This window comes from Sphingobacterium sp. JUb56, assembly GCF_014191365.1.
Classification (GTDB): domain Bacteria; phylum Bacteroidota; class Bacteroidia; order Sphingobacteriales; family Sphingobacteriaceae; genus Sphingobacterium; species Sphingobacterium anhuiense.
The window spans coordinates 346,029-461,371 of the sequence record NZ_JACHWL010000002.1; the positions used below are offsets into that span (position 1 = coordinate 346,029).

108 protein-coding genes, 3 tRNA genes and 2 pseudogenes (2 of these 113 cut by a window edge) are annotated in these 115,343 nt (G+C 35.8%); 60 read left to right on the forward strand and 53 right to left on the reverse strand.

What is annotated here, in order from left to right:
* The 6 genes and pseudogenes from FHR29_RS20980 to FHR29_RS21000 all read right to left on the reverse strand — a co-directional run.
* Positions 1 to 631 carry the start of a RagB/SusD family nutrient uptake outer membrane protein gene (locus FHR29_RS20980; protein ID WP_183917078.1) on the reverse strand. The gene continues 851 nt to the left of window position 1, outside the view, so only the first 631 of its 1,482 coding nucleotides appear in the window; the start codon lies at positions 629 to 631; its stop codon lies beyond the left edge, outside the window.
* Positions 632 to 641: 10 nt separating this feature from the next.
* On the reverse strand, positions 642 to 3,908 hold the full coding sequence (locus FHR29_RS20985) for a TonB-dependent receptor (RefSeq protein ID WP_183917080.1): 3,267 nt from the start codon (positions 3,906 to 3,908) through the stop codon (positions 642 to 644).
* Positions 3,909 to 4,459: 551 nt separating this feature from the next.
* Positions 4,460 to 4,840, reverse strand: a complete 381-nt coding sequence (locus FHR29_RS20990) for an immunoglobulin-like domain-containing protein (protein WP_183917081.1) — start codon at positions 4,838 to 4,840, stop codon at positions 4,460 to 4,462.
* Positions 4,841 to 5,562: 722 nt separating this feature from the next.
* Positions 5,563 to 5,720: pseudogene (locus tag FHR29_RS26895) on the reverse strand (IS982 family transposase); the annotation flags it as partial.
* 387 nt (positions 5,721 to 6,107) lie between these two features.
* The gene (locus FHR29_RS20995; RefSeq protein ID WP_183917083.1) at positions 6,108 to 8,624 is read right to left on the reverse strand and encodes a tetratricopeptide repeat protein; all 2,517 of its coding nucleotides are present in this window, start codon (positions 8,622 to 8,624) and stop codon (positions 6,108 to 6,110) included.
* Between the two features lie 493 nt (positions 8,625 to 9,117).
* Positions 9,118 to 9,194: transfer RNA gene (locus FHR29_RS21000), tRNA-Pro, on the reverse strand.
* A gap of 342 nt (positions 9,195 to 9,536) precedes the next feature.
* Between FHR29_RS21000 and rplS the strand changes: the two genes are divergently transcribed.
* The 7 genes from rplS to FHR29_RS21035 all read left to right on the forward strand — a co-directional run bounded on the left by rplS (position 9,537) and on the right by FHR29_RS21035 (position 18,084).
* A complete protein-coding gene (rplS, locus tag FHR29_RS21005) occupies positions 9,537 to 9,884 on the forward strand; it encodes a 50S ribosomal protein L19 (protein ID WP_021189535.1) in 348 nt (115 codons plus the stop codon).
* Between the two features lie 156 nt (positions 9,885 to 10,040).
* A complete protein-coding gene (locus FHR29_RS21010; protein WP_183917085.1) occupies positions 10,041 to 11,141 on the forward strand; it encodes a carbohydrate-binding family 9-like protein in 1,101 nt (366 codons plus the stop codon).
* 181 nt (positions 11,142 to 11,322) lie between these two features.
* The gene (locus FHR29_RS21015) at positions 11,323 to 12,447 is read left to right on the forward strand and encodes an acyltransferase (RefSeq protein WP_183917087.1); all 1,125 of its coding nucleotides are present in this window, start codon (positions 11,323 to 11,325) and stop codon (positions 12,445 to 12,447) included.
* 163 nt (positions 12,448 to 12,610) lie between these two features.
* Positions 12,611 to 14,245 carry a CTP synthase gene (locus FHR29_RS21020; RefSeq protein ID WP_132770917.1) on the forward strand — a complete coding sequence of 545 codons (1,635 nt, stop codon included), beginning with the start codon at positions 12,611 to 12,613 and terminating at the stop codon, positions 14,243 to 14,245.
* Positions 14,246 to 14,260: 15 nt separating this feature from the next.
* Positions 14,261 to 16,072, forward strand: a complete 1,812-nt coding sequence (gene yidC / locus FHR29_RS21025) for a membrane protein insertase YidC (RefSeq protein ID WP_183917089.1) — start codon at positions 14,261 to 14,263, stop codon at positions 16,070 to 16,072.
* Between the two features lie 131 nt (positions 16,073 to 16,203).
* The gene (locus FHR29_RS21030; RefSeq protein ID WP_221197911.1) at positions 16,204 to 16,992 is read left to right on the forward strand and encodes an META domain-containing protein; all 789 of its coding nucleotides are present in this window, start codon (positions 16,204 to 16,206) and stop codon (positions 16,990 to 16,992) included.
* Positions 16,993 to 17,196: 204 nt separating this feature from the next.
* A complete protein-coding gene (locus FHR29_RS21035; protein ID WP_183917091.1) occupies positions 17,197 to 18,084 on the forward strand; it encodes an AraC family transcriptional regulator in 888 nt (295 codons plus the stop codon).
* Here FHR29_RS21035 and FHR29_RS21040 read toward each other — a convergent pair.
* The 21 genes and pseudogenes from FHR29_RS21040 to FHR29_RS21140 form a co-directional block, all read right to left on the reverse strand.
* Positions 18,081 to 18,884 (reverse strand): DUF2490 domain-containing protein, encoded by an 804-nt coding sequence (locus tag FHR29_RS21040; protein WP_183917093.1) that lies wholly within the window; start codon positions 18,882 to 18,884, stop codon positions 18,081 to 18,083. The genes FHR29_RS21035 and FHR29_RS21040 overlap by 4 nt on opposite strands.
* A gap of 110 nt (positions 18,885 to 18,994) precedes the next feature.
* Positions 18,995 to 19,891, reverse strand: a complete 897-nt coding sequence (locus tag FHR29_RS21045) for an urea transporter (RefSeq protein ID WP_021192444.1) — start codon at positions 19,889 to 19,891, stop codon at positions 18,995 to 18,997.
* Positions 19,892 to 19,941: 50 nt separating this feature from the next.
* The gene (locus FHR29_RS21050; RefSeq protein WP_183917095.1) at positions 19,942 to 20,733 is read right to left on the reverse strand and encodes an urease accessory protein UreD; all 792 of its coding nucleotides are present in this window, start codon (positions 20,731 to 20,733) and stop codon (positions 19,942 to 19,944) included.
* Position 20,734: 1 nt separating this feature from the next.
* A complete protein-coding gene (ureG, locus tag FHR29_RS21055) occupies positions 20,735 to 21,373 on the reverse strand; it encodes an urease accessory protein UreG (RefSeq protein ID WP_045755017.1) in 639 nt (212 codons plus the stop codon).
* 14 nt (positions 21,374 to 21,387) lie between these two features.
* Complete coding sequence (locus tag FHR29_RS21060) at positions 21,388 to 22,077, reverse strand: urease accessory protein UreF (RefSeq protein WP_183917097.1); 690 nt, start codon at positions 22,075 to 22,077, stop codon at positions 21,388 to 21,390.
* Between the two features lie 5 nt (positions 22,078 to 22,082).
* Positions 22,083 to 22,580 (reverse strand): urease accessory protein UreE, encoded by a 498-nt coding sequence (locus tag FHR29_RS21065; RefSeq protein ID WP_183917099.1) that lies wholly within the window; start codon positions 22,578 to 22,580, stop codon positions 22,083 to 22,085.
* Positions 22,581 to 22,582: 2 nt separating this feature from the next.
* A complete protein-coding gene (locus tag FHR29_RS21070) occupies positions 22,583 to 23,173 on the reverse strand; it encodes a hypothetical protein (protein WP_183917101.1) in 591 nt (196 codons plus the stop codon).
* 61 nt (positions 23,174 to 23,234) lie between these two features.
* Positions 23,235 to 24,956: an urease subunit alpha gene (gene ureC / locus FHR29_RS21075; RefSeq protein WP_021192448.1), complete on the reverse strand. Its 1,722-nt coding sequence runs from the start codon at positions 24,954 to 24,956 to the stop codon at positions 23,235 to 23,237.
* A gap of 65 nt (positions 24,957 to 25,021) precedes the next feature.
* Positions 25,022 to 25,327: pseudogene (locus tag FHR29_RS21080) on the reverse strand (urease subunit beta); the annotation flags it as partial.
* A gap of 21 nt (positions 25,328 to 25,348) precedes the next feature.
* The gene (gene ureA / locus FHR29_RS21085; RefSeq protein ID WP_021192450.1) at positions 25,349 to 25,651 is read right to left on the reverse strand and encodes an urease subunit gamma; all 303 of its coding nucleotides are present in this window, start codon (positions 25,649 to 25,651) and stop codon (positions 25,349 to 25,351) included.
* Positions 25,652 to 25,827: 176 nt separating this feature from the next.
* Positions 25,828 to 26,214, reverse strand: a complete 387-nt coding sequence (locus FHR29_RS21090; protein ID WP_183917103.1) for a hypothetical protein — start codon at positions 26,212 to 26,214, stop codon at positions 25,828 to 25,830.
* Between the two features lie 123 nt (positions 26,215 to 26,337).
* Positions 26,338 to 28,776, reverse strand: a complete 2,439-nt coding sequence (locus FHR29_RS21095; protein ID WP_183917105.1) for a TonB-dependent receptor — start codon at positions 28,774 to 28,776, stop codon at positions 26,338 to 26,340.
* 79 nt (positions 28,777 to 28,855) lie between these two features.
* Positions 28,856 to 29,419 carry a GNAT family N-acetyltransferase gene (locus tag FHR29_RS21100; RefSeq protein WP_183917106.1) on the reverse strand — a complete coding sequence of 188 codons (564 nt, stop codon included), beginning with the start codon at positions 29,417 to 29,419 and terminating at the stop codon, positions 28,856 to 28,858.
* Complete coding sequence (locus tag FHR29_RS21105) at positions 29,419 to 30,189, reverse strand: ABC transporter ATP-binding protein (RefSeq protein WP_221197912.1); 771 nt, start codon at positions 30,187 to 30,189, stop codon at positions 29,419 to 29,421. The genes FHR29_RS21100 and FHR29_RS21105 overlap by 1 nt, the downstream gene beginning before the upstream one ends.
* A 5-nt stretch (positions 30,190 to 30,194) precedes the next feature.
* A complete protein-coding gene (locus FHR29_RS21110; protein ID WP_132770929.1) occupies positions 30,195 to 31,205 on the reverse strand; it encodes an iron ABC transporter permease in 1,011 nt (336 codons plus the stop codon).
* 2 nt (positions 31,206 to 31,207) lie between these two features.
* Positions 31,208 to 32,209: an ABC transporter substrate-binding protein gene (locus FHR29_RS21115; protein ID WP_183917110.1), complete on the reverse strand. Its 1,002-nt coding sequence runs from the start codon at positions 32,207 to 32,209 to the stop codon at positions 31,208 to 31,210.
* Positions 32,193 to 32,675, reverse strand: a complete 483-nt coding sequence (locus FHR29_RS21120; RefSeq protein WP_183917112.1) for an urease accessory protein UreE — start codon at positions 32,673 to 32,675, stop codon at positions 32,193 to 32,195. Before FHR29_RS21120 ends, FHR29_RS21115 begins: the two co-directional genes overlap by 17 nt.
* 5 nt (positions 32,676 to 32,680) lie before the next feature.
* The gene (hypB, locus tag FHR29_RS21125; RefSeq protein ID WP_132770932.1) at positions 32,681 to 33,409 is read right to left on the reverse strand and encodes a hydrogenase nickel incorporation protein HypB; all 729 of its coding nucleotides are present in this window, start codon (positions 33,407 to 33,409) and stop codon (positions 32,681 to 32,683) included.
* 6 nt (positions 33,410 to 33,415) lie between these two features.
* Positions 33,416 to 33,763, reverse strand: a complete 348-nt coding sequence (locus FHR29_RS21130; RefSeq protein ID WP_132842912.1) for a hydrogenase maturation nickel metallochaperone HypA — start codon at positions 33,761 to 33,763, stop codon at positions 33,416 to 33,418.
* Positions 33,764 to 33,863: 100 nt separating this feature from the next.
* Positions 33,864 to 34,253 (reverse strand): hypothetical protein, encoded by a 390-nt coding sequence (locus FHR29_RS21135; RefSeq protein WP_183917114.1) that lies wholly within the window; start codon positions 34,251 to 34,253, stop codon positions 33,864 to 33,866.
* 286 nt (positions 34,254 to 34,539) lie between these two features.
* Positions 34,540 to 34,962 carry a lipocalin family protein gene (locus tag FHR29_RS21140; RefSeq protein WP_021192460.1) on the reverse strand — a complete coding sequence of 141 codons (423 nt, stop codon included), beginning with the start codon at positions 34,960 to 34,962 and terminating at the stop codon, positions 34,540 to 34,542.
* Between the two features lie 425 nt (positions 34,963 to 35,387).
* Between FHR29_RS21140 and FHR29_RS21145 the strand changes: the two genes are divergently transcribed.
* The 3 genes from FHR29_RS21145 to FHR29_RS21155 all read left to right on the forward strand — a co-directional run bounded on the left by FHR29_RS21145 (position 35,388) and on the right by FHR29_RS21155 (position 39,677).
* Positions 35,388 to 36,101 carry an SDR family NAD(P)-dependent oxidoreductase gene (locus FHR29_RS21145; protein WP_183917116.1) on the forward strand — a complete coding sequence of 238 codons (714 nt, stop codon included), beginning with the start codon at positions 35,388 to 35,390 and terminating at the stop codon, positions 36,099 to 36,101.
* 180 nt (positions 36,102 to 36,281) lie between these two features.
* On the forward strand, positions 36,282 to 36,815 hold the full coding sequence (locus FHR29_RS21150; RefSeq protein ID WP_183917117.1) for a dihydrofolate reductase family protein: 534 nt from the start codon (positions 36,282 to 36,284) through the stop codon (positions 36,813 to 36,815).
* Positions 36,816 to 37,265: 450 nt separating this feature from the next.
* Positions 37,266 to 39,677 (forward strand): TonB-dependent receptor, encoded by a 2,412-nt coding sequence (locus tag FHR29_RS21155; RefSeq protein WP_183917119.1) that lies wholly within the window; start codon positions 37,266 to 37,268, stop codon positions 39,675 to 39,677.
* Positions 39,678 to 39,771: 94 nt separating this feature from the next.
* On the opposite strand, the gene FHR29_RS21160 is transcribed toward FHR29_RS21155, so the two are convergent.
* From FHR29_RS21160 to FHR29_RS21185, 6 genes are all read right to left on the reverse strand, one after another.
* Positions 39,772 to 40,611 carry a glycine betaine ABC transporter substrate-binding protein gene (locus FHR29_RS21160; protein ID WP_132842918.1) on the reverse strand — a complete coding sequence of 280 codons (840 nt, stop codon included), beginning with the start codon at positions 40,609 to 40,611 and terminating at the stop codon, positions 39,772 to 39,774.
* Position 40,612: 1 nt separating this feature from the next.
* Positions 40,613 to 41,440 carry a proline/glycine betaine ABC transporter permease gene (locus tag FHR29_RS21165; protein ID WP_132842919.1) on the reverse strand — a complete coding sequence of 276 codons (828 nt, stop codon included), beginning with the start codon at positions 41,438 to 41,440 and terminating at the stop codon, positions 40,613 to 40,615.
* A gap of 2 nt (positions 41,441 to 41,442) precedes the next feature.
* On the reverse strand, positions 41,443 to 42,684 hold the full coding sequence (locus FHR29_RS21170) for a glycine betaine/L-proline ABC transporter ATP-binding protein (RefSeq protein ID WP_132770940.1): 1,242 nt from the start codon (positions 42,682 to 42,684) through the stop codon (positions 41,443 to 41,445).
* A gap of 610 nt (positions 42,685 to 43,294) precedes the next feature.
* On the reverse strand, positions 43,295 to 44,050 hold the full coding sequence (locus FHR29_RS21175; protein WP_183917121.1) for a LytTR family DNA-binding domain-containing protein: 756 nt from the start codon (positions 44,048 to 44,050) through the stop codon (positions 43,295 to 43,297).
* Positions 44,025 to 45,173, reverse strand: coding sequence for a sensor histidine kinase (locus FHR29_RS21180; RefSeq protein WP_183917123.1), 1,149 nt, complete (start codon positions 45,171 to 45,173; stop codon positions 44,025 to 44,027). Before FHR29_RS21180 ends, FHR29_RS21175 begins: the two co-directional genes overlap by 26 nt.
* Positions 45,174 to 45,729: 556 nt before the next feature.
* Positions 45,730 to 47,034: an ammonium transporter gene (locus tag FHR29_RS21185; RefSeq protein WP_132770943.1), complete on the reverse strand. Its 1,305-nt coding sequence runs from the start codon at positions 47,032 to 47,034 to the stop codon at positions 45,730 to 45,732.
* A 327-nt stretch (positions 47,035 to 47,361) separates the two neighbouring features.
* Here FHR29_RS21185 and FHR29_RS21190 point away from each other — a divergent pair, with 327 nt between their 5' ends.
* The 5 genes from FHR29_RS21190 (at position 47,362) to FHR29_RS21210 (ending at position 53,330) form a co-directional block, all read left to right on the forward strand.
* Positions 47,362 to 48,417 (forward strand): outer membrane beta-barrel protein, encoded by a 1,056-nt coding sequence (locus tag FHR29_RS21190; protein ID WP_132770944.1) that lies wholly within the window; start codon positions 47,362 to 47,364, stop codon positions 48,415 to 48,417.
* A 708-nt stretch (positions 48,418 to 49,125) separates the two neighbouring features.
* Positions 49,126 to 49,611 (forward strand): Cys-tRNA(Pro) deacylase, encoded by a 486-nt coding sequence (gene ybaK, locus FHR29_RS21195; RefSeq protein ID WP_183917125.1) that lies wholly within the window; start codon positions 49,126 to 49,128, stop codon positions 49,609 to 49,611.
* Positions 49,612 to 49,790: 179 nt separating this feature from the next.
* Positions 49,791 to 50,201, forward strand: a complete 411-nt coding sequence (arr, locus tag FHR29_RS21200; RefSeq protein ID WP_183917127.1) for an NAD(+)--rifampin ADP-ribosyltransferase — start codon at positions 49,791 to 49,793, stop codon at positions 50,199 to 50,201.
* 649 nt (positions 50,202 to 50,850) lie between these two features.
* Positions 50,851 to 52,044, forward strand: coding sequence for a dicarboxylate/amino acid:cation symporter (locus tag FHR29_RS21205; RefSeq protein WP_183917129.1), 1,194 nt, complete (start codon positions 50,851 to 50,853; stop codon positions 52,042 to 52,044).
* 467 nt (positions 52,045 to 52,511) lie between these two features.
* Positions 52,512 to 53,330: a ZIP family metal transporter gene (locus tag FHR29_RS21210; RefSeq protein ID WP_132842930.1), complete on the forward strand. Its 819-nt coding sequence runs from the start codon at positions 52,512 to 52,514 to the stop codon at positions 53,328 to 53,330.
* Between the two features lie 192 nt (positions 53,331 to 53,522).
* On the opposite strand, the gene FHR29_RS21215 is transcribed toward FHR29_RS21210, so the two are convergent.
* Positions 53,523 to 54,872: an acyl-CoA dehydrogenase family protein gene (locus FHR29_RS21215; protein WP_021192478.1), complete on the reverse strand. Its 1,350-nt coding sequence runs from the start codon at positions 54,870 to 54,872 to the stop codon at positions 53,523 to 53,525.
* Between the two features lie 233 nt (positions 54,873 to 55,105).
* Here FHR29_RS21215 and FHR29_RS21220 point away from each other — a divergent pair, with 233 nt between their 5' ends.
* From FHR29_RS21220 to FHR29_RS21270, 11 genes are all read left to right on the forward strand, one after another.
* Positions 55,106 to 55,330 (forward strand): hypothetical protein, encoded by a 225-nt coding sequence (locus FHR29_RS21220; RefSeq protein WP_021192479.1) that lies wholly within the window; start codon positions 55,106 to 55,108, stop codon positions 55,328 to 55,330.
* A 148-nt stretch (positions 55,331 to 55,478) separates the two neighbouring features.
* Positions 55,479 to 55,697, forward strand: a complete 219-nt coding sequence (locus FHR29_RS21225; RefSeq protein ID WP_021192480.1) for a hypothetical protein — start codon at positions 55,479 to 55,481, stop codon at positions 55,695 to 55,697.
* A gap of 125 nt (positions 55,698 to 55,822) precedes the next feature.
* Complete coding sequence (purB, locus tag FHR29_RS21230; protein WP_132770950.1) at positions 55,823 to 57,172, forward strand: adenylosuccinate lyase; 1,350 nt, start codon at positions 55,823 to 55,825, stop codon at positions 57,170 to 57,172.
* A 74-nt stretch (positions 57,173 to 57,246) separates the two neighbouring features.
* Positions 57,247 to 57,801, forward strand: a complete 555-nt coding sequence (locus FHR29_RS21235) for a NifU family protein (protein WP_021192484.1) — start codon at positions 57,247 to 57,249, stop codon at positions 57,799 to 57,801.
* A gap of 358 nt (positions 57,802 to 58,159) precedes the next feature.
* A complete protein-coding gene (locus FHR29_RS21240) occupies positions 58,160 to 59,008 on the forward strand; it encodes a transketolase (RefSeq protein WP_021192485.1) in 849 nt (282 codons plus the stop codon).
* Positions 59,009 to 59,122: 114 nt separating this feature from the next.
* Entirely contained in the window at positions 59,123 to 60,076 is a 954-nt protein-coding gene (locus FHR29_RS21245) for a transketolase family protein (protein ID WP_132770951.1), read from the forward strand.
* Positions 60,077 to 60,102: 26 nt separating this feature from the next.
* Positions 60,103 to 60,648 carry an RNA polymerase sigma factor gene (locus FHR29_RS21250; protein WP_021192487.1) on the forward strand — a complete coding sequence of 182 codons (546 nt, stop codon included), beginning with the start codon at positions 60,103 to 60,105 and terminating at the stop codon, positions 60,646 to 60,648.
* A 64-nt stretch (positions 60,649 to 60,712) separates the two neighbouring features.
* Complete coding sequence (locus tag FHR29_RS21255) at positions 60,713 to 61,507, forward strand: hypothetical protein (protein ID WP_183917131.1); 795 nt, start codon at positions 60,713 to 60,715, stop codon at positions 61,505 to 61,507.
* Positions 61,507 to 61,935: a hypothetical protein gene (locus FHR29_RS21260; protein WP_021192489.1), complete on the forward strand. Its 429-nt coding sequence runs from the start codon at positions 61,507 to 61,509 to the stop codon at positions 61,933 to 61,935. The genes FHR29_RS21255 and FHR29_RS21260 overlap by 1 nt, the downstream gene beginning before the upstream one ends.
* Before the next feature lie 56 nt (positions 61,936 to 61,991).
* Complete coding sequence (locus FHR29_RS21265; protein WP_132842936.1) at positions 61,992 to 63,179, forward strand: aspartate aminotransferase family protein; 1,188 nt, start codon at positions 61,992 to 61,994, stop codon at positions 63,177 to 63,179.
* A 36-nt stretch (positions 63,180 to 63,215) separates the two neighbouring features.
* Positions 63,216 to 63,977, forward strand: a complete 762-nt coding sequence (locus tag FHR29_RS21270) for an SGNH/GDSL hydrolase family protein (protein ID WP_132842938.1) — start codon at positions 63,216 to 63,218, stop codon at positions 63,975 to 63,977.
* A 51-nt stretch (positions 63,978 to 64,028) separates the two neighbouring features.
* Here FHR29_RS21270 and FHR29_RS21275 read toward each other — a convergent pair whose 3' ends face one another.
* From FHR29_RS21275 to thrA, 5 genes are all read right to left on the reverse strand, one after another.
* A complete protein-coding gene (locus FHR29_RS21275) occupies positions 64,029 to 65,231 on the reverse strand; it encodes an MFS transporter (protein ID WP_183917133.1) in 1,203 nt (400 codons plus the stop codon).
* Positions 65,232 to 65,277: 46 nt separating this feature from the next.
* Positions 65,278 to 66,465, reverse strand: a complete 1,188-nt coding sequence (locus FHR29_RS21280; protein ID WP_183917135.1) for a class I SAM-dependent rRNA methyltransferase — start codon at positions 66,463 to 66,465, stop codon at positions 65,278 to 65,280.
* A gap of 141 nt (positions 66,466 to 66,606) precedes the next feature.
* On the reverse strand, positions 66,607 to 67,914 hold the full coding sequence (thrC, locus tag FHR29_RS21285) for a threonine synthase (RefSeq protein WP_183917137.1): 1,308 nt from the start codon (positions 67,912 to 67,914) through the stop codon (positions 66,607 to 66,609).
* 7 nt (positions 67,915 to 67,921) lie between these two features.
* Entirely contained in the window at positions 67,922 to 68,902 is a 981-nt protein-coding gene (locus FHR29_RS21290; RefSeq protein ID WP_183917139.1) for a homoserine kinase, read from the reverse strand.
* A gap of 55 nt (positions 68,903 to 68,957) precedes the next feature.
* Positions 68,958 to 71,405 (reverse strand): bifunctional aspartate kinase/homoserine dehydrogenase I, encoded by a 2,448-nt coding sequence (gene thrA / locus FHR29_RS21295; protein ID WP_168127119.1) that lies wholly within the window; start codon positions 71,403 to 71,405, stop codon positions 68,958 to 68,960.
* Between the two features lie 555 nt (positions 71,406 to 71,960).
* Here thrA and FHR29_RS21300 point away from each other — a divergent pair.
* Positions 71,961 to 72,545, forward strand: a complete 585-nt coding sequence (locus FHR29_RS21300; protein WP_021188582.1) for a C40 family peptidase — start codon at positions 71,961 to 71,963, stop codon at positions 72,543 to 72,545.
* A 105-nt stretch (positions 72,546 to 72,650) separates the two neighbouring features.
* Positions 72,651 to 73,163, forward strand: coding sequence for a phosphoribosyltransferase family protein (locus tag FHR29_RS21305; RefSeq protein ID WP_183917141.1), 513 nt, complete (start codon positions 72,651 to 72,653; stop codon positions 73,161 to 73,163).
* An 80-nt stretch (positions 73,164 to 73,243) separates the two neighbouring features.
* Here FHR29_RS21305 and FHR29_RS21310 read toward each other — a convergent pair whose 3' ends face one another.
* From FHR29_RS21310 to FHR29_RS21330, 5 genes are all read right to left on the reverse strand, one after another.
* A complete protein-coding gene (locus FHR29_RS21310; protein WP_183917142.1) occupies positions 73,244 to 74,710 on the reverse strand; it encodes a lytic transglycosylase domain-containing protein in 1,467 nt (488 codons plus the stop codon).
* 151 nt (positions 74,711 to 74,861) lie between these two features.
* On the reverse strand, positions 74,862 to 75,062 hold the full coding sequence (locus FHR29_RS21315; RefSeq protein WP_031287456.1) for a twin-arginine translocase TatA/TatE family subunit: 201 nt from the start codon (positions 75,060 to 75,062) through the stop codon (positions 74,862 to 74,864).
* 95 nt (positions 75,063 to 75,157) lie between these two features.
* Positions 75,158 to 76,453, reverse strand: coding sequence for a murein hydrolase activator EnvC (locus tag FHR29_RS21320; RefSeq protein ID WP_132842951.1), 1,296 nt, complete (start codon positions 76,451 to 76,453; stop codon positions 75,158 to 75,160).
* A 103-nt stretch (positions 76,454 to 76,556) separates the two neighbouring features.
* Positions 76,557 to 77,348, reverse strand: a complete 792-nt coding sequence (locus FHR29_RS21325; protein WP_183917145.1) for a DUF4292 domain-containing protein — start codon at positions 77,346 to 77,348, stop codon at positions 76,557 to 76,559.
* Positions 77,338 to 79,047 (reverse strand): tetratricopeptide repeat protein, encoded by a 1,710-nt coding sequence (locus FHR29_RS21330; protein WP_132842955.1) that lies wholly within the window; start codon positions 79,045 to 79,047, stop codon positions 77,338 to 77,340. The genes FHR29_RS21325 and FHR29_RS21330 overlap by 11 nt, the downstream gene beginning before the upstream one ends.
* Positions 79,048 to 79,330: 283 nt before the next feature.
* Between FHR29_RS21330 and rplM the strand changes: the two genes are divergently transcribed.
* The 23 genes from rplM (at position 79,331) to FHR29_RS21445 (ending at position 101,185) form a co-directional block, all read left to right on the forward strand.
* Positions 79,331 to 79,774 carry a 50S ribosomal protein L13 gene (rplM, locus tag FHR29_RS21335; RefSeq protein WP_021188576.1) on the forward strand — a complete coding sequence of 148 codons (444 nt, stop codon included), beginning with the start codon at positions 79,331 to 79,333 and terminating at the stop codon, positions 79,772 to 79,774.
* 11 nt (positions 79,775 to 79,785) lie between these two features.
* Positions 79,786 to 80,172: a 30S ribosomal protein S9 gene (gene rpsI, locus FHR29_RS21340; RefSeq protein WP_021188575.1), complete on the forward strand. Its 387-nt coding sequence runs from the start codon at positions 79,786 to 79,788 to the stop codon at positions 80,170 to 80,172.
* Positions 80,173 to 80,190: 18 nt separating this feature from the next.
* Positions 80,191 to 80,988: a 30S ribosomal protein S2 gene (rpsB, locus tag FHR29_RS21345; RefSeq protein ID WP_021188574.1), complete on the forward strand. Its 798-nt coding sequence runs from the start codon at positions 80,191 to 80,193 to the stop codon at positions 80,986 to 80,988.
* 193 nt (positions 80,989 to 81,181) lie between these two features.
* On the forward strand, positions 81,182 to 82,018 hold the full coding sequence (tsf, locus tag FHR29_RS21350) for a translation elongation factor Ts (RefSeq protein ID WP_132842957.1): 837 nt from the start codon (positions 81,182 to 81,184) through the stop codon (positions 82,016 to 82,018).
* A gap of 235 nt (positions 82,019 to 82,253) precedes the next feature.
* Positions 82,254 to 83,135: an SDR family oxidoreductase gene (locus tag FHR29_RS21355; RefSeq protein ID WP_021188572.1), complete on the forward strand. Its 882-nt coding sequence runs from the start codon at positions 82,254 to 82,256 to the stop codon at positions 83,133 to 83,135.
* A gap of 88 nt (positions 83,136 to 83,223) precedes the next feature.
* Positions 83,224 to 84,780 carry a serine hydrolase gene (locus FHR29_RS21360; RefSeq protein ID WP_183917147.1) on the forward strand — a complete coding sequence of 519 codons (1,557 nt, stop codon included), beginning with the start codon at positions 83,224 to 83,226 and terminating at the stop codon, positions 84,778 to 84,780.
* Positions 84,764 to 84,991 carry a VF530 family DNA-binding protein gene (locus FHR29_RS21365; RefSeq protein ID WP_021188570.1) on the forward strand — a complete coding sequence of 76 codons (228 nt, stop codon included), beginning with the start codon at positions 84,764 to 84,766 and terminating at the stop codon, positions 84,989 to 84,991. Before FHR29_RS21360 ends, FHR29_RS21365 begins: the two co-directional genes overlap by 17 nt.
* Before the next feature lie 190 nt (positions 84,992 to 85,181).
* The gene (locus FHR29_RS21370; RefSeq protein ID WP_132842961.1) at positions 85,182 to 86,036 is read left to right on the forward strand and encodes an NAD(P)-dependent oxidoreductase; all 855 of its coding nucleotides are present in this window, start codon (positions 85,182 to 85,184) and stop codon (positions 86,034 to 86,036) included.
* Between the two features lie 8 nt (positions 86,037 to 86,044).
* Complete coding sequence (locus tag FHR29_RS21375) at positions 86,045 to 86,503, forward strand: SRPBCC family protein (RefSeq protein WP_183917149.1); 459 nt, start codon at positions 86,045 to 86,047, stop codon at positions 86,501 to 86,503.
* An 18-nt stretch (positions 86,504 to 86,521) separates the two neighbouring features.
* Positions 86,522 to 87,064, forward strand: a complete 543-nt coding sequence (locus tag FHR29_RS21380; RefSeq protein WP_132842965.1) for an SRPBCC family protein — start codon at positions 86,522 to 86,524, stop codon at positions 87,062 to 87,064.
* Between the two features lie 11 nt (positions 87,065 to 87,075).
* Entirely contained in the window at positions 87,076 to 87,516 is a 441-nt protein-coding gene (locus tag FHR29_RS21385) for a VOC family protein (protein WP_132842967.1), read from the forward strand.
* Between the two features lie 61 nt (positions 87,517 to 87,577).
* The gene (locus FHR29_RS21390) at positions 87,578 to 88,051 is read left to right on the forward strand and encodes an OsmC family protein (RefSeq protein WP_183917151.1); all 474 of its coding nucleotides are present in this window, start codon (positions 87,578 to 87,580) and stop codon (positions 88,049 to 88,051) included.
* A 77-nt stretch (positions 88,052 to 88,128) separates the two neighbouring features.
* Positions 88,129 to 88,704, forward strand: coding sequence for a pentapeptide repeat-containing protein (locus FHR29_RS21395; RefSeq protein WP_168127114.1), 576 nt, complete (start codon positions 88,129 to 88,131; stop codon positions 88,702 to 88,704).
* A gap of 57 nt (positions 88,705 to 88,761) precedes the next feature.
* Entirely contained in the window at positions 88,762 to 89,133 is a 372-nt protein-coding gene (locus FHR29_RS21400; protein ID WP_132842973.1) for a hypothetical protein, read from the forward strand.
* Positions 89,134 to 89,336: 203 nt separating this feature from the next.
* On the forward strand, positions 89,337 to 90,113 hold the full coding sequence (locus FHR29_RS21405) for an ABC transporter ATP-binding protein (RefSeq protein WP_021188562.1): 777 nt from the start codon (positions 89,337 to 89,339) through the stop codon (positions 90,111 to 90,113).
* Between the two features lie 6 nt (positions 90,114 to 90,119).
* Entirely contained in the window at positions 90,120 to 91,793 is a 1,674-nt protein-coding gene (locus tag FHR29_RS21410; protein ID WP_183917153.1) for a hypothetical protein, read from the forward strand.
* Positions 91,794 to 91,858: 65 nt separating this feature from the next.
* Positions 91,859 to 92,287, forward strand: coding sequence for an SRPBCC domain-containing protein (locus FHR29_RS21415; RefSeq protein ID WP_183917155.1), 429 nt, complete (start codon positions 91,859 to 91,861; stop codon positions 92,285 to 92,287).
* 399 nt (positions 92,288 to 92,686) lie between these two features.
* A complete protein-coding gene (locus tag FHR29_RS21420; RefSeq protein ID WP_021188558.1) occupies positions 92,687 to 93,289 on the forward strand; it encodes a TetR/AcrR family transcriptional regulator in 603 nt (200 codons plus the stop codon).
* Positions 93,290 to 93,381: 92 nt separating this feature from the next.
* A complete protein-coding gene (locus tag FHR29_RS21425; RefSeq protein ID WP_183917157.1) occupies positions 93,382 to 96,135 on the forward strand; it encodes a carboxypeptidase-like regulatory domain-containing protein in 2,754 nt (917 codons plus the stop codon).
* Positions 96,136 to 96,172: 37 nt separating this feature from the next.
* The gene (locus tag FHR29_RS21430) at positions 96,173 to 97,459 is read left to right on the forward strand and encodes a parallel beta-helix domain-containing protein (RefSeq protein WP_132770974.1); all 1,287 of its coding nucleotides are present in this window, start codon (positions 96,173 to 96,175) and stop codon (positions 97,457 to 97,459) included.
* Between the two features lie 2 nt (positions 97,460 to 97,461).
* Positions 97,462 to 98,535: an SO2930 family diheme c-type cytochrome gene (locus FHR29_RS21435; RefSeq protein ID WP_183917159.1), complete on the forward strand. Its 1,074-nt coding sequence runs from the start codon at positions 97,462 to 97,464 to the stop codon at positions 98,533 to 98,535.
* A gap of 40 nt (positions 98,536 to 98,575) precedes the next feature.
* Positions 98,576 to 99,976, forward strand: a complete 1,401-nt coding sequence (locus FHR29_RS21440) for an aldehyde dehydrogenase family protein (RefSeq protein ID WP_183917161.1) — start codon at positions 98,576 to 98,578, stop codon at positions 99,974 to 99,976.
* 108 nt (positions 99,977 to 100,084) lie between these two features.
* Positions 100,085 to 101,185: an alpha/beta fold hydrolase gene (locus FHR29_RS21445; RefSeq protein WP_183917163.1), complete on the forward strand. Its 1,101-nt coding sequence runs from the start codon at positions 100,085 to 100,087 to the stop codon at positions 101,183 to 101,185.
* 232 nt (positions 101,186 to 101,417) lie between these two features.
* On the opposite strand, the gene FHR29_RS21450 is transcribed toward FHR29_RS21445, so the two are convergent.
* Both FHR29_RS21450 and FHR29_RS21455 read right to left on the reverse strand, forming a co-directional pair.
* A tRNA-Met gene (locus FHR29_RS21450) sits at positions 101,418 to 101,491 on the reverse strand.
* A 304-nt stretch (positions 101,492 to 101,795) separates the two neighbouring features.
* Positions 101,796 to 101,869, reverse strand: a tRNA-Met gene (locus FHR29_RS21455).
* 60 nt (positions 101,870 to 101,929) lie between these two features.
* Here FHR29_RS21455 and FHR29_RS21460 point away from each other — a divergent pair.
* The 5 genes from FHR29_RS21460 (at position 101,930) to FHR29_RS21480 (ending at position 107,063) form a co-directional block, all read left to right on the forward strand.
* Positions 101,930 to 102,307 (forward strand): START-like domain-containing protein, encoded by a 378-nt coding sequence (locus FHR29_RS21460; RefSeq protein ID WP_021192118.1) that lies wholly within the window; start codon positions 101,930 to 101,932, stop codon positions 102,305 to 102,307.
* A gap of 91 nt (positions 102,308 to 102,398) precedes the next feature.
* Positions 102,399 to 103,874 carry an LptF/LptG family permease gene (locus tag FHR29_RS21465; protein WP_183917165.1) on the forward strand — a complete coding sequence of 492 codons (1,476 nt, stop codon included), beginning with the start codon at positions 102,399 to 102,401 and terminating at the stop codon, positions 103,872 to 103,874.
* Between the two features lie 77 nt (positions 103,875 to 103,951).
* On the forward strand, positions 103,952 to 105,166 hold the full coding sequence (locus FHR29_RS21470; RefSeq protein ID WP_132842993.1) for a bifunctional 3,4-dihydroxy-2-butanone-4-phosphate synthase/GTP cyclohydrolase II: 1,215 nt from the start codon (positions 103,952 to 103,954) through the stop codon (positions 105,164 to 105,166).
* Positions 105,167 to 105,222: 56 nt separating this feature from the next.
* Positions 105,223 to 105,621: a thiol-disulfide oxidoreductase DCC family protein gene (locus FHR29_RS21475; protein WP_183917167.1), complete on the forward strand. Its 399-nt coding sequence runs from the start codon at positions 105,223 to 105,225 to the stop codon at positions 105,619 to 105,621.
* Between the two features lie 11 nt (positions 105,622 to 105,632).
* Complete coding sequence (locus tag FHR29_RS21480; RefSeq protein ID WP_183917169.1) at positions 105,633 to 107,063, forward strand: NAD-dependent succinate-semialdehyde dehydrogenase; 1,431 nt, start codon at positions 105,633 to 105,635, stop codon at positions 107,061 to 107,063.
* Positions 107,064 to 107,159: 96 nt separating this feature from the next.
* On the opposite strand, the gene FHR29_RS21485 is transcribed toward FHR29_RS21480, so the two are convergent.
* Positions 107,160 to 108,050: a sugar phosphate isomerase/epimerase gene (locus tag FHR29_RS21485; protein WP_183917171.1), complete on the reverse strand. Its 891-nt coding sequence runs from the start codon at positions 108,048 to 108,050 to the stop codon at positions 107,160 to 107,162.
* A gap of 422 nt (positions 108,051 to 108,472) precedes the next feature.
* On the opposite strand from FHR29_RS21485, the gene FHR29_RS21490 reads away from it, so the two are divergent.
* The 3 genes from FHR29_RS21490 (at position 108,473) to FHR29_RS21500 (ending at position 109,658) form a co-directional block, all read left to right on the forward strand.
* Positions 108,473 to 108,760, forward strand: a complete 288-nt coding sequence (locus FHR29_RS21490) for a putative quinol monooxygenase (protein ID WP_132843000.1) — start codon at positions 108,473 to 108,475, stop codon at positions 108,758 to 108,760.
* A gap of 77 nt (positions 108,761 to 108,837) precedes the next feature.
* Positions 108,838 to 109,170: a low molecular weight protein tyrosine phosphatase family protein gene (locus FHR29_RS21495; protein WP_021192112.1), complete on the forward strand. Its 333-nt coding sequence runs from the start codon at positions 108,838 to 108,840 to the stop codon at positions 109,168 to 109,170.
* A 35-nt stretch (positions 109,171 to 109,205) separates the two neighbouring features.
* Positions 109,206 to 109,658 (forward strand): hypothetical protein, encoded by a 453-nt coding sequence (locus FHR29_RS21500; protein ID WP_132843002.1) that lies wholly within the window; start codon positions 109,206 to 109,208, stop codon positions 109,656 to 109,658.
* 40 nt (positions 109,659 to 109,698) lie between these two features.
* Here FHR29_RS21500 and FHR29_RS21505 read toward each other — a convergent pair whose 3' ends face one another.
* The 6 genes from FHR29_RS21505 to FHR29_RS21530 form a co-directional block, all read right to left on the reverse strand.
* Positions 109,699 to 110,841, reverse strand: a complete 1,143-nt coding sequence (locus FHR29_RS21505) for a DEAD/DEAH box helicase (RefSeq protein ID WP_183917173.1) — start codon at positions 110,839 to 110,841, stop codon at positions 109,699 to 109,701.
* Positions 110,842 to 110,992: 151 nt separating this feature from the next.
* Positions 110,993 to 111,538, reverse strand: a complete 546-nt coding sequence (locus FHR29_RS21510) for a CopD family protein (protein ID WP_132770985.1) — start codon at positions 111,536 to 111,538, stop codon at positions 110,993 to 110,995.
* A 121-nt stretch (positions 111,539 to 111,659) separates the two neighbouring features.
* Positions 111,660 to 112,697 carry a uroporphyrinogen decarboxylase gene (hemE, locus tag FHR29_RS21515; RefSeq protein ID WP_132843008.1) on the reverse strand — a complete coding sequence of 346 codons (1,038 nt, stop codon included), beginning with the start codon at positions 112,695 to 112,697 and terminating at the stop codon, positions 111,660 to 111,662.
* A complete protein-coding gene (locus FHR29_RS21520) occupies positions 112,697 to 113,215 on the reverse strand; it encodes a hypothetical protein (protein ID WP_231577776.1) in 519 nt (172 codons plus the stop codon). Before FHR29_RS21520 ends, hemE begins: the two co-directional genes overlap by 1 nt.
* Positions 113,216 to 113,221: 6 nt before the next feature.
* A complete protein-coding gene (locus FHR29_RS21525) occupies positions 113,222 to 113,929 on the reverse strand; it encodes a response regulator transcription factor (RefSeq protein ID WP_021189964.1) in 708 nt (235 codons plus the stop codon).
* Complete coding sequence (locus tag FHR29_RS21530; RefSeq protein WP_132770986.1) at positions 113,919 to 114,794, reverse strand: sensor histidine kinase KdpD; 876 nt, start codon at positions 114,792 to 114,794, stop codon at positions 113,919 to 113,921. Before FHR29_RS21530 ends, FHR29_RS21525 begins: the two co-directional genes overlap by 11 nt.
* Before the next feature lie 133 nt (positions 114,795 to 114,927).
* Here FHR29_RS21530 and FHR29_RS21535 point away from each other — a divergent pair, with 133 nt between their 5' ends.
* Positions 114,928 to 115,343, forward strand: partial view of a YjjG family noncanonical pyrimidine nucleotidase gene (locus FHR29_RS21535; RefSeq protein ID WP_132770987.1) — the 5' portion only. Its footprint extends 289 nt past the window's final position; the window shows 416 of its 705 coding nt (coding positions 1–416); its start codon is at positions 114,928 to 114,930; its stop codon lies off the right edge, out of view.

Consider the following 115,343-nt stretch of genomic DNA (forward strand, 5'->3'; position numbering starts at 1 on the left):
TAGTAATACGTCCGGCATTATTCTTATCATAGCTATTTGGTAGATTTGCAACTGCATCCTTAGCATGTTGTATAATTACAGCGTACACTTCTTCAACCGGTGCCTTACCTTTGGTAAAAGCATCCGTTGGATTCGCAACTTCCTTCGTATGTAATGGAATTTCTCCAAATAAGCGTACCAAATGAAAGTAGGTGAAAGCCTGTAAAAACTTCACTTCACCTACATAGCGCTTTTTCAAACCTTCGTCGGCAAAAGAAACCTGATCGATTCGGCTAAGGATAACATTAGACTCTTGTATAACACTGTATAATGTTGCCCATACAGTATTGATATAATTATTTGAAGAGGTTATCAAAAATTCATCTATCTCTTCCCGTTGCTGCGCCCCTCTATCGGTTTCATCATATTGATAGTTGGTGTTATCGGCAACCATTTCAGTCATCGCCCAAAAATCACTGGTGTACAAACCTTGTAAGCGGCCATAAACCCCGTTCACAGCACGAAGGACTTGTCCTTCATTTTCATAATAATTATCACCGCTGGAAAATGTATATGGTTTAACATCTAATAGGTGATTACATGAGGAGAGGCTAAGTAGTCCCAAACTCAATAAAATATATTTTATGTTCATAACAGTAGACTTAAAAATTGAAATTTAATCCGAGCGTATAGATTCTTGGAACTGGATAAGCAGAGTAGTCAAGTCCTTGCACCAATGGACTAATATCACCTCTATTTATGTTGGTTCCTTCTGGATTACCATCATAACCCGTGATCAAGAAAGGATTTTGAATATTTCCATAGACTCGAATGTCCTTGATAACTCCCTTTATACTTTTAGGAAATGTATAACCGAAATTGATATTACGGATCCATACATAATCCGTTTTCTCTATAAACAAGGAGTGCGTATCGCGATACATAACACGACCCCTGCCTGTACCATTTGTAGTCGGGACTAATCCACTACCGGGATTCGCTTCCGATCTCCAACGATCCGCAATCTCTTTACGCACATTAAAAACTCCATCAATATTATCCGTGTAAAACCGGGTGGCATGCAACATCTCTTGTCCCATTGATCCGACCATCAGCACACGCAGATCGAAATTTTTAAAAGAAAATGTATTGGTCATGCCCCATGTAAAATCCGGATATGGGTTGCCTATGACGTCAAAATCATCATTCGGTGTGATTTCACCATCACCATTAACATCGCGCATCCGCAGATTTCCTGGAATAGCGCCTGGAAATGCAGCGTATTTCTCCAGGTCAGCTTGATTTTGATAAATTCCATCAACCACATAGCCGATGATCATACCAACAGGCTGTCCGATTCGGGTAACATTAGTAAAGTTTCCTTCCGAACTTGCCCCAGAGAAAATCGGGTCAGTGCTTCTTCCTAAAGCAATCACTTTATTCCTATTGAAAGAAATGTTGAAATCGGTATTCCATTTAAAGTTATCATTGGTAATATTGACGGAACTAACAGAAAATTCAAAACCGGTATTTTCAACATCACCTCGGTTTTCTGTTACAGATGAAAAACCAGAAGACTGGGGAATCGGTGTATTTAACAATAAGTCTAAAGTATTACGCTTGTAGTAGTTTGCTGCAATTGTCAGACGGTTATTTAAAGTCGCAAAATCTAAACCTATATTTAACTCCTTCATCTTTTCCCAACCTAAGAAACTATTACCTAAGCTGTTCATAATACGACCCGGTGCCAAACTACCACCAAAGACATAATTACCCGTTCCAATACTACTTAATGGCGCATAATTAGAAATATTGAAATTACCACTTCTACCGTATGATGCTCTAAGTTTCAATTCATCAACCCAAGTCGCATCTTTTAAGAATTTTTCTTCTGACAGCCGCCAGCCCAGTGCGACAGAAGGAAACGAGCCCCATCGATTATCTTTACCAAATCTCGACGAACCATCCGAACGGAAAGATGCGGTCAGGATGTATCTATCTTTAAAAGTGTAATTTACACGGGCCAAGTAAGAGATTAATGCCCAATCTTCAATGCCCGTACCACCTGTGATCCTAGCCGCTGCATTTAAGGTCTGAATATCGTCATCCGGGAATTGCGACCCATTGAACCCTGCTGACTTATCTTTTTGGGACTGAATGGAGTAACCCGCCAGCGCACTTATTTCATGACCATTATCCGAACTGTAATCATAGGTTAATGTATTCTCATTTGCCCAATTGATATATTGACCACGTGTATAATTTCCACTGGGAATCGACGGTCCTGGAGCATTTTGATTTGCTAGAGTTGAAGGTCGAAAGTATTCACCACTTTCATCCTGATAATCAACATTAAAAGTTGTCTTAAATTTTAGTTTAGGAAGAATGCTATACTCCGCATAGGCACTCATCAACATTTTCATTTTGCTGCTTTTATCAACACGTTCATTCAAGAACATAACTGGATTAGGATTTCCAAAAGTACCCGGTGAAACGATATATGGATTGTAAGTACCATCTGCATTATAAATGGTAGAAACGGGTGTGGAAATTTCGAAAAATTCATCCCTACCCTGCCCACTAACACCTCCTTTGAGGTAAGATAATGTAGGTGCAATATTCATCCCCAATTTTAATTTATTAGAGATATTGGCATCTACATTACCCCGGACGGAAAACCTTTCAAAACCAGTGTTTAACATCACCCCCGATTGATTCAGGTAACCTGCCGAAACAAAAGAGCGTATCTGTTCATTCCCTCCACTAAAACTCACATTAAAATCAGACATTGGTGCAATTTGGGTAACTGCATCATACCAATCTACACCAGCTCCGAAAGTTTCAGGATGACGATATTCTTCCGGAATATCATTTAATGTAGGTTCCCTACCTTCCTCATATCGAATTTTATCTTCTATAGCCTCTTTACGAAACTGAGCAAATTCCATAGCATTCATCATATTGGGACGACCTTTTTTTGGTACTTCCTGAATACCTGAACTCGCCGCAACATTGATCTTCAATTTTCCAACTGTACCCTTTTTCGTATTGATCAAGATAACACCATTAGAACCTCTCGATCCATAAATTGCTGTTGCAGATGCATCTTTTAATACGGTCATAGATTCAATATCACTCGGATTTATCGCCGTCAAAGGATTTGAGCGTTCGCTTGAAGAAGACGGAACCGGAAATCCATCAATAACATATAATGGCGATCCTCCTGCTCCGATAGCACCAATTCCACGTATACGAATCCTAGGACCACCTCCTGGTGTTCCATTGGAGGTACTTACCTGCACACCTGAAATTTGGCCAGTTAAGGCTTGATCAGGACTAGCAATAGCTTGCCCCCGAACATTACTCATCGATACCGATGCGATAGATCCAGTAACATCCTTTTTCTGTTGACTACCATATCCCACGACCACCACTTCATCTATATCTTGTGACATACTGATCAGTGTAATGTGCTGCTCACCTGCTTTTGTAATCACAATTTCTTGGCTAGAATAACCAATATTCCGAAAAGACAAACTTTGGCCTTTCTTTAAAGTCATAACATAGCGACCATCCTCAGCAGTAGATGTGGCAACATCTGTACCTTTGACCTGTATAGTAACACCCGGGATAGGAAGTCCTTTTGCATCACGTACGATACCGCTAACAGTGATTTGCTCTTGGATATTGCTATGAGTAAGAAGCTTTCCATGATTTTCCTCAAAATCAAAGACATCACCAGAAGAACCCACCATTGAAGCCTGAATGTGAGACAGTTGAATAAAAAATATTCCAGACAATAATAATGATGCTTTCAAAAGACTAGATCGTCCTAGTAGCGGATTTGAAAATTTTTCAGTCTGCGTTCTACATAAATTTTGGACTGTAAAATTCTTAGTTATTTTTTTGTTAAATTGATCATATTGCATAACTTTGCAAGGTTTGATGGTTTTAAGATTAAGAGTTTAGACGCTCTCTATTAATTTAAAATAAGGCCTTAAATGCATACCGATGGTGCTAGAACACTATCGGTTTTTTATTCAAGCTCGTTCTTAGTACGATTGTTCTCCCATACCTAAACCTCCTTTTTTATTAAAGTTTTTCATTCTATATTCTATTAAAGATATTAGGACCCAGGATAAAAGGCACCTATAAGTTGTTTATAATCAAAAGTATAAGGGTTGCTTTTTTTAGCTACCTCAAATATAAAAATCCGATATAGCTTAAGCATCCTGCACTATCCTGACTGACAATAAAAAAGTAAAAGCAATTTGTTAAAAAGGGCTAATCAACGAAAGTAGAAGCATGTTTTTATAGAGAATCACCCATTTTCATTTCACAACAGGTAGATTGATGACATACTAAATATGGTTCTTTTAATGTCACAAATAGCCACATAAGATTTCTGTAGGGCTACATTAATCTTTTTGATGGATTCCATATTGTTACTTTAAGCTTATGTGGAGAAAAGATGGATAATCTATCGAATAGTTACTTGAGCAGTCTTTGACCCTTGTGAAGGTGCAACATAGGTAATATCCTCAAAAACCAGGTTTTTAACAAAGGGAACTACTTGCCACTTATCTCCTGCAAGTCTTTCGAAACTATAGAAGCTATCAATAATAAGTTCACTATCTAGAGGATTATCTACTATATATTTCAACATTTTATTTGCGTCATCTAGCTTAAATACATTGGGAGATCCCAATAGTTTTATTTCGCGCGATCTACCATTTGATTCCATACTATTACTTGTTAAAACTTCCTGTTTTAGGGAGTCACCTTTGTTTGCTCCTCCGGGATTTTGACAAGCCATAAATCTCAAGGTAACGACATACATCAAATATTGCACGTTAATCATAACAGTCCAGTTTTATTTTTAAAATCAATTTCTTGATATACTAAAAGTATTTAAAATAGTAGACGCTTTGGTATAGTAACTTGTCGAACCACTTGCTGCTATATAACCGGTCCAACACTATCAACTTCTGTGCTTATTTTTGTTACACAAACGTAGGTTCCTCTCTTTAATTTTTAGGTGCAGCAAACGAAGATCAGATGATTACCAAATTATAACTTTTAACATTACTTGTTCAGTGTTTGTTCAGTGCTTGCTCAGTGATTACTCAGTGTAGACTGTATCAATATTGACTGATTACTGTCTAAAAATTGATTAAAAATTGCTATTAGCTAAAATTTGGTATTAGGATGTTCCCGTTTTAATGTTTATCTTGATTATCTATAAACTAATCAGGTAATTATGGCAATCATCAAAAATGGCGTTAAGGGGACTGTTTCCGGGAAAGCAGGTTCTGTTGTGTTTGTCTTAAAGAAAACAGGAAATTATTTGCGTTCTCTTCGTCGCGTTAAAAAATGAGCACCTACACCTGAGTAACTACTGAGTAGAACACGCTTCAAAATTGTTAGGTCGCATATTAGTATGTTAAATCCCATTATCAATATTGGTTATAAGGCATACAGCTATCCTAAGCGGGCATATGATGTGGCGATGTCTTATCATTTGAACGAAACACTTAATACTTTTACTTGGTATAGAAATTTAGTAATAACCCGTTGTGCATTTTAAATAATACTGATTTTTAAATTATTGATATTTCTGATGAATATATTTTTGGCTATGTATTAAATGATGTTATAGCTATAATCTTGGTCAAGATTCTGGTTTTGAATCCATCGAAAGATTTAGCATAATTAAGCCTTATCATGAACTGATCACACATTTAATGAAGGTAAGCGTAATTGGATAGCAATGTTATAACAATATGCTAACTTAGCTATATGAAAAAGATAACTTTAATACCTTGTTTATTTTTGTTTCTATTTTTGTTTTCTTGCCAAAATGAAGCTAAAAAAAACAGTGATGTTGCTATACAGTGGCATTTGTAAACCTACTATTCACTTGCTATTCACTTTATAAGTCCTCATCGCACTTTCAATTTGACTTTCTTCTGTTATGTCAGGATATAAAAATAACTCGGCACCTGAATGCTATTCACACCGGACACTATTTTCAGTCCTACTGCTATTGGTCCTTTGGGAAACATAACTATACTTGTTACGTCTACCTTTAGAAACGAAATGAATTTTTTTTTATTCACAAGCGAAGGTTACTTATTGTTCAATTTCTGTAAACGTTCTTTTGCTGACGGGATGATATCATCTTTTTCTTCATAATTTTCAATTACACTTTCCAACGTACTCTTAGCCTGCAAAGCATTGCCTTTACGCGCATAGCTATCGGCAAGCAATAGGAAACTCTTGGCTTCCCAGTATGCATTTTCTTCCTCACTATTAATCACCTCAAAGGCAGTTTCAATGGCTTTGTCGTATTCCTTGTTATCATACTGCAGTTGCCCAACACGGTATCGCGCTTCTGCCCCAACCGCCTTTTGGCTCTTCAGAGCAGCCAGATTGAGTTCCTTCATGGCAGACACGATGTTCTTTTGTTGTAGCAATACCCTTCCACTGTATAAATGAGCTTTAGCAATTTCCTCCTGCGATGCGCCATCGTAATCCTTTATCAACTTCGCATACTTGGCCATCTGCTCCATGTCGCCGAGTTCAAAATAACACATCATCAGGTTACTTATTGCGTAACCATAGTTCTTTTTATACTCTGAATTGAGTTCCAATTTTTTGAGGTGCACAATTGCCTCGTTGTATTCTTTCAGGTCCAGATAGAGCGCAGCCACTGTCAGCAAGGTGTTTTCCGTATACTTACTTGTCCAGTCGTTCAGGATAATATTCAGATCGTGCAACGCCTCCTTTGGATGCCCGGTACGGTACGAACTCACCCCGCGGATGTAACGGGCATATTTTTCTTGTTTGGGCTTCGGAAATTTATCAAAATACGCATTGATGGCTTCCACGGAAGCTGCGTATTGCTGCTTGGCAAACAGAGATTGGGCTGCCTGAAAAGCCATATTATCTTGCTCCGCAGGACTCAGATTACTGACATTGGTGCCGATTGCGTAATGAATATAGCTCGTAGCGTCCCCTTGGTCTAGGTAGATGTTTTCAATAAAACGCATCGCTTGCTGTGCCTCATTGGTTTTGGAATATTTTTCCACAACACTTTTGAAAGTGGCTTTCGCCGCTTCGGAATCATCTTTATTATACTGCACGAGCCCTATGGTCATCAATGCGCGGGGCACATAGCTGCTGCGCGGGTACTTTTCGATCATCCGTTGCAAACCATCGATAGCGCGATCATAATCTCCCGTAGTGAAAGAGGTATAGGGGATCTCAAAGGCGGCGTCATCTGCATAGTTCGAAGCCGGAAATTGTTTCAAAACAGACTGCAGGATCTTTAGCTTGGTTTCATGGTCTCCCTGCAATCCAAAGATAACACCTCGTTGGAACAACGCATAGTCCTGATTGGAAGTTTTGCTGTTGATCAGCTGATCATAATAATGGTTGGCACGGTCGTAATTGCGCATGGACAAATACGAATCGCCCAAACGTGCGATTACGTCATGACGTATATTTTCATCTAACGAACTTCCCTCGACAGCCAAAAAGCGCTCAAAATAATCGGCCGACATACTAAAACTGTTATTTCTGAACGCGGCATAAGCCAGCCCATAATTTGCATAATTATATACGTCGGTATTTTTTGCAACAGGCAACCGTAAAAACCGGGAGAAGTTCTCTACCGCCTCCCCATATTTGCGCACTTCATACATCGCTTCCGCTTTCCAATAAGTAGCCAGCGCGGCCATTTTTGCATCGATCGGAAATTTTTCAGATCTCATGAATGTCGATATGCTATTTTCGAAAGCGCGCTCGTTATAAAACTCCAATCCGCGATAGTAAGTTGCTTTTTGATAAGTAGCATCGACTTCCCGCCCTCTATCTTTCAACGACTCCAACAGACTTACTCCAGTATGGAAGTTACTCGTCCCCAACAGGATTTGAGCCGATAATATTTCCGCACTTTCCTGTGCTTGAGCGCCTAGTTCACGACCCCCATATTCTTGAGCAATATATTTTTCCAGAACTTGCTGAGCGGCTTGGATGGAGTCCATTGCATACAAGATTTTGGCATAGTTAAATTGCGCATCTGCTTTCAATTGGGGGTCGAAATCTAGTCTCATCGCTTTGACAAATGCATTTCGTGCGCGTTGCTTATCGCCGGTTTCCAGTGCAATATGACCCAAAGTTATGATCGAACCCTGATAAAAGGCATCCGAAGCTTCCAGCGACTCCAAAATAGAGGCCGCTCTTGGATATTCACGTGCCTGGTAAGCCAGATAGCTGATACGGTAACTATCAATATTGCTGCGTGAAGCGTTTGGATGCTGTTTAAGCAATATAGTGTAATAAGCTTGTTTAAACGTCTTATTTGCAAAATAGGTAGCTGTGGCTATTTGACGTAGCTCCGTCTCAATGGCTTCCCGATTGATATGACTCATATCTGGGCTCCTGCGAACCTTTACGGCATCGGCCAGAACAGGTCGGTAGTCGCGTACGACATCAATGGAATCCATCGTTTGCACTTGCTCTGCATTTAGTTGCTCATTAAATTGTTGCTTCTCTACTTCCTGCCCATAACCCGTAACCACCAGAGCGGAAAGCATCCCGGTAAACAGGTATTTGAAGCCAATTATTTTTTTTAATATCATTATTCGTCCGTATTTCTGAGTTTTTCCAAACGTTCCTTTGCCGAGGAGGCAATAGTGTAATCTTCCTTAGCTAACAAGCCAAAACTAAATAATTCCAACCATATTGAGTAAATCGTCATGGAAAAAATTGAATCCTAAAAGTCAATTTATAGATCATCACCATCTCGTTTCCGCGATTTCCAATTTCTTTGATTGCTATCGGCAACTGAACTGACACAATAATGGAGCCAAGAAGACAGATCAAGGGAAAGAGATCACTTTGTGACAAACAGCATAAAAACGAATGTTAATTGTTGAGCATATTTCAAAAATCATAGATTAGTATAGAAAATGAGTAACCGAATTGGTCATTATCTATAGGTTTGAAGTTTCTCGATCGGGAGGCTAGAATACTTTAAACCAGTTGGTCACAAGCTTATTCCAAAAGATCCTGCGATTCGAATCTGCACGTAAACAAAAAAAGCCCTAACTTTCGTTAGAGCTTTTATTTTCTTGGTCGGGGTGGCAGGATTCGAACCTACGACCTCCACATCCCAAATGTGGCGCGATACCGGGCTACGCTACACCCCGAAAAGGTATCCCCTTTTGTTTACTGTGATGCAAATATACAGCGTTTTTTCAATCTGTCAAATATAATTTTAACATTATTAAATAAAAGCCTGATTTATTGAGAAATAAAATATCAGCATTCAATTCGATAGCATTTAAATTCACATCCTAACCTCGATGTGTAAAACTTTTTAAAATATATCGTGAGCAAGGGTCTAAATATTAAAAGTGTTTTTCTATCTTTGCAACAAACTAAGGCAGCTCAATATTTTTTGAAAAAAGTATTTCTTAAAGTAAAAAAAAAGCTGTAATATTGCATTCCGATTTTTACAGGCTAATAATCGTATTTAATTACTCATAATCATGGATTTAGTAAAATTTGTAGAAGAACAAGCGGTAATCAGAAATGAAGTTCCCGCATTTAAAGCAGGAGACACCATAAGCGTTCATTATAAAATTCGCGAGGGAAATAAAGAGCGTATCCAAATTTACCAAGGTGTGGTTATCCAATTGAACAGCGAAGGTGTTAATTCAACTTTCACTGTACGCAAAATTTCAAATGGCATTGGTGTGGAACGTATCTTCCCTATAAATTCGCCAAACATTGAAAAAATTGTAGTAAACAGCTACGGTAAAGTACGTCGCGCTAAATTATTTTATTTACGTGGTCTTACTGGTAAAGCTGCTCGTATTAAGTCTAAAAGAATCTAATTACGACTACACAAGTATAAAAAAAGGCATTGAATTCAGTTTCGATGCCTTTTTTTATTGCCATAAATCCCCAATATAGCAACATTTTCTTTACAAGTCAAAAACTTCTTCCATGCTAAATCTTTTTAGTTTATCTTATGACCTGAAAAGTATTATATGAACAAGTCTATTTTTACCCTCGTATTCCTGTGCTGTTTCCTGAACAGCTATGCACAAAATTCAATTCAAGATTTTTTAGCACTACAGTCCATTCCAAAAACATATCCGGTACTTAAAATCAGTGAACCGTTAATAATTGACGGTAAGGACGATGAAATTAGCTGGACAAAAGCAAAAACAATTAATAATTTTGAAGATATTCAAGGTGGCGAGCACAAAAAACCTTTGTATAAAACCGAAGTAAAAATGCTTTGGGATTCCACCTACCTATATGTGTACGCAAAACTGTATGAACCTCATATTTGGGCAGATATCTACAAGCACGATGAAATTGTTTATCTAAACAATGACTTTGAAATATTTTTAAAACCCAATTTATATCAAGCAGAATATTACGAAATAGAGGTCAATCCATTACATACCATTTTCGATCTTATGTTACCAAAACCATATCGATTCGGAGGACAGGCCATTACACATTGGGATGTTAAAAATCTAAAATCCGCAGTACATATCAACGGCACCCTTAATAATCCCCAGGATATAGATGCATACTGGTCTGTTGAATTTGCAATTCCACATCAATCATTATATGCTTTCGGTAAATCATCAATGCCTAAAGCAAATGATTACTGGTTATGTAATTTTTCACGTGTACAATGGCAACATGAAATCACAAATAATCATTACAGTAGAAAAAAAGAAAATAATAAGCCTTTAGCTGAAGACAATTGGGTATGGTCACCGATCGGTTTAATTAATATGCATTATCCAGAAAGATGGGGATATATACAATTTGTAGAACAAGCGAAAAAGCAGGAACCAACGCTTCCAAATAGTTATGCCGTAACTAAACTAGCTTGGAATATTCATTATTTACAACAATTGTTTAAAAAGGAAAATCGTCGATATAGCGATCAATTAACGAAACTTTCATTATATAATCAATACCTATTACCCGCTTTGAAAGATTATCAGGTCACTTTGGAACTAAATAAAGACAAACAAAGTTATAGTATGAAGATCAGGGATAAACAGTCAAAAAAAATTCAAGTATCCTTAGATCATAGAGGTAACTTTGATCTTTACAACCAGTAACTCCACCATAGCTTATCTGAACGTTTGCATCAATCCAAAAAAAAATACTATTCATACAACATTTATTTGAGCTGATAGAGTAATCCGGCTCAAATAAATAATATTTTAATACTATAACAATAATTTGTAGAAACAAAATAACGCAGAAAAATAAACTAATATTGCTATTTTTACAGCAACAATGTATAAGAACATATCTTTTTTTCCAAATCTAAATGCGTTCCGTTTTTTTGCCGCACTCCTCGTTCTATTTCACCATGGAGAAGTGATTCGCACAAAAAATGATTTCATCACCTATGAACATTTTAGTTTTTTTCAAAATGGAACTACTGCTGTCAAATTTTTCTTTGTCTTAAGTGGTTTCCTCATCAGTTATTTGTTACTGAAAGAACAAGATCAGAAAAAGACAATATCCATTAAAAATTTCTACCTGAAAAGAGTCATTCGCATCTGGCCTTTATATTTTTTATTAGTCGCCATAGGCATAGTTATCTTCCCTTTTCTATTTCAGGTCTTACATATTAACTATTCATTCCCATATACCATAGGACAGGTCTGGCTGTTATTTGTTTTATTTTTACCCAGTATCGTCACCTTTACCTATGGCTCACATCTCCTAGAGCCCCTATGGTCTATCGGCGTTGAAGAATGGTTTTACATCATTTGGGCACCCCTATTTAAATGGATAGACAACAAATTTGCACTTATTATAGGTATATTTTTACTTAAAATCCTATTACTGATACTATGTTTTAACAACATCATTACAAACGTACTTGTTGTGCATCTTATCAAAACTTTTGCTTTCGAATCAATGGCAATCGGTGCACTGGGAGCTTATTTTCTATACCACACCAACATAAACTTACTGGCTTGGTACAAAAAATATGCAACGGTCAATTACCTTTTATTAGCCGTATTATTTTCAACCTTATTCTTCCGAAGTACATGTATAGCATTTATTGGATCAAATATTTTTGATCATTGGATCTTTTCATACATCATCCTAAATGCACTCTTTCTCAATCTCATTCTTTTTATCGGTATCAGATTAAATACAAAATCATTTTTCAACAATACTTTTTTAGACTACGGAGGCAAAATCTCCTATGGAATTTACATGTATCATATGATCGTGATCTTTGCCGTTATTCATTTAGCGAAAAAACATTTACTAACACTTGATCCCTACTTAAGTTTTCTGATTTTCTACAGTTTAGTTATAGCAGGTACATTTATAACAGCACATTTATCAAAAAAATACTTTGAAGATTTTTTCATGAAGTTTAGATCTAAATTGAATTAGCAAAGGTCAAACCCCGTGCAAGCGTCATGTCAAAAAATTAGCATTTTAAAATTAAAGACAAAAAAAAACGTCGTCTTCCACAAATATTCTTATCTTTGTATCCCGTACATAAAGCAGATATTTAGGCCATTTTAGGCCTTATATTTTGAAATCCATTATTGATATGACTAAATATATTTTTGTTACGGGCGGCGTTACTTCGTCGTTAGGGAAGGGTATTATTGCATCCTCTCTTGCTAAACTTCTCCAAGCACGTGGCTACAAGGTTACGATTCAAAAATTTGACCCTTACATTAACATTGATCCAGGAACATTAAATCCATATGAGCATGGTGAGTGTTACGTAACGGAAGATGGTGCTGAAACAGACCTTGATTTAGGCTATTACGAACGTTTCTTAAACGTACCTACTTCACAAGCTAATAACGTGACGACAGGTCGTATTTATCAATCTGTTATTCAAAAAGAACGCGCAGGTGAATATTTAGGAAAAACAGTTCAAGTTGTTCCTCATATCACAGATGAGATCAAAAACCGTATGCGTTTATTAGGTGAAACAGGAAAATATGATATTGTCATAACAGAATTAGGTGGTACAGTAGGTGATATCGAATCTTTACCTTTTATCGAAGCAGTTCGTCAGTTAAGATGGGAATTAGGCACTCATGATTCTGTAGTTATTCACTTAACATTAGTACCTTACTTAGCAGCAGCTGGTGAATTAAAAACAAAACCAACACAACATTCTGTTAAAACATTATTAGAATACGGTATCCAACCTGATATTTTAGTTTGTCGTACAGAACATAAATTGACGCAAGAAATTCGCAAAAAATTAGCATTATTTTGTAATGTCAATATTAATGCTGTTGTAGAATCGATTGATGCTCCTACTATTTATGACGTTCCTTTAAATATGTTGAAAGAACAATTAGACAAGACTGTCCTTGCTAAATTGAAACTTTCGAATAAGAATGAACCAGATTTAGATAGCTGGAAAGCATTTTTAGGAAAATTAAAAAATCCTACTAATGAAGTAAATATCGGATTAGTCGGTAAATATGTTGAATTACCAGATGCATATAAATCTATAGTCGAAAGTTTTATCCACGCCGGAGCGGCCAATGAATGTAAAGTAAAATTACAATATATTGCCGCGGAAAGTGTAAATGATCAAAATGTCCAAGACAAGTTGAGCGAAATGGATGGCGTACTTGTTGCTCCTGGTTTTGGTGAACGTGGATTAGACGGTAAGTTAGCCGCTATTAAATATATACGTGAAAACAATATTCCTTTCTTTGGAATTTGTTTAGGCATGCAGTGTTCAGTAATTGAATTTGGCCGTAATGTATTGGGATTAAAAGATGCAAATAGTACGGAAATGAATCCAGATACACCACATCCAGTGATCAACTTAATGGAAGATCAAAAAAACATCACTAACATGGGCGGTACAATGCGATTAGGTGCGTACGATTGTGATATCAAAAAAGGTACAAAAGCATTCAATATATACGGAAAAACAAGAATCTCCGAACGTCACCGTCACCGTTATGAGTTCAATAATGCTTATTTAGAGCAATATGAAGCAGCTGGAATGATTACTTCAGGAATCAACCCAACTTCAGGATTAGTAGAAATTGTAGAGTTGAAAAACCATCCTTTTTTCGTAGCAGGACAATTTCATCCAGAATTAAAGTCAACTGTTGCAAATCCTCACCCACTTTTTGTTAGCTTTGTAGCCGCTGCTTTGTCGAATAAGAAAAATAAGATACAAAAGCAGGAAACAATTAAGTAAGTTTAATTTAAAAAAATGGATAGAAATACCCTTATTGGTTTACTTCTGATGTTCGGAATTATAGCCGGTTCATTTTACTTAATGAAACCGTCCGACGTAGAAATAAAAAAAGAACAAGTTCTACAAGATTCGTTAGCACGTGTTAAAAAAGGTTTAGCACCTTTAACAGACTCGACAAAAGCGAATACACGACTAGGAGCAACACAAGAGGCCAAGCCTCTTGATTCTGCAGCATTAAAACTTCCTTTTGGAGCCGCAAAATTTGGAACAGAAAAAATCATTACAGTAGAAAATGATAAAATCATTGCTAAAATAAGCTCTAAAGGCGGTCGTGTAAAATCTGTACAATTAAAAGGTGAAACAAATTTTAATGGTAAACCATTAGTATTGTTTGAAGGTGACCACAATAGATTTGGATTGAAATTTAATGTCGCTGGTGAAAATATCAATACCAACGATTTGTTCTTTACTTCTGAAGATGCTGATGTAAAGATAACAGGCGAAGATTCAAAATCAATTAAATTACAATTAGCTTATGGAGCTGATCAGTATATTGAATACGTATATACCATCAAAGGTAATGGTTTCAATCTAGGTCTTGATATCAACACAAAAGGTATTCAAAACAAGATCGATCAAAAAACAATTGCTTTAGATTGGGAAACGATTTTACTACAGAAAGAACAAAACATTGATTCTGAACGTCAAAAATCTACCATCTATTATAAAGAAGCAGGTAATGTAGACCATTTGTCAGAAGCAAAAGATGAAGAAAAAGAGCTAAAAGAAAAAGTAGAATGGATTGCATTCAAGCAACACTATTTCTCAAACATTCTTTCAAGCAAAACAGGATTCACTACAGCAGATGTAAATGTAAAAACAACAATCGAATCCGATGTTGTTAAACTTTATGCAGCTACAGCACGTCTTGATTATGCAACTCAAAAAGACAACAGTTATTCATTAAACTTCTTTTTTGGACCTAATCAATACAAAACCCTTAAAGCAGAAGGTCATGATTTTCATAAAATCATTAATATGGGATGGGGACCAATGCGTTGGATTAACCAATTTATTACAGTACCTGTATTTGATTTCTTAGACAATTTCCATTTGAGTTATGGTATAGTTATCCTTGTTCTGACATTATTGTTAAAACTGGTATTATCACCATTAACATACAAATCTTACCTATCAATGGCTAAAATGCGTGTATTGAAACCGCAATTAGATGAAATCAAAGCTAAAGTAGGTGAAGACAATGCAGTATTGTTACAGCAAGAACAGATGAAATTGTATAAAACAGCTGGAGTAAACCCATTGGGAGGTTGTCTTCCATTGGTATTACAAATGCCATTTACAATTGCTTTCTTCTACTTCTTCCCGAATTTATTCGAGCTGAGAGGTGAAAGCTTCTTGTTTATGAAAGATATGTCAACATACGATACCTTATTCTCATTCGCACCGATTTTCGGAGTGAATCACGTATCATTGATGTGCGTATTAATGACTTTAACAACATTATTGACCACTTGGTACAACAATGCGACTTCAGGAGCTACAGGACAAATGAAATACATTGGTTACATTATGCCTTTAATTTTCTTTTTCGTCTTGAATAGTTTCCCTGCAGGATTAAACTATTATTACTTCTTAAGTGCAATCCTAACATTCTTAACACAGTTGATCATCCGTTCAATGGTTAATGATGATAAGATCTTAGCGAAATTAGAAGACAATAAAAAGAATCCAAAGGTGCAAAAGAAATCGTCATTCCAATCAAGAATGGAAGAAGCGATGCGTCAAGCACAACAAAATAAAAAATAACAGCAATTCTATAGTGCTGATTAAAAGAGGAAACCCGAATAGGTTTCCTCTTTTTTTGTATAAAATGTAGCATTCACTCAAACCAAACGTTCTAATTATTGTTAAACAATCATATCAAAAAAAGATAAAAGATGAAATTTAATCAGATTTTAATCATGGCAACGCTGATCGTAGGATTAAGCAGTTGTTCAGTTTTCAAAAAAAATACGAACAAAGAGCATTCGACTACCGAAACTATGCAGCTAAAAGGAAACAAGTGGCAACTGATCGAAGTTGATGGAAAAACAGTACCAGCGCAAGTAAACGGCCGTGTCCCCTTCTTACAATTTGAAGACGATAGATATGCTGCGAATGCAGGTTGTAATACTTTAGGTGGAGCAGTAAATATCACAGGAAAAAACAAAATTAAATTTGAACAAGGTATTTCCACAATGATGGCTTGTCCTGAGTTCGAGATAGAACAGGCGTTATCAAAAAACATTATAGCAGTAGATACCTACACAATAGAAGGAGAAGTATTGAGTTTAAAAAAAGGTGGAAAAACATTAGCTAAATTTACGCTTATCAAAGCAGAAAAAGGTGAGCAAGCACTAGCAGGTACATGGGAATTAGATTATGTATCTGGACCACGTATTGCATTTGAAGGTCTATATCCAAATAAAAAGCCTACGATCAGCTTTGATTTGACAGCAAAAAAAGTATCTGGAAATAGTAGTTGCAATAATTACAATGGAACTTTCAAAACCGAAAACAACCACATTAGTTTTGGTCCACTAGCATCTACTAAAATGGCCTGCGAAGGTTCAGGAGAAAGTGTATACTTCAGCACGCTGGAGAAAATCACTTCCTTCGATGTCAATGGAAATACATTGACTCTGATTATGGGCGATATTGCGATGATGCGATTCCAAAAAAAATAATAACAATAAAAGATTAAAACTAAACATAAAAAAAGCTCCAAACCGGAGCTTTTTTTTATGTGATAATATGAAGAAAAATTCCAGTTAAAAACAAATTTTATCGATAGGATTACACTGTAAATTAGGTCGCTAAATCGTATATTTGTACATACACAATCTCTTTCATCAACATCACATGAAAAGGTTTTTTAGAGAAATAGCACTATGAAATCGTCGATTAAGATTATCAACAATTACGAATACAAAAAGCTTTTTTTGCCTGATGTAACAGATCATAATCTATTCAATGAAAGCAAAATACAGGTATACCGCATCGAAAATTACCTACGAAGTATTCTCATGCCTGTCATTCCTTACCGTACTACTTTCAATTTCCTAATCTTTGTTACCAAAGGAACTTTAACACAACATCTGGAATCAGGAGCATACACTCTAGCTGAAAATCAAGTGATTAATGTCAAGCAGGGAAATATTACAGCTACATTGGCGATTTCAGATGATGCCGAAGGTTTTTTTGTCGTTTATGAAAACGAAATTGTTACCGATATTGAATTAGGCATCAATGATATCCGATTTTTCAATTCACATCCCTTTACCCCCCTGTCAGAGCATGTCTCGGTATGGATTCAAAAAATGCTTGAACTCTTGGAAGAAGAGCTTTTTACCGAAGGAAAGGTTATGGAGATCTGTGTATCGATGCTACAATGTGTACTGTTAAAAATAATTAAAACAGATTACGAAGTAAAAGCACCGATGAGTAGACAATTGGATATTGCATTTCGATTTAGAGAATTCGTACAAAAATTTCACACAGATCACAAGAATGTTTTATTCTATGCCAACTTATTGCATATATCCGAAAACTACCTCAACAAATGTGTGAAGGAAGCAACCAATAAGCCTCCTAAACAGTGGATCAATGAAATCAGCATACTACATAGTCAAATTTTATTACAGGACGCTACAAGAGATATTGCAGGCATTGCATTCGAAATGAAATATAAATCCCCATCCTACTTTACACGTTTATTCAAGAAAGTCACCGGTTATTCACCCAGTGATTATCGTAAACACAAATTTCTTTCCGATTAATGCTTCTTTTTATAAGGCAGATTCCAAATCAGATCAACAGCAAGATAATGAACACCAAAGTCCGCTTGACTATAGCCTTTAATTAAATCGCTCATATAGCCTACATCAAGGTGCAAGGGAGTATTCGGAATATCCGTCATGTAATATAAAGCCAAACGCGCTTCCTTATAAGCAAATTTTGACCATTCATCTTTCGGCTCATACATTTTACTTACTGCAAACAGGCCTTCAGCACTGAACGCAAGTTCCTGTTTATTTTTATTAGAGAGTTTCAGATTCATCTGTGTTTTGAGCCTTGTCCGCAATTGAAAATTCTCCTCTGCTTTATTAAAATCCGCAGTAAAAAATTTACGAAATTCCTGTCTGACTGTATTTTTCCATTTCCAGCGCTCACCGAATCTGAAAGTATAAGCATAGCGGCCATACAAGCGAAACTCCTGCTCTACCCCTTCACCATGATAAGGAGCATCTGCATCATATACATTTTGACGACGATAGCTCAAAGCATAACTATATTGCTGGTTCTTAGCAAACTTGTGATATACCTCGTGATTGAGGACAAAAATAGCTTGTTTATGAAAAGGGTTTGAATCATCAGGTGTACTTTTGGTTCCTAGGCCGAGGTAAGTCAAAGCTTCTTTCGTACCAGTACTATCCAGTTGTCTTTTAAGACCAATGGCAGACCAAGAAGCCGTTTTTGCTTTTCCCAATCCAGGAGGACTAATCTGAGCATGAAGTAATAAAAATGGACTGATAACAAGGAAGAGTAAGGATAATATTTTATAAAGAGTATTTTTCATTGATTATATAGTTTTTTTATGACCACTGTTCTATTATATACCTGTACAAACTGATCAATGGCCACTTGACCATTGATCAGTAGTTTGTATAGCAGATCAGTTTTAGTGTTTTAAGACAATCTGCTTTTAAAAGTTTCTTCAAACCGCCCCACGATCCATTTATCCAGACGTTTAACAGGTTCCATTGCCCACATAGCCACTACAAACGGAAAAGTCAATGTCGTCCAACCATAGTGCACAAGCACATGATCACAATAAGTAGCAATCACGACAGCAATAAGGACATATAATCCATCTCGCACACGAGTACCGCTTAAAGCAATGCCACAGAGTACAGCATTAAAGCTAAACGTTCCGTTGCTGATCATAGTTTCCGATTCATGACCATAATGAGATAGGTAAATGCTGATAATCACAGCTGCGAAAGCATAAAGTGCAGCCATCGGATTGCTCATAAATACCCCAAGGAAAAAGATCAATCCCGCAATCAGGCTTCCTTGAAAGATCACTTGCCCGAAAGCATGTCCCTCGATCAAGAAATCATCCATTTCTTGGATATCAACAAAATGTTGTGATACAGTAGGCATTGCAAGCTGTGGGATACTCAGGATATACAGTGAAATCCAGGTAACAGCTATGAAAGGAAAAGTAAAAGCAGGTAAATTTCTTTTGAGCGCAAAACCCATCATAAGAGTGGTTAACATGGAACCAAGAATCAATGTCATCCAGATCCAGATATTCGCTTCAAAGTAAAAAACAAGCGCTACACCAAACAAAGAAGCATTAAAACCAAATAATCCATTATCAATATGATCTTCATCATATTTCAGTATTTTAGCTGTTGCAACCCCTACAACATTAGCCAATATACCCGCAAAGCCCATTAAGGTCGAGTCATATAAAATAGCACCAATAAATAATATGCCTGTCCAAGCATTACCTTGCAACATGATCTGTCCGAAACCTCTAAAAAAAGCTTTTATATAAGCTAAAACTTGATCCCTCATTTTGAGATAAATTGATAAGATAAGACTAAAATATAGTCTCATTAAAATGATTAAATAAGGAGTTCAGCATCCCACAGTTCCTGCTGGATCTCCTGAAAAATAGTAAACAACTGTTCGGCACCATAACCCAATATTCGGATCATAAACCCATCATGCTGAAGCGCACTGATTCCAAATTCGATATCCGTGACATGTTCATACTGTTGATGGAATTTTTCAATCCAGTCCCCAACAGCTTTCCCAGCAGTATTGAGATAAATAAATGTTCCCTGATGGGTAAAACCTTCCAATATCCCGATATCCTGTATCGGCATTTTGTCGGGTTGCAGCAGCACATTATCTTTCAATATCAATCGACCATCCACATAACATTGAGTCAGATTCTGAAAATGATTATACTCAAAAACCTCTCCCGACAGTTTCCGTCCACAAGTCACAATATCACTCAAGATGAGGTGACAGTTCTTTTGCATGTGGATAATATTATGGCTGAGAAAATGAGAAGAATTTTGAGGAACAATAGGGTGCGGAACAAAAGAAAACACCGCACCTTCGCCGAGCGTCACTTCCGTTTTTTGTACCGATTTACCTTTCATATGAAAAAGACGCTGATACGCTTGAGTCTGCAATTGCAATTTAGCACCAGGATCTATCGTAATTTGGATACGATGATCATCACCATCCAATAACCCCGGTGATGAGCTCATAATCATCAAGTATGCCCCTTTATCCCTCCTGTATTGTCCTACTGGAACAATACGAAAAGGCTGTGTGACATAAGCATCCTTGAGATAAGACTTTCCTTCACGATGGGCAACGTTGATATTTAAAGAACAGATCATATTAACGCAATAAATTAGGTTCAGCTACATCATGCAGCAATGCATATTTTTTGATCCATCCAATGATTTCATCCAATCCCGTTCCTGTCTTCAAATTCGAAAATAAAAACGGTGCCCCTTTTCGCATTTTCCGAGCATCATGCTCCATCACCTCCAGACTGGCACCAACATAAGGAGCCAAATCCATCTTATTGATCAACAATAAATCTGATCGGGTAATCGCCGGTCCACCTTTACGGGGCATCTTTTCACCCTCACCCACATCGATCACAAAAATGGTAATATCCGCGAGATCAGGACTATAAGTTGAAGTCAAATTATCACCGCCACTCTCAATCAAGATCAATTCAAGATCTGGAAAGCGTTCAGCAAGTTCTTCCACAGCCTCTAGATTCATGCTCGCATCCTCACGGATAGCCGTATGCGGACAGCCACCTGTCTCTACTCCAATAATACGATCAGGAGACAACGTACTGTTTTTAGCCATGTATTCCGCATCCTCCTTCGTATAAATATCATTGGTAATAACCGCTAGATTCAATTCATGTTTCAAACGTTTACATAAACACTCCAACAGTGCAGTTTTTCCAGATCCAACCGGACCACCCACACCAATCTTAACATATTTTCTATTTTCCATTTGTTCGTATTTAATTAAGAAATGTAAACCCGTGTGTACAACCGTTCATGTTGCATACACCGGATATCAAATCCAACATTACATAGACCGATCAGATCACGATCCACCTCCAGAGTCTCATCACATAAAGTCATCAGATCATCGTGCAGATAAAATAAGATATCCTGCCCATCCAACTGCCCAAGAGGCACCAATTTTACCGCATTGGTCACCATCGTGATTGCAGCATTATAATAGTAACCATGCAGAGCCTCACGAATTGGAATATCCAAAAGTGCTGCCAACATACCGTACACCAAACAATAATGACTATCCACCTTTTTCTGTTTAATCAATTCACCCCAGGAAATCAATATCGGTTGCTCTTGATACCGTGAAAAAATCTTATACAAGCGCACTCCCAGTTTCTTACTTGCTTCACGGATTTCCTTCGGACTCTTCAATGCCGTACATTCCTCATCCAAAGACCGCAACAGATCGATATCAAGATTTCGGGTAGCATCATAAGCAAGGCGCATCAAAGCCGCATCATTATACTTCAAGTTATACCACAAATTGTGTCTGACGTACGACTCAGCAGTAGCTTTATTATGCACGATCTCCTTTTGAACATAGGTTTCCAATCCATTCGAATGGGTAAACCCACCGATTGGTAACGTCGGATCTGACAAATGAAGAAGCTTGCCTAGAAATTTATTTTCCATATATTTTATGCTTTAATAAATAAAGGGATACCCTTTGTCGAAAATTTGAGTTCACGATGATAATTTGCATCGACATTAGCATTCAACTGACTTAGTAACTGACGAGAAGCAAGCGTGTAGGGAATCCCCTGCTTATTCAGCCAGGTTTGCATCGTTCGCTCAAAAGGAATCAGCAATTCGTTCCCCTCAATAAATAGAGGCAAATGCTTATTTCCTATTTCACAACTAATAAAAGCAATCTCCAAAAAATTCAACGATTCTATACAGATCACATCACAACTACGAATAGCAATCACAACAATTTTGTCAGCATCCTCATACAGAATATCCCCATTATGCAATTGAGAAGTATTTCCCAATAATTTAAAGGCGATATCCATGCCCTCCTCCGTACGCAAACGTTGAATACGTTTCGTAGATTCGTACCATTCAATAATGAGCAGATCACAGCGCTTATTGACCACCTCATTTTTGATATTCCTTGTGATTTCTGTAATAATCATTATTATCCCTTAATAAATAAATTTTTTGATATCCCTAGACCAACCGTAGAACCATTGATTCCAGTGATAATTTCATGATCATTTGCGATAGAAGCATCTTTACTGTGTTTTTTCTTATAAGAAAGCTCTGCAACTTTTGCTTTAAGTGCCCAACCTTTACCTAAACTAATACCAACCAGAGGATAGGCTCTCAGTAAGTAACCGTTATAGTTACCATCAGCCATCACATTAGCAGCATTGACAACATGCTCATTTCCCCATATATAATGAGCCTCAACCTGACCAATTAAATTAAAATGTTTACCTAGAGGCCAAGTATTGCTGTAAAATGGTCCGACCTCATGAAAATGATCAGTAAAATCCAATGCCTTATTTTTCGAAGTATTGAAACCATAGTTCAGCCCCACATTCATATTATCATTAAAAAAATAACCGACCCCCAGTGGTGCCGCACTTAGCTGATGACCTGCTTCAGTTTCATGGTAATTAAATGAACCATAAAGCATAACACCACCTTTTTGTGCGTAGGCAGATTGTATCGAAAAGCATGCTATTGCTAAACAGCTTGCTAAAAATAGTTTCAAATTTTTCATTATTATTTATTCACAATTTATGGTGTGACCTAGTGTCACACCATAAAAATTAGCGATCATATTAAAACAAGAAATACAATTGTCCCAAAGCAACCTTATCAATCGGTTCACATTTGATCACCTCACCATCGACACTTACTTCATAGTTTTCTGGATTAACGATGATTTCTGGAGTAGCATCATTGTGAATCATATCTTTTTTGGAGATATTACGGCAGTTTTCCACAGGTAGTAATGTTTTACTCAATCCGTACTCCTCTTTGATTCCTTTTTCAATCGAAATTTTAGAAACAAAGTTGAAACAAGTCTCTGTCAATGCTTTACCATAACCACCATACATCGTACGCAAGATGATCGGTTGAGGCGTAGGAATAGATGCATTGGCATCTCCCATTTTCGAAGCGATAATCATTCCGCCCTTAATGATCATTTCAGGCTTAGCACCAAACAAAGCAGGACGCCAGATCACCATATCCGCTATTTTACCCTGTTCTATAGAACCAACGTATTTAGAGATACCGTGTGCTATCGCAGGATTGATCGTATATTTAGCAACATAACGTCTAGCTCTAAAGTTATCATTTCCTGTACCCTCATCTTCCGGAAGTGCACCAGTCTGTTTCTTCATCTTATCAGCAGTTTGCCATGTTCTCGTAATGACCTCACCTACACGGCCCATTGCTTGAGAATCCGAACTCATGATACTGAAAACACCTCGATCTTGTAGAATATCTTCCGCAGCAATCGTTTCAGGACGAATACGGGAATCCGCAAAAGCAACATCTTCAGGAATATCTTTACTTAAATGGTGACAGACCATCAACATATCCAGATGTTCATCAATCGTATTTTTAGTAAACGGACGAGTCGGGTTTGTAGACGCAGGCAATACGTTCGGGTACATCGCCGATTTAATGATATCTGGGGCATGACCACCACCAGCACCTTCAGTATGGAAGGTATGAATGACGCGACCATTGATCGCTGCCATAGTATCTTCTAAAAATCCAGCTTCATTCAACGTATCCGTATGAATTGCGACTTGTACATCATATTGATCAGCCACAGAAAGTGCACGGTCGATAGTCGCAGGAGTAGCGCCCCAATCCTCATGAATTTTCACTCCCAGTACACCAGCCTCGATCTGCTCCACGATCGGTTGTTCTGTCCCCACATTACCTTTACCGAAAAAACCAAAATTCATAGGCAAAGCTTCAACAGCCTGCATCATTTTACGGATATTCCATTTCCCTGGTGTTACCGTTGTCGCATTCGTACCATCAGCAGGTCCAGTACCACCACCGATCATAGTCGTAATACCACTGTATAAAGCAGTTTCCGTCTGTGTAGGGCTGATGTAGTGAATATGTGTATCAATACCTCCTGGAGTAACAATAAATCCAGCACCACCATGAACTTCCGTCGAAGCACCAATAATCATATTTGGTGTGATATTATCCATCGTATCGGGATTACCCGCACGACCTACACCAACAATTTTTCCATCTTTGATCCCGATATCACCTTTTACAATACCCCAGTGATCAATGATAATCGCATCTGTGATCACTAAATCCAATGTACCTTCATCACGCGTATGCACCGAAGACTGACACATACCATCACGAATAGTTTTACCGCCTCCAAACTTTGCCTCATCACCATAGTATGCATAATCTTTTTCAACTTCAATGATGATTTCTGTATCTCCTAAGCGAACTTTATCTCCCCCTGTAGGTCCAAATATCGCCGCGTAATTTAATCTACTAACCTTTAAGCTCATGATTTTTTATTTTTAAAGCCATTTGCATCTGCTTTTTTCAAAGCGTTCATTTTTCCTACCTCTGTTTCAGTATCGCCATTCACCAGATCGTTGTGACCATATACTCTTCTCGCTCCAGCATAAGGAACCAATTCTACAATCTTGGACTCCCCAGGTTCAAAACGAACAGCAGTACTCGCGATAATATTTAAGCGCTTCCCAAAGGCTAATGCGCGATCAAATTCCATCATTTTATTGACCTCAAAAAAATGATAATGGGAGCCCACCTGAATCGGTCTATCTCCCGTATTGACAACTGTCAATGTTGTTACTTCTCTACCTTCATTACAGATGATATCGCCATCTTGAATGAAATATTCTCCAGGAATCATATTTTCAATGTTCTTATTAAATTAACGAATAGGATTATGTACCGTTACCAATTTGGTACCATCAGGAAAAGTTGCCTCGATCTGTATATCGTGAATCATCTCAGGCACACCCTGCATCACATCTTCACGGGTCAACAAAGTCGCCCCATACTGCATCAGTTCTGCAACAGTCCGACCATCTCGTGCACCTTCCATAAGTTCACTGCTGATATACGCAATAGACTCCGGATAATTTAATTTGACACCTCTGGCCATACGCTTTTTTGCGAGTTCACCAGCTACATGAAGCAACAGCTTCTCAGTCTCTCTAGGTAATAAATGCATCTAATTACTATTTTATATTAACTTATATGTAAGAATTATATTACTATTGTTTGATCCACAACGAAATCTTTTGATGTTTATAACAAACAAAAAAACATGCAGATAACGCCCGAAAGTTTATGGCACAACCTTACCGGTCTGCATAACTTTTGGCAGAAGAAGAAATTATATTAAAATTAAATTGGAATTTTGATACACTTGAATAGTATGTATCGCGGATTGAGGATTACTCCTATGTGTTCAGTTGGGAAACTAAAATCCTGCTTCCTATCATACATTACCCCCATTGCCGATAGCCAAACCGGAATAATAGTAAAATAAAGCAATTGATCCGGCTCATTGAGTTCTTGCGGATCGTTACACTCCCATGCATCGAGCATACCTGAAAACAGCGTCAAATGATGGACATTGGAACTGATTTCAGGTAACTCAAATGATGAATAATCTGTTGATAAAAACTTTACCTGTTTCGAAACACTAACCTTCTGATGTAAATGCGTATTCCCTTTGGCCGTAACCAAAGCAAACAGCATTACAAAAAGTGTCAATATATTCCGAAACATTACTTTCATTTTCATCTAAATTTCCAAGACAAAAGTACCAACTAAAACAAGTTTTAAATAGCACAAATCTTGAATAAAATAGTCTATATTATATCTTAAACTAAGATTTAGCTCTTTTTTTCATTAAAAAGCATAACCTAATGAAACCATCACGTTGCGCGGTGCTCCAGGAAATGCACGTGTATAATCAAAGCCACCCAAAAAGTAATACTTATCAAACACATTATTGACATTAACAGCCATCTTCAATGCACCGATATGGTAATATACCGCAGCATTCACGGTAGTATAAGAAGGCCAGTAACCCCACATCGCTTGACCATCACTATCTTTACCAATACTATTATCCATACGACGGCTATCCACATAATAAGCCCCTGCACCAAAACCAAGGCCTTTCAAAGCATGTTGTGAAAACACATATTTTAACCAAGCACTTGCCATATTTTTAGGAGCTCCCGGTAATGATTGTCCAACCTCAGAAGCGATCGATGATGCTTTCACATCAGTATGATTATAAGTATAGTTTGCCATAATCTGAAATTCTTTGGTCAACTGCCCACGAAGATCCAGTTCAATACCCTCAGAAATTGCTTTTCCAGATTGTCGATATTCAGAAAAACCAGAATCTAATATCACACCAGTTGCGATCATCATATTTTGACGCTCGATACGGAATAAGGAAAGATCCATCTGAAGCTGGTCTTTAAAAAAACCAGTTTTAAAGCCAGTTTCCAATTGAAAACTACGTTCCGGAACAAAAGGTTTATCTGCACCATAATCTTGGTAATTCTGAATAAAACTTGCACCTACCGGGACGAAACCCTGAGAATAGCTCGCAAAATAGTTGATCTGCTTATTCAATTCGTACGTTAATCCCGCTCTAGGTAGCCAGGCATTTTGTGTAGCATGATAACGCTTCTGCCCGTCGATAGTCTCGGAAGCATAATGCTCGTGACGTAATCCTACGATAACTTTAAGTTTATCAGCAATCGACATCTGATCTTGTATATATTTTCCTGTAGTTTTATAAGGACTTAAAAATGGATAAGCTACATGCTCTCGCCAGACGTAAGAAGTTAGATCATGAGTCGTATAAGTTGGATTGTTCAAATCAAATGTCAGAGGTACAACCTGTCCGTTCACCGTCTTTTGTCTAGCTTCTCGCAACTGATTTTCCTGATCACCTCTGTACTCCGCAAAATCAACTCCCGCTACGATGTGATGATCTACCACAGCACCATAATGATCCCATTTAAAATAACCAACGACATTATCCGTATAATCTTTACCATGACGATCAAAAAAACGCATGTTCATGATCGTATTTTTAGGAGCATCAGCAAATGTATTCAACGTCCGATGTTCATTGACATCTTCTTCATAAACAGATTTCATATAGCTCAAGTGAAAGCTTAAATTCTCCGTAAGCTGTTGGGACAACCTACCGCTCAGTGAAAATGTCTTCGAATTATAGAAATCGGAAGGTTGGCTTAACGTAAATGATCGAGGTAAAGCATAAAAATCATTTGCTTTAATTCCCATCCCACGATCGAGATAACCATTAAATTGGTTATAAACCACATCAACATCCACCTGCGTACCGACTGCTGGTTTAAAAGTAAAAGATGGTGCAACAAGAATTCTTTTTTGACGATTGACATCACGGAAAGTTTTCGTATCCTCATAACCCGCATTGAAACGGTACAAAACACGCTTAGCGCTATCCAAAGGCCCTCCCAGATCCAGTGTTGTACGCATAGTCTGAAAACTTCCAGATGCAAAACCGATATTCCCCTTAAAAGTGTCCAAAGGTTTCTTTGTGGTCATATTAACCGTACCACCTGGCACCACATCACCAAACAAAGAAGCTCCCGGACCTTTCAAGACTTCAAGACTTTCCAGGTTCAATGTCAATGGTGTATTGTAGTAACTATTACCATAACCATAGCCCGAACGTAAACCATTGACCAAACGCACACCGGTTTCATATCCACTTTTAAAACCACGGATAACCACATCATCATAAGAAGAAGCTTCCGTCACTCCTGCCAGATCCTGAAACAATGCACCTGTCGTAAAAGCTTGCTTATCTTCGATAAACTCCCGGCTTAAAACAGAAACAGATTGTGGTAGATTCTTTAATTTCCCAGAAAACTTACCCCCCAATTCCAGATCATTGGTGAGATAAGATTTGTTACGTCTCCCTGTGATCAACACCTCATCCAAAGTTCTATTATCTTTAATCAAGACAAGAGATATTCCTTTTTTTACATTCCAGTTACTCGCCGAAAGTGTTATTTTTTGATCAATATAACCAATTGCAGAAGCATGGATGACAATGGGAAAATTAATCGCTTCAGAAAAAGTAAATTCCCCTGACTCGTTGGAAGTTGTCACCTGCTTTGAACTGTTTATTGTCAATGTTACGCCAGAGACGATATCTCCAACCTCATCATAAGTTTTTCCAAAAATTGGTGTACTATTCTGCGCATGTACAGCCACTGGGGAAACAGTACCTAAGGCTATTGCAAAAGCCAAGGTCTTTATATTATATTTCATTGGAATACAATTATCTATTGTTTGTTCAATTATCTGTTATGCATAAATGCATAGTCTTTATTTTATAGAGCTTGCAAGCTCATATTGTGGAGTGTTTTTCCTGCTCCAAAATGTCCTCCAATACCACAACACTTTTCGATTCATTAACCATCAGTTCCATGTGTATAGTGAGAAATCCAGATTCATCACGGTATTCTATCAATTGAAACCCCTGCTGCAACCAAAATTCATATGCACCCTCCAAAAATGGATGGGTATGTAAATAAAGTCTTTCAATCTGTTTTTCCTGCGCCACCACGAGTAAACTTTGAAACAGCTCTGTCCCCAGTCCAGTCCTACGATATTTGGGATCCACAAATAAGCGGGCTACTTCAACGGTCTTCTTAGCATCAATATCCAAGTGAGGGAACCGGTAATCATAATTAAGCATACCGATCACCCCGATTAATATGCCATCCGCAGTTCTTGCCTGTAGAAAAGTACCAGCGCGGTTCTGTAAATAAACCTGTTCAAACGCCTTTAAATCTTTAGGCACCTGATTCGGATCCAACATCGGAAATAGTTTTCTTCTGAAATCCAGAACATAAGGCAGAACTTCTACCACATCTTCTGATCCAACATGATATATCGAAATATTTTTCATTATTGATTTTCATTAAGCATTGGAATAAACATCCATTTTCCTTGCTTCTCTATACTCAACAAAGGCAATTCATATGTTTCTTCCAACAAATTTTTCACTTCTTCGCGCTCCAGACCATTAATATCAAGAACACTTTGATCACGCATTAGGTAAAATTGGTCACCAAACATATAAGCCAGATTAGGATCGTGCATAACACATAAAACTGTCGTCCCCTCCTTAACCAGCTCTTTCGCTGTTCGCAAAACAGCCATTTGATAGTTTAGATCCAAGTGATTAGTAGGTTCATCCAACATGAGGACATCAGGCTGTTGCACCAATACACGGCATAATAAGATCAACTGTCTTTCTCCTCCAGACAATTCGGTATAAGGCTTATCACGAAGATGTTCCAGATCAAACTTTTTTAAAATCGCATGTACAGCTTCATGATCTGCTTTACTTGGTGAGAATCGTGAAAAAGAAGCCCTTCCAGTCAAAACCACATCAAACACTTTATAGGGAAAAGTCATCTGATGAAATTGATTGAGAAAACCCAAACGTAACTGACTACTACTACCGATCTTAATCTTTCTACGTTCTACATCGCCAATAGTCACTTGACCATCGTAGCGTTTTTCTAAGCCTGCGATCACATTAAACAACGTTGATTTCCCACTGCCATTACGGCCTAGGATGATCGACAATTTTCCTTTTGGAAAAGAGACGTTCACATCACGCAATACGATATCATTTCCATAAGAGAAAGATAATTGTTTTGTTGAAATCATAGCTATCATGAGTTCCAGTTCATCGCGTTTCGACGCATCAAGTAAATAAATAAGGGCGCTCCCACAATCATAGTAAACACACCGATCGGAATTTCGAAAGGCATCACAGCACGAGAAAAATCATCGATTAAAAGTAGAAAACTACCGCCGATGCTGATATTAGCCCACACCGAAATATTATTATTAGGTCCAAATATCATTCGGCTAATATGTGGAATAATCAACCCAAACAGACTGATCACCCCTACCGCAGCTACTGCAGATGCCGTAATCATCGTCGCAACTCCAATTAGAATCAATTTAATGATTCTGGGATTGACACCGATGGCTAAAGCTTCTTGATCACCGAGAGACAATAGATTCAGCTTCCAACGATAGAGCACAATCACAAATAAACCAACTGAAATTGGTCCCATAGCGCTATATACCTTAGACCAAGAAGCAGTATGTAAGTTGCCCATTGTCCATTGAACAATAGCTTGAAGTTTATAAGGATCACTTAAATACTGCAATAGAGTTAAAAGAGCAGTAAAAACCCCAGAAATCACCATCCCAGCTAATACCATCCCTACAATAGAAGTCCTTGCTCCAGAGTAAGAAACCAAATAAGTCAGCCCCACTGCACAAACTCCAAAAATAAAAGCAGAGAGATTAACAGACATAATCGGAAACAACATTGCGAGTGCTGCTCCAAAAGCAGATCCCGAAGAGATACCTAATGTAAACGGATCTACAATTGGATTACGGAAAATAGCTTGTAAAACTCCTCCTGACGAAGCCAAAGCTGCACCGACCATAAAAGTCAATAACACCCGTGGCAATCTCACCTGCCATAAAATGGTATTTAAACTTGCATCCGAAAGCAGATGTTGATCTTGTATTAACCCTAATTGCAAACACATCCGCTGAAACAATTCGACCAGACCGACATGTTGTGTAGAACCAATAGTAAGCGACAACACAAAAAGCGACAGTGGAAATAAGATCAACAGGACGATGATTTTTATATTTTTCATGATTATAGTAAACCCTTTTTACCGTACATGACTTCAAAAGCTCCCTGCATTTCTTTTTTCAATTGCTCTTCCGAATAGCTTGGAAAGCTCCAATGACGAACTTGTTTAGCAAACAATAAAAACTTAACGGTATGTGGATCAAAAGGAAACGATGGTGACATGACAAAAACCTGTTTATTTTTCACAGCAGGAAGATCTGCTAACTCTTTCAGATCATAAACATCCGACAATTTAGAGTTCCACAAGATTATTAAATCGGGATTCCACTTATACATCGTTTCTGCACTGATATTTGGAGCTTCCATAGGTAGAGGACATGCATTTTCAGCTCCAGAAAGACGAATCGCCATATCAATAAGACTTCCTTTTCCAGAAGTAGACATGACACGGCCTTTTGACCAAGCATAATAAACAGACTTCGCATTTTCAATCGATGGAACTTGCATACGATCGAGCTCCCCATCAACATAATCAACAATTTCCTGTGCTCTTTCTTGTTTTCCAACAAGCGTTCCCATCCCCAGCAATTCCGCCATTATACTTTTGTCATCTGCCGAGGAACAGGTAAAAACAGGGACATCAAGATCTTCTAATTGTTCTATATTATCTTGATCGGTATTGAAGGTAATCACCAAATCAGGTTGTAAAGCAATAATACTCTCGACATTACTGGACTGCCCACCATAAGTTGGGGTTGGCAATGTTTTGGCAGCAATCCTCGAATCAAGTTTCGATAAAAAAGCATAAGTATCTTCCATTTGATATACCTGTTGTGGAATACCAACAACCTGATCACCGGCTTGAAGCATATACACCTCATCAAGCAACGAAGGAAATAAAACGACAACCCGTTTGGCAACATCGTTCAACTTGATCACTTTTCCACGGCTATCGGTTGCGCTAATAGATTTCGATAGATCATTCTTAGTAACATGACTACACCCACTAAAAGTGGCTATAGATAAAAAAGCTACTAAGCAAAATAATTTATAACTCATTTTCATTTCTTGATTTTTTTATCAACCGCTTTACTAGATTTTCTGACAGTAATATCCCATCTTCCAACTGTACCTGAGATTGAAATTTTGCAAGCAGCTGCTCATATAAACGACCATCATAAGGAACACGATACATCGCGCGATCAGTCTCCATAAACAATGGTAAATGCCTATTCCCCAAGTAATAAGAAAAGTCAGCCGCCTGTACTGTATTAACGGGATTAAAACAAATGGTCAATGTCGGTTTAATTGCAATAGTAGCAATCAATTTTCCTTCATGGAACAGACCATCTCCAGAGCACCATTCACGACCTTTTTCCAGCTCCATCAATAAAGTTTGCCCAGTAGTAGTAGCTCTTGTCAATCTTTTTTTATTCACTTCAAACCATTCCAGCTGAAGTAGCGATACAGTATCCTGAGCAAACGCTCCCTGCGGCAGCACAGCATCAATATATACCAACTCTGCTTGCATAGCTCCTATTTTACTTCAGCTTGAAGTCTTGATTCTTTTTTTTGCTTAACCTTTTCTTTCAACCAGGTGCACCACTCATCAATACCCTCATTCTTCAATGTACTGATAGTAATCACTTCAATATTCGGATTTACTTCACGGGCATCTTTAGTTACAGCATCTACTGAAAATGGCACATACGGCAATAAATCAGATTTTGAAACTAACATCAGCTCACTCGTTAAGAACATTCGCGGATACTTTTTAGGTTTATCATCACCCTCAGTGGTTGCTAATAATGTAACACGATAATCTTCACCTAAATCAAAAGCAGAAGGACATAGTAAATTTCCCACATTCTCAATAAATAAAAGATCTGTACCTGTAATATCAATATGATCAAGTGCTTGCAAAATCATCTGCGCTTCTATATGACACATACCACCAGTTACAATCTGCAACGCGTTGATACCTACATCACGCATTCTAATCGCGTCGCGCTCCGTTTCAGGATCACCCACTAATACAGAAATATTAAGATCATTTGCAAGTAGCTTACCTGTTTCTTGCATTAAAGTTGTTTTACCTGAACCAGGAGATGAACAAACATTGATCACACAAACGTCTTTTAAACGTTCACGGATAGCATTTGCAACATAATCATTGGCTTTTAATAAATGTAATGTGGTGTTATCACACTGTACAGAACCGACGCGGTTTCCAGCACTTTTTGGACTAGATGTGTTAGTTGACATAGTTTCTTATTTTTCTTGTTTAAAAATTACTTTTGATATATATAATTCATTTCCCTGAACGATTGTGGACGAAGGTTGACCACAGGTGCATACAAAACGATGATAAAGCACCGGAAATTTTTTTTGACAATGTTCACAGTAAGCCATGATCTCGTTGACGACAACCTCAAGTTCCATATCCATATAGCCATTATTATCTAAAATAAAAGCATCAAAGGCATTTTGAATTAAGACAGGCTGCACATTTGAAAGCAGACCCGCAGTTACTTGAATCTTTTGAATATCTTCAACCTTGGCACCATAATGGCCCTCCAGAGTATCGAAGATATCTTTTACAATACTAAGCTCGTGCATAATAGTGTTTAATCTTAGATAATATAGAATTGTTTCATGTGAGTAGCAGACAGGATATAACTGACTCTACCACTTACAAAGTAAGTGAGTGGAAGGGAGATTAAAGAGGTATCTTTATCTGCTCGAAAAGGAGAAATTTACGAGATTGAACCGGTAGATCAGCATAGGATGTATAGGAATCCAGATATGCTGTTTGATTAGGATATAACAAATGAACCGTTAGATCGTAAATTGCGAATAATGTGTCCAATTTGAAATCTTTATCAAGATCTAAATCGATATCCCAAAAACACATCTGTTGAAAAAGTGAATTTCTTTTATCCGACAAATGGGAATCGCCGTTTTCGACAAGCTGATCAGCAGGATCAAATCTTCTTTGAAATGTAGATGAATTAGCACGATTCCGTACTGTAGCAAGTGAGGTTGATCCTAATGATTGAAAAGGAAAAAACCAGATTGACAGTACAAAAATAACTAGTCTCAACATCATAAATAGCGAATTTAAAAACTTATTGTTTTTAACCCAACAAATTTACTGTAAAAAAGCACTAGTAAAATAGCACAAATCTTGAATTTTATTTCACGAAATAGGGTAATTTCTTATTTCTCCAATATGCAATTACAGATCCCTAGCTATTTTATGTAGTTATTAACAACCCATAGTTACAGCTATTCGTAAAGACAACGGAAGTAACTAGATCAATATTTAATAATAAAATCCAACACACCCTCCTTATAGTAAGGGAGGATGCGTTGGATGAAAAAAATTCTAATAATTATTTTTTACTAAACGTAGACTCAACCTGAAAGTTTTGAAATTTACCCCTCAGTATCATCTTTTTTGAGGTAAGATCATAAATATCAAATACCAATGTCTGCCCTCCATTCTGTCTTATTGTTATTTTCTGACCATTATCAGAAAGCACATATGTACCAGAAATCGCAATCTTTTTAGTAACAACATCACTACCATCAAAATCAATATCGACACTAATACCTGTAAACGTTTCGTCTGCTTTAAATGTATATTCAATACCATCTGTATAAGGAACTTCCTTCATCGTATTTAATTCGATCATCTCTTGGAGAACCCAGCGCCCAGTTACACTATTAGACTCTCCCATATTGTTATCTTCCTTTGAACAGGACACAACAAATACAGTAACAAAAAGGAAAATAATGGCTACTATTTTTTTCATCTATAATTTATATTTAAAATTTAACAAAAAACTAACTGAAGATCCAATAATACAAATTTCCGTCATCAAGAAACAATAAAGTTTATCTTGTACAAAGGTATCATGTAAAGCGATAAAGTCACAAAATTAAATAAAGCATGTTCCTGTACAAATTAAACCCTGGAAATTGTGGCTTATAAGCCACCTAATGATAATTTTATGATCATGCTATCAATTAACTTATAACTATTCGTTCGCTTTCAGAAAATTATTAACCTAAAGTATTTCCAGTATCCATCTACAGTCCTATCCCATAGTGCACGATGATCAGAATCTTTCTCTACAGATAATAATATCAATAAAAAAAGCTTGTTGATATGAAAGAAAATTAGGTAATTTAAGCTCATTTTAAGCATTCAGAATAATAGAACCAATAGAGTAGAACAATGATTTTAAAAGATAAAACAGTTTTAGTAACAGGAGCCGATGGAGGTCTCGGAACAGCGCTAGTACAAGAACTCATCAGTAGAAACGTTAAGAAAGTATATGCAACAGGCTTAAAATTACAAAATTTAAAAAATCAGTTTCAGAATTATGACAACAGAGTTGAACTTTTAGAACTTGACGTAACAAGTACGGACAGTATACAAGCGGCAGCCCTAAATTGCAACGATACAGAAATACTGATTAATAATGCCGGGATAGAACTTAAAATCCCTTTTCTAAAAGAAGAAGCCGCAAAAACTGCTTTATTTGAGATGAAAGTGAACTATATAGGTGTAATCGAAATGATTAACAACTTTATCCCACATCTTCAAAAAAATAAAGACACTTGTATCGTCAATATTCTTTCAATAGGAAGTTTAGCTGTTATAAAAAGATTAGGTACCTATTGTGCCTCCAAAGCTGCAGCTCATATTTTGACAGAAACAATACGTGAAGAACTCGAAGCTTTAGGAATCAAAGTTATCGGTGCCTATATGGGGTATGTCAATACGCAAATGACAAAAGAAGAAACGAAATCGCATAAATCAGAACCTCAAGAAATAGCTTATGAGATTTGCAATGGCATTGAAAATGAAGAAGAACGTATATTTCCCGATGCTACAACGTTAAACTTTATAAAGAAAAACCCAATCAAAACGGTCTTTTTTGATTAAATTAGGCACAATTAATAATGAATATTCTTTTACAGGTCGGTACTGTCGAAGCTAATAGTCACCTAGCTGTCCCCGGTGACCGATAAAAACTGATACAGGATCATCTACAACTTGAGTTACCATCCGTTTCTTTTATAAATGAGAATATAATCTGACAAAAAATAATCACTAAAAATAAATATGGATAGAAAAGTAATCTTATATATTGCAACAAGCTTGGATGGTTATATTGCCAAACCAAATGATAACCTTGATTTTTTATCAATAGTAGAAAAAGAAGGAGAAGACTATGGTTATGCTTCATTTATAAAATCAGTAGATACAGTAGTTCTTGGCAGAAAAACATATGACTGGATCATTGCCCATGTTCCAGAATTTCATCATGCTGATAAAAAGACATATATTATAACCAGAACTGCTAGACCAGATGTAGGTAATATCACGTTCTACACCGAAGATTTAAAAGACCTTATTTTAAAATTGAAAAGTGAAACCGGCAAAAATATTTTCATTGATGGTGGTGCAGAAATTGTTAATGAACTTTTAAAAGAAAATTTAATTGACGAATTTGTGATTTCAATTATACCAATACTAGTAGGTGACGGAGTAAAACTTTTTAAAGATGGAAGACCGGAGCAAAAATTAACACTTATTTCAACAAAACAGTTTGAGACTGGACTGACACAACTTCATTACAAGCGAATTGATAACTGATTGACATTTCAATTCTTCTCATGCCGTATTTAACTAAAAAATAGAGTCTGATCTCTGTCCCCAAATTAAAGTAGCACGATAGCGATGGACCATTGGTAAATTCTATTTTTTAGTTAAAGCGCCATCAAATATAATTCTAAATTGCAGTACAACCCAATATCTTTTTTAGGTTAGTCAATAACATCCTATTTTTTATTTTTTGGAATATTAACCCTTTTTCCAAGGAGATAAACGACAAAAATAGAATAATTAGTTTATCGGAAATTGTTCAAGAATAGTAAAATAATCTCTTACTAATATAGGAGCATTTATCCCCGAAGCGACACAGATACTGTTCAAAATCAACATCAAACTTCTTTTTAAAGGATTGAAAATATAGTTTTGAAAAGTGTAACATGAATAATATATTTGCACTGTTTATAATTAATCTAAATAAAATCAATAAACACTATGAATAAATTTATCATCTACCTTATGTTGTTGCTTCCATGCTCTCTCCAAGCTCAAGCACAACAAAAAACGGAAATATATGGGAAAATATTCTCCGCCGATGGAAAGCCTGTAGAAGGTATCACGGTCAAACTGCTTCCTCAGGACATCAGTGTTTCAACGAAAGCCAATGGTTCTTATCTCCTCAAATCCTTGAAACCAGGTCCTGCACAAATCCACATCTCAGCTATAGGAGTCCAATCTCAAATCCGCGACATCCAGCTAGAAGAAAAAAGAAATATCATTTCCAACATCTATCTCACCGAAGACCAGTCCACTTTAGACGAAATTGTAATAAACGGAGCAAGCAAGAATAAGTATACTCGAAAACAAAGTTTATACGTTTCCAAAATGCCACTTCGTAATATGGAAAACTCTCAATCTTATGCTGTCGTTACCAAAGAGTTACTTAAAAGTCAGGTAAATACAAATTATGATGACGCATTGGCAAACGTTTCTGGTATAGACAAATTATGGTCATCCACTGGACGTCCTGGTGATGGAGTCACTTATTACACATTACGAGGATTCACCACACAAGCCGCGATGGTCAATGGCGTCGTGAGTATTGCTAGCACAAGTCCAGATCCGGCCAACTTAGAAACCATCGAGGTTATCAAAGGACCTTCTGGCTCCTTATATGGTGGCGCTGCTGTTGGTTTTGGTGGATTGATAAATAATGTCACTAAAAAACCGCTGGATACCATAGGTGGACGGGTCAATTATATCTTTGGCAGTTATGCACAGCACCGTGTAACAGCTGATGTCTACGGACCGCTAACAGCTAATAAAAAACTTTTAGGCCGTATCAACACAGCATATTCACATACAGGAACATTTCAGGATGCAGGATTTAACAAATCAATTTTTGTTGCTCCTTCATTACTATACAAACCGAATGACAAATTAGACATTCAATTGGATGCTGAAATTTATCAGAGCAAAGCGACCAATCCAATGATGGTATTTCTCAATCGTTCCCGTCAATTGTTTGCAAGAACGCCCGATGAATTGCAATTTGACTTTAACAAGTCGTATACCAACAATGATGTTACTTTTAAAAACCCAAGTACCAACTTACGTGGAAATGTAAATTACCGCATCAACGAGCAATGGACATCCAATACAACTGTTAGTTATAATAGACGTAAATCTGATGGTTACTTCCAATATATCATGTACTTGCAAAATGCAAATGACACATTGATCAACCGATATGCAGCACTGCAAAATTATGTAGCCAATAGCATCAATGCACAACAGAATTTTATTGGAGATTTCCACATCGGTGGTATGCGCAATAGACTACTTATAGGACTGGATCTCCTTTCCCAAAAATCGGAAACGCACAACTCTCCTTATGTACAGACAGATCAAATCAATACGTCATACGATGATCCAGATTACTATAAATTTAACGCAGCTTTCATCGATGCGGCAATTGCTGCTTCCAACGGTGCACAGACCAACAACCGTAGCCGTACACAGGTATTTGGAGCATATGTTTCCAATGTCTTAGATGTAACTTCACAATTACATTTAAACCTTGCCCTGCGCATGGATTACTTTAATAATAAAGGAACGTACAACATTGATAAAGATACCACTACTGGAAAATTCAACCAAACAGCCTTCTCACCGCGCGTAGGTCTCGTGTATGAAGCCATAAAAGATCAAGTTTCATTCTTTGCTAACTATCAGAATGGCTTTAAAAATGTTTCACCAGTAGTACAGCCTCACCCCAGTGTATCCGGCGATTTCAAACCGCAACAAGCATCACAGTGGGAAGCAGGAGTAAAATTCAATCTACTTGAAGATAAAATTGGTCTTACTGCCAGCTACTACGATATCAGTGTAGACAATATGATCCGTCCTGAAACAATAGAAATTGATGGTAAAAGCTACAATATCAGTGTACAGGATGGTACACGCCTAAGCCGTGGTCTTGATTTCGACTTAACTGCCGCCCCTATTCAAGGATTTAATATGATCTTAAGCTATAGCTTCAACGATAGTAAAACAACAAAAGCGGCCGCTAATGTGAACAACCTTCGCCCAACCGAAGCTGGACCAAAACACCTAGCCAATATCTGGGCAAATTACACTTTGCAACAAGGAACGTTAAAAGGTGTAGGTATTGGTCTTGGAATCAATCATGCTAGTGAAAATATCATTACAAATAGTATCCCGACAGGAACTTTTGTACTTCCTTCGTATACTTTACTTAATGGTAGTCTTTCTTATAGTTACAAACATATGGAGTTTGCTGTTAAGGCAAATAATCTGACTAACCAAACTTACTTTAAAGGTTGGACAACGGTTAATCCGCAAATGCCGAGAAATATCTTAGGTAGTATTGCTTACCACTTTTAAAATAAAAAAAGGAAGAATCTATAAATAGATTCTTCCTTTTTTTATTGGTCACAACAGATGCTGTAACTGCATCCAGAAAATTAAACAAAACCAATTATTTCAACCATGAAGCCACTAAAGATCTATTATCTGCTACCCATTGTTTCGCTGTAGCTTCTTTATCCTTACTTTCCTGCATTTTCATCAGCAAGTTAGACATGGTGGCTACATCAAAATGAATCTGAGAAAAGAAGCGGGTCAATTCGGGTTGGTCAGCAGGAAATTCCTTTCGAGTAAAAATCTTGATCTGCTCTGCAGTTCCTAAAGATTCTCGAGGATCTTCCAGAAATTTTAATTTCATCTTACCAAACATCCAGTGTGGTTGCCAAGCTGCGACAACGATCCAGCGTTTTTCCTTAATCGCATTTTGCAATTCAGTAATCATCGCCACTGTAGATGAATTTACCTGACGATAATTTAAATCATAGTCTTTTATCGCTTGATCTACCGCAGCTGTTATACCAGCTCCTTTTTCAATCCCCATAATTTGATGCTTAAATTGATCTTCGTGCACTTTTAGCTCTTCAATAGAATTAATTGGAACATAATCGGGTACAACTAAACCATTTTTGGCGTGCGCATAACTCGTACCAATATCAACAAGATTAGGAAATTTTGCAATTTTAGAACCATGAGTTAAAGGAAGCCAAACATCCATATAGAGGTCTGTATCACCATTATTCATAGAAGCTAAGATCATATCTGGTGTAGCACGTTGGATGACCAGATGATAATCCAACTCCTCCAAAACTGCTTTAGCAACATAGGTCATAGCGACCCCTTCGGCCCAACCATCGACCATACCTACATTGATATATTTTTTATTACCATCTGGTTGACAAGCGCTAAGAAATATGATAACGCAACAGATTAAAGCTATTTTAATGTTCTTCATATTATTTTTTATTCTGTACAAAACCCTGCGTTATCCTATCCAAGATAATAGCTAAGATCACAACAGATAAGCCACTTTCAAATCCAAGTCCTATATCTAGGTTATTAATTCCTTCAAGTACTTTCTCTCCTAAACCACCCGCAGCAATCATTCCGGCAATCACGACCATAGAAAGTGACAATAATATGGTCTGATTTATACCCGCCAGAATAGTTTTCATAGCTAGCGGTAGCTCAACCTTAAACAGAATCTGTCGATTAGTCGCTCCAAAAGCACGTGCAGCCTCTACAATATCTTTTGGAACTGCATCGATACCAAGGGTCGTCAAACGGACAGCTGGTGGCATCGCAAAAATAATAGTCGCAAATGCGCCAGGAACCTTACCGATACTAAAAAACAACACTGCCGGTATCAGATAAACAAAAGCAGGCATCGTCTGCATCAAGTCTAACATAGGGCGAATAATCTTCGCAGCTAGTTTATTTTTCGCCGCCCAAATACCCAAGGGAACAGAAAGTATCAAAGCTGTCGCCGTTGCAACTAAAACCAATGCTAAAGTCTCCATCGTCTCCTGCCAAAAACCCATCATGTAAATAAGTGACAGGCCTAACAAAGTTATTAGCGCAACGCCTTTACCTGACTTCCACCATGCCAGACCTGTAAAAAGTCCGATCACCACAAAAAAAGGGACTGCTAAAAATATCCACTCTAATCCAATAATGGATGAATTACCCGTATGTTTTATAAAATCAAATAAAGGCTTAAAATTTTCTGTAAGCCAATTAATTGCAACTTCAATGTATTGACCTATATCTATTATTTTACTCATTGTTACTGATTATTTGCTTTTTCTTTTAATTCGTTAATTTCCTCTTCGTTAAACTTTGTTGCTTCGATAATAAGTGAAGTTTGCGTCACAATACCTAACAATCTATTTTGATCATTGACCACAGCAATTGGCGATCGTGTTTCCGAAATCAACGGTAACATTTCTTCAACAGTAACATCCTTAGATACCGAAGGAACATTCATATGAATAATAGATTCTACAGTAGGATCTTTCCGCTTAGCAGCTTGAATAACTTCATTGATATTGACAAACCCCAAAAAGGTATCATGAATATCCACTACAGGGAGTATTTCAAGTCCCGTTGTTCTCATTTTCCGAAGCGCCCCTTCAGGACCATCTTTTTTGAACCTAACCAATGTCGGTTTCTCGGTCATCAATGATCCTGCTGTGATAATCGATTTTCTATCCACTTTGTCCACAAAAGCTTTTACATAATCACTCGCTGGATTCGTTAGAATATCTTCTGCTGTACCAATTTGCTCAATAATTCCATCTTTCATAATCACGATACGATCGCCAAGCTTAATAGCTTCATCCAAATCATGAGTAATGAAGACAATCGTTTTTTGTAAGGTATCCTGAAGCTCCAATAGCTGATCCTGCATCTCGGTTTTGATCAAGGGATCTAATGCTGAAAAAGCCTCATCCATCAACATGACTTCCGGATCATTAGCCAAAGCACGCGCCAACCCTACTCGTTGCTGCATACCCCCTGACAGCTGAATTGGAAACTGCTGTTCAAAACCATTAAGACCAACTATGTCAAGCGCTTTTTGAGCTTTCGCCTCGCGAGATGCTTTGTCCTCCCCTCTAATTTCTAAACCAAAAGCGGCATTAGTCAAAACAGTATGATGTGGTAATAATCCAAATTTCTGAAACACCATACTCATTTCAGTTCTACGCACTTCCAGAAGCTCTTTATTGTTTTTACTTGTGATATCATCATTATTGATAAAGACTTTACCCATTGTAGGTTCATTCAATCGGTTCAGGCAACGTAGTAAAGTAGATTTACCACTTCCAGAAAGTCCCATAATGACAAAAAACTCTCCTTCGTAAATTTCAAAATTAGCTTTATTGATACCGATTGTACAGCCGGTTTTTTCTAGTATTTCTTTCTTTGGGTAACCTTCATTCAGTAATTTAAGCGCCAATTTCTTTTGTTTACCGAAAACAATCGTTAAGTCCTCGACTTTTATTTTAACTTTTCTGTTTTTATCCATTTTTAATTTTTTGGTATGAAACGAATTGTCATGGCACAGATGGTATATTCAATAGAAAACACCTTCATGTTATTTTAATAACATAAAAAACAATTTCTAAAGTTGAGTTAGTTCGACCGAAGAACTCCTTCTTGTTCAATCAACTTGATATTTAACACACTTTACTCTTAGTTCGATGAAGAGCAATCATGAAAAAGAAATGAATCTTTTAAAAGACGAGATATTAATAAACACCTCTAAAATACTATAACAAGTATATCGCGAACAACTCAGAAATAGCTCAAAAAAGAGCTATAAAATAACGGAACAAACCGATGCATCCGTGTCATATGACGGTACAAAGGTACGAAAAATAAAATAAACAATATTTATTAGCGTTAACACACTGTACGACAGAGCCATCAAAACAAACCTAATAACCAATCACTTAAAAATAAAAACAGGCCATCGACTCGGTTTTTATGCCACTAAGTTTGCCTCCTCTATTAACAATAAATGTTAATGTATGATAACCGTTATGAAAAGTATTGATCACGGTCAACACTTATTTCTCCAACAAAAAAATAGGATGTGATTAATAATTTAACATCATGCAAACATGCCTAAAAAATCAAGAATCTAACCATTCTTTTAATAAAACCGATTTTTCTCTACTGACAATAATATCAAATTCAGAATTAAAAAGAACAACTTTCAATTTACGATTGAAATAATGAACCAATTGACTTACAGCATCAATCTGAATAATGAACTGACGATTTGCCCTAAAAAAAATTCTTGGATCTAATTGTTTTTCTAGATCATCCATACTTTGATTAAGAACAACATCTTTTCCACTCTTGAGGCGTGCTTTTGTCAATTTTAAATCGACATAAATACAATTCACTTCATTAACTAATATGGTTTGATAACCATCACGAAAGGGGACTAAGAAGCGGGACCGATAATCTTTAGGTTTTACATAATGAAGTAATTTATCAATGGATATTTGGTTATTCATCATTGAACCTAGGCCCTCAACCTTTCGCAATGCAGTTGATAATTCCTCTTTTTCAACAGGTTTCAAAATATAGTCGACACTATTATATTTAAATGCCTGTACAGCATATTCATCATACGCCGTAGTGAAAATAATAGGACAATCGATCGTCACTTTTTCAAAAATATCAAAACTGATTCCATCAGAAAGTCGGATATCCATTAAAACTACATCTGGAATTTCTTGATTTCGAAACCAGTCTACCGTATCAGTAACACTATCCAAAACAGCTACGATCTGAGCATTTGGATAAATATCCCCAATTAAACGTTTAAGACGATCTGCATTCAATTTTTCATCTTCAACTATTACTATTTTCTCTATCATATGCTACTAATTGAATACATACCCTAAAAATATGCTGATCCTTTATAACTTCTGGCACCTTCTCTCCTAAGAGCTGAAAACGACTGATTATATTATTAAGCCCAATACCCGTCGATACAATCTCAGGATTGTCCATGGGTGATAACGTATTTTCAATCACAACTCGACCTACTTCATCATTGGAAATAGTAATCATTAAAGGTCGCTTCTTTCTTGTGGTATTATGTTTAATTGCATTTTCAATAAGCAACTGCAAAGTTAGTGATGGGATATACATACCACGACTATGGTCATTAATGTTAATTGTAAAATTAACACCGCTACCAACACGGTGCTCAATTAAAAATATATAAGCATTTAAAAATTTAATCTCCTCATCAAGCGTGATCATATTTTTTTTACTATTGACCAATAAAAAACGATAGACCTTGGCAAAATTTTCAGAATACTCAAAACCAAGCTGCTGATCTTCAAGAATTAACTCAGAAAGCACACTCAAATTATTAAAAATAAAATGAGGATCCAATTGCATCTTCAATGCATTTAGCTCTGCTTCTACTGATGCTTGCCTCAATTCTGCTGCCTTTATCTTATGTTCGGACATTTCCGTAGCTGTTTCAATCCAATTATTAATCAGATAACTCATGGTATTGATAGAAATAATCATAAAAGAAATGACCAAACTAACCACAATCCACTGTAACATACCTTTTATTTCTTCAATAGATGGAACGGATTCTACCTTCGCAGATTGAGGATCTAAAATCGCGAAACAGACCATATTCATCAAAATAAGAATCATAACCACCGAAAAATTGAGCGTAATCTCAAGAAAAAGTCTTTTAGACTTATTTTGTGGCCAAGGAACCCGCAGATTTAACCTCCTATGTATAAGTATACTTGATTCAGAAATTAAAAAGCAAAATAAAAATGATATCCCCCATTCCGTTAAAAGTTCAGAAAAGCTCCTTCCAAAATAATCTTGCCAAAATTCAGAATAAGGATCTAAGATATATGAAACCAAATAATGCAAAACAAATGCAAAAATCACCAAGAACATACGTTTAAAACGAGTCGGTAATAATCGCTTTGTTTTATCAGAAATATATTTGATTTTTTCCATCTTTAAATAAAATCTAATTCAATATTTGCCATCACGATTCTGGCCATCTTTATATAGTTCAACAGGCTTTTTTCTATCAGATATAAATTTGCAATATGACAAATAGTAATCAAATAAAATTTTTTTTATCCATCTGATTATCAAACTCATTGACAGTTTGTTCAAGAATAAAAAAATAAAACACACATAATTTAAAAAACTCTTCGTCCTTACAAAGATGCCCATTTCTTTCTTCTTTTAACAAAGATCGTTTTTATGAAATACTATAAACAAGATATTCAGTCCCAACCATCATATTTTGTAACTGAATATGACTAAATGCATACTGAACCGAATAAAAGAATAATCTCTTTAATCAAAGTACAAAAAAGCGTGAAGACCGAGATAATAATAGCAAAATAACCAATAAAAGAAGTTGAAGACAAGTATCCTAATAAACTGGATTTTACAAATTATATATTTATAAAAACTAGTGCAAAAAGTACCATAAAACAAGTAAGGTGCGGCAAAAGCCACACCTTATCAAGGGTTAATATTGGTAGTATGAATATCAATTCTACAATTCCTCGTCGTGTTGAGTAATATCTAAACCAAGCTCTTCCTCGACCTCATGAACACGAAGTGGTGTAATTAAATCCGTTAATTTGATCAAAAGGAAAGATCCAAAGAATGCAAAAACAGAAACTGCAATCAACGCAACAATATGTGCTACAAATAGACCTGTCTCACCAAAATATAAACCATTCGTCGTAACAACACTGTTGACACTACTATTTGCAAAAACCCCAGTAAGCACCATACCGACCATACCGCCTACACCGTGACAAGGAAATACATCTAAAGTATCGTCAATACTGGTTTTACTACGTAAGAATACAACTAAATTACTAACTAAAGCCGCTACAAGCCCTATAACGATCGAATGTGAGATCGTCACAAATCCTGCTGCCGGTGTTATAGCAACTAATCCAACAACAGCTCCAATACAAGCTCCCATAGCAGATGGTTTTTTACCTCGGATTAGGTCAACAAATATCCAGGCAATTGAAGCTACAGCTGATGCAGTAGTTGTGGTTGCAAAAGCATAAGCGGCAAGACTATTAGCCCCACCTGCAGAACCTGCATTAAATCCAAACCATCCGAACCATAAAAGAGCAGTTCCTAAAATCACGTAACTAATCCGGGCTGGCGAATGCGTAGGCTTTTTACGGCCTTTTAAATAGATAGCTGATGCCAAAGCAGCCCATCCTGCCGACATATGAACAACTGTACCACCTGCAAAATCTAAAACACCGAATTTGGCCAAAATACCTTCAGGATGCCAAGTGGCATGAGCCAGTGGCATATAGATAAAAATACTGAACAAGATAATAAATACCATAAATGAATTAAAGCGAACACGCTCTGCAAAAGCTCCTGTTATAAGAGCAGGAGTAATAATTGCAAATTTAAGCTGAAACATAGCAAATAACACCAGTGGAATAGTAGGTAGAGCTGACCAACTCACATTCCCCAACATCCCCTTCATCATATAGAACGTGCGAGGATCTCCAATAATACCTCCAATATCATCGCCAAAAGCTAAGCTAAAACCGAAAATAACCCAAAGGACAGAAATAATACACATACAGATGAAACTTTGCATCATCGTGGAGATAACATTCTTCTTGCTCACCATTCCACCATAAAAGAATGCCAAACCTGGAGTCATAATCAAAACCAAAGCCGAGGAAGCGAGTAACCAAGCCGTATCTCCGGTGTCGATCTCCACACCTGCAACATTACTGACTTCTAATGAGGGTGTAACTAAGCCAATAATCGCTAAACAAACCAAAATAATAAGCGGAATGAATTTTTTCATAATATTTCAAGATTTAAGTTTAATAATTTCATAACAAAATGTGTTTATCAGTAAAAAACAATCAAAAATAACTATTATAAATTTGATTTCGATCAAATATAAGTTCAATTAATTAAAAAATCAATAAAATATTAAATAAAATCATATATTTACATCAGGATCCTAAATAAATCAACCTAAAAACACAAAAACAACTAGATTAAATGCTAATAAAACAACAAAACAAGAGGAAAAACAATAATATTTACATAAAATATTAAAAAAACTAGATGTTTAAGTGCTTTTGAATGCTAAAAAATAAAAACAAACATTTAAAAACATGAAAAAATGAAAAAAATCATCTTAACAACACTAATTTTAATTATAGTAAGCAGCAAAATATATGCACAAACAAAAAAATATGATTTATTAGATCTAGAAATATCGGGATCAGTGGATACATATTGGAAATATGATTTCCAAAAACAACCGAATATAAACACCTATTTTACTGAAGACAATAATTCAGTATCCATAGGAATGGTTGATCTTGCTCTGAAGAAAAAAACTGGAAAAGCATCTTTTGTAGGTGAATTATCATTTGGGCCGAGAGGACAGTACCGCTCCATAATTAATGGAGACGGTCAAAATGGGGACGACAAAAATAGCTTCCACATTCAAAACCTCTACATTTCCTATGCACTGACAGAAAAATTAAGTTTAACAGCCGGTTTTATGGGGACTTTTGTAGGCTATGAAGTCATCTGTCCATCATTCAATTTCCACTACTCAACCTCATATCTTTTTGGTGCAGGACCTTTCCAGGATGCAGGACTAAAAGCACAATATGCTTTTTCTGAAAAAGTAGGGCTTATGGTCGGAATCTTTAATGATTGGAATGTCTACCAAGATTTAAACGGTGTATCACACTTTGGATCACAATTATCAGTTGCACCAAATGACAAATCAAGCTTTTTCCTTAATTTTCTGACAGGATCTTCACAAGGCGGTGCCAGCAATTATAGCTCAGGAACTTTGATCGATTTTGTAGGAAATTATTCATTCTCTCCATTATTTTCATTAGGTGCAAATGCGACCGACTACAGCAGAAAAGGAGAAGGCGGCTATTCGGGAGTTGCATTATACCCAAAAGTGAATATAAATGAAAATATTGGTATAGGAATCCGTGGTGAATATTATAAAACTAAAAACATGCCCGTAGCTGAAGTTACCAGTAATGAAATCTTTTCCACTACGTTAACAGCAAACTTCAAACATCATGGCTTTACTTTTATCCCTGAAGTTAGATTTGATAATAGTGAAACACAGATGTTTGTAAAACAAGATCTATCTCCAACAAAAAATGCCGGACAATTTTCACTTGCCTTAGTATATGCCTTTTAAAAAACAACTAAATTAAAATCCAGCAAAATCGATTATAAATAACAGATATTGTTCTTTATAAAAGTAATTGGATCACAGTATAAGGAAACTATTTGCAATATTAACAAAAGGGATTATTCAATAAAATGAATAAACCCTTTTTGTTAATATTGAAGTATCACCATCTCAACGAAACTAATATATATTATTTACAATTAGTATATAAAAAACAGTCATAAATAATAAAACAAGCAAAGACATTAATTCTTCTTATGAAATCCCATCCGAGCCCAGTATCACACAATGATAAACCTAGGCAAAGCCTGCAAACACACAACACTGACTATACAATCACCCTACAAGCACACAAGAAATAACCTAGCCTCACACAAGAACGAGACTAGAAACACACAATCCGAATTATAGGCCAACCCTTAGCACACACAATAAACGACCTTTCTATTCACCATCTATACAGAGGACAGACACAATAAAACCCTTACCACCTCTATAGGTGTCCTATAGGTTGTCCTATAGGTTGTCCTATAGGTAAGAAAATCTTTCTTGCAATAATTAGAAACACACTTCATATAAAACAAAATCCTTAAGCGACATATTTTAATTAAACATCATAGAATTTCATATTGCTTTTTAATAAAATCATCATTACATTCATCTACACCAAATCATTCATCAGCGTACTGAAGAGATTATTAAGAATACAGATTTATGAAAGAAATAACAAAAACTAATGCTGCCCGCATCCTGGACAACTTAAGGTTTACTTATAATTTAAGAACTTACGAAGTAATGGGTGAACACCAAAGCGCTACCGATGTTTCTGAGGCGTTGGGAATTCGCGAAGAAATAATCTACAAAACCCTCGTGCTCACCGGACAAAATGATCCTTACATTGTTGCTGTCATACCAGGAAATGCACAGGTAGATTTGAAAAAGCTAGCAATTATATCAGGTAATAAAAAATGTGAAATGCTTCCTATGAAAGATTTGCAGCACATAACCGGATATATTCGAGGGGGATGCTCTCCTATAGGAATGAAAAAAATATTTCCAACATACATAGAAGAACTCGCTTCCTTGGAAAACAAAATTGTCATTAGCGCTGGTAAAAAAGGACTTCAGATTGAAATAAATCCTCAGGATCTTATCAAAGCTACAAATGCAATCTTTGCCGATATTATCATTGGCGCATAAAGAAGCATAAACATCTTTAATCCTCAACATTAAAAAGCATCACAACAAATAGAATAGACAAAAAAAAAGAACTCAATATCTGGCTATAATTAGATATTTTTTAATGAAAAGCAATTGATATACACAAAAAAACACGATCTTGTATAAACATAAATAGTTTGGATAACTATCAGTAAATCATGGACAAGAATAAACCCTTAGACCAGTTTTACCATGGCACTAAAACTGATCTTAAACTAGGAGACCTGATCGAGCCAGGCCATCCTTCTAATTATGGCAAACGAAAACATGCTAAATATGTATATTTAACTGGAACTTTAGATGCCGCAATATGGGGAGCTGAATTAGCACAGGGCGATGCACCTGAAAGGATTTATTTAGTAGATCCGTCTGGTCCTATCGAAGATGACCCTAATCTCACGAATAAAAAATTCCCCGGCAATCCGACGAAATCCTACCGAACAGCATATTTTTTACGTGTTGTCGGAGAAATAAAAGATTGGCAAGCTCACTCCTTAGAGCAACTAGAAGCAATGAAATCACATCTCAAAAAACTCGAACAAGACGGCATTGAAGCAATTGAAGACTAATCAAAGAATGAGAAACCCAACCTCATTACAAACATTAAGTAACATAACATCACAGTCCATTATTTTGATCACAGCTTTGTTTTCAAAAAAATCACACTATGACACACAATGTTGATTTCATTAAAAACCTATATTCACATTACCGAAACATTACATTATAAAAAAACAGTCCCTGAACAATAAAATATGAAAAGCAATCCATTTTAATTAAATAACAAACAACACCATTAAAAAGACATTAACAAGCTATATCACAAAGCAATACCCCAAACAAAGCAACCGGAGACTGCACCATTCAAATGTCCAAACACGAGCACTCTTCAAAATAAATCGGTTATTAATTCCTATTTTCGTAATATATTTTTTTATCGGGTCTACATTTTTTAGAATAGACTCAAGGAGCAACAACGTATCAAAATCAACTTTATTGATGACAATTTCGTTTCTCAACAGATTAAACTCCACACATACAGATGTCAAGAATATGAATCATTCCAGATAATTAAATATATACTTTTCTTCAATACAAAGAACAAAATGGATTATCTATTGACTTCTTTTTTTAATTAATGGAGATGATAAATTCTTTTATATAATGAAATAAACGTATTATCATAAGGATAACACATCATATAATAAAACAAATCTAATGAAAAAAATTACTGAGAATCTTCTCTTTAAAGTAATCGTCGCCATCATATCTGGTATTTTACTCGGCCTCTATCTCCCTGAGTCATTAGGAAGAATCTTAACCACATATAATTTTCTTTTTGATCAATTCTTAAAATTTTTGATTCCACTAATTATCGTTGGATTAATCATTCCATCAATTGCTCAACTAGGAAAGACTGCAGGAAAATTATTATTGACAACTGTATTGATCGCCTACGGTTCTACCTTATTTGCTGGACTTTTTTCGTACACGATCAGCATGAGTATATTTCCAGCTTTACTTCAAAACCAGATCAACACAGACCTAATTACCGAAACAACCAAAACACTGAGTCCCTATTTTAAAATTGAGTTCCCACCCCTCTTCGACGTCATGTCCGCTTTAGTGCTTGCATTCTGTATCGGTATTGGCTTGTCAAAATTAGAAAATTCCACATTAGAAAAGGTATTTATCGATTTTGAAAAGGTAATTAGTTTTATCATCGAAAAAATTATCATCCCATTATTGCCCTTTTTCATTTTAGGTATCTTCTACGATATGACGTACACAGGTAAAGTTTTCACCATACTGCATGTCTTCATCAAAATCATAGGAATTATTTTCGTCATCCATATTCTTTTACTTGTAATTCAATTTATCATTGCAGGGATAGCCTCTAAACAAAATCCATTCAAATTATTAATCGGTATGTTGCCCGCTTATTTCACCGCCTTAGGGACACAGTCTTCTGCGGCAACGATTCCTGTAACACTAAAACAAGCAAAAAAACTTGGTGTTGATGAAGACATCGCTAATTTCAGCATCCCATTATGTGCAACAATACATCTTGCAGGAAGTACGCTGAAAATCGTTGCATGTGTACTTGCACTTATGATGATGCAAGGTATACCAATAGACTTTGTACAAATGATGGGATTTATCTGCATGTTAGGGGTAACAATGATAGCAGCACCAGGAGTACCGGGCGGAGCAATTATGGCAGCAATAGGTATAATCGGTAGTATGCTCGGTTTCAACGTCGAGAATCAAGCTTTAATGATTGCTTTATACATCGCAATGGATAGCTTCGGAACAGCATGTAATGTAACAGGTGATGGTGCTATAGCAATTCTATTAAATGCGATTTTTAAAAAACAAGAAAAGAATAAAGAAGAAAAAGCTAATGCTTAAGGAAAATTAATCGTAACAAACAATTTAGAATGAGAATTTCCACCCATTCTTTACCCCTTAATAGAAAGTTGTACAAGTGGGCTGGTTAAATTTTCCAGCCCATCTTGTAAATAATAAAGCATAAAACCAAGTTATCGCACAGAGCTGACTACTTCCAACTCAATTCTTAAATACAGATCAGCACTAAAGATAACATACGGCTATTCAAACAGAAACAGATAAACTAAAAATTATTAGCATATACTAACAAAAATGTTAGAAATATATTTGTTAGTTCAATCTAACTTATTACTTTTGTTGCATACCATCTAAGATTAGACTTGCTTAACTTCTAACGAATCAAATTTTAAAACACACAGCCACATTAATGGTAGATGATCCATCCAATCCTGAAATATTAAGTGTGGATATCGCAAAAATATGAGCACATTTCAAAGATGAATAAATAATGAAATAATATCACAATTATGATTGAATCAGTTATCACATACCTAGAAAGCATCGACCCTATTTTAGCCGCTCTGTATGCAACATTATTTACATGGCTAGTCACTGCTTTGGGCGCTTCATTTGTATTCCTATTTAAAAAAATGAATAAAAATGTCATGGACGGCATGTTGGGATTCACGGGCGGGGTAATGGTAGCCGCAAGTGTTTGGAGTCTCCTCATACCCGCCATCGACATGAGCGAAGGCACTGGTTTTGCACAAGTCGTCCCAGCTGTAGTCGGATTTTTAATTGGCGCGGCATTCCTATTTAGTATAGACAAAGTTTTACCTCATCTACATATCAATTTTAAAAAAGTGGAAGGAGTAAAGACCCCATGGCAAAAAACAACTTTAATGATTTTAGCCATTACACTTCATAATATCCCTGAAGGACTTGCGGTAGGTGTTCTTTTCGGGAGTGTTGCTGCAGGGATTCCAGAGGCGACAATTGCCGGGGCTGTTATCTTGGCGATTGGAATAGGTTTACAAAATTTCCCTGAAGGGATTGCAGTCGCAATGCCACTAAGAAGAATGGGAATGAGCAGACGAAAAAGTTTTTTCTACGGACAAGCATCCGCAATTGTAGAACCAATTGCCGGTGTTTTGGGAGCAATGGCAGTAGTTACTTTTACACCCATACTTCCTTATGCACTAGCATTTGCGGCCGGAGCCATGATCTTTGTAGTCGTAGAAGAAGTTATACCTGAAGCGCAACAAAATAAAAATTCAGACATCGCAACAATCGGATTTATAGGAGGTTTCATTTTAATGATGACTTTAGATGTGGCCCTAGGATAAAATTCAGTTAAGCATAAAAAAGGATCAAAATAATTAATTTTGATCCTTTTTTATTGTAGCACCGGAAATCTCAATGAAAATAGGATAAAATAACCCACAGCTAAGCTAAAGATCATAGGTTATAATTAAATAATCGAATTTTAAATAAAATCTACGGTAAAAGAATTCACAGTTAAACATGACTCTCAATTATTATACAAAAGCACTAAAACCTGTAATGCTACGTCCTACAATCAATGAATTAATTTCTTTAGTACCCTCATATGAGTAGATAGCTTCCGCATCTGCTAAAAATCGAGCAACATTATATTCAAGTAAAATTCCATTCCCCCCCATCACCTCTCTAGCTTTAGATACAATATCACGTGTTCTTAATGAGCAAAAAACTTTTGCAAGTGATGCGTGCTCATCTTTTAAGTCGCCGTTATCCTGCATTTCAGATAAACGATAAACCAACGTCTGCATAGCCGTTAAATTAGATAGCATTTCAACCAAATGATTTTGAATCAACTGAAAAGATGCAATAGGTTTTCCAAATTGCTCTCGCTTTCGGGTATAATCAAGCGCATTTTCATAAGCTCCTCGTGCACAACCTACCGCCATCCAGGCAACTCCAGCACGTGTCATCTGCAACACTTTAGCAGTATCTTTGAAACTATTAGCATGCTGCAATCGGTCCGATTCAGGAACGACACAATCCGTCAATGTAATCAAACCATTCTGAACGATTCGCAAAGCCATCTTTCCTTTTATTTTTTCGACAGCAAAACCTGGATTTTCCCTTCGCACAATAAAGCCCTTCACTTGTCCATCATCCAGATCTCTAGCCCAAATTATCGTAATATCTGAAAAAGTACTATTTCCTATCCATTTCTTTTGACCATTCAAAACCCAGCCAGATTCAGTTTTTTTACAAGTACAAGTCAATCCCCCCGCAGCTCCGGATCCTACTTCAGGTTCGGTCAGTCCAAAAGCTCCGATCACCTTCATCTGCTGCATACGTGGCAACCACTCCTGCTTTTGCTCATCAGATCCACATATATATATTGACCCCATTGCCAATCCACTCTGTACCCCAAAAAATGTCGCAATTGACGCATCGACCCGAGCAATCTCTGCTGCAATAACGCCCTCCATCAAAGAACTTCCTCCAGCACAGCCATATCCATCATAAGTATATCCGCATATATTTAAAGCTGCAAACTTTTCAATAATTTCAAAAGGAAACTCATCCCGTAACCAATAGTTATTAACAATAGGACTGATCTCCTTCTCCATAAAATCACGAACTTTCAATTGCGTAATCTTATCAGCGGTCGATAATTTTTCTTCAATATGATAAAAATCTCCATTGATCGGAGGCAACTCCTTTTTCTTGCTTGTTGCCGTCAGTAATTTCATAGCACCCTTCAATTGATTATCATCCATTTTCGAAACAGCATTCAATACCTGACCCAAGTCAATTTTTTGAGAAATCTTTTGCAATTGTTCTAAATCAACAGCTTTTAGCAGATCTAGTATATTTTTCATTTTATCAAACATAGCATCATTCTTTTAGTAACAGTTGTCTACAATTTGTCTTTTCAATATACACTATTTAAAACAGAATGTTCTATAACATCGAAAAAGACCAAATAATAATTAAAAATAAAAAACTGATTTACAAGTCATTACATAATTTTAAAAAAATAATATTTTTTTCAGGTTACCTTTTAACTTTCTACGTATTAATGTTTAAATAACAATTTTGTTTCCATTAATTTAGAAAAATCAAAATGAAAAATTCATTCAAATTCGCTTTCTTAGGATTAGCTTTAACTGTAGCTTTCGCTTCTTGTGGTGGTGCTGAAACTAAAACTAATGCTACTGCTGACTCAGCTGCTGCTTTAGTTGATTCTGCAGCTACTGTTTTAGATTCTGCAGCTAACAAAGTTGACTCTGCTGCTGCAAAAGTTGATTCTGCTGCTGCGAAAGTTGATTCTGCTGTTACTAAAAAATAATTTTAGTACTGTCCGAAGACATAAAAGCTTGCATTTTAACGATGTAAGCTTTCTTTTAAAAAAAAGATAAAATAAACGGGTTACCTTTTCAATTTTAAGGTATAAACCTTTAAATAAAGAAATTTTAATAAAATTTAATAAAATCAAAATGAAAAATTCATTCAAATTCGCTTTCTTAGGATTAGCTTTAACTGTAGCTTTCGCTTCTTGTAATGGTACTGCAAACAAATCAGAAACTGCTTCTGATTCAACTGCTATCGATTCAGCTAACACAGTTATCGATTCAGCTAACACAGCTATTGATTCAGCTAAAACTGTAGTTGATTCAGCTAAAGTTGCTATTGATTCAGCAAAAGCTGCTCACTAATTTCAGGGAACTGATTTTAAAAATATTAAAAGCCCCACATGTTGGGGCTTTTTTTGTTATATACCTCGCATTTAAATTGATAAGCTCCTCTCATTTTTTTACCTTTGCACAAACAAAAATGTATTATGGCCTTATCATCACTTACCGCCGTATCTCCAGTAGACGGTCGCTATCATAACGCAACGCAAGAATTAGGCGCTTATTTTTCAGAATTTGCCTTAATTAAATATCGGGTTTTAGTAGAAGTTGAATATTTCATCGCTCTTTCTCAATCAGGAATTGAACAATTAAGTCATTTTGACGGCTCGTTGAATGAAAAATTACGTGATCTATATAGAAACTTTACTGAAGAAGACGCTATTTGGATAAAGAATACTGAAAAAGTAACGAACCATGATGTCAAAGCAGTTGAATACTTTTTAAAGGATCAATTTGAAAAACTTGGCCTACATGACTCTTTAGAATTTATTCATTTTGGCTTAACCTCTCAAGATATAAACAACACGGCTATTCCATACTCATGGAAAGATGCGATCGCAGCTGTCTATACACCAGCGATAGAAGAGTTGATCCAAGAATTAACAACATTATCTAGTGATTGGTCCAATGTATCCATGTTAGCACGTACACACGGACAACCCGCGTCCCCAACACGTTTAGGAAAAGAAATCAAAGTTTTCGTGGAACGTATCCAACGCCAATTTGATCAATTAAAAGCGGTGCCTTACTCCGCAAAATTTGGTGGAGCTACTGGTAATTTCAATGCACATCATGTTGCATACCCACAGACAGACTGGGTAGCCTTTGGAAATAAATTTGTTAATGAATCTCTGGGCCTAAGTCGTTCACAAACAACCACCCAAATTGAACATTACGACAATTTTGCAGCAAGCTGTGATGCTTTCAAACGCATTAACACGATATTAATTGATTTGTGCCGCGACATCTGGACTTATGTGTCAATGGAATATTTCAAACAAAAAATTACTGCTGGTCAAATAGGATCCTCAGCAATGCCACATAAAGTAAATCCGATTGATTTTGAAAATGCAGAAGGAAATTTAGGAATTGCAAATGCATTATTTGAACACTTAGCAGCAAAATTACCTATTTCTCGTTTACAGAGGGATTTAACAGATTCAACAGTATTGCGTAATATCGGCGTTCCTTTTGCGCATACACTAATTGCAATCAAATCTACTTTAAGAGGTTTACGAAAATTGATATTAAATGAGCAGGCATTGCAAGCAGATCTAAATAATAACTGGGCAGTTGTTGCAGAGGCAATTCAAACAGTATTAAGAAGAGAGGGCTACCCTAAACCATACGAAGCTCTAAAAGATTTAACACGCACAAACACGCATGTAACGGAAGAAACAATTGCTGAATTTGTGGACAATTTAAATGTTACAGATAAAGTTAAGGCTGAACTAAAATCAATAAGCCCTTCTAGTTACACAGGTGTAAGTCTATAAGCTTTTACGCTTTAATGACTAACATCACCTGATTTTTAACTTATATTTGTCATTCGAAATAGACAAAGATTAATATGGCAACAATTAACGTATATACTGAATCCACTCCGAATCCATCGACGATGAAATTTTTGGTCAATAAGTTATTGATCAACGGCAGCTTGGATTATGCGGATAAGGATAAAGCACAAGAATCAGCTTTTGCAAAAGAATTATTCAAATTTAATTTTGTAAACGGTGTATTTTTCGCAAGCAACTTTGTTACAGTAACCAAGAGTGAAGATGCTGAGTGGACTGATATTGAAGCATTATTAAAAGACTTTATAAAAGGTGCAGTAGAGTCTGAACTTGCAGTAAAACCTATTGAACATACCGAAGATGTAGCTTTTGAAGGTTCTGATATTGAAATTAAAATTCAACAGGTATTACATGACTATGTACGTCCTGCCGTTGAACAAGATGGTGGTGCTATCGCTTATAAATCATTTAGTGATGGCGTTGTAACTGTTGAGTTACGCGGATCTTGCAGTGGCTGTCCGTCATCAAGTATCACCTTAAAATCTGGTATCGAAGGCTTACTAAAACGTATGGTTCCTGAAGTCGAAGAAGTTGTAGCTGAATCTATGTAAAAGATACAGTTATATCAAGTAAAAAGCCGTTCATAATAGAACGGCTTTTTTTTTGAATTCTTAATTTATAAACGTGATATTCATATCCATAAAATATGCATGCGATATAATTCTTGCTTATAAAAAAATAAACCATAGCCACCATACAATCAAGCTGATAACTATTATAACACACATACATACTTGGATAAGTTCTTTATTTATGACTCATGAGTTAAATAAAAAACACATCTTCTAAATAGAACAAACTAGAAGACAATTTTGAATCGTTATTTTGTCCCTAAAATTTACAATTTATAACCCCTACTCTATTAAAAATGACTAACTTTACGGCTAATTGTGAAATCAATATATTAAAATGAGTGCAGATATCAATAAACTAGAACAAATTGCATCACAAGTAAGACGTGACATCGTACGTATGGTACATGCTTGCCAATCTGGCCACCCAGGTGGATCATTAGGTTGTACGGACTACTTAGTTGCTCTTTATTTCAATGCAATGAAACGTAATCCATCTTTCGATATGGATGGCATCGGTGAAGATTTATTTTTCTTATCAAATGGCCACATTTCGCCAGTTTTCTACAGTACACTTGCACGAGCAGGATACTTTGAAGTAAGCGAATTAGCTACTTTCAGAAAAATCAATTCTCGTCTTCAAGGACACCCGACTACACACGAAGGTCTTCCTGGAATTCGTATTGCATCTGGTTCACTAGGCCAAGGACTTTCTGCTGCAATTGGTGCTGCTCAAGCTAAAAAATTAAACAAAGACACAAATTTAGTCTATGTTTTAATGGGTGATGGTGAATTGCAAGAAGGTCAAGTTTGGGAAGCAGCAATGTATGCTCCTCATAATAAAGTAGACAATCTGATTGCAGCGGTTGATTATAACCGTGCTCAAATTGATGGTTCTACAGATCAAGTTCTTTCATTAGGCGATCTTCGCGCTAAATGGGAAGCATTTGGATGGGATGTTTTAGAAGTAGCAAAAGGTAATGATATGACCTCCGTAGTTGCTGGACTTGAAGAAGCAAAATCTCATACAGGTAAAGGTAAACCAGTAATTATATTATTACATACTGAAATGGGGAATGGTGTTGATTTCATGATGGGATCTCACAAATGGCACGGTGTTGCTCCAAATAATGATCAATTAGCTTCGGCTTTAGGTCAATTAACAGAAACTTTGGGCGATTATTAATTATATTAGATATTAGTATTTAAGACATTAGTATTTAGAAATTGACCCACAAACGTCATTTGAAGAAATCTAAGTACGAGCTATTCTATACTAACTACTCCATACTAGTAAAAAATGAAAAAATATACTTTCACAGAATCAAAAGATACCCGTTCAGGATTTGGTGCTGGATTATTAGAAGCAGGTAAACAAGACGAAAATGTTGTTGCTTTATGTGCTGATTTAATCGGTTCATTAAAAATGAATGATTTTATAAATGAATTTCCAGAACGTTTCTTCCAAATTGGTATTGCGGAAGCAAATATGATGGGAATCGCAGCTGGTTTGACAATTGGTGGTAAAATTCCTTTTACAGGAACATTTGCGAACTTCTCAACGGGTCGTGTTTACGATCAAATTCGCCAATCTATCGCCTATTCTGACAAAAATGTTAAAATTGCTGCTTCACACGCTGGATTAACATTAGGTGAAGATGGTGCTACACACCAAATCTTAGAAGATATTGGTTTGATGAAAATGTTACCTGGAATGACAGTTATCAATCCTTGTGATTTCAATCAAACTAAAGCTGCAACAATTGCTGCAGCAAAATTTGAAGGTCCTGTTTACTTACGTTTTGGACGTCCGGTAGTTCCTAACTTCACTCCTGCTGACCAAGAATTTGTAATTGGAAAAGCAGTAACACTAAACGAAGGAACTGATGTAACAATTATCGCAACAGGACATTTGGTATGGGAGGCTATCCAGGCTGGTGAGCAATTAGCAGCGTTGGGCATTGATGCTGAAATCATCAACATCCACACCATTAAACCTTTAGACGAAGAAGCTATTTTAAAATCAGTTGCTAAAACAAAATGTGTAGTAACTGCAGAAGAACACAATCGTTTAGGCGGTTTGGGAGATAGTGTTGCTCAAGTTTTAGCTAAAAACTTACCAACTCCCCAAGAATTTGTAGCAGTAGATGATAGCTTCGGGGAATCAGGTACTCCTGCTCAATTAATGGAAAAATATGGTTTGAATGCGGCGGCAATTGTTGCGGCAGCACAACGTGTTATTAACAGAAAATAAAAAAACAAACATCACAACGTCAATATATGGAAGATGCTTTAATTATTTCAAAATTTGCTAACGAAAGTACGCGCGAAGAAGCATTTAATCAGCTGCTGACCAAATATCAGCAAAAAATATATTGGCATGTGAGAAGAATGGTCATTGATCATGATGATGCTGATGATGTTGTCCAAGACATATTCATTAAAGTATGGCGAAATCTGGCGAACTTCCGTGAGGATTCCCAATTATATACTTGGCTGTACCGCATCGCGACCAATGAATGTATCACATTCTTGAATAAGAAAAAACTTAAGCAGAACGTATCGTTGGATGACGATAGTTCTGCTTATTTAGCAGACTCTTTATCAAGTGGTAGTTACTTTAGTGGTGATAAAGCACAAATGAAATTACAACAAGCTTTATTAACACTTCCAGAAAAACAAAAACTTGTTTTTAACATGAAATACTTTGATGATATGAAATATGATGAAATCTCAGAAGTACTAGGAACAAGTGTTGGTGCCTTAAAAGCATCATATCATTTAGCTGTAAAAAAAATAGAAGCTTTTTTTCATAACAACGATTAAACCTTTTTTGATTTAGGCACTCTAATGATTTATAATGAAGGAAAATAACACATATCATGAGGGAATGGAAGCTAATAATCTACCCGATTCACTGCGTGTAAATCCTTTTGACGTGCCCAAAGATTACTTCAAAGATTTAAATGAATCTTTGATTGCTCAAGTCAAATTGGAATCATCACCAAAAGAAATCCGAGATGTACCCGTTGGCTATTTTGAAAAACTTCAACAAAATATCTTAGGCAAAGTAGCTGAAGAAAAGCTAAAAGATCAGATTAAAACCGATGGCTTTAGTCATCCAGATGGTTACTTTTCGTCTTTACAAAATAATATATTACTAAAAGTAACGGAAGATAATTTAAAATCTAAAGTGACTCAAGATGGATTTGAAACCCCGTCTTTATATTTCAATGAATTTAATGAGCAGATAGCCGCAAAAATAATTACGGACAATTTAAAACAAGTAGTTACTACAGATGGTTTTGAAGCTCCTAATAAATATTTTGAATCATTAACGGCTAAAATTACTAAATCGATTCATGCAGGCTTGCCATCAGATCTTCCAGCTGAAGTTCCTATTCATTCTATTAAAAGGAAAATTCCTTGGAATAAATATGCTGTAGCAGCATCTCTAGTGGCAATTTTGGGTATTGGAAGTTATTTTGGGTTCCAAAATAGCACTCAAGAACAGAAGAATCTTACACATGTGTCAGACCAGGAAATCATTAATTACCTAGCACAAACAGGAAATAGTGATGATTTATTATATGTTGCAAAATATATCGATGATGAAGACATAGTAGGAACAAATGGTAAAATTAAGGACAAAGATATTGAGGATTATCTTAAATACACGTTATAATGATGTCAAAGATTAAGAATATAATTATCATATTTTGTTTCTGTATTGTAGGTTTATCAACCACTTATGCACAGGACAATGAACGTTTTCAAATCATTGAAAATGAAAAAATTGCTTTTATTACAAGAGAATTAAATCTATCACGAAAAGAAGCTCAAGATTTTTTTCCTATTTACAATGAATATTCAAAGGAAATGTGGAATGTTAAAAAAGCTAAAACAGGAAATAGTCCTTCGAGAAATAATCTCCGTGGAAATTCTCGCGATGTCATCGCTTATGATGCAAAAGAACTAGAGATCAAGAAAAATTATCGTGAGAAATTTTCCAAAGTTATTGGAACTTCACGCTCCTCTCAATTTTTTCAAGTCGAACAGGAGTTTCGAGAATACTTGATTAAATCGCTCAATAATCGAAAAAACAATAATTAATACGCATATAAGAAGAAGTCCAAAAGACTTCTTCTTTTTTTTAAACAACTAATAAGATGCTAAATAATCGGGAACTTTTTCTGCTAAATACAGCTCAAACATCAAATTCACCAAGGATGATTGAAATAGCAAAAGCAGAAGGAGTCTATTTATATGGACCAGATGGTGAAGAATATATGGATTTGGTTTCAGGATTCAATGTCAGTAATATTGGGCATAGAAATCCAAAAGTTATCCAGGCAATCAAAGATCAGCTTGAAAAATACTTACATGTTACTGTATATGGTGAATTTGTACAAGCTCCACAAGTTGAATTTGCAACTGACTTATTAGCTGTACTTCCAAAACAATTTGAATCAGTCTATTTTACCAATTCAGGCGCAGAGGCCGTCGAAGGAAGTATGAAGGTAGCAAAGCGATATACTGGAAGAAGACAGATTATAGCAGCGAAAAAAGCATATCACGGCAGTACACAGGGAGCATTAAGCCTGATCGGAAATGAAGAATATCATACTGCATACGCACCATTACTCCCCGAAATAGAATTCATAACATTCAATAATAGTGATGACTTATCACTGATCACAGAAAAGACTGCTGCTGTAATTATTGAAGCTATACAAGGAGAAGCTGGAGTACGTGTTCCTGATATTTCATATATGCAGGCCCTCCGTAAACGTTGTAATGAAACAGGAACATTGCTAGTCTTTGATGAGATTCAAACAGGTTTTGGTAGAACTGGAAAGTTATTTGCATTCGAACATTATGATATTGTACCTGATATTCTCATGCTTGCCAAAGGTATTGGTGGCGGTATGCCTTTAGGAGCATTCATTGCATCGAAGCAAGTGATGGATGTAATCAAAGACAATCCGATGCTCGGACATATCACGACTTTTGGCGGACATCCTGTTAGTTGTGCGGCTGCAAAAGCATCTTTAGAAGTCATCAGAGAAAATCAATTGGTAGAACAAGTTGCTGAAAAAGAACAACTATTCAGAACATTATTACAACATCCTAAAATTAAAGAAATTAGAGGAAAAGGATTGATGATGTGTCTACAGCTTGAAACTTTTGAACAGGTTTATAATGTGAGTAATTATTGCGCACAACACGGAATCATGATTGATTGGTATTTACATTGTGAAACAGCATTGCGTGTAGCTCCTCCTTTGACCATCACAAACGGTGAAATTGAAAAAGCTTGTAAAATTATCCTTGAAGGTATAGAAAAATATACTTAGTTTTTTTATATTTAGTCTATCAACGTATAACTAAATATGAAAACGAATCGCAGATCATTTATTACAAAAAGTATTATTGGCGCTAGTTTATTAACTAACGCCAATTTATTTTCTGCTCAGGCTGAAAGTCTGGACAACCTAAATAAATCAAAAAGAATAAGTATACGCAAAGACGATGTAATCTTATTTCAAGGAGACTCAATCACGGATAATGGTCGGGATAGAAAAAATAAAAATGCAAATGACAACTGGGCATTAGGTTCTGGTTATGCTAATCTAGCCGCCGCAGTGCTGTTAGAAAAATATGCCGATAAAAATCTCAAGATATACAATCGCGGTATCAGTGGAAATCGAATACCAGATTTACAAAATAGATGGCAAGAAGATACCATCGATATTCAACCCACTATTCTAAGTATTCTGATCGGTGTAAACGATTTTTGGAGAACAAAAGATAGTGGTGCAACAAATACACCAGAACAGTTTAAGAAACAATACCAGACTCTATTACAGCAGACCCTATCGAAATTACCGAACGTAAAGCTGATTATAGGAGAGCCATTCGGCGTTAAAAATGTACAACATGTTACAGAGGACTGGTTTCCCGACTTCGCAGGTTACCAACAAGCTTGTGTTGATATCTCAAAAGAATTTAATGCTTCATTAATTCCATATCAATCAATATTTGATCATGCCGCGCAAAAGGCCTCAGGCTCTTATTGGACAACAGATGGAGTTCACACTTCGTTAGCAGGAGCCAGTTTAATGGCAAAAGGTTGGCTCGATATTATAAAATAAATAAAGCGCTCCATGGAGCGCTTTATTTATTTTATGTACTGCAAAGAAGATTTATATAACATCTTTATAAGGTGTTTTTTGTAGATTCGGCAAGAAATATGCAACGACGCCAATAAGCGGTAGATAAGAACATACATGATAAATAAACTCAATCGATGTATGGTCTGCCTGCCAGCCTAATAACGCTGATCCCAAACCGCCCATACCAAATGCGAAGCCATAGAATAATCCAGAAACCATACCTAATTTTTTAGGCAGCAGCTCCTGTGCATAAACAATGATCGCTGGGAATGCCGATGATAAGATTAAACCTATAATAACCACTAATACACCAGTCATGGTATAATCTGCATAGGGCAATAATAAAGAAAAAGGCGCGACTCCCAAAACTGAAAACCAAATCACATACTTCCTTCCGAAACGGTCACCAAAAATTCCACCTAACAATGTACCAGCCGCAACAGCAATTAAGAAGTAAAAGAGATACACTTGCGCCTGAATTTCCGTTAAACCAAACTTCTCCATGGTATAAAACTGAAAATAATTAGTAATACTAGCGATGTAAAAGTACTTCGAGATAATTAATAGCATCAGGACAACAACTGTTAGCACCATACGAGCTTCCGATAGATCCGGTATACGCATACCGGCACTTGCATTTTTAGCTCTATTTTTAAGCTTTTCACTATACCAACTGCCAATATAATAAGAAACAATCTGCCCTATGATTCCAATCACACAAAACCAGGCAATAGAAGATTGTCCTTTCGGTAAAACAAGATATGCGACGATAATTGGAGCCAGAGCAGTACCTGCATTACCTCCGATCTGAAAAATAGATTGTGCCATACTTCGTTTTCCGCCTGATGCCATATAAGCAACTCGGGAAGATTCAGGATGAAATATCGAAGAACCTATCCCAACCAAAAATACAGCACACAAAATCAAAGCATAACTTGGCGCATAAGCAAAAAGTGCCATGCCCGAAATCGAAAAAGTCATACCGATAATCTGCGAATAAGGCATTGGTCGCTTATCTGTAAACGAACCTACAACAGGTTGAAAAATAGATGCCGCGATCTGATATACAAGCGTTATAATTCCAATCTGAGAAAAACTCAAATGATGTTCTTCTTTTAATAAAGGATAAACTGACGGAATAACACCCTGAATCATATCATTTAATAAATGAGCGAAACTAACTGCGAGTAAAATAGAAAACTCGGGTCTAATTTTATTATTTTGTACTTCCATAACGTAAAAAAGAGGTTCCCCACATTTAGAAACCTCTTTTATTTTTTTAAATAACTCTTACTAATAATCCTTTTAAATATTCCCCTTCTGGGAATGATGCTCTTACCGGATGGTCATCTGGTTGATGAAATTGTCTGATAAACTGTATTTCTTTGCCGGCATCCAATGCTGCCCATGCCAATACTTGTTTAAAAGTGTCAATGTCCATAGCAGAAGAACATGAAAAAGTAGCCAATAAACCTCCCGATTCCAAAAGCAATAATCCTCTTCTATTCAGATCCTTATATGCACGTGAAGCACGTTCTAACGAAGATCTTGAAGGAGCATACTTTGGTGGATCTAATACAATGACATCGAATTTTTGCTGCTCTTCAGCAAATACCTTCAATTGCTTATTCACATCAGATTGGATAGCAACATGTGCTTCTTCACTATATCCATTTAACAGAATATTACGTCTCAACGTTTCAATTGCTAAAGCGGAACTGTCCACAGAAGTAACGCTCGCCGCCCCTTCATGGAAAGCATTTAAAGTAAAACCGCCAGAATAACAAAAGCAATCCAACACCTTTTTACCCTTCACATATTGAGCTGTTAAAGCTCTATTCTCTCTTTGATCACAATAAAAGCCTGATTTTTGGCCATCTATAATATTCACCTGATAACGAATACCATTTTCAATAATCTCAACAAACTCAGGTGGAAGTTCTCCAAAAAGTAAACCGTTTGTATCCGGCAATCCCTCATGCTCGCGTGATTTAAGATCTGAACGCTCATAAATTCCCTTAGGACTTAATAATTTATTCAGCTCATCAATAACCACATCCTTGATTCTTTCAACCCCTGCAGCATGAATTTGTATTGAGATATAATCAGCATACTTATCCACAATCAATCCAGGAACAAAATCTGCCTCAGCAAAAATCAACCTCGCAGTATCATTCTTTCCTTCAATCAATAAATGACGGCGTGCTTCAACAGCCTTTTGAATACGCTTTCGCCACCATTGTTCGTTGATCTGTTGATCAGGATGCCATTCTAATAAACGAACAGCTACACGAGATGAATCGTGAAAAAGTCCGAAAGCAATAAACTCATTTTCTGCATTAAAAACAGTAACAACATCCCCGTTATCGGGTGCACCATCTATACGCTTTATTGCACCAGAAAAGACCCAAGGATGAAGTTGCCAAGCTGCCTTATCTTTTCCTTTATTCAGAATAATTTTTTTCATCGGAACAAAAGTACAGGTTTTCAACTTATTTGAAACATCTTGCCACCTAAATTTATCATAAGTTTAAATATCGCTGTTTATCTAAAACTCTTCAAAAAAAGAATATAAATTAAATAGGCCCATTTAAATGAGCCTATTCAACTATTTATGCGTGATTAAGTAATTTTTAAAAACAGCATAATCAACAGGAAAAGCTTCTACAATCTTATCTTTATTGTGTAATTGTTCAACACCTAAAGGCAATTTAATTTTACTGAATACCTGCTCCGAAATAGCATCCGGAAATTTACAAGGATGTGCTGTAGATAAAAATACAGATCCATAAGAACCGGGATGTTCACCACGGTAAGCCTGTGATCCCAACCAAGCAATAGCCGTATGCGGACAAGCCACATAATGATAAGTATGGTGCAACTGATCCATCGCTGCCCGAGTTTCCTTATCTGTATACGTGTAAGTCGTGATCATCCCCTTTAAATCATCAAGATTATAATCAAATAAATCTTGAATACGAACCCAGTTACTCGGATCTCCGACATCCATCGCATTTGCTAAAGTTTGTACAGACGGCTTGGGTTCATATTTTCCAGATTTAATAAAACGTGGAACAGTATCATTTGCATTCGTAGCCGCAACAAACTGCTCTACAGGCAATCCCATTTTGAAAGCCAATAAGCCGGCACCGATATTACCAAAATTACCACTTGGCACCGTAAACACAACTCTGTCCGAGCCCTGTGCTTTCAGTTGTGCATAAGCATAGAAATAATAAAATGTCTGCGGGATCAGACGTGCAATATTAATGGAATTTGCCGATGTTAATCTCAGTTGTTCATTAAGCTCCGGATCATTGAAAGCTCGTTTAACCAATGCTTGACAATCATCAAAAGTTCCATCAATTTCAATGGCTCTTATATTTTGTCCATTAGTAGTTAATTGTAATTCTTGAATATCAGACACTTTTCCTTTTGGATACAAAATGGTAACACGTGTACCTGCAACACCCAAGAAACCCAAAGCAACTGCTCCTCCAGTATCTCCAGATGTCGCGACCAGTACATCCAATAACTTATCATCTGCACCCGAAAAATACGCCATAACCCGACTCATAAAGCGTGCACCAAAATCTTTAAAGGCATAAGAAGGCCCATGAAATAATTCCAATACCGCAGTATCAGAACTCAAAAACTTAACAGGAGCATCAAAATTAATAGCATCAGCTATAATATTTCTAAGCACATCAGCAGGGATATCATCTTCAATAAAAGCTTGAGCTATTGTAAATGCAATTTCTTGAAGCGAATATTGTTGTATATTTTTTATAAAATAGGGATCCAATTGCGGAATCTCCAGAGGCATATAAAGTCCTTTATCTGCAGGTAGTGAATTAAAAACTGCATCTTTGAAAGAAACTCGTAATGCTTTATTATTGGTACTGTAAAATTTCATAATAATCTTAATTTAATACTTTAGGTCCATCAACATTAACACCCGATACATATCCATAACTTTCAATCTCTGATTCAGCTAGATGAGCCTTGATCTGTTCAACGATCTGCTTCGCCATATCCTTATCCCTTGTGATTGCCACAACAGAAGGACCTGAGCCAGAAATGCCAAAACTCAATGCACCATTTTCTAATGCAATTTGCTTCATTTCATAAAACTGAGGAATCAAAATGGCCCGAGTCGGTTCGATCAATACATCCTGCATACTTCGCGATATGAGATCATAATCATTTTTAAAGAGCCCTGCTACAAGTCCTGCAATATTTCCCCATTGAATTACCGCATCTTTTAATAGCACCTTTTCTTTAATCAATTGACGTGCGTCACGGGTAGGAACATCAACCTGTGGAAATACCACAGCAGCAACTAATTCTTCCGGTACAGGCAAAGGAATGAGATCCAGAGGATCATGTCCTCTAATCAAGGTAATACCGCCAAATAAAGAAGGAGCAACATTATCAGCATGACCATGTCCACATGCTAATCGTTCGCCTTCCACACAAAAAGGTAATAGTTCTTCTTTAGAAAGAGGATCGCCCAGCATTTTATTAATAGCAAATAGACCTGCCACAGTACTCGCAGCACTTGATCCCAAACCTGATCCAATAGGCATATGCTTATGTAATTCAATTTCGACCCCCACTCGATCTTCTAACTCCAGATGCTGCAATAGAAACTGTACACAAGCGGACACCGTATTTTTGTCGGCATTCATCGGAAGACGTCCATCATCACCTGTGATTTTAGTAATCACAACTCCTGGTACACTCGTTTTTCGCATGATTACTTCATCTCCTGGTTCTTCTAAAGCAAAGCCCAAAATATCAAAACCACAAATCATATTCGCGACTGTCGCCGGAGCGAAAACATGAACGTGATCCAACATATTATCCAGATTTATCTTTTTCTTCGATAGAGAAGTTTTCATATTTAATATTTATTACTGTTATCCAATGCAATAACAGGTCTAGTGAAACTTTTGATTATGCGCCAACATTTACTAAATCTGCAAATACTCCTGCAGCTGTTACTTCAGCTCCGGCACCAGGTCCTTTGACGACCAGTGGTCTTTCCTTATAACGTTCTGTCGTGAATGAGATAATATTATCACTTCCAGACAGTGCATAAAAAGGATGCTTGTCGTCTACAATCTGTACAGAAATAGAAACAATTCCATCTTCTAATTTTCCAATATAACGGATCACTTTATTTTCAAGGCGAGCCTTTTCTTTAAGTGCTTCAAAATAACTGTTCTCATTTTTAAGCTCTTCATAGAAAGACTCCACTGAATCTGCTTTCAAGCATGGTTCAGGTAATATTGCGCCTAAATTGACATCCTCAGCTTCAATTGGATAACCTGCATCACGTGCTAAAATCAACATTTTACGCATAAAATCAACTCCTCCTAGATCATCACGAGGATCCGGCTCAGTATAACCTAGAGCCTGCGCTTGTTTTACCACATCATAAAAAGATGCCTCATCTTTAAAATTATTAAAGATATAAGAGATTGTTCCCGAAAGTATCGCTTCGATTTTAACAATACGGTCACCACTTAACATCAGGTCTTTCAAAACACGCACAATCGGAAGACCGGCACCAACGTTTGTCTCATAGAAGAAATCAACACCATGCTTATGAGCCGTCTCCCGCAATGTTTTGTATTGTTCGTATTTTCCTGAATTAGCAATTTTATTACATGTAACAATTGAAATATTAGATTGGAAAATACCCTCATAATAACTAGAAGGCAATCGACTAGCAGTATTATCTATAAATACACAATTAGGAAGATTGAAACCTTTCATACGTTCCACGAATACCGCTAAATCCGCATCCTCACCCTGTTCCAAAAGTTCACTGTCCCAATTTGCCAAATCAATACCATCTAGATTAAACAACATTTTCTTGCTGTTTGAAATACCAACCACCTTGATCTCAAGATCATTTTTACTAAGCAAGAAATCGTATTGACTCTCCAATTGCTTGAATAAAGTAGAACCAATATTTCCAGTTCCCAGATTAAAAACATAAAGTGTCTTCTTAAGTTCAGCAAAAAAAGCATCGTGAACAGCATTCAGGGCTTTTGATAAATCATTCTTCGAAATAATAACAGATATATTATATTCCGAAGATCCTTGTGCAATTGCACGCACATTAATTCCATTTCGGCCCAATGAAGAAAATAATCTTCCTGACATACCAGGAGTTTTCTTCATATTCTCACCAACAATAGCCAATACAGACAGGTCATTTTCAATTTCCGGATTGATTAATTTATTAGCCTGTATTTCCAGTTCAAATTCATTTTCAATTAAACTCTTAGCACGTAATGCATCTTCTGGATTGACCGCAAAAGTGATACTATGTTCGGAAGAAGATTGGGTGATTAAGACCACATTAATCTGCTCTCTCGCTAATAAAGTAAACAACCTGCCACTAAATCCAGATTTACCGATCATTCCTGAACCGCTTAGGTTAATAACAGATATTTCACCTATCGAAGAAATACCTTTAATTGGTAAAGTTGTTTTTCCACTTTCAAACTGAATAAAAGTACCTGCGAAATCTGGCTCAAACGTATTACGGATCACAATAGGTATCTTCTTTAGAAAAGCAGGAATCATAGTTGGAGGATAGATGACCTTAGCACCGAAATAAGACAGCTCCATAGCTTCTGTATAAGAAAGAACAGGCAATGAAAATGCTTTTTTTACAATCCGTGGATCCGCAGTCAGCATACCATTAACATCTGTCCATATCTCGATTGCAGTAGCATTCAAAATAGAACCAAAAATAGCAGCAGTATAATCGGATCCTCCCCTACCTAAGGTTGTCATACGTCCGTTCTCATTAGAAGCTATAAATCCAGTGACGAACATAAGTTTATCATTGTTTGTTAAATACAATGACTTAACAAGTTGTTCTGTCAGCTGATCGTTAACATGGGCATGTCCAAAATGAGAATCTGTTTTAATATAATGAGATGCATCAACAAATAAAGATGCTTCTAAATCCTGTTCCGAAATTTTAGATACCATGAAGGTAGAGCAACGTTCACCATAACTTACAATCAAATCTTTACTTTGCTCACTGAGCTCTCTTAATGCATAGATGCCCTGCAATAATTCTTCGATCTCGTTGAAAAACAATTTGAGTTTAGTAAAAACAGGATTTTGGTGTCGCACGACTATTAATGCCTTAATAACATCGAAATGCTTAGTTTCTATCAAAGCTAAATCTTCTTGGAAAGACTTACCTTCAGAAGCATCAATAGCCATTTTACAAAGTAAATTAGTAACTCCTGACATGGCAGACAAGACGACCAACGGTTGCTCTCCAGAGTTGTACGATTTCTTCACAATGCTAAGTACTGCTTTGATACTAGCTGCAGAGCCCACCGACGTTCCTCCAAATTTTAAAATCTTCATAATATATACTGTTTGTTTGTTTGTTTGTTTGTTTGTTTGTTTGTTTGTTTGTTTTAAGCATAAAAAAAACGCCTTCACTCTGAGAGGAAGGCGTTTATGAAATATCTTGTCTACATTTCTATACAACGAAACTACCTCCTCCTAAGTTTTATCCCGGTGGTAATAATAATCGATGTAATAATTATAGAATTTTTCATTGCTGTTGCTTTACTTTCGTAAATATAATGCATTATTTATCAACTATCAAAATAAAATCTCATTTTTTTGATATAAATTTAATAAAACACCTTCTTATATATGAATAACACATTATTACAGCAAATCTAAACACCTATCATTTGCCATCACTGTAGTTTAAAGTTTACAATTACCTCATCGGAGTTAAATTGCATCTCAATAAATAAAGTGTTAAAAACGTTAAAAATTCGTTAAATACATGTCATTTTTTTTGCAAAGTAAGATGAGTTGTATTATATTCGCAACAGTGATGTCCAAAATAGTTAACATCCAACAACAAAAAAGAATAAGTTTAAAGTTGTACAAAAAAGCGATTTAATGAAAACAAAGAAAATATTAGCAACAATGCTATTTATAGGCTTATGTCTAGTGTCGCAGGCACAATCAACCAAAACCCAATCTAAACCGGAATCAGACCCGGACAATCTAGCTAAAGAATACTTCTCCCAAATAATGGGTGTTGCGGTTTCAGCAACTACAAATACAAAATTATATCAGTTTGTTTATGAATGGTTAGGAACTCCCTACCGATTAGGAGGTGACTCCAAAAGAGGAATCGATTGTTCTAAATTCTCATTTGAATTATACGAAAAAGTATTCAATACAACATTAGGATATAACAGCCGCAACCAATACTCTCAAATTAAACCTGTTAAGAAAGATGATCTAAAAGCAGGAGATTTAGTATTCTTTAAAATCCGAAGTAAAAGCATTACGCATGTTGGAGTTTATATTGGTGATAACAAATTCGCACATGCTTCTTCGAGCAAAGGTGTAATGATAAGTAATTTAGGAGAAGCATATTGGAGACGTTATTACTATGATGGTGGTAGACTACCTGATGACAACAAATCCCTTACAGCCGAAATTATTAATGCTGAGAAATCTGAAAAATTTAATTAATAAATTTTTCTAAATAATATTTTCAAGAGTCCGAATGTCATGACATTCGGACTTTTTTTTGCAAAGAATTTAGTACTTTTACCCGTATATAAATTTAGTACCATTATGTCGTCAAAGAAAACGCTCATATTAGATAAAGAACAGATTAAACAAAAATCGATACGTATCGCTTATCAGATTTTAGAAGATAATTTTGAAGAAAATACGCTTGTATTGGTCGGTATTGCTGATAGAGGTTATGTTTTTGCGCAGAGACTGCAAAAGATTCTAGAGGAAATATCGGATAAAAATATTGAGTTACTTAAAGTGACGATGAGCAAAACAAGCCGTTCCCTAAAAGCTGAAACAGATCAACCCATCGAAAATGTTAAAAATAAAACGTTAATACTAGTTGATGATGTACTGAACAGCGGAAGAACGCTTGCATATGGTTTAGGCGTATTTTTGAATGTCCCTATTAAAAAGATGAGAACTGCAGTTCTTATTGATAGAAGTCATCCAAAATTTCCCATTGTAAGCGATTATTATGGGCTAAAATTATCAACGATATTAAAAGAACATGTGGAAGTTAACTTACTAGGCTATGAAGCAGAAGATGATGCTGCATGGCTGGTATAACGTCATAAAGCTATAAAAAATAAGCGTCCAACTTTTTATAGAGTTGGACGCTTTATTTTTACAGAGACTTAGGTCGAGACTTATCCCCGATTAATCTTCAATTTCATACCAGGCTTTAACCTCGAATGTGATAAATTATTATCAGCCTTCAACTTAGATAATGACACCCCCTTGTTATTTGCGATCTCTGATAGCGTATCTCCTTTTTTTACAGTATAAAAAGCAAAATTCGACTTTCTCTGAGTTTCAGCACTTGTTTTTTGAGCTAAACGCGTATTGACACCACTACTGCTAACAATTAATGAAGCACCAGTCTTTACAGAAGATCCCTTTACGTTATTCCATGCTTTTAAATTTTGAACACTCACATCATATTTCTTCGCTATAACAGCTAACGTTTCACCTCTTCTAACACGATGTGTACTTGCTTGAGCGCTTCGTTTATTACGCACACGCACATCATCATTCGCTAAAGCCATTACTTGGCTAGGAGTTTCTACTGCTGTATTTAAAGCAAGATAAAGTTGATCCTTATTAATATCAGCTGCTAAAGCAGGAATGATCAAACGACGATGTATCTCATCAGAGCCATTAACGATCCCTTTTTTATATGCTGGATTTAACACTTTTAAACTCTCCTCAGAAACGTTTATCGCTTTAGCAACCTCAGCTATCGAAATGAATTTATCAATCTCTAATACCTGCGTATTTAAGGCAATGTCTCCATCCTTAGCTTCAATACCGTGATCTTGTGCATATCCTAAAGTATAAGTCATAGCGATATATGCAGGAATATAATTTCTGGTCTCTTTTGGCAGAAAAGGAGCAACTTCCCAAAATGAAGGTTGAATTTTGCCAGATCTTAAAATAGCTCGTTTCACACCACCTTTTCCACAATTATAAGAAGCTATCGCCAACAACCAATCCCCAAATTCAGCATACGCTTCCTTCATATATTTTGCGGCGGCATAGCTTGAAGCAATTGGATCTTTACGTTCATCAACATAATTGTCCATTGTTAAATTATAGATCTTTGCTGTCCCATACATAAATTGCCAAGGCCCTGTAGCACCAACGCGAGAAACATCATGTGGATTTAATGCAGACTCAATAATAGAGAGGTATTTAATTTCTTTTGGAACTCCTACTTCAGCAAGAATACGTTCATAAAGAGGAAAATAATACTGCGCCAACCCTAACATGCGGGACATATGCCCCGCATAATTCTTAGAATTATAAAGATCAATATATTTTCGAACATGTTGGTTATAGTCTAGAGGGACTTCACGTTCTAAGGAATTTAATTTTCGAACGACAGTTACATCTTCGATATCAAATAAAATTCCTTCTACTTCTTTTTCACCGGCATTTACAAATTTGATACTATCAAGCTGCTGCAGAATAGATGCATTTTCACGATCTATACTCGCTAACATGATTGCTTGAGTAGAATTTCTCATCTCTTCAATAGACTTTTCTTGTGCAAACAGACAACATGTCGTAAATGCTAAGCCAATCGTCAAGAGAGTCTTCTTGCTTTCAATCATCTTTTTTAATTATGGTTGATAAATAGAACCTAAGTAGTCCTTATACAAAGCATGTATTTTACTACATACCCTCATTAACAATACTGGAAACTGTACAAAATGAAATAAGATTTTACTGCTGTAAAATCTTATCCCTCAAAAACAACATAAATTACTTATTATCAGTTGTTTTCTCTTTAGTATCATCTGTAGAATCCTCTTTCTGTCCGTCTTTGAATTCTTTTACACCTTTACCTAATCCACGCATCAATTCAGGAATCTTTTTACCGCCAAATAATAATAATAATATTACAACGATTATAATTAATTCCTGACCTCCAATACCCATTATTAATAACCCTGATGTCAACATAACTTATAATTTACTGTTTTTCAATATTCACTTTAAGTATATACACTTATACCCTAAAAACAAATGTACATAATAATTTTTATTTCTATATTTTTTTAATTCGCTAACCATGATTGCGGATTCATCGGGATTTGTCCTTGCCAAACCTGGAAATCTAAAACTGGCGCATCTAAATCCGGATCATTAGCTACTGTTCCAATAGCCTGACCTGCTGACACTTTCTGTCCTTTAGACACACTAAAACTAGCTAAATTACTATACACCGAGAAGAATTCACCATGTGAAATAATAATCACCTTCAATCCATTTAAAGTTAACGTACTTGTTACAGTTCCAGAAAACACTGCCTTAACAGTTGCGCCACTAGAAGTTTGTAATTTTAATGACTCATGACTAACTGAGACGTTCCGACCTGTTCTATCCGTACCAAAACTTTGTAATATTTTAGCATTGGAAACCGGCCACGGAAGTCGACCACGGTTGGATCTAAAATCTGCCGAAAGTCGAGCGGCCTCTGGAGTAGCACGTAATACCTCTGAATCCGATTTACGTGATGTAGATTTAGAAGTTTCCTTATCATCAACTTTAGTGTCATTTTTCTTCGCGCTCCTTGCTGCAGCAGCTTCCGCAGCTCTACGAGCAGCTTCTTGTCTTCTACGCTCTGCTTCAATTTCTCTCTTAATGATAGCCTGAATTGCAGATCTTAACTTACGTTCTTCTTTTTGCTTCTGTGTAATATCGCGTTTTACACCTCGTTCAGTCGTAATTAATGAACTCAATTCATTAGAGAACACAGCACGTTGTTGTGCAATAGTTTTCTTCTCTTGCTCTTGCTCATTCAATAACTGCTTATGCTTATTACGATCAGCCTGTAACTGTGCTATTTTTTGCTCAATCTGCTTTTTAGTTCCTTCAATCTCACTTGCTTTCAATTTTCGAGAATCATTGAATTGCTGCAAATATTTTACACGACGAAAACCTTGATTAAAATCCTTTGAAGCAAAAATAAACATCAACTTATTATAGGCATTGCGGTTACGAAAAGCGAACATAATCATCTTTTCATAATCATTACGCATTTTCTCCAACTCCGCTTTCAATTTATCTACAGCGCTGGTATTCGTATTAATCTGGCGATTAATCAAGCTTAATTCAGAACTTATCGTTGTAATTTTCTCTTCACGAAGATTAATCTGACTACTTAAAGCACTGACCTGCTTCTGCGTCAAAATCTTTTCTGTAGTCGTTTCTTTTAGCGTTTTTTGCAATTCCGCTATTTCACGATTTATTTTTTCACGTTTTTTTTCAAGCTCTGCACGAGTCTGCGAAAAACCGATTCCCAGCATCAAAAAAAACGCAGTTAGACTTAGTGTTATTTTCTTTAAATTCATCTATAGTAATCTTTTACTAGCAGTTGAGTCTGAATATAATATGTTCAATTAAATATAGTCTCAAATGCGAAAGTAATAAATCTTAAGGATTATCGTACTAACATTAATTAATTACTTTGTATTTATTGGAGATAGTAAAAGGCATTTCAATAGCTTCATTAAATGAAATTCTGCTGTAATTGAAGTTTGCTTTAATATTCATATCGCCTCCTGAAATCAGTAATTCTAGACCCATCGGAAACAATTGTCCCCCTCCATTTGAATAATCTGCATAACTAGCCTCCAATTTCTGTCCTTTTTCAGGCTGCTCCAAACGAAATGAATCTAATCTATTCTGTTGATTAACTAAATATAAGTAAGTCAATGCATTCTTTTGACCACGCAACTGAATTGGTACACTCGTTTGATCAACCTCAAAGTCGGTTGTATTTAACAAATTCGTTGAAAAATTGGCTAAAAACAAATCTTGAACATTTGAAAAAGTTAAATCCTCACTTGCATATTGATACAAGTAACTAAAGGGTTTTGCTATATATTCCCCCTGAAATTTATTTAATATCTGGACACTATCTGGAGTAATCAAAACCCGGCCGATTTCTATACCCAATAATGCCGTAATAGAAATCCAGATTTTTTTATCTTTTTCAATCCTAATATTAGCTGTCACATCGTATGATGACTTTCCTAAATCTATTTTGCTTTTAGCTTTGCCAGAGAACGTAGTAAAGTCCAGATTTGACAACAAAAATTTCTGAACTACCGCATTTTTTGAATCTTCCTTACTGATCGTTTCAACTACCTCAGGCTTACTCTCTACTTTACTCATTTTTTTCTTAGTACTGCAGGAAGCCAATACAACAAGCAATACAAGTGTAACAACAGATTTATTCCACATACGATTTCTTATTTATTTTCTCTCTCAACTTCTCCATATTGGTTTCAGAAGATCCGCCCCTAGCCAAAGCACTTTTCCATTGCTTCATCGCTTCGGTTATTTTTTTATTTTTAATCAAAATATCACCATAATGTTCCAATAGAACTGTTGAAGGTGATTTTGAATTTTTTATTGCCTTTTCAATCCAAAGCAATGCATCAGCATATTTACCCTGTTTAAACAAAACCCATGCATATGTATCTTCCAATGTTGCATCATTAGGTCGTAACTTATTTGCTGTCTCTGCAAAATGAGCTGCATCATCTAAATCCTGATTTCTTAACGCTAAATAATACGCTAAATTGTTCATCGCACTTACATTTGTACTATCTAAGTTAATAGCCTCTCTATACGCAACATCTGAGGCTGCTTCCATTTTAAGCGAATGATAAATATCGCCCAGACCACTATAAATATTTGATTGAAAAATAGCATTCTCATTTTGACCATTATTCAAAGCTGCCTCCATCAAATTTCTAGCTAAATCATAATTTCCTTTCAAGGTATATGCGATTGAACTGAAGTACAAAATAACAGGATTATTGGGAATATTGTGTAAAGCTTCACCGCCATGTTCTATAGCTTGATCATATTGCTCCAACGCCAAATCAACATTCATGAGCATACGCCATGCATCAATTTGATAAGGATTAATACCTACTGCAATAGAAAAGGACGACTGTGCCCCAACTAAATCATTGCGCATCCAATTCACCTGCCCCTTAGCCACATGACTTTCTGCTACGCGAGGATGTACATCAACCAATATATTAGCTAATTCTTGTGCCTGGTCGAATGAAAATCCACTATTGGGAGCTAATAAGGATAAGATAATTCTGTTTTTTTCCGAGAAATCAACACTTTTAGATAAAAAGGCCTGTTTTAAGTAATCATAAGAAAGTTTAGCCTTTCCTGACAAACGGTATTCATCAGCCAGATCTAAAAATAAGTAATCGTCTTTCGCATTCGCAACACCGGTATTTAATATTGCAATAGCTTTTTTAGGATCTTTAATTCCGCGATAAGCCTGTGCCAATTGACTGTACACCTGTGCCAAAGGAGATTTTTTAATTGCCCAAGGTTCAAGAACCTGGATTACAGCAGGAAAATCATCTTTTGACAATAGCAGAGTAGCTCCTATAACGTCAAGCGTATCGGTAGCTCCCGCTCGCTCTCTAACATCTTTATATAAAGCAAAAGCCTCATCTTTTTTGTCACTGTTAAACAACAGCATAATCTTCTCACGATTCAAGGCCGCAATATTGACCTTCTCCTTTGTCATCAGCAGATCCAATGAACGGATCGCACTAGGGAGATCACCTTTTCCTTTATTAACATCGATATTGAAACTTAAATATTCATTTTTAGGATTAATTTCCAAAGCTTTATTTACTTCCTCTAAAGCACGATCAGCATTACGCATCTGTCCAAATAAAACGGCTTTAGTAAAATAAGCATCATCAGCATTAGGATATCGTGTAGTAATGGCATCCAAAGAATCCATGGCCTGCTTGAAATCACCGTTCCTCAAAAAAACTTCAATATTTTTTAATTGTTGCGAATAAGGTTTTTCTTGCTTGCTCTCCTGTGCTGAAACCCTTTGTCCAACCGTAGTTAACAATGTTACCAATAGCGCGTATTTCAAATATTTCTTAAACATAAATAATCCTTCTCGTTCAACAATTACTGTATTAATATGTTGCAATATACTAATAATGGACAACTGTTAAATAGTGCTATTACATTTCAATAGGTTATTTTTTGAGGATTATGACATTACGCCGGATTTAAATTAATCTTAAGTGCTTCAGATTAAAATGAAACTGCTTAAAATAAAGTAAAATAGATTTTCGTAATCAAGAAATTAAAAGTACCTTTGCAGACCCTTGAGACACAGGGAAAAGAAGTGAATAAAATTTTATTAATTATTTAATTAAAAGCAAGTGAATACGTTAAGTTACAAAACTGTCTCTGCCAACAAGAACACCATCAACAAAGAATGGATCGTTGTTGATGCTGAAGGCGAGATTTTGGGGCGCTTGGCAAGCGAAATTGCGAAAGTAATTCGCGGAAAGCACAAGCCATCGTTTACCCCTCACGTAGATTGCGGAGATAATGTTATCGTTATCAATGCAGAAAAAATTAGATTGACAGGTAATAAATTGGGTGACAAAACTTACGTTCGCTACACGGGATACCCGGGTGGTCAACGTTTCATCACTCCAAAAGAATTATTGGCAAAACACCCTGAGCGCGTTATTGAAAAAGCTGTTCGTGGTATGCTTCCTAAAAACCGTTTAGGTCGTCAATTGTTTAAAAACCTTTATGTTTATGCTGGAACTGAGCACAAACAAGAGGCTCAAAATCCAAAACCAGTTAAATTTTAAGGAGAATCGACATGTCAACAACTAATACTTCAGGAAGAAGAAAAACTGCTGTTGCCCGCATTTACTTAACTGCTGGTAGCGGAGTCCTTACAATCAATGGTAAAGACTACAAAGAATATTTCCCAACATTGCCTTTGCAATACATTGTTACTCAATCATTAGAAGTAGCAGGTCAAGCAGGGAATTTTGATGCGAAAGTGAACGTTAATGGAGGTGGTGTAAAAGGACAAGCTGAGGCTGTACGTTTAGCTATTGCGAAAGCATTAGTTGAATTAGACCCAGAAGTTAAACCAGCTTTACGTGCTAAAGGTTTAGTTACACGTGATGACCGTATGGTTGAGCGTAAGAAACCAGGACGCAAGAAAGCTCGTAAGAGATTCCAATTCAGTAAACGTTAATCAAAGGAGGATCAAAAAATGGCAAGAACAACTTATCAAGACTTATTGGATGCAGGTGTGCACTTTGGTCACCTTACACGTAAATGGGATCCGAAAATGGCTAAGTACATTTTCATGGAACGTAACGGTATCCACATCATTGACTTGAACAAAACGCTTACGAAATTGGAAGAAGCTGCTTCAGCTATCAAACAAATCGTAAAATCAGGTCGTAAGGTTTTATTCGTAGCAACGAAAAAACAAGCAAAAGAAATCATCGCTCAACAAGCGAAAGCAGTTAACATGCCTTTCGTTACAGAAAGATGGTTAGGTGGTATGCTTACAAACTTCACAACAGTTCGTAAGTCCATCAAAAAAATGTCTACTATTGACAAAATGCAAAAAGATGGTACATACGATGTATTATCTAAAAAAGAGAAGTTGATGATTCAACGTGAGCGTATCAAATTAGAGTCTCTATTAGGAGGTATCGCTGATTTGAACCGTTTACCGGCTGCTTTATTCATCATCGATGTGAAAAAAGAACACATCGCTGTTACTGAAGCAATCAAATTGAGCATCCCTACTTTTGCAATGGTTGATACAAACTCTGACCCTTCAAACATTGATTTCCCAATCCCTGCAAATGATGACGCTAGTAAATCTATTAGCTTAATCGCTGGTATCATTGGTCAAGCAATCCAAGAAGGTTTGGACGAGCGCAAACGTGATAAAGAAGACGAAGCAGAAAAAGAAGCAGCTGCAGCTAAGGCTAAAGTTGATACTACTGAAGCTTCAGAAGCTAAACGTCCTCGTAAAGCGAAAGACGGAGAATAATATTTTTTATTCCAAACCGGATAGCGTAGCGTTGGTTTCTGGAAAAGAATTCTTTTCTTGGGCTAACCTATCTGTCCGGTTTTTTGGTTTATCATTTCTCGAATAAGAAATGATAAACTTTATATTAGCTTAACAATAGTTATGCTAATATTGTCAAGAAAATAATAAGTCAAAAATTTAAAAAGAATATATCATGTCAGTACAAATTTCTGCATCAGATGTAAACAAGTTGCGTCAACAAACAGGCGCAGGTATGATGGATTGTAAAAAAGCGTTAGTTGAAGCAAACGGTGATTTCGAAGCTGCTGTTGATTACTTACGTAAAAAAGGAGCTAAAGTTGCTGCTAGCCGTCAAGACCGCGATTCTAACGAAGGTGTTATCATTGCTAAAGCTACAGCTGATGGCAAATCAGGTATCGTAGTTGAAGTTAACTGTGAAACTGATTTCGTAGCTAAAAATGCTGATTTCGTAGCTTTCGCTGAGTCAGTTGCTGAAGTTGCTTTAGCAAACAAACCTGCTACTTTAGAAGACCTAAAAGCATTAGAAATTGGCGGTACTAAAATTGCTGATTTATTAATCGATCAAACTGGTAAAATCGGTGAGAAAATTGACGTTTCTAAATACGAAACTGTTTCTGCTGAGAAAGTTGTTGCTTATATCCACGCAAACTACCGTCTAGGTGTGTTAGTTGGTTTATCTGCAAATGTTGATGGTGTTGAAGAAGCTGGTAAAGATGTGGCTATGCAAATCGCTGCAATGAACCCTATTGCTATTGATAAAGATGGTGTTGATGCGCATACAATCGAGCGTGAAATTGCTATCGCTAAAGAACAAATCATGGCTGAAGGAAAACCTGCTGAAATGGCAGAAAAAATCGCTGCTGGTAAATTGAACAAATTCTTCAAAGAAACGACTTTGTTGAACCAAGAATTCGTGAAAGATAATTCTAAATCTATCGCTCAATTCTTAGATTCAGTTTCTAAAGGTTTAACTGTTACTGCATTCAAACGTGTTCAATTAGGAGCATAAATGCAATAGAACATGAGTTAGCTCATGCGTCTTAAACATATAATCACAAAAGGCCTGTCTCAATGAGACAGGCCTTTTGTTCTTTAAATAACCTACACCTCTTCCAGTATTTCCAACCACCAGGAACAAAGTTTATCAAATACATTAAAAAGCATATCATAAATAACTCGAAAAGGAAGATTATTTTTTTGTAAATTGGATGATATAATTGATTACAAACACTAAATAATATCACATGAGTACAACACAAGGAATGCTTCGTGAGGATGCACTAATGGGAAAAAACATATTGATTACCGGAGGTGGAACAGGTCTTGGTAAAGCTATGACCCGATACTTTTTACAATTAGGGGCGCAATGCATCATCACGAGTCGAAAAGACGATGTTATCCAGCAAACCGCAGCAGAGCTTAGTAAGGAAACTAATGGTAAATGTATAGCAATTGCCTGTGATGTTCGCGATTATGACCAAGTAGAGAAAGTCATTAATTATGGTATTAAACAGCTTGGCTCAATTGACATATTAGTGAATAACGCCGCCGGAAATTTCATCTCGCCGACAGAAAGATTAAGCCACCGTGCATTTGAATCTGTTTTAGGAATTGTACTTCAGGGTACCATAAACTGCACACTGGCACTTGGAAAAATTTGGATTGCAAACAAGGATAAAGATAAAACAGTACTTAATATTGTAACGACCTACGCAAGTACCGGTTCAGGTTATGTCGTACCCTCTGCTTGTGCTAAATCTGGAGTATTAGCGATGACAAGATCGTTAGCAGTTGAGTGGGGACGCAAAGGAATTCGATTAAATGCAATTGCTCCCGGCCCTTTTCATACAACTGGCGCTTTCGACCGCCTCTTTCCAAGTAACCTAAGTGACACCCTCAACCCTGTCAACAGGATACCTCTTGGAAGAACTGGTAACTTACAAGAATTAGCCAATTTGGCTGCATACCTCGTTTCCGACTATTCAGCATACATCAATGGTGATGTGATCACAATCGATGGCGGAGAATGGTTAAAAGGTGCTGGAGAATTTAATGGACTCGATGCCGTTTCAGAGGAACAATGGGACACGGTCGAAAAATTGACCAGAGGAGCAAAAAGTACTTAATACATCCCTTAAAAATTACTGTATTTCTTATATTAAGACTATACAATTGCTGTTTTATTTAGATATTTGAATATAATCTCACAAATGAATGAAAAAAATAGCTTGTATAGCTCTTCTATTTTTTAGCAGCACTTCTTTATTTGCACAGCATATACAAGAAAGTGTCGTAGACTCCATTGTCCAGAAAACATTATTAACCTTTAATGTGCCGGGAATAGCCGTGGGTATCGTAAAAGATAACCAGGTAATATTAGCCAAAGGATATGGTATTGCCGACTTAAATAGAATGAATAAAGTTCATGCTTCAACGAACTTTGGAATTGCCTCCAATTCAAAGGCCTTTACAACCACTGCCCTGGCTATTTTAGTAGATGAAGGTAAATTAAACTGGGATGACAACGTACAAAAATACATCCCGGAATTCAAGATGTATAATGATTATGTAACTAAAAACTTCACGATTCGTGATCTCCTAACTCACAGAAGTGGTTTGGGACTAGGTGCCGGAGATTTAATGATATGGCCCGATGGACATGACTTTACTCCCGATGACATTATCCATAACATCCAGTATTTAAAACCTACATCCGATTTTCGCACAAAATATGATTATGATAATCTGCTATATATTATAGCTGGAAAAGTTTTAGAAAAAGTATCAGGTCAAAGTTGGCAGACATATATTCAGGAAAGGATATTTAAACCGTTGGCAATGGATCATTCTGCACCAAACTGGAACATGTTGCAAGATCGCCAAGATGTGATCGCTCCACATGTACCTCTAGATGGTATAAATCATGTCAGTACACGCTATACCAATACCATTTTAGATGCAGCCGGAGGCATATACTCCAATGTGGACGATCTCAACAAATGGATGATTTTTCACCTCAACAATGGCGAGAATAATGGACATCAGCTGATCTCCAAGAAGCAATTAAAAGAATTGATCACACCACAGACAATCATGCCTGTTAGTACTGTTCCCCCTTACAATTCATTATTCAGAGCATATGGCCTTGGCTTTCGTCTGACAGATATGGCGGGTAAATTAGAGGTTTCCCACACGGGAGGATTAGAAGGAATTGTCACACAAATCGTTATGCTTCCACAATTAAAACTGGGTATTGTAGTGCTCACCAATCAGCAAGAAGGTGCAGCATTCACTGCCATCAGTAATACTATAAAAGATTTTTATTTAGGTATTAACGATCAACACTGGATTACCACCTATCAAACTTCAATTGCAAAAAACAATGCCGAAGCTGATCTCATAACACAGAAAACGTGGCAAATCGTAGAAGAGAATAAAAACATTCAAGATCAATTTCGACAAACAATACCAGGTAAATATCTCGACAATTGGCTTGGAGAAGTATCAATTAAAACTGAAAATGGACGATTAACATTCGCTTCAAAACGTTCTCCCCAACTCAGTGGTGAGCTTTACTATTATCAAGACAGCACGTATGTTGTCAAATGGTACAATCGCTTGATGTATGCAGATGCATTTGTACACTTCACTATTCAAGACAAAGACATAGCGGGCTTTACAATGAATCCCATATCACCACAGACAGATTTTAGTTTCGACTTTCAAGATCTAAATTTTAAAAAACACTCAAACAATGGAACAAAAAAATAATCCACTTCACGGAAAAAGACTGGATACAATACTAGAATATCTAATTGCTTATTTTGAAGGTTGGGAAGGATTAGGAGAACGGATCAATATTCGCTGTTTCAACGAAAATCCCAGTATTAAATCATCGCTAGCTTTTTTAAGAAAAACACCATGGGCAAGAAAAAAGGTCGAGGAATTATATCTTAAAATTTACGAATACGAAAACAAGTAGTTATCATTAAAGATGATTATTTCTAAGCCTATTCAATTCATTTATAAAAAAGGTTATTTACAAAACTCTTCCGTTAACGAAGCCGTAAATAACCTTTTCTTGTAATCACGCTTATCAAACAAATAATCACCTCTAAAAGTAAAAACCATCTTAAAAAATAGTTGTTATACCTGTTATAAACTTAATACATATGCATCATAAAAATATAGGTTGGATCGGATTGGGAAACATGGGATTTCCAATGGCAAAAAATCTAGAAAATGCAGGATTTCCCCTTTCCGTCTTCAATCGAACCCCAAGTAAATCAGAACCATTCACAGATCTTTCAGAAGTTTATATAAGTGCCATCGAATTAGTCAAAAACTGTGATATTATCTTCACCATGGTTTCGAACGATGCGGCAATAATAGATCTTTATGAAGATATATTTCATCTTGAAGATATATCAGGAAAGATATTTATCGATATGAGTACGATTTCCAAAGACCTTACTTTAACGATAGCACAAAAAATTCAAGAAAAGCAAGCTCGGTTTATGGATGCACCTGTAGCAGGGAGTACTGTGCCTGCTAAAGAAGGAACATTGATTATCATGGCTGGTGGAGAAGAAAAAGACCTGCAAGAAGTATTACCCTATTTAAATAAATTAGGCAAGGCAGTAAAGCATGTTGGACCGGTAGGAAGTGGCATTTCAGCTAAACTGGCTATAAATTATTTTCTCTCTATCATCTATCAGGGCCTTGCCGAAACAGTTTTATTTGCTGAAAAAAGTGGAATTAAAACAGAAGACATGTTAGAAATAATCAATGAAAGTGCCTGTGGAAGTGGAGCCACTAAAGTAAAAACTCCACTCCTATTACAGCAAGATTATCCACCCGCATTTGCATTGGACTTCATGTTAAAAGATCTAAACCTCGCAAAAAAAGAAGGTGTTAACACCCCAATGAATACAGTGCTACTGGAAACGTATCAAAAAGCACATGATGCAGGATTAGGAAAACAGGATGTTATCAGTATTATTAATTATTTAAAACAGATTCAGTAATACCCGTTATGAAAAATCAAATATCTGTAGAAGCTCAAATGTTAATTAGAAAACCTGTTGAACAGGTGTTTCAAGCATTTATAGATCCTGCAATTACTGTGCATTTTTGGTTTACCAAAAGCTCCGGAAAACTAGAAATAGGAAAAACAGTTATTTGGGAATGGGAAATGTATGATGTAAAAAGTACTGCTACAGTACAGGATATCATCACCAATGAAAAAATTACAGTACTATGGGGACCACCCGAAACTTTAGTAGAGTTCAAATTTAAATCACTGTCTCCAGATCGTACGTATGTCACAATCCATCAAAAAGGTTTCCAGCAAACAGGAGATGAATTATTGCAGGTATTAATAGATTCTACCGGAGGATTTACAACAGTACTGGATGGTTGCAAAGCATACCTTGAAAACGGTATAAATTTAAATTTAATTGCAGACAAATTTCCCAAAGAAGCGATGTTATAAACTACTAAAACTACCAATATGAAAATTCTAAAGAAAATAGTTATTGTATTGCTTCTCATAGTGGCAGTACTTTTAATAACAGCTCTATTTCTTAAAAAAGATTATGCTGTTAAAAGAGAAATCACCATTAACAAACCAAAACAAGAAGTATTTGATTATATCAAATACCTACGCAATCAAAATAACTTCAGTAAATGGGCAATGATGGATCCTTTGATGACAAAAACATATCAAGGTACAGATGGAACTGTTGGATTTATTTCAGCTTGGGACAGTAAAGCAGATAGTGTAGGAAAAGGGGAGCAGGAAATTGTTAAAATCGAAGACGGTAAAAGAATTGATTTTGAAATTCGATTTATTAAACCATTTGAATCCAAAGATAAGGCTTACATGATCACTGATTCAATATCTCCAACTGCAACAAGAGTAATCTGGGGATTTGATGGACACATGACCTACCCGATGAATCTCATGCTGCTCTGCATGGATTTTGATAAAATGTTAGGCGGTGATTTAGCCATAGGCTTAGAAAGGTTAAAAACAAAACTAGAAACGGAGTAAATAAAAATACCATGACAACGATCAATCCTTATTTAACATTTGAAGGCAACTGCGAAGAGGCATTTAACTTCTATAAAAATGTTTTCAAGAAAGAATTCCAGTACATGGGTAGATTTGGTGAGATGCCTACAGCTGAGGGACAAACACCGCTATCACCCGAACAGAAAGATAAAATCATGCATGTTTCATTACCCATTCACGGAGATAGTATTTTAATGGGTAGCGATAGTATAGATGGTAATTGTGGAAATTATATAAAAGGAACGAATATTACACTATCAATTAACAGTACAGATAAAGAAGAAGCAGATCGGATCTATAATATGCTTTCAGTCAATGGAATACAGTCTATGAGAATGACTCAAACATTCTGGGGAGCATATTTTGGCATGTTAACAGATCAATTTGGCATCAATTGGATGATCAATGTTGATAATAATACCCCGGAATAGAAAATTATTATATTAATTTTAGAAAGCTGAATTATCAATTCAGCTTTCTAAATACGTTAATATGGCAAAAGAACATCAATACAAGCAAAAAGTAATCTGGACGGGAAATACTGGAAAAGATACCACTTCCTATAAAGACTATAAACGTGATTTTGAAATCAGCATACCGCACAAAGCAGTAATTGCAGGATCTTCAGATCCTGCTTTTTTAGGTGATCCAACGAAACATAACCCAGAAGATTTATTCCTAAGCTCACTATCAACCTGTCATATGCTTTGGTATTTACACTTTTGTGCCGAATCGGGTATACAAGTAGTACGATATGAAGATCAACCGATAGGTATTCTAACAGAAGAGAAATCTGGGGCTGGTCAATTTACAAAAATTACACTCCAACCAACCGTCTGGATCAGAAATTCAGAATTGATGACACTTGCCACAGAATTACATACTAAGGCCAATGCATATTGCTTTATTGCAAAATCAATTCGGATTCCTGTTCATCATGAACCCATTATTCTCATAGCTCTGTAGCATCTTATGAACTGATAAAAATAAATAAAGAGGACTATTTATAACATATTCCTAAATTAAAATTTCTATTTTTGGATATGACCGCAGCATATTACGAAGGAGAAAAAATAACTTTCATCGATTATAAAAAAAATAACTTTGAACAAGCAGAATACGATAATTGCCGTTTCGAAAACTGCGACTTTTCAAACAATAAATTAAACAATAGCATTTTTGCAGATTGTACATTTATAGATTGTAATTTCTCATTAGCCGAATTATCCGGAACAACATTCCAACAAGTCCGATTTAAAAACTGTAAACTATTAGGCTTACAATTTCAGCAATGCAACCGCTTCGGTTTATCTTTTACTTTTGAAAACTGCAATATCGATCATGCTTCATTTTATCAATTGAAGCTAAAAAAAACAACCTTTAGAAGTTGCCAATTACGGGAAGTAGATTTTTCTGAAGCAGATCTAACAGGGTCATCTTTCCAAAATTGTGATCTAAATCAAGCAATATTTGATCAGACCAATTTGGAGCAGGTCGATTTTCGAGATGCACAAAATCTGATGCTATCACCGAATAAAAACAAATTAAAAAAAGCAAAGTTTTCACTCCTAAGTCTGCCGGGCCTACTTAGCGAATATGATATCAGAATCGAGTCTTAATTTTAAACTTTTCTAGTGTTCTTTTGTTCTCTTTATATATAGAAAGGAGAATTTAAAATGTCTAAAAAGAAAATCGCGAATGAAGATGAACTTCAAAATTCAAACGCCGACCAATTAGCTTACGATCCAGATAAACAATCATTTTCATTAGATGTGGAAGATAGCGACCCTGATTACGATCACCCAAGTGATTATGATACTGTCGCTGAAGGGGCTGCAGATGACGATTCAACTTACGACAATTCAAACCCTTACGTTGGAGATGAATATGCAGATTTAGACGAACTCATCGAAGACGATCTCGAAGAAGGTGGAATGCGGATTGAAGGAGAAGTAAAATTGAAGCCAATAGATAAGAAACTAGCCGAAACACCGGAAGATTTACGCGATGATTTAGATGAGGAAGGCTATCCCATTAATTATGATTAATGGACCTAGCGTAAATTTCTAGAAACATATACAAATGAATATACCACAGATTCATTTTAGAAATGGATATCGTTAAATATTCTCTATAATACGATATCCAAATCTTAAATTCTTAAACCTTTTTAATCAAATATTTCTTTCTCCATAAATTAGTATCATTACCCTTTCAAATTTTATATCTTTAGCTCAGAATAATTTATTTTATGGATGTGAGCAAACCAATTATCCGAATTTCAAATCTTAGAAAATCATACGGATCAAAAGAAATATTAAAGGGCATAAATCTTGATATTTATCCCGGTCAAGTAATCGGTTATATTGGCCCCAATGGTGCCGGTAAATCGACTACAGTTAAAATACTTACGGGTTTGATAAATGATTTTGAAGGAGAGGTTTTTATTAATGATATAGATATTAAAGAAGATCCGCTTACCGTAAAAAGTCAAATCGGTTATGTACCAGAAAATGCAGAACTATATGAGGTATTGACGCCTATGGAATACCTTGATTTTGTAGGTAAACTGTATGGTATGGAAGATACATTAATTCAACAAAGGGCACAACAATTACTTAAAGCATTTGGTCTTGAAGAAAATTTAAATAACAGGATGGATACATTTTCTAAAGGTATGCGCCAAAAAGTATTATTAATTTCAGGTATAATACATAATCCCCAAATTATAATTTTAGATGAACCATTATCCGGATTAGATGCTAATGCTGTTATTATTGTAAAAGAATTGATTTCCCTTTTGGCTAAAGAAGGCAAAACAATATTTTACTGCTCGCACATGATGGACGTTGTCGAAAAAGTATCCGATCGCATTATGTTAATCTCAGAAGGTAATATTATAGCTGATGGAAGTTTCGAGCAATTAAAAACGAACCAATCGGATACGTTGGAACAAATTTTCTCAAAACTCACAGGAAAAGAAGATGGAAACATAGATGCATCACATATTATTTCAGCAATTCGATAAAATAATATGCAGAAATTAACATTAAAATTCATTTTGCTTTTCAGCAAATTATGGACAAGCATAGGTATCGATGTTGCCCAATTAAGGATAATAATTGAAACAAAATTAACAATAGATGATCGTCGTCCTTTAGCCTCGTTCACGAAGAATCAAAATAAGAAACCAGCTAAAAATTCAACCTGGTTTCAATTTTTTATTTTCTCCCTTATGGGGCTCATGTTCTTATCATTTGTTATTATCATCCCCGATAAATTCTTAGCAACATCATTATTCTTAACGTTTATATTATCCATATTATCATTATCGCTGATAACAGACTTCTCAACAATTCTTCTTGATAACAAGGACCAATATATCATTTTACCAAGACCAGTGAATGATAAAACAGTTGCTTTTTCAAGGATATTATACATGTTAATAAAGATTTCTACGCAATTACTGCCCATAACATTACCAGCATTAATCTATGTATTTATCAGTTGGAATATTTTTGCAGCATCGATGTTTCTTGTTCAAATTATAATCGCAGCTTTAATAGCGGTTTTCTTTGTCAATATTTTCTATTCCTTATGTCTACGTTTTCTGTCTATTCAAAAATTTAAAGATACAATCAGTTACATCCAGATATTCTTTTCCATTTTTATTTTTCTAGGTTATCAAATTGGCCCTAGAGTAATGCAAAGTTTTACAGAAGGAGAAAACAGTATTTATCATCTTAAATTACTATGGATTTCTCCAGGAACATGGATCGCATCTTTTCAAGCTATGCTAGTTAAAGATTTCAGTGGTTTGACACTTATTTTTGCTTCTCTCAGCATCATTTTACTTATTGTGGCCATTTTAGGGTCATCACAATTATTTTCGAAAGATTTTAATAATAAAATAGCACAGTTAGCTATCGGAGACAGCCCAGTTAAAAAAGAAGAACTATCACAAGAGGGGAAAATTTCGTTTTATAAAAAAATAGAAAAAATATTCACAAATACACCATTGGAAAAAGCGGGATTTTCAATCATTTGGTTAATAACTTCACGGTCTAGAGAGTTTAAAATGCAACTGTATCCCACAATGGCTTACTTACCGATTTACTTCATTTTTCTATTTCTGCAGGGGAAAAATAATACATTGGCTGAACAAATTGACCGTGTGAATACATCAGGACTTTATATTATGATTTTCTATCTATCGCTTTTTACAGTATTAACTGTTTTCCAGCTAATCACTAAAAGTGAAAAATACAAAGCGGCATGGATCTATTACGCAGCCCCTATTCAACAAACAGGAGAATTAATGTCAGGAGTTTTAAAATCAGCATTCTTAAAATATTTCGTACCCTTCAATTTAATTTTTCTAATCATTTGTGTCCCCCTTTTTGGCGCACATGTGACCAATGACATTCTGCTAGCAACAGCCATAGGAGGTATTGAAAGTGTTCTTGTTATGTTATTCCTAGTCAAATCTTTTCCCTTTTCACAATCTATAGAAAACGGAAAAAGTAGAACAATCATCAACCTGTTTATATTAGGACTTTTAGCATTAGTAGGTTACTTACATATCGTTATTCACGAATACGAAATTATAATTTGGGTGATTACCATTATAGCGTGGATTATATTTTTAATCATGATTAAATATCTGAAAAAAGAAAATTGGAAAAGTCTAGCTTTTGATGATAATTAACAGGAAATTTCAACCTGATAAAAATATTAATTACCTTTATACTAATTCCTTATAAATTACAAATTATGTCAACAATTACAGTCAGTGCCGATATAAATGCCCCCTTAGAATATGTCTGGAAACTATTTAGCAAACCAGAGCATATTATTCACTGGAATGCTGCAAGCGATGATTGGGAAACAACAAGCGTAAGCAATGATTTGCGAAATGGAGGTCGATTCAGTTTTCACATGGCCGCAAAGGATAAAAGTTTTGATTTTAATTTTGAAGGACAATATGATGAAGTGAGGCCTCTTAGGCATATAGCATATACCCTTGGAGATAACCGAAAGGTAAGTACTACATTTTTTGAAAACAAAAACGTGGTAACAATCGTTCAGAGTTTTGATAGCGAAACCTCACATTCCGAAGAACAACAACACTCGGGGTGGCAGGCCATCCTCAATAACTTTAAAAAATACGTTGAAGCACAATTTCAGCAAAAAGATGCTTAACCCTAATTAAGCATAGAAGAATTACGGGGGCTATGGCCCCCGTATTTTATTATTCAAAACATCTTACCTTGGGTCCTGATGAACTTCAACAAATAACCAAGTAGCTTAAATCTATAGATCTTAAAGAAAATATGGTATATTTTAATGATATGCTTTCAAAAATAACATTCCCTCTTTCTTTCACTCCTTATTATTGATAATCATGTGTACTAATCCTAATTAACCATCATCTTATCTATTTTGATAAAGAAAAAATAAAGATGATGATCAATAAAAAACTATTAATACCTTAATTTTATTAAGTTTAAAAAATTAAAACACGTTATTTTCAACTTTTCAAACTTTTTAATAAAATGTTTGGAAAATTGAATTTGTATTTATAACTTTAGTCTAAGCAATATGAGTAAGAAAGAAGAAGTAAAGAAAAAAATTGGTAAATCAGCAATGGAATGTTTTGCGAAATTCGGTTTGGACAAAACAACCCTTGAAGATATTGCCAAAGCTGTTGGCCTCAATAAAACATCATTATACTATTACTATAAAAGCAAAGAAGATATATTCATCGAGGTAGCATTAGAAGAAGGCGAAAACTATATTCATTCGCTACAAAGTGCTACGATTCAAAAAGTAGGAATTGAAAATAGAACTGCATTTTATCTCGAATCACGATTCAATTATTATAAAAATGTATTGAACATGAATCGCGTTTCAGTAGAATCAATGGGTAAATTACTTCCGCGATTCTTCGAGCTATATGATGCCTTGATGATTCGAGAAAAAGCATTCCTCACACAGCTATTGGAAGAAGCAGTTAAAGAGGGAGAATTGGAATTAAAAGATCCGAAAAATACAGCTTCCGTACTGATCAATTTTTCTAATGCACTAAAACACAGCGTAGAGCAACAGGCTATACTAAAACAAGAGCCTGAAATTGATTATTCGCAAAGTCTGCAAGACACCAAATTTTTAGTGTCTTTGATTTTTAAAGGAATTAAAAAGTAGCCGCAATGTAGTATTCGATAGAAACTAGAGAAAGGGTAAAAGCTATTTTTGATATTTTTTAATGTTGTTGCTAAAACTAACCAATTATAAATATGAAAAAGGTCCTTTTACTCAATCTGATCCTTTATCTCTGTATGTCCGGCACAGTCCTCGCGCAGAGCCTTATTAAAGGAAGCATTAAAAACAGCACCACCAATGAAGCCGCATACGCGATCTCGATTCGCGTTAAAAATGGCACCGATGGCACGTATAGTGACGATCGGGGTAGGTTTCAATTGAAAACCTCTAAATCACTTCCGATCACATTATTGATTTCCTCAATAGGTTATGAACCTCAAGAATTCATCGTAGAAAGTTTTTCAACACCATTAGAACTCCTTTTAAAACCAGCCCAGATTCTTGGCCAAGAAGTCGTCGTCTCGGCAAGCAGAACAGTTCAAAATAAACTGTCATCTCCAGTTACCATCGAACAGATCAGTGCCAAAGATGTCGTTAACTCCCCGCAACTCAATTACATGGATATGATGCAAGGACTAAAGGGAGTAGACGTAACTGTCTCTAGTCTTGGCTTTACCAGTGTAACAACTAGAGGTTTCAATACAAGCGGTAATACTAATTTTACCCAAATCGTAGATGGTATGGACAACCAGGCACCCGGGCTAAATTTCCCGCTTGGCTCTGCAATTGGTCTAACCCAGCTCAATGTGGATAATATTGAACTTCTTTCAGGAGCATCCTCTGCATTATATGGTTCAAGGGGATTAAATGGAACTATGGTTATGACGGGTAAAGATCCATTCAAATACCAAGGAATTAGCGTGTTAATCACTCAAGGGGTCAATCACATCAATAATAAGAAAAAAAATGACCCTGTATCACCTTCCCCCTATTACGATTGGACAATTCGCTTCGCCAAAAAAATAAATGATAAAATCGCCTTCAAAATAAATACACAATATACTCAGGCTAAAGATTGGGTCGCCAATGATGCTAGCAATAAAAATGGACCAGGAACCAGCCTAACTGATCCCAACTACAATGGCGTAAATTTTTACGGAGGCTCTACCTCCACCGATATTTCTCCCTTTCTACAGGCAGCACTTGCCGGAAATCCGGATCTAGCCCCTATTATAGAACCACTACTGAGTAAACCCAACTATGTTGCTCGTACCGGATATCCAGAATATGGATACTTAGACAATACCGCCAAACTTTTTAAAATAAATGGAGAATTACGTTATAAGATAAGCCCTAAAATAGAAGCCATAGCATCAGGAACTTTCGGCACTGGAAATATCGTTTACACCAATGATACCCGATATCAACTAAAAGGTTTCAAAGTAGGACAGTACAGATTGGAATTAAAAAGCGACAACTGGTTTGTCCGAACCTATACTACCCAAGAAAATTCTGGCCGTACATTAGTAGCAGGACCTACAGCGCAATACATTAATGAGTCTTGGAAAACAAGCTATGATGGAGAAGCTGGTGGTTGGTATCCTGAGTATACATACCAACTGATCAATTCACTTGCCGGAGGAGCAGCACTCAATGATGCACACTTAGCTGCGCGAGCATTTGCAGATCAGGGACGAGCAGAGTTAGGCACTCCGCTATTCAATCGACTTAGAGATAGTATCACAAGTACACCTATTTCAGAAGGGGGTACACTCTTTCTTGATCGTAGTAAATTATACAATACCGAAGCCCAATACAACTTCAGTAATCAAATCAAATTTATGACTGTTATTGCCGGAGTCAATTGGCGTTTATATAATTTAAACAGTAAAAACACCCTATTTCCTGATAAAGATAAACCCATAAATGTAAATGAATATAGTGCATACGTGCAAATGGCGAAAAAAGTAGCTGAAGAACGATTGAACATAGCAGCTTCATTTAGATATGATAAAAACACGCTGTTCTCCTCACCAAAAGTTACATCGCGGGCGTCCCTGGTTTTCGAAGCAATGAACCAAAATTTCATTCGCTTCTCCTACCAAAATGCCTATAGCTTTCCTTCGAATATACAAGCCTTGCAAAATACTTTAAATGGATACAACAGCTATTCATCTGGAGGTTCATCACGCTTACTAAACGATAATTATCAATTTGACAAGTACCCACCATATGTCTATGAAAGTGTACTCAAGTTTCAAGAAACAGGTGATCCAGGTGTACTTGAAAAATTTCAATATGACGACATCAAACCGCAATCAGTAAATGCTTTTGAATTGGGTTATGCTGCCTTATTGGGCAATAGATTTATGATTGATATCCTAGGATATTTCTCCACTTGGAAGAATTTCATTGGCTATGCCAATGTAGCAAACACACCAGGGAATGATGATGTTAACGCCTTAAAAGATCACAGCACTTACATACAGTATAACATTGCTTTTAATGGAGGTGAGACAGTAAATACCTATGGTTATGCCGCCAGTTTAAGTGTTGACATGGGATATAACTTTTTGGGTAAAATTAATTACTATTCCGACTACCTGAAAAATAAAAATGATAGTCAGATCAATAATTTTAATACACCAAATTATCATATCAATATGGAATTTGGAAACAGTGGCTTTGGTAAAAAACAAGTTTGGTCATTCAATACAAGTTTACGGTACAAACCCGGATATCATTATGTCGTATCGGGAGGATTAGCTTCGGGAGAAGTACCAAGTTCTGCAGTAATAGATGCACAAATTAGTTATAAGTTGATCAAAGCACGCTCAGGAATTCGTCTCGGTGCAACTAACATAACCAATAAATACTATTCAACTGGAATCGCAAATCCCAGAATTGGAGCAGTATATTATGTCACCTATGCTTATAATATATTATAACCAACCCTAACCTTTAACCTTATAAACCATAACCATTATGAAACAATCATTTTATCTAAAGCTTACTTTACTATTTATGATAGTAGGAATGATAAGCTCCTGTAAAGGAACAAAAGAACAGCAGGACAACTATGCTAATATCTTGACTTTTAAACCTGGCGAAGAAGCAAAGATTGAAGAAGCATTCTTATCAATAAAAGACAGTACAAGTATTTTACTTCAGGCAGGTAATTACAAATTTGACAATTTAAGTATCGTACAGGTCAAACATATTTTAATTCATGGAGAAGGCCATGATAAAACGGTCCTCAATTTTTCCAGTCAAACGCAAGGCGGAGAAGGTATCCGAGTTACCGATGTCAAAGGATTTACTATCGAGAACATGACCATTCGTGACTCTAAAGGTGATTTGTTAAAAATCAGCAATAGTAGTGATGTGAAAGTTGCAAATTTACATGCGCTATGGAGTCAAGCAGATTCGACAAGTGGAGGCTATGCGATTTATCCTGTGCTCTGCAAAAATGTCCTTGTTGAAAATTGCTATACAGAAGGTTCTTCAGATGCAGGAATCTATGTAGGCCAAACAGACGGCGCAATTGTTCGCAATTGTAAGGCAGCCAAAAATGTGGCCGGATGTGAAATTGAAAATACATCTAATGCAGAAGTATATAATAATGAATTTTATAACAATACAGCAGGATTTCTAATTTTTGATTTGCCAGACTTATCGAAAAGGGGTGGTAAAGTAAAAGTTTATAACAACAACATTTATGACAACAATTTTAGAAATTTTGCTAAAAGCGGAAGTTTTGGTACCTCTTGGGGAGTAGGAAATGCTTCGCCCGGAAGTGGTATTATCATCCTGGCAGCTTCAGATATTGAAATCTACGACAATAAAATTACTGGAAACAATACCGCAGCAATTACAATTGCATCAGGCTTTGCAACAGATGACAAAGCTGCAGAAAAAATTAATGCCAACTATTCTCCTATTTCCAAAAACATTAAAATACACAGCAATAAACTTGAAATGGGACCAGAATTTCCAAAACCCGCATTCGAACATCGAATTGGACAAGTATTAGTTGCAACTCAAGAACAACTAAATAAATTGGACCCTAATCGCAAATTTAAAAGAATTCCATTAATCGTATATGACGGTTTCAGTAGTAATGTATTAACAAAAGGAACAGCATTAAATCCAGATTCTATCTGTATCCATCAACCTGAAGAAAATCTATTTGTAAACGCTGACTTCCAAAATGTTGCAAAGCCGGAAAACTGGAAACCAAATACGGATAGTGCACCATTTCAATGTAAATGATCATGCAAAAGTCTTACCTTTTAACCATAAGCATCTTGCTCAGCACATTCCTAATTTTGCTCATGCATCAAGGATGCAATAACACAAATAAAGCAAAATCCGATAATAGTAGTGAAGGGTTTACATTTAAGGAAAAACTTTCAGATTACGGATTTTTTAAAGGAAACCTTAAAAATTTAGAACCAGTAAAAGGCGTTACCAGATATGATTTAAGTACACCCTTATTTACAGACTATGCTATAAAAGATCGATTTATTTTACTTCCGCACGGAAAGCAGATCAACTATAGGGCTAGTGGCCCCTTAGAATTTCCAGATTCAAGCATTATCATCAAAAATTTTGCTTATACTAATGAGGCGCACCAAAAGATCATGATTGAAACCCGGTTATTAGTGAAAGATCCCAAAAATAAAAAATGGATAGTCATGAATTACCTTTGGAATAAAGAACAGACCGATGCCATTAGACACATTACAGGAGCTAAAGTACCGATTACTTTACTTGATGAAAATGGGAATAAACATGTCACTAATTATATGGTTCCAAATACAAATGATTGCAAAAGGTGTCATACTAACAACGGTACACTAACACCAATAGGTCCAAAAGCAAGAAATTTGAACTTTATTCCTAAAGATCAAATGAACAACCAGCTAACAAAATGGACTTTAGAAGGTAAACTCGTTGGCTTACCCGAAATTTCAAAAGTAGCACAGTTACCAGTATGGACAGATAATAAACATTACAGTTTAGAGAAGCGGGCACGTGCATATTTAGATATTAATTGTGCACATTGTCATACAAAAGGTGGCGATGCATTTAATACTGGTCTATTTTTGGATTATGAAGAAAATAATCCAAATCATTTAGGCATAAAAAAAGCACCCGTTTCAGCTGGAGGAGGAGCTGGAGGATTAGATTTTGATATCATTCCCGGAAATCCAACGCAGTCTATTCTACTACATCGCATGAATAGTGTAGAACCTGGAACAGCAATGCCAGAACTCGCGCGTACCATCATTCATAAAGAAGGAGTTGCATTGATCCGAGAATGGATACAGCAATTGCCACAATAAAAATAACTTTTGAAGCATAGCTTATAAACATACTTGACTAATGACAGATCATATCCAAACCATTTTTGAACTTCAGCAAAAAAACAAAGCTGTACTCCAATGGAGTACAGCACAACAACGTATATTAAAATTACGTCGATTAAAAACTGCAATTGAAGAATTTGAAGAACAGATCTACGATGCATTACAGACTGATCTAAGAAAAAGTAAATTTGAGTCCGCCCTTACGGAAGTATTTTTCGCACTCAGTGAAATTGATTTTGCCATCAAGAATTTAAAACAATGGATGAAGCCAAAAAGGGTCCGCAGGACATTGACAAGTATATTGGCAACAAATCGCATATATCAGCAACCAAGAGGCGTATGTCTTATAATTGCACCTTGGAACTATCCATTTCAACTGATTATGAGTCCATTAATATCTGCAATTGCAGCTGGAAACTGCATCATATTAAAACCTTCAGAAATCAGCTCTGCAACGAGTAATGTCATCACGCAATTAATTAAAAATACTTTTCAAGAAGAGGACATAGCTTGCTTCGAAGGAGATCGTTCTATTTCAGAATTCCTACTTCAGCTTCCTTTTGATCACATATTCTTTACAGGAAGTACTACGGTAGGAAAAGCTGTTATGCAGGCAGCTTCCAAAAATCTAAGTACCGTTACACTCGAATTAGGAGGAAAATCACCAGTCATCATTGACGAAACCGCCGATATAAAAGATGCTGCTTCAAAAATTGCTTGGGGCAAGCTCATCAATGCAGGTCAGACCTGCATTGCACCTGATCATGTATTTATACAAAGATCCAAACTTGAAGAGTTTATACAGCAGTACAAAGAAGCTGTTAGCCGTCAGTTTTTTAATGACCAACAGCAACTGGATATGGCACAATATAGTAAGATCATCAATCGACAACATGCCGAAAGATTAGTGGGATTGATCACTGATGCTGTAGACAATGGGGCCTCCATAGCTTGGGGAGGAGAAGTACTGTGGCCCGAATTGACCATTTATCCTACCCTCCTATCTCATGTATCGCTAGACAGCAAAATTATGCAGGAAGAAATCTTTGGCCCAATACTCCCCGTTATTCCCTATGACGATCTAGAGATGCCATTAAATATCATCAATAGCAAGAGTAAACCTTTGGCCCTATACATTTTCAGTAAAAATAAACTTACCGTAAAACGCTTGTTAAAAAGCACGAGTTCAGGTGGCGCGTGTATAAATGATGTTGTCATCCATGTTTCTAACCCAAACCTTCCTTTTGGAGGCGTAAATGGTAGCGGAATGGGAAGTTGTCATGGCATTTTCGGCTTTAAAACATTTTCACATGAAAGGTCAGTAGCTTTTCAATCAGCATTCAACATGTCGCAACTTATCTATCCTCCTTATACAAAAAAAGAATGGGTGATGAAATTACTTCGAAAATTTATGTAAGGATAAGAATATTCACTTATTTTTTTACGAGCTGATTATACACTATCTTTAACAGTCAAAATTAGCTTTGATTCCTGTATGTTAAACTTCTTAAAATCAAAAATTACAATGGTACCCACAAAGTGCCATAGATCAATTCATGTCCTTTTCCATTTCATTTTACTTATCGGCTGCTTATCATGCGCAGCCTCGCTTGCTCAAGAAATAGATAAAACTCAACTTAAACTTCATTATGAATCTGCTACAAAACAGTTCAATACTTATGAGCAAAAATATCGCAGGACTACAAAGACTAAAAATGTAAATTTATCCTATCTCCAATGGGGCGACAATCAAAATAAAACTAAAGTGCTAATATGGCTCCATGGCAGTCTAAGTAACGCTTACGAATTTGCTCCTTTTGCATTAGACCTTGTCAAAATCGGTTACCGTATTATTTCAATAGATCAATATAATGCCGGAAAAACTCCTTTGGCACCATTTGATGCTTCATTCGATGATCTCTGTATTGACATCAAATCATTAATGGACACTTTAGAAATTCAACATGCTATTATAGGAGGATTTTCCCGTGGAGGCTACCTAGCAACAAATTTTTATAAACTGTTTCCTACATATGTCGCAGGTTTAATACTGGAGGATGGCGGATCAGTAGCCTTTAATACCAGCTACTTCAAGTTGAATAAAAGACAATTAGAACAAAAATTACAAGAAGTCAATCTCCCTGCTGACATAGAAGAAAAGTATTTCGGCTTTTATAACGATCAATTTGCTGCCTATAAAAGCCTTTATGATGACAGCAATAAATCAGATCAATTTGAAATCTTAAGTTTTTTGAAACCGCTAGATCAAAAATGGATCACCTACCGCGGACAACAAGAATACTATCATATGCGAGACAGTCTACAGATGTCAGAAGCAATATTCGGCAATCCCAATGTCAGTAAATATGCTTCCTCCATTATAAAAATAGCTCCATTTGAAATATTTAAACAAGTAGACATTCCTGTCCTCATACTAGATGCAATTTCAGTTCACGATCCTATGCCTGTTTATGCAGAAAACAAAATACTTGCTGAAAAGCATTCCAACTTCATCAAACATATTGCTTTTGAAAATGTGGATCACAATATTCATTTCGCATATCCTGAGCAATTTCTAAAAGTTATTACTAAATTCTTAAACGAAGTAAAATTAACTACAGACTGAACTAACGGTGGTAAAGAGCATGAAACTAGAATAGGATCCGGAAATATACTACTACCGCTTGCAAGATCATTGTACAAATGGTACTCCCGGCTATAGTGCACCGCCAGTCATTCCCAAGTTAAACTGTTTTGATATAATAGTATTTTTTTAAGAACAATAAAGAAGTAGATACCGTATCACCAAATTTAGGCATAAAAAAAGGAGACAACTAATATATAGTGTCTCCTTTAAGTAGCGGGGAGCAGGATCGAACTGCCGACCTCAGGGTTATGAATCCTGCGCTCTAACCATCTGAGCTACCCCGCCGTTTTTCGGTATGCAAATATAGCAATAACACTTCAAATAAAAAGCTTTTTTTTATTTTTTTTCACTGTTTTAGCGCCTTAGCGCACAAAAAAAACGCAATTACTTTATAATGAAACAAATAGTAATAATAAAAAAAACAAAAGTGAGAACATAAAATATCAGTAGCTTAAGCATGCAATATTTTTAATTTTTAAAATCGAAAAGTTTTTTGTAAAATAATTGCAAAGACAAAATAAATATGTATTATTACAATAATATATATAAGTATAACCAATGCACAGTTAGAAAGTATGTTAGAGTTTTGTAGCGGGGAGCAGAATCGAACTGCCGACCTCAGGGTTATGAATCCTGCGCTCTAACCATCTGAGCTACCCCGCCGTTTTTGGGAATGCAAATATAGATTTTTTTAAGTAAATAAAAAATAAATATTCATATAATATGGCTGAAAAAATAAAATTGAACTTAGAATATATAGTAAATTCTTCACCTAGGATTTTATTCCCCTATTTACAGGAGCCAAATGCCTTATCACAATGGTTTGCCGATGATGTCAATTACCGCGAATCTATTTATGAATTTATTTGGGATGATGAAGGTCAAAAAGCCAAAATTGTAAATGTTAAAGAAAACAAACTAATCCGCTATAAATGGCTTGAGGACGAGCCTTATTACTTTGAACTAGAAATTGATCAGGACGAATTAACAAATGATGTAGCACTCCGCATTACTGATTTTGCAAAAGAAGAAGATGTAGAAAATCGCAAAATGATCTGGAATAATTCAATTGAGTATCTCCAAAGTGTAATTGGAGGATAAAAAAGTATATCTTTGCATCTTAATAAGGTCTATTAAATAGATCTCTAAAGCTTCAAAAATATCATAGCTTTAGAAAGGAACATATGATCGGATGAAAAAGATTTATTTACTTATTCTTAAATCCTTTATAAAGCCATTTTTCGTCACTTTTTGTATTGTGATGTTTGTGCTTTTAATGCTTTTCTTATTTAAATACATAGATGATTTAATAGGTAAAGGTTTTGAATGGTATGTCATACTGAAACTAATCGGCTATCAATGTGCGGTTCAGATCTCTATGGCTATGCCACTTTCTATGCTATTGTCATCCATTATGACTTTTGGTAATCTTGGAGAGAGTTACGAACTAGTTGCCATCAAAGCAGCAGGAGTTTCACTCAGAAGAGCCATGACTCCTTTATTCATTTTAGTAGGTTTTTTCAGTTTAAGCTCATTTCTCTTTTCGGATTACATTTTACCTATCGTAAATTTAAAGATGGGTTCATTATTATATGATGTCCGCAATAAAAAGGCTGATTTTTTAATAAAACCTGGTATTTTCAATAATACTATTCCAGGTTATTCAATACGAGCAAAAGGTAAAAATGAGAATGGTACAATCCTGTACGATTTGATGATTTACGATAATCAAGGTGGAAATGCTGGCAATACGGTTTTAATCGCTAAAGAAGGATTTATTTATAATTCTCCTGATAATAGCTATATGATCTTAAAACTTAAAGATGGAATTCGCTATGAAGATGCACGCGTAAAAAGTTCTAAAAGCTACGATCCCCGTCAGCAGTTCACGAGATTTAAATTTAAAGAAACTGAGCAAAAATTTGATATGGAATGGAATAAGATGCAACGAACAGATGAAAATTTGTTTAAGAGCCATCACGCCATGTTAAACTTAAAACAGTTAAAAGTGTATACCGATTCTAATAAAATGAAGTTAGACAGTCTTAAGCACTCTCTCTCGCTTACTGTAGATAATCGTTTTAATCTATATTCTCCATATTTTAATACCCTAGAAGGAGGCAAAAAGATAAAACCTGCTTCGGTAAAACCTTTTAATAATTTATTAGAAGATCTTGTTCTTCCCGAACAGCGTGCACAGATTACAGGAAATGCGTTGAGTCAGTTAAACTACATGAAAGACGATTTGAGTAACAAATTGCCTGATTACAAAGATTTAAATGGCAAAGACATCCGGTACCGCATTGAGTTTCATCGGAAATTTACATTAGCTGTCTCATGTCTTTTATTATTTGCTATTGGTGCGCCTTTAGGAGCTATTATTCGTAAAGGTGGGCTTGGTCTACCTGTTATCATGGCTATTATATTCTTTCTTATTTACCACATTATTTCTACCGTAGCAGAAAAATCCGCAAAGGACGGTGCAATTTCACCTATTTTAGGAATGTGGATGGCCATTATCATATTATCGCCATTAGCTGGATTTTTAACGTATAAATCAACCACTGACTCGGCCTTATTTGATATTGATCAGTACAAAATAAAAGCTGAAGCTGGATTGAATTGGATTAAAAGTAAGATTGGTAAAAAGAAGGCAAAATTGCAATAATAAGCTCATTTTGACTTGCACATTATAATTAAAAGAGAATACTACAGTACCTTTGTATAAATACATTTAAGATATCAATGGATTTCAAATTAAACACGATTGAAGAAGCAATCGAAGATATAAAAGCTGGCAAAGTGATCATCGTAGTGGATGATGAAGACCGCGAAAATGAAGGTGATTTTGTTACTGCAGCCAGAAATGCAACACCAGAAGTGATCAACTTCATGGCAACTCACGGAAGAGGGTTAGTCTGCGCTCCTTTAACAAAAGAGCGTTGTGATGAATTGAATTTAGAATTAATGGTAGGTAAAAATACCGCTGTTTATGAGACTAACTTCACTGTTTCAGTTGACTTACAAGGTTACGGTTGTACAACAGGAATTTCAGCATCAGATCGTTCAAAAACGATCAAAGCGCTTATTGATCCTAATATTGATCCTGTTGAGCTTGGACGTCCAGGACATATTTTCCCACTAATTGCAAAAGATGGTGGTGTTTTACGTCGTACAGGACACACAGAAGCTACTGTGGATCTAGCTCGCCTTGCTGGTTTCGAACCTGCAGGTGTATTGGTCGAAATTTTAAAAGAAGATGGTGAAATGGCTAGACTTCCGGAATTAATGGAAGTAGCAAAGCGATTTGATTTAAAAATTGTAAGTATTGAAGACCTAATCGAATATCGTCTTAAACATGATTCACTTATCGTCGAAGAAGTTCAAGTGGATATGCCAACAGCATTTGGTGATTTCAAATTGAAAGCTTACACTCAAAAAGATACAGGAGAACATCATCTCGCGCTTTATAAAGGGGAATGGACAGAAGACGAACCAATTCTAGTACGCGTACATAGCTCTTGTCTTACAGGAGACATCTTTGGCTCTTGCCGTTGCGACTGTGGCCCACAATTGCACAAAGCAATGGAAATGATCCAACAAGAAGGTAAAGGGGTTATTGTTTACATGAATCAAGAAGGTCGTGGAATAGGCCTTGTTAATAAATTACAAGCGTACAAACTGCAAGAAAATGGAGTTGATACTGTTGATGCCAATACACAATTAGGTTTCAAAGCCGATTTACGCGATTACGGAATCGGAGCACAAATCTTACGCAATCTAGGAGTAACAAAAATGCGTTTAATGTCTAACAATCCTGCAAAAAGAGCTGGATTAGTAGGTTATGGATTAGAAATCGTAGATAATGTTGCTATAGAAATCAAATCAAATCCTTATAACGAGCAATATTTAAAAACTAAAAGAGATCGAATGGGACATACCATTATGAAGAATCTTTAATCATACTTGTAAAAGGGAGTTCGGAAGTTCTCCCTTTTTATTTATAATTTCAATTGATGAAAGCAGATATTAAACAGCTTATTTTATTTGATGGGGTCTGCAATTTTTGCAACAATACAGTCAATTTTATCATCAAGAAAGACAAAAAAGATCAGTTTAGATTTGCTTCCCTACAGTCTAAAATTGCACAGGATTTTATCAGCGGTCTGCCGTCAAATACAGACTCCATTGTATACGTTAGAAATCAAAAGGTTTTAGTAAAAAGTACTGCGGCATTATATATCGCAATGGATTTAGGATACCCCTTTAAAATCCTTGCTATTTTCAGGTTGATACCAACTTCCTGGCGAGACAGTTGTTATGATTATATCGCGAAAAATAGGTATCGCTGGTTTGGTAAAATAGATCAATGCGAAATACCAACAGAACAAAACCGCAAAAAATTCATCACATAAATATAAAAGCTATGAAAAATCCCTTATTGCTTAATCAAGCATATATAAATGGAAAATTCATTTCCCACACAAAGACATTCAATGTTATCAATCCTGCCACAGGAAATCTTATAGACACCGTTCCAGATTTAGAAATCGCTTCATGTAAAAAAGCAATAACCGCAGCAGAAAAAGCTTGGGTGACCTGGCGTAAAACAGCTGCTGTGGACCGATGCAACCTTGTTAGAAAATGGTACGAATTAATCCTAAAAAATAAAGTCGATCTAGCTGAAATTATAACGCTAGAAAGTGGAAAACCGTTAAAGGAATCCTTAACTGAAGTTGACTATGGTAATTCTTTTGTCGAATGGTTTGCCGAAGAAGGAAAACGTGCTTATGGAGAAACAATACCAATTGCTCAAAATGGAAATCGAATGATGACGATAAAGCAAGGCATAGGTGTTGTAGCTGCCATTACACCCTGGAATTTTCCTTTAGCGATGGTAACACGTAAAGTAGCACCGGCGCTAGCGGCAGGGTGTACTATTATTTTAAAGCCCGCTTCACAAACCCCATTCTCAGCAATTGCATTGGCAAAATTAGCCGAAGAAGCAGGTATTCCTAAAGGTGTATTTAATGTGGTAACAAGTAAAGACAGTTCTGGTTTTGGCAAAGAACTAGCGACCAACACGACCATACGGAAACTCTCATTTACAGGTTCAACCGAAGTAGGAAAAACATTAACAATTCAAGCCGCCTCTAATATCAAAAAAGTATCTATGGAGTTAGGGGGCAATGCGCCATTCATTGTTTTTGATGATGCAGATATAGATGCCGCGGTAAAAGGAGCAATTGCAGGTAAGTTTCGTAATTCAGGCCAGACCTGTGTATCCATTAATAGGTTCTATATTCAGGAAACAGTATATCATGCTTTTGCTGAAAAACTTACAGCAGCAGTGAAAGAATTGAAAGTAGGTAATGGATTGGATAAAGACGTACAAGTCGGCCCACTAATTAATGAAAAAGGTTTAGAAAAGGTAAAACAGCACATTTCAGATGCCCTAAAGCATGGCGCAAAAATTACAACAGGAGGCAACACTTTAACTGGACTTTTCTTTGAACCTACAGTACTTACAGATTTACCTCATGATGTACTTATAGCACAAGAAGAAACCTTTGGCCCCATATGCGCTCTATTTAAATTCACCACAGAAGAGTCCGTTATTCAATTAGCCAATGACACACCATTTGGTCTAGCCTCATACTTCTACAGTCAAAACATCAGCCGCTGTTTTCGTGTTGCCGAACAATTAGAAGCAGGAATGGTCGGTATTAATACCGGATTAATTTCAAATGCTGCGGCACCATTTGGAGGAGTTAAAGAATCAGGAGTCGGTAGAGAAGGATCCAAACATGGATTGGATGAATACATGGAAATAAAATATCTTTGCATCGCTGAATAATAAGAAGGACATTAACATGCAAATAAATTAAAAAAGAAAAGCACGAGTCAAAATGACTCGTGCTTTTCTTTTTTATAATTCAATAGACCTGATATACTATTTAGCGTAGCTAGCTTGCACATATGGTGCGGCTAAAAGATAATCGATACTTTCTTTCAAGCCTTTTTCCAAATCAACAGAAACCTCTTCAAGTTCAACAAATATATGCTTCACTCCTGCAGTTTTAGCATTCTTAAAGATTGCATCAAATCCAACCATACCACTTTGACCAATTTCACGGCGATCTTTGATATGAAGAGCAGTAAATCTTCCTGGATATTTATTAAAATAATCTACAGGGCTAGATCTACCAATAACTGTCCAATAAACATCCATTTCAAAAAATACATCTTGCGGATTTGTATGTTCAATCATATAGTCCAACATGATAACTTTATCTTCCACTTTCTGAAACTCATGAGCATGATTGTGATAGCCATACTTAAGACCATTTTGACGACATAATTTACCAACCTCATTTAGATATTTACATTGCGTGTCTAGATCTTTAATTGTTTTTGGAACTTCCATCCATGGAGTAACAATATATTGCATACCAGCCGCCTTATGTGCCTCTATCGCTTTACTCCACCATTCCAATGCTTTTGAAAAATCTCCAGAAGCTAATTCTCCATTGGAAAGATTTCTAGTGGCATGGGATGAAACAACTTTCATTCCCGCCTTCTCAACTTTACTCTTAAAATCCTGTGGAGAGTTATTATAAAATTTCCCGTCGCTAAATCCTGCGGCTTCAACTGCCGTATATCCCATGGCCGACAATTTTTTCAATACAGGAAAGTAATCTGCATCATTTTTAATCAAACTTCGAACAGAATACAATTGCAAGCCAATATCTTTCTTTTTCAATGTTTGAGCAACACTGTCGAATCCAGTAAGACTAGATCCTGCCATCAAAAGGACAGCTACTAAAAATTTTAATTTCTTCATAATTTATTTTTCTAAAAATCTTCCGTAAAAACATTATTGAACTTTATTAAATAATGTTTATTCATTGTAAATAGTAATAAAGACTATCGGAAGATTAAATGTAATATTATACATTATTTCAAAAAAATACAACAACAACATTTAAAATTTAGATAACAATTCAGGTACAATCATGACAAATAATATCGCATGATTACTAATCTCATCTATAAGTAGAAATAAATCTTAATACATTAATTCCTCAGATATAATAAAGTAAGGACTTCATAAAGACCAATTTTAAGAGCTTATTGATCGTATTGAAAACATTGATGAATGAAATTTCATTGAAAAATCATACTTTAGAAAAAATGTTATATCCCTAAATCCAATTGGATATAATAAAACAAGCTTAATAAAATCTAATCCATAAATAATTATAAATGAAAATTTACCTTACTGTTGTACTAAGAACAAAAGAAGCATATCGCGACCAAGTAAAAAAGACACTGCAGGAAATGGTTCGTTTAACACGACTTGAACCAGCCGCCGAACTGTATAATTTACATCAAGGCATAGAAGACCCGAATGTATTCACATTTTATGAAATTTGGAAAGATCAAGCAGGTCTTGATGCCCATAATGCCCAACCCTATATCAAAGATTTTGGACCAAAATATGGCGTATTTTTACAAGAAGAACCAACACTGATTAAGACCGTTATGATTTAAATGAGAAAAAATATTATCAATAGCATGCTGATCTATAATCTATCTTCTTCCTCTTTCCATATAATTCACCTATAATCATGCTTAACATATTATTTATTTGCAGCCGCAACCGCTGGAGAAGCTTAACTGCAGAAACAATTTATAAAAAACATAAAACTGTTCGCGTTAAATCTGCTGGTACAGAAAATAATGCAAGAATTAAAGTGAATGCCAAACATCTAAACTGGGCAGATATCGTATTTGTCATGGAAAATCATCACAAAGAGAAAATAATACAGCAATTTCCAAATGAATGTAATAATATAGAAATCGTTATATTAGAAATACCTGATGAATATAAATACATGGATAAAGAACTCATCGAAGAAATACAAGATTCCGTTTCATGTTATATTTCCGATAAATTATAAGTAACCTTGATTATCAAAAAAAACAGATTTAATCTATGCGAGCCTTTTTTCCGAGCACTTTTCACTCCATAAAAACATATTGTTACTTAATAACAATATTATTCACTTTAAGTTGCCAGCCTAGTGCGGTCAATTTTCCTGCTAAACATTATCGTGCAGTTTCAAAAAGAGATACAGCATACCTTCAGCTTACTAAAAATGAAAACCATTTTTACGGACACTATACGATCCAATATGGTAATAGCGGCAAAGACTCAGGAGAAATTAGAGGAAATATAAAGGGAGACACATTAATTGGAGACTATTTTTATATGCCACATAGTGGAGGAGTAAAAAAAAGAACACCATTTGCACTACTGCAGGATGGAAAAACACTACGATTAGGAAATGGAGCTATAGTAAGATTTCTGGATATTCCCAGTTACTCGCCTGACGTTGCAATCAACTATGATAGTGTCAAGTTTGTCTTCACAGAAATTTTACATTAAACAAAATAGCCCGCTAAAAAAGCGGGCTAATAAAATTATATTAATAACCGTGCAGATTTACTTCATCTGTTCGTTTAATATCGACCTTTTTGCCCATTTTCTTCTGAATAACAGAAAAATGATGCAACTCCTCATCTGTTAATAAGGTAATAGCAGTTCCTAAATTATTTGCACGACCAGTTCTTCCTATACGATGAACATAATCTAACGGAGAACGAGGTAATTCAAAATTAATAACGACTGGCAGAGAATCGATATGAATACCACGGCCGATCAGATCTGTAGCTACCAAAACCTGTGCATCTCCTTTTTTAAAATAATCGAGGTGATCCTTTCTATTACTTTGCGATTTCTGACCGTGGATAGAAATTGCTCTAATTTTATTTTTCAATAATTTTTCCACCAATTTATCTGCCGTACGTGTAGAAGATACAAATACAAGTACTTGGTTCATCTTTTGCTCTTTGATAAGATAACGCAAAAATGGACCTTTAGTCTCAGGAGTTACATGGTAAGCGATCTGTTCGATCTGATCAATATTGGCTTCTTCACTTTCAATCTCTACAACAACAGGCTTAATTGAAAGAAGATTATTTATTTCAGTTATTTTATCATTTAATGTCGCAGAAAACAAGGTAATTTGTTTCTTCTTAGGCATTAAAGCCAAAAGTTCCCTGAGCTCATCCTCAAAACCCATTTGAAATAACTTATCAGCCTCATCAATAACTAAATGTTGAATATGACTAATGCTCAGCGCCTTGTTCTTAATTAAATCCAATAAGCGACCTGAAGTTGCTGTTAAAACTTCTACCCCAAGCATACCTTTCATTTGTGGATTAATAGATACACCACCATATACCGCCATAGTTTTTATCTCTCGCTTTAGATTACCCGTAAAGGCTCTAAAAACTTCATCAATCTGAATGGCTAATTCTCGGGTAGGAACAAGTACCAGTACTTCAATATTCCGATCTCTTTTAACAACCTCAATTTGTAACTTCTCTAATATAGGCATCACAAAACATGCAGTTTTCCCAGAGCCTGTTTGCGCAATACCCATCAGATCTTTGCCCGATAAGATAACTGGAATAGCTTGTTCTTGAATAGGAAAAGGTTTCAGATAACCTAATTGCTTGACAGAACTGATAATATTGTGTGATAAACCTAAAGACTCAAATGACATAAAATGTTTTATTTACTGCAAATGTACACTATTATTTATTCTCAATAGTTATCCAGTAAAGATCAGATCAACATCTGCTAGTCTAAATAACCGAATTTAATAGTAATAATTAGTTTGGAATGATCCCGATTTTTTAGAAATTAAAAAATCATTATTTGCCTTCTCTTGAAGTTCTATATTTTTTATAAGCTTTGATCAATATCATTAATACAATCGCCAGTGATAGCAGACCGACAACGCCATAGATCCAGTTCAATGCAGATTTTAAAACAACGGTAAAAACAATGGAAAACAACAGTACAGTAGATACTTCATTCCACATTCTAAGTTTTGAGGAACTAAGCGTTGATTTTTCATCTCTAAGATTAAACATCATTCGTTGACTGATAAAATGGTAAGCAATCATAGCTGCCACAAATAGCAACTTGACATGCATCCACCCCATTTGTAATAATGATGGATTAACATACAGCATTACTAAAGCCGAGAAAACTGTAATATACATAGCAGGAGTAGTTATTACCCACCACAATCGATTCTCCATGATTGAAAACTGCTTATGTAAAACGGTATATGCCTCTTTAGATTGATCTTTTGCCTCTGTATGATAGATGAATAGTCGGGGCATATAAAATAATCCCGCCATCCAACAAATGACAAATATGATATGTATCGCTTTAGCGTAAAGATAAATCATAATCCTAAAAGTATGAATACAAAGATAATTGAATATTGAGTTATTGAGAAGAACTTATTTACTACAAACAAAACAAGGAACAAATATTTGTTCCTTGTTTTGTTTGTTAAACTGATACTTGTTAATATTTAAATTCTTTAACAACTTCAATTGCGTATTTCACATTATCAAAAGGGATATCAGGCATAATACCATGACCTAAGTTGAAAATAAATCCATTTTCACCACGCATACGTTCAAATAATTGAAGGATCTTATCTTTGATTACTTTTTTATCAGCATACAATACAAATGGATCCAAATTACCTTGAACAGCAATTCCCGCAGGTAACGATTGTTTGATATTTTTTAAATCTGCATTCCAATCGACAGATATCACATCCGGTTTTGCTTCTGCCATTATTGGGGCAAACACAGAAGATCCTTTACAGAAAGAAATTACGGGAACATCTTTTCGATTCAAACGAGAGATGATTTGATTATTATAATAATGAGCAAACTCTTTATAATCATTCCAAGATAAAGCTAAAGCCCAGCTATCAAATAACTGAACAGCATTAACACCAGCAGCAATTTGCATGTTTAAATACTCGACGGTTACATCAGCTATCTTTTGAAGAATAGTGTGAGCCAATTTTGGTTCATTATTCAACATCAATTTGGTCAACTTAAAATCTTTTGAAGAAGCCCCTTCAACTAAATAACTTAAAATTGTAAATGGTGCACCTGCAAAACCAATTAGAGGAATACTACCATTCAAACGCTGTTGAATTACTTTAATAGCATCAGCTACATATTCCAATTTAGGTAAACAATCTGTAGCTAATTTATCAGCATCAGCAAAAGAACGCACTGGATTAGCGAAACGCGGACCTACTCCTTGTTCAAAACTTAAATCTCCACCCATTGCTTCTGCTGTAACCAAAATGTCAGAAAACAAAATTGCGGCATCTATACCTAGTAAATCAACTGGCAACATGGTAACATCTGCAGCAATCTCCGGAGTTTTGCACATTTCCAAAAAGGAATATTTATTTTTTATTGCCCAGTACTCAGGCATAAATCTTCCAGCTTGACGCATCATCCATACAGGCGGGCGTTCAGTTTGCTGCGAAAGTGCAGCTCTAATCAATAAATCGTTTTGTAAAGTAGTAATCACTATATATGTTTTGAAATTTCGTTTTGTATTTTGCCAATTATACTGGCTTGACGTTCTGTTAAATTCAATTTCTTCGCCACATCAATATAAGCTTGAGCACGTTCATACTCTTCTTTTCTTAAACTGATATTCGATAAATTGATTAAGACCATCCCTTTTTCATTATCTTTTTTCCACGGTAATCTTGATGCTAATTGGAAATGGTATTCAGCTTCATCAATGCGATCCTCATGAAGTGAAATAGTACCCATCATATATTCATAAATATTACGACGTCCTTTCCTCAAGCGATCAGGATTTTTCACTTCAGCCAGTAAAACTTTTGCCTTAGCATAGTCCTGCTTATGAAATGAATCACTAGCCATAGCTACTGAGCTCTCGCGTAAATGACTCCACACCAGATAACAAACACCACCTGCAATCAGGATCGAAGTTTGATAATGTCCAGCATAAACGCCATATCCAATTAACAATAATGCAATGATAATAACAGCTACACGAGCCTTAAATGTCATCATAAAACGTTATGCATTATTATCCGTGAATTTATATCCAACACCACGAATAGAATGGAAATAAATGGGGTGTTTTTGATCAGGTTCAAAATATTTACGGAAAGTCAAGATGAAATTATCAATCGTACGAGTGGAAGGATAAACATCATAATTCCATACTGTTTCCAATATTTGTTCGCGAGAAACAGCTTCATTTCGGCGTTCAATCAATAGCTTCAACAACATGGTTTCTTTCTTTGTTAAAGAAGTAATAGTACCATCTGCATGATGCAATTCATATGAATTAAAATAAATTGTTTTATCACCAATTTGATAAGAGTTTAATTCTTTCAGATCATCAGGTTTTAAACTTCTTCGCACCAAATTACCTACCCTAAGGATAAGTTCTTCCAAATTGAAAGGTTTGATTAAATAATCATCTGCACCTTTTTTAAGACCAGTGATACGATCTTCACTACTGTTTTTAGCAGTTAAAAACATAATAGGAACTTCCGTATTTTGTAGTCGAATAGTTTCGGCAACCTGGAATCCATCAATCTCAGGAATCATGACATCCAGAATGATCAAATTAAAACGTTCTTCCTTGAATATTTTCAAAGCCTTTTTACCGTCTGTAGCTGTTGTTACACGGTAACCTTCTAACTCCAAATTTAACTTGATAGCCTCTAACAAGTGTTCTTCATCTTCTACGAGCAGTATGCGTTGTTTACTTTGCATTTTTATCAAATGTTACTTCAAAAATACTCCCCGAAGGAGTGTTATCTTTTACCTTAATAGACGCGTTATGCTTTTGCAAGACCGTCTTCACTATATACAACCCCAAACCGGTACCTTTAGTTTTACGTGTCGCTTCACTTCCCACACGATAAAATTTATTAAAGATAAGTTTTTTCTCCACATCACTGATACCAATTCCATGATCAGCAACAGAAAAAATTATTCCATGCTCTTCATTTGTTAATTTAACCACAACATTTGCACATGGTGGAGAGTATTTTATTGCATTCTCGATCAAATTAGTCACGACATTACTTATTGCAAACTTATCAGCGTAGATCATAACATCCGAATCCAAATTAGGTTTCAAAACTTGTGTTCTACAAGCATTCTTTTGCAGGCGGTCCACAATTTGTTCTACTAATTCGGTGAGATTAAACTTTTCCTTCGGAAGATTATAATTGCGGCTTTCAAGCTTAGTGGTGATTAATACATTTTCCACCAAATCATCCAGTCGCTCAATATCCTTCAAAGAATTCCTTAAAAAAACTTGTTGCTGTTCCTTATCCAAATCTCTTTTCAAAATTGTTTGAATGTATAATTTGACCGAAGCTAGCGGAGATTTTAATTCATGAGTTATGGCCAATAAAAAGTTTTGTTGCTGTTGTTGTAATTTTTGTTCACGAACAAAAAGCTTTTTTAAACGTAAAGCGCCCCATAGAAAGATCAGTAAAAAAAATATACCTTCACCAATAATCATCGATTTCCTTTGTGGTTGAAACCGAGCAAGCATAACACCCCACCAGATCAATTGGGAAGTGGCATAAAAAACAAGAAAATAAAATAAAACAAGTGCTTTTTTCATACGATATATTGCAACAGAACAAAAATAACGATAAACAGAGGTATAAAAAAATGTGTTGGACTTTATGACACTAAGAGGAAAATCGAACAGCCCCTATTTCTTTCATTAGTCCATATTACGCTATATTTGTACTATGTTTCAACAAGACAAAAAAGATATATTCTTCGATTTAGATCATACCATTTGGGATTTTGATAAAAATGCAGAAGAGACATTGGACGAACTATTTTATCATTACAAATTTGATCAGCTATTTCAGCAAGAAAGCTCTGCCCAATTTATCCAAACCTATACGGTCAATAATCATCGCGTATGGAATCTGTATCATCATGGTAAAATTGATAAAACGGAATTACGCCGTGCCCGCTTTGCAGACACATTTACACAACTTGGTGTAGATCCTTCCCTATTTCCCACTAGTTTTGAAATAGAGTATTTACGCATGTGCCCACAGAAAACCAATTTATTCCCACATGCACATGAAACGCTTCAATATCTGTATAAAAATTACAACTTACATTTAATTTCAAATGGATTCAAAGAAGCTTG

Coding starts and splice junctions, on each gene's coding strand:
- FHR29_RS21435 (WP_183917159.1), top strand. CDS start 97,462: ATGCAAAAGTCTTACCTTTTAACCATAAGCATCTTGCTCAGCACATTC.
- FHR29_RS21040 (WP_183917093.1), bottom strand. CDS start 18,884: ATGAAAAATACTCTTTATAAAATATTATCCTTACTCTTCCTTGTTATC.
- FHR29_RS21010 (WP_183917085.1), top strand. CDS start 10,041: ATGAACAAGTCTATTTTTACCCTCGTATTCCTGTGCTGTTTCCTGAAC.
- ureC (WP_021192448.1), bottom strand. CDS start 24,956: ATGAGCTTAAAGGTTAGTAGATTAAATTACGCGGCGATATTTGGACCT.
- FHR29_RS21430 (WP_132770974.1), top strand. CDS start 96,173: ATGAAACAATCATTTTATCTAAAGCTTACTTTACTATTTATGATAGTA.
- ureA (WP_021192450.1), bottom strand. CDS start 25,651: ATGCATTTATTACCTAGAGAGACTGAGAAGCTGTTGCTTCATGTAGCT.
- thrA (WP_168127119.1), bottom strand. CDS start 71,405: ATGAAGATTTTAAAATTTGGAGGAACGTCGGTGGGCTCTGCAGCTAGT.
- FHR29_RS21035 (WP_183917091.1), top strand. CDS start 17,197: ATGAAATCGTCGATTAAGATTATCAACAATTACGAATACAAAAAGCTT.
- tsf (WP_132842957.1), top strand. CDS start 81,182: ATGTCAGTACAAATTTCTGCATCAGATGTAAACAAGTTGCGTCAACAA.
- FHR29_RS21375 (WP_183917149.1), top strand. CDS start 86,045: ATGAAAAATCAAATATCTGTAGAAGCTCAAATGTTAATTAGAAAACCT.
- FHR29_RS21130 (WP_132842912.1), bottom strand. CDS start 33,763: ATGCACGAGCTTAGTATTGTAAAAGATATCTTCGATACTCTGGAGGGC.
- FHR29_RS21395 (WP_168127114.1), top strand. CDS start 88,129: ATGACCGCAGCATATTACGAAGGAGAAAAAATAACTTTCATCGATTAT.
- FHR29_RS21260 (WP_021192489.1), top strand. CDS start 61,507: ATGATGTCAAAGATTAAGAATATAATTATCATATTTTGTTTCTGTATT.
- FHR29_RS21460 (WP_021192118.1), top strand. CDS start 101,930: ATGGCTGAAAAAATAAAATTGAACTTAGAATATATAGTAAATTCTTCA.
- FHR29_RS21165 (WP_132842919.1), bottom strand. CDS start 41,440: ATGAGTAAAATAATAGATATAGGTCAATACATTGAAGTTGCAATTAAT.
- FHR29_RS21305 (WP_183917141.1), top strand. CDS start 72,651: ATGTCGTCAAAGAAAACGCTCATATTAGATAAAGAACAGATTAAACAA.
- FHR29_RS21400 (WP_132842973.1), top strand. CDS start 88,762: ATGTCTAAAAAGAAAATCGCGAATGAAGATGAACTTCAAAATTCAAAC.
- FHR29_RS21135 (WP_183917114.1), bottom strand. CDS start 34,253: ATGATGTTGAGACTAGTTATTTTTGTACTGTCAATCTGGTTTTTTCCT.
- FHR29_RS21220 (WP_021192479.1), top strand. CDS start 55,106: ATGAAAAATTCATTCAAATTCGCTTTCTTAGGATTAGCTTTAACTGTA.
- FHR29_RS21120 (WP_183917112.1), bottom strand. CDS start 32,675: ATGCAAGCAGAGTTGGTATATATTGATGCTGTGCTGCCGCAGGGAGCG.
- FHR29_RS21480 (WP_183917169.1), top strand. CDS start 105,633: ATGAAAAATCCCTTATTGCTTAATCAAGCATATATAAATGGAAAATTC.
- rpsI (WP_021188575.1), top strand. CDS start 79,786: ATGTCAACAACTAATACTTCAGGAAGAAGAAAAACTGCTGTTGCCCGC.
- FHR29_RS21110 (WP_132770929.1), bottom strand. CDS start 31,205: ATGAAAAATATAAAAATCATCGTCCTGTTGATCTTATTTCCACTGTCG.
- FHR29_RS21115 (WP_183917110.1), bottom strand. CDS start 32,209: ATGAAAATGAGTTATAAATTATTTTGCTTAGTAGCTTTTTTATCTATA.
- FHR29_RS21270 (WP_132842938.1), top strand. CDS start 63,216: ATGAAAACGAATCGCAGATCATTTATTACAAAAAGTATTATTGGCGCT.
- FHR29_RS21175 (WP_183917121.1), bottom strand. CDS start 44,050: ATGATAGAGAAAATAGTAATAGTTGAAGATGAAAAATTGAATGCAGAT.
- FHR29_RS21370 (WP_132842961.1), top strand. CDS start 85,182: ATGCATCATAAAAATATAGGTTGGATCGGATTGGGAAACATGGGATTT.
- FHR29_RS21390 (WP_183917151.1), top strand. CDS start 87,578: ATGGCAAAAGAACATCAATACAAGCAAAAAGTAATCTGGACGGGAAAT.
- FHR29_RS21100 (WP_183917106.1), bottom strand. CDS start 29,419: ATGAAAAATATTTCGATATATCATGTTGGATCAGAAGATGTGGTAGAA.
- FHR29_RS21150 (WP_183917117.1), top strand. CDS start 36,282: ATGGATAGAAAAGTAATCTTATATATTGCAACAAGCTTGGATGGTTAT.
- FHR29_RS21205 (WP_183917129.1), top strand. CDS start 50,851: ATGAAAAAAATTACTGAGAATCTTCTCTTTAAAGTAATCGTCGCCATC.
- thrC (WP_183917137.1), bottom strand. CDS start 67,914: ATGAAATTTTACAGTACCAATAATAAAGCATTACGAGTTTCTTTCAAA.
- hypB (WP_132770932.1), bottom strand. CDS start 33,409: ATGTCAACTAACACATCTAGTCCAAAAAGTGCTGGAAACCGCGTCGGT.
- arr (WP_183917127.1), top strand. CDS start 49,791: ATGGACAAGAATAAACCCTTAGACCAGTTTTACCATGGCACTAAAACT.
- FHR29_RS21475 (WP_183917167.1), top strand. CDS start 105,223: ATGAAAGCAGATATTAAACAGCTTATTTTATTTGATGGGGTCTGCAAT.
- FHR29_RS21440 (WP_183917161.1), top strand. CDS start 98,576: ATGACAGATCATATCCAAACCATTTTTGAACTTCAGCAAAAAAACAAA.
- FHR29_RS21360 (WP_183917147.1), top strand. CDS start 83,224: ATGAAAAAAATAGCTTGTATAGCTCTTCTATTTTTTAGCAGCACTTCT.
- FHR29_RS21280 (WP_183917135.1), bottom strand. CDS start 66,465: ATGAAAAAAATTATTCTGAATAAAGGAAAAGATAAGGCAGCTTGGCAA.
- FHR29_RS20995 (WP_183917083.1), bottom strand. CDS start 8,624: ATGATATTAAAAAAAATAATTGGCTTCAAATACCTGTTTACCGGGATG.
- FHR29_RS21245 (WP_132770951.1), top strand. CDS start 59,123: ATGAAAAAATATACTTTCACAGAATCAAAAGATACCCGTTCAGGATTT.
- FHR29_RS21215 (WP_021192478.1), bottom strand. CDS start 54,872: ATGTTTGATAAAATGAAAAATATACTAGATCTGCTAAAAGCTGTTGAT.
- FHR29_RS21095 (WP_183917105.1), bottom strand. CDS start 28,776: ATGAAATATAATATAAAGACCTTGGCTTTTGCAATAGCCTTAGGTACT.
- FHR29_RS21290 (WP_183917139.1), bottom strand. CDS start 68,902: ATGAAAACTTCTCTATCGAAGAAAAAGATAAATCTGGATAATATGTTG.
- FHR29_RS21380 (WP_132842965.1), top strand. CDS start 86,522: ATGAAAATTCTAAAGAAAATAGTTATTGTATTGCTTCTCATAGTGGCA.
- FHR29_RS21495 (WP_021192112.1), top strand. CDS start 108,838: ATGCTTAACATATTATTTATTTGCAGCCGCAACCGCTGGAGAAGCTTA.
- FHR29_RS21180 (WP_183917123.1), bottom strand. CDS start 45,173: ATGGAAAAAATCAAATATATTTCTGATAAAACAAAGCGATTATTACCG.
- FHR29_RS21520 (WP_231577776.1), bottom strand. CDS start 113,215: ATGATGACATTTAAGGCTCGTGTAGCTGTTATTATCATTGCATTATTG.
- FHR29_RS21050 (WP_183917095.1), bottom strand. CDS start 20,733: ATGATCTGTTCTTTAAATATCAACGTTGCCCATCGTGAAGGAAAGTCT.
- ureG (WP_045755017.1), bottom strand. CDS start 21,373: ATGGAAAATAGAAAATATGTTAAGATTGGTGTGGGTGGTCCGGTTGGA.
- FHR29_RS21060 (WP_183917097.1), bottom strand. CDS start 22,077: ATGGAAAATAAATTTCTAGGCAAGCTTCTTCATTTGTCAGATCCGACG.
- FHR29_RS21065 (WP_183917099.1), bottom strand. CDS start 22,580: ATGATTATTACAGAAATCACAAGGAATATCAAAAATGAGGTGGTCAAT.
- FHR29_RS21465 (WP_183917165.1), top strand. CDS start 102,399: ATGAAAAAGATTTATTTACTTATTCTTAAATCCTTTATAAAGCCATTT.
- FHR29_RS21330 (WP_132842955.1), bottom strand. CDS start 79,047: ATGTTTAAGAAATATTTGAAATACGCGCTATTGGTAACATTGTTAACT.
- FHR29_RS21275 (WP_183917133.1), bottom strand. CDS start 65,231: ATGGAAGTACAAAATAATAAAATTAGACCCGAGTTTTCTATTTTACTC.
- FHR29_RS21090 (WP_183917103.1), bottom strand. CDS start 26,214: ATGTTTCGGAATATATTGACACTTTTTGTAATGCTGTTTGCTTTGGTT.
- FHR29_RS21250 (WP_021192487.1), top strand. CDS start 60,103: ATGGAAGATGCTTTAATTATTTCAAAATTTGCTAACGAAAGTACGCGC.
- FHR29_RS21225 (WP_021192480.1), top strand. CDS start 55,479: ATGAAAAATTCATTCAAATTCGCTTTCTTAGGATTAGCTTTAACTGTA.
- FHR29_RS21510 (WP_132770985.1), bottom strand. CDS start 111,538: ATGATTTATCTTTACGCTAAAGCGATACATATCATATTTGTCATTTGT.
- FHR29_RS21185 (WP_132770943.1), bottom strand. CDS start 47,034: ATGAAAAAATTCATTCCGCTTATTATTTTGGTTTGTTTAGCGATTATT.
- FHR29_RS21530 (WP_132770986.1), bottom strand. CDS start 114,794: ATGAAAAAAGCACTTGTTTTATTTTATTTTCTTGTTTTTTATGCCACT.
- FHR29_RS21240 (WP_021192485.1), top strand. CDS start 58,160: ATGAGTGCAGATATCAATAAACTAGAACAAATTGCATCACAAGTAAGA.
- FHR29_RS21015 (WP_183917087.1), top strand. CDS start 11,323: ATGTATAAGAACATATCTTTTTTTCCAAATCTAAATGCGTTCCGTTTT.
- FHR29_RS20985 (WP_183917080.1), bottom strand. CDS start 3,908: ATGCAATATGATCAATTTAACAAAAAAATAACTAAGAATTTTACAGTC.
- FHR29_RS21325 (WP_183917145.1), bottom strand. CDS start 77,348: ATGTGGAATAAATCTGTTGTTACACTTGTATTGCTTGTTGTATTGGCT.
- FHR29_RS21410 (WP_183917153.1), top strand. CDS start 90,120: ATGCAGAAATTAACATTAAAATTCATTTTGCTTTTCAGCAAATTATGG.
- FHR29_RS21500 (WP_132843002.1), top strand. CDS start 109,206: ATGCGAGCCTTTTTTCCGAGCACTTTTCACTCCATAAAAACATATTGT.
- FHR29_RS21425 (WP_183917157.1), top strand. CDS start 93,382: ATGAAAAAGGTCCTTTTACTCAATCTGATCCTTTATCTCTGTATGTCC.
- FHR29_RS21140 (WP_021192460.1), bottom strand. CDS start 34,962: ATGAAAAAAATAGTAGCCATTATTTTCCTTTTTGTTACTGTATTTGTT.
- FHR29_RS21505 (WP_183917173.1), bottom strand. CDS start 110,841: ATGTCATTTGAGTCTTTAGGTTTATCACACAATATTATCAGTTCTGTC.
- FHR29_RS21310 (WP_183917142.1), bottom strand. CDS start 74,710: ATGATTGAAAGCAAGAAGACTCTCTTGACGATTGGCTTAGCATTTACG.
- FHR29_RS21470 (WP_132842993.1), top strand. CDS start 103,952: ATGGATTTCAAATTAAACACGATTGAAGAAGCAATCGAAGATATAAAA.
- FHR29_RS21045 (WP_021192444.1), bottom strand. CDS start 19,891: ATGAGGGATCAAGTTTTAGCTTATATAAAAGCTTTTTTTAGAGGTTTC.
- FHR29_RS21315 (WP_031287456.1), bottom strand. CDS start 75,062: ATGTTGACATCAGGGTTATTAATAATGGGTATTGGAGGTCAGGAATTA.
- FHR29_RS21170 (WP_132770940.1), bottom strand. CDS start 42,684: ATGGATAAAAACAGAAAAGTTAAAATAAAAGTCGAGGACTTAACGATT.
- FHR29_RS21490 (WP_132843000.1), top strand. CDS start 108,473: ATGAAAATTTACCTTACTGTTGTACTAAGAACAAAAGAAGCATATCGC.
- ybaK (WP_183917125.1), top strand. CDS start 49,126: ATGAAAGAAATAACAAAAACTAATGCTGCCCGCATCCTGGACAACTTA.
- FHR29_RS21235 (WP_021192484.1), top strand. CDS start 57,247: ATGGCAACAATTAACGTATATACTGAATCCACTCCGAATCCATCGACG.
- FHR29_RS21300 (WP_021188582.1), top strand. CDS start 71,961: ATGAAAACAAAGAAAATATTAGCAACAATGCTATTTATAGGCTTATGT.
- FHR29_RS21160 (WP_132842918.1), bottom strand. CDS start 40,611: ATGAAGAACATTAAAATAGCTTTAATCTGTTGCGTTATCATATTTCTT.
- FHR29_RS21105 (WP_221197912.1), bottom strand. CDS start 30,189: ATGATTTCAACAAAACAATTATCTTTCTCTTATGGAAATGATATCGTA.
- FHR29_RS21405 (WP_021188562.1), top strand. CDS start 89,337: ATGGATGTGAGCAAACCAATTATCCGAATTTCAAATCTTAGAAAATCA.
- FHR29_RS21355 (WP_021188572.1), top strand. CDS start 82,254: ATGAGTACAACACAAGGAATGCTTCGTGAGGATGCACTAATGGGAAAA.
- FHR29_RS21030 (WP_221197911.1), top strand. CDS start 16,204: ATGAAATTTAATCAGATTTTAATCATGGCAACGCTGATCGTAGGATTA.
- FHR29_RS21415 (WP_183917155.1), top strand. CDS start 91,859: ATGTCAACAATTACAGTCAGTGCCGATATAAATGCCCCCTTAGAATAT.
- FHR29_RS21255 (WP_183917131.1), top strand. CDS start 60,713: ATGGAAGCTAATAATCTACCCGATTCACTGCGTGTAAATCCTTTTGAC.
- FHR29_RS21210 (WP_132842930.1), top strand. CDS start 52,512: ATGATTGAATCAGTTATCACATACCTAGAAAGCATCGACCCTATTTTA.
- rpsB (WP_021188574.1), top strand. CDS start 80,191: ATGGCAAGAACAACTTATCAAGACTTATTGGATGCAGGTGTGCACTTT.
- FHR29_RS21365 (WP_021188570.1), top strand. CDS start 84,764: ATGGAACAAAAAAATAATCCACTTCACGGAAAAAGACTGGATACAATA.
- FHR29_RS21020 (WP_132770917.1), top strand. CDS start 12,611: ATGACTAAATATATTTTTGTTACGGGCGGCGTTACTTCGTCGTTAGGG.
- FHR29_RS21145 (WP_183917116.1), top strand. CDS start 35,388: ATGATTTTAAAAGATAAAACAGTTTTAGTAACAGGAGCCGATGGAGGT.
- FHR29_RS21420 (WP_021188558.1), top strand. CDS start 92,687: ATGAGTAAGAAAGAAGAAGTAAAGAAAAAAATTGGTAAATCAGCAATG.
- FHR29_RS21070 (WP_183917101.1), bottom strand. CDS start 23,173: ATGAAAAATTTGAAACTATTTTTAGCAAGCTGTTTAGCAATAGCATGC.
- FHR29_RS21525 (WP_021189964.1), bottom strand. CDS start 113,929: ATGCAAAGTAAACAACGCATACTGCTCGTAGAAGATGAAGAACACTTG.
- rplS (WP_021189535.1), top strand. CDS start 9,537: ATGGATTTAGTAAAATTTGTAGAAGAACAAGCGGTAATCAGAAATGAA.
- purB (WP_132770950.1), top strand. CDS start 55,823: ATGGCCTTATCATCACTTACCGCCGTATCTCCAGTAGACGGTCGCTAT.
- yidC (WP_183917089.1), top strand. CDS start 14,261: ATGGATAGAAATACCCTTATTGGTTTACTTCTGATGTTCGGAATTATA.
- FHR29_RS21265 (WP_132842936.1), top strand. CDS start 61,992: ATGCTAAATAATCGGGAACTTTTTCTGCTAAATACAGCTCAAACATCA.
- FHR29_RS21385 (WP_132842967.1), top strand. CDS start 87,076: ATGACAACGATCAATCCTTATTTAACATTTGAAGGCAACTGCGAAGAG.
- FHR29_RS20990 (WP_183917081.1), bottom strand. CDS start 4,840: ATGATTAACGTGCAATATTTGATGTATGTCGTTACCTTGAGATTTATG.
- FHR29_RS21155 (WP_183917119.1), top strand. CDS start 37,266: ATGAATAAATTTATCATCTACCTTATGTTGTTGCTTCCATGCTCTCTC.
- FHR29_RS21445 (WP_183917163.1), top strand. CDS start 100,085: ATGGTACCCACAAAGTGCCATAGATCAATTCATGTCCTTTTCCATTTC.
- FHR29_RS21320 (WP_132842951.1), bottom strand. CDS start 76,453: ATGAATTTAAAGAAAATAACACTAAGTCTAACTGCGTTTTTTTTGATG.
- FHR29_RS21190 (WP_132770944.1), top strand. CDS start 47,362: ATGAAAAAAATCATCTTAACAACACTAATTTTAATTATAGTAAGCAGC.
- FHR29_RS21485 (WP_183917171.1), bottom strand. CDS start 108,050: ATGAAGAAATTAAAATTTTTAGTAGCTGTCCTTTTGATGGCAGGATCT.